General features: G+C 32.0%; 134 protein-coding genes and 1 pseudogene (2 of these 135 running past the window's edge). 111 read left to right on the forward strand and 24 right to left on the reverse strand.

Annotated features, from left to right (window positions below):
- From alaS to EV214_RS03590, 15 genes are all read left to right on the forward strand, one after another.
- Positions 1–1,191: the end of an alanine--tRNA ligase gene (alaS, locus tag EV214_RS03525; protein WP_132242777.1), read on the forward strand. The gene continues 1,449 nt to the left of window position 1, outside the view; only the last 1,191 of its 2,640 coding nucleotides appear in the window; its start codon lies off the left edge, out of view; the stop codon is at positions 1,189–1,191.
- Positions 1,192–1,339: 148 nt separating this feature from the next.
- Positions 1,340–1,600, forward strand: coding sequence for an IreB family regulatory phosphoprotein (locus tag EV214_RS03530; protein WP_132242779.1), 261 nt, complete (start codon positions 1,340–1,342; stop codon positions 1,598–1,600).
- 39 nt (positions 1,601–1,639) lie between these two features.
- Positions 1,640–3,793 carry a hypothetical protein gene (locus EV214_RS03535; protein ID WP_132242781.1) on the forward strand — a complete coding sequence of 718 codons (2,154 nt, stop codon included), beginning with the start codon at positions 1,640–1,642 and terminating at the stop codon, positions 3,791–3,793.
- A 9-nt stretch (positions 3,794–3,802) separates the two neighbouring features.
- Complete coding sequence (locus EV214_RS03540; protein ID WP_132242783.1) at positions 3,803–4,753, forward strand: aldo/keto reductase; 951 nt, start codon at positions 3,803–3,805, stop codon at positions 4,751–4,753.
- A gap of 15 nt (positions 4,754–4,768) precedes the next feature.
- Positions 4,769–5,179 carry a Holliday junction resolvase RuvX gene (gene ruvX / locus EV214_RS03545; RefSeq protein ID WP_132242785.1) on the forward strand — a complete coding sequence of 137 codons (411 nt, stop codon included), beginning with the start codon at positions 4,769–4,771 and terminating at the stop codon, positions 5,177–5,179.
- A gap of 40 nt (positions 5,180–5,219) precedes the next feature.
- Entirely contained in the window at positions 5,220–5,468 is a 249-nt protein-coding gene (locus EV214_RS03550; RefSeq protein ID WP_132242787.1) for a DUF1292 domain-containing protein, read from the forward strand.
- 171 nt (positions 5,469–5,639) lie between these two features.
- Entirely contained in the window at positions 5,640–5,783 is a 144-nt protein-coding gene (locus tag EV214_RS18600) for a hypothetical protein (RefSeq protein WP_165916202.1), read from the forward strand.
- Between the two features lie 135 nt (positions 5,784–5,918).
- Positions 5,919–6,353 carry a Fur family transcriptional regulator gene (locus EV214_RS03555; RefSeq protein ID WP_207669614.1) on the forward strand — a complete coding sequence of 145 codons (435 nt, stop codon included), beginning with the start codon at positions 5,919–5,921 and terminating at the stop codon, positions 6,351–6,353.
- 252 nt (positions 6,354–6,605) lie between these two features.
- The gene (locus EV214_RS03560) at positions 6,606–8,273 is read left to right on the forward strand and encodes a ribonuclease J (RefSeq protein WP_132242791.1); all 1,668 of its coding nucleotides are present in this window, start codon (positions 6,606–6,608) and stop codon (positions 8,271–8,273) included.
- Between the two features lie 128 nt (positions 8,274–8,401).
- Positions 8,402–9,415, forward strand: coding sequence for an endolytic transglycosylase MltG (gene mltG, locus EV214_RS03565; protein ID WP_132242793.1), 1,014 nt, complete (start codon positions 8,402–8,404; stop codon positions 9,413–9,415).
- 75 nt (positions 9,416–9,490) lie between these two features.
- On the forward strand, positions 9,491–10,132 hold the full coding sequence (locus EV214_RS03570) for an O-methyltransferase (RefSeq protein ID WP_132242795.1): 642 nt from the start codon (positions 9,491–9,493) through the stop codon (positions 10,130–10,132).
- Positions 10,133–10,143: 11 nt separating this feature from the next.
- The gene (locus EV214_RS03575) at positions 10,144–11,385 is read left to right on the forward strand and encodes a peptidase U32 family protein (RefSeq protein WP_132242797.1); all 1,242 of its coding nucleotides are present in this window, start codon (positions 10,144–10,146) and stop codon (positions 11,383–11,385) included.
- The gene (gene udk / locus EV214_RS03580; protein ID WP_132242799.1) at positions 11,378–12,028 is read left to right on the forward strand and encodes a uridine kinase; all 651 of its coding nucleotides are present in this window, start codon (positions 11,378–11,380) and stop codon (positions 12,026–12,028) included. The genes EV214_RS03575 and udk overlap by 8 nt, the downstream gene beginning before the upstream one ends.
- A 64-nt stretch (positions 12,029–12,092) precedes the next feature.
- A complete protein-coding gene (locus tag EV214_RS03585; protein ID WP_132242801.1) occupies positions 12,093–13,796 on the forward strand; it encodes a peptidoglycan D,D-transpeptidase FtsI family protein in 1,704 nt (567 codons plus the stop codon).
- 89 nt (positions 13,797–13,885) lie between these two features.
- The gene (locus tag EV214_RS03590; RefSeq protein WP_132242803.1) at positions 13,886–14,368 is read left to right on the forward strand and encodes a sigma-70 family RNA polymerase sigma factor; all 483 of its coding nucleotides are present in this window, start codon (positions 13,886–13,888) and stop codon (positions 14,366–14,368) included.
- On the opposite strand, the gene EV214_RS03595 is transcribed toward EV214_RS03590, so the two are convergent.
- From EV214_RS03595 to EV214_RS03605, 4 genes are all read right to left on the reverse strand, one after another.
- Positions 14,266–15,900 carry a recombinase family protein gene (locus tag EV214_RS03595; RefSeq protein WP_132242805.1) on the reverse strand — a complete coding sequence of 545 codons (1,635 nt, stop codon included), beginning with the start codon at positions 15,898–15,900 and terminating at the stop codon, positions 14,266–14,268. The genes EV214_RS03590 and EV214_RS03595 overlap by 103 nt on opposite strands.
- A gap of 352 nt (positions 15,901–16,252) precedes the next feature.
- Positions 16,253–16,387, reverse strand: coding sequence for a hypothetical protein (locus EV214_RS19295; RefSeq protein WP_279233097.1), 135 nt, complete (start codon positions 16,385–16,387; stop codon positions 16,253–16,255).
- Positions 16,388–16,409: 22 nt separating this feature from the next.
- On the reverse strand, positions 16,410–16,661 hold the full coding sequence (locus tag EV214_RS03600; RefSeq protein ID WP_132242807.1) for a hypothetical protein: 252 nt from the start codon (positions 16,659–16,661) through the stop codon (positions 16,410–16,412).
- A 124-nt stretch (positions 16,662–16,785) separates the two neighbouring features.
- Positions 16,786–17,286: an ImmA/IrrE family metallo-endopeptidase gene (locus EV214_RS03605; RefSeq protein ID WP_132242809.1), complete on the reverse strand. Its 501-nt coding sequence runs from the start codon at positions 17,284–17,286 to the stop codon at positions 16,786–16,788.
- Between the two features lie 380 nt (positions 17,287–17,666).
- Between EV214_RS03605 and EV214_RS03610 the strand changes: the two genes are divergently transcribed.
- The 5 genes from EV214_RS03610 to EV214_RS03630 all read left to right on the forward strand — a co-directional run bounded on the left by EV214_RS03610 (position 17,667) and on the right by EV214_RS03630 (position 22,670).
- Positions 17,667–18,506, forward strand: coding sequence for a toll/interleukin-1 receptor domain-containing protein (locus EV214_RS03610; RefSeq protein ID WP_132242811.1), 840 nt, complete (start codon positions 17,667–17,669; stop codon positions 18,504–18,506).
- Between the two features lie 246 nt (positions 18,507–18,752).
- On the forward strand, positions 18,753–20,009 hold the full coding sequence (locus EV214_RS03615) for a hypothetical protein (protein ID WP_132242813.1): 1,257 nt from the start codon (positions 18,753–18,755) through the stop codon (positions 20,007–20,009).
- Between the two features lie 453 nt (positions 20,010–20,462).
- Positions 20,463–21,332 carry a hypothetical protein gene (locus tag EV214_RS03620; RefSeq protein WP_132242815.1) on the forward strand — a complete coding sequence of 290 codons (870 nt, stop codon included), beginning with the start codon at positions 20,463–20,465 and terminating at the stop codon, positions 21,330–21,332.
- A 255-nt stretch (positions 21,333–21,587) separates the two neighbouring features.
- Positions 21,588–22,097 carry a hypothetical protein gene (locus tag EV214_RS03625; protein WP_132242817.1) on the forward strand — a complete coding sequence of 170 codons (510 nt, stop codon included), beginning with the start codon at positions 21,588–21,590 and terminating at the stop codon, positions 22,095–22,097.
- Positions 22,098–22,235: 138 nt separating this feature from the next.
- The gene (locus tag EV214_RS03630; RefSeq protein WP_132242819.1) at positions 22,236–22,670 is read left to right on the forward strand and encodes a hypothetical protein; all 435 of its coding nucleotides are present in this window, start codon (positions 22,236–22,238) and stop codon (positions 22,668–22,670) included.
- A gap of 1,010 nt (positions 22,671–23,680) precedes the next feature.
- Here the strand turns inward: EV214_RS03630 and EV214_RS03635 are convergent.
- From EV214_RS03635 to EV214_RS03645, 3 genes are all read right to left on the reverse strand, one after another.
- Complete coding sequence (locus EV214_RS03635; protein ID WP_207669615.1) at positions 23,681–23,917, reverse strand: hypothetical protein; 237 nt, start codon at positions 23,915–23,917, stop codon at positions 23,681–23,683.
- Between the two features lie 225 nt (positions 23,918–24,142).
- Positions 24,143–25,705 (reverse strand): HNH endonuclease family protein, encoded by a 1,563-nt coding sequence (locus EV214_RS03640; RefSeq protein ID WP_132242821.1) that lies wholly within the window; start codon positions 25,703–25,705, stop codon positions 24,143–24,145.
- 279 nt (positions 25,706–25,984) lie between these two features.
- On the reverse strand, positions 25,985–26,347 hold the full coding sequence (locus EV214_RS03645) for a helix-turn-helix domain-containing protein (protein WP_132242823.1): 363 nt from the start codon (positions 26,345–26,347) through the stop codon (positions 25,985–25,987).
- 165 nt (positions 26,348–26,512) lie between these two features.
- Between EV214_RS03645 and EV214_RS03650 the strand changes: the two genes are divergently transcribed.
- The 16 genes from EV214_RS03650 (at position 26,513) to EV214_RS18620 (ending at position 34,284) form a co-directional block, all read left to right on the forward strand.
- The gene (locus EV214_RS03650) at positions 26,513–26,740 is read left to right on the forward strand and encodes a helix-turn-helix transcriptional regulator (protein WP_132242825.1); all 228 of its coding nucleotides are present in this window, start codon (positions 26,513–26,515) and stop codon (positions 26,738–26,740) included.
- A 45-nt stretch (positions 26,741–26,785) separates the two neighbouring features.
- Positions 26,786–26,944, forward strand: a complete 159-nt coding sequence (locus EV214_RS18605) for a hypothetical protein (RefSeq protein ID WP_165916203.1) — start codon at positions 26,786–26,788, stop codon at positions 26,942–26,944.
- Positions 26,937–27,704 (forward strand): ORF6N domain-containing protein, encoded by a 768-nt coding sequence (locus EV214_RS03655; RefSeq protein WP_165916204.1) that lies wholly within the window; start codon positions 26,937–26,939, stop codon positions 27,702–27,704. The genes EV214_RS18605 and EV214_RS03655 overlap by 8 nt, the downstream gene beginning before the upstream one ends.
- Before the next feature lie 40 nt (positions 27,705–27,744).
- Complete coding sequence (locus EV214_RS03660) at positions 27,745–27,939, forward strand: hypothetical protein (RefSeq protein WP_132242829.1); 195 nt, start codon at positions 27,745–27,747, stop codon at positions 27,937–27,939.
- 210 nt (positions 27,940–28,149) lie between these two features.
- On the forward strand, positions 28,150–28,305 hold the full coding sequence (locus tag EV214_RS18610) for a hypothetical protein (RefSeq protein ID WP_165916205.1): 156 nt from the start codon (positions 28,150–28,152) through the stop codon (positions 28,303–28,305).
- Between the two features lies 1 nt (position 28,306).
- A complete protein-coding gene (locus EV214_RS18615; protein WP_165916206.1) occupies positions 28,307–28,447 on the forward strand; it encodes a hypothetical protein in 141 nt (46 codons plus the stop codon).
- 11 nt (positions 28,448–28,458) lie between these two features.
- Positions 28,459–29,391 carry a YqaJ viral recombinase family nuclease gene (locus tag EV214_RS03665; protein WP_132242831.1) on the forward strand — a complete coding sequence of 311 codons (933 nt, stop codon included), beginning with the start codon at positions 28,459–28,461 and terminating at the stop codon, positions 29,389–29,391.
- 12 nt (positions 29,392–29,403) lie between these two features.
- On the forward strand, positions 29,404–30,291 hold the full coding sequence (recT, locus tag EV214_RS03670) for a recombination protein RecT (RefSeq protein ID WP_132242833.1): 888 nt from the start codon (positions 29,404–29,406) through the stop codon (positions 30,289–30,291).
- 166 nt (positions 30,292–30,457) lie between these two features.
- On the forward strand, positions 30,458–31,558 hold the full coding sequence (locus EV214_RS03675) for a replication protein (protein ID WP_132242835.1): 1,101 nt from the start codon (positions 30,458–30,460) through the stop codon (positions 31,556–31,558).
- A 12-nt stretch (positions 31,559–31,570) separates the two neighbouring features.
- Entirely contained in the window at positions 31,571–31,750 is a 180-nt protein-coding gene (locus EV214_RS03680; protein ID WP_132242837.1) for a hypothetical protein, read from the forward strand.
- Entirely contained in the window at positions 31,747–32,067 is a 321-nt protein-coding gene (locus EV214_RS03685) for a nucleoside triphosphate pyrophosphohydrolase family protein (protein ID WP_132242839.1), read from the forward strand. The genes EV214_RS03680 and EV214_RS03685 overlap by 4 nt, the downstream gene beginning before the upstream one ends.
- Positions 32,068–32,165: 98 nt before the next feature.
- Positions 32,166–32,705: a Holliday junction resolvase RecU gene (locus EV214_RS03690; RefSeq protein WP_243116539.1), complete on the forward strand. Its 540-nt coding sequence runs from the start codon at positions 32,166–32,168 to the stop codon at positions 32,703–32,705.
- The gene (locus EV214_RS03695) at positions 32,702–33,331 is read left to right on the forward strand and encodes a putative metallopeptidase (protein ID WP_132242843.1); all 630 of its coding nucleotides are present in this window, start codon (positions 32,702–32,704) and stop codon (positions 33,329–33,331) included. Before EV214_RS03690 ends, EV214_RS03695 begins: the two co-directional genes overlap by 4 nt.
- The gene (locus EV214_RS03700) at positions 33,331–33,651 is read left to right on the forward strand and encodes a hypothetical protein (RefSeq protein ID WP_243116540.1); all 321 of its coding nucleotides are present in this window, start codon (positions 33,331–33,333) and stop codon (positions 33,649–33,651) included. The genes EV214_RS03695 and EV214_RS03700 overlap by 1 nt, the downstream gene beginning before the upstream one ends.
- Positions 33,652–33,664: 13 nt before the next feature.
- Entirely contained in the window at positions 33,665–33,910 is a 246-nt protein-coding gene (locus EV214_RS03705) for a hypothetical protein (protein ID WP_132242845.1), read from the forward strand.
- 215 nt (positions 33,911–34,125) lie between these two features.
- Complete coding sequence (locus EV214_RS18620) at positions 34,126–34,284, forward strand: hypothetical protein (RefSeq protein ID WP_165916207.1); 159 nt, start codon at positions 34,126–34,128, stop codon at positions 34,282–34,284.
- An 838-nt stretch (positions 34,285–35,122) separates the two neighbouring features.
- Here the strand turns inward: EV214_RS18620 and EV214_RS19300 are convergent.
- The gene (locus EV214_RS19300; protein ID WP_279233098.1) at positions 35,123–35,251 is read right to left on the reverse strand and encodes a hypothetical protein; all 129 of its coding nucleotides are present in this window, start codon (positions 35,249–35,251) and stop codon (positions 35,123–35,125) included.
- Between the two features lie 156 nt (positions 35,252–35,407).
- On the reverse strand, positions 35,408–35,614 hold the full coding sequence (locus tag EV214_RS03710; protein WP_132242847.1) for a hypothetical protein: 207 nt from the start codon (positions 35,612–35,614) through the stop codon (positions 35,408–35,410).
- Between the two features lie 569 nt (positions 35,615–36,183).
- Between EV214_RS03710 and EV214_RS03715 the strand changes: the two genes are divergently transcribed.
- The 29 genes from EV214_RS03715 to EV214_RS03840 all read left to right on the forward strand — a co-directional run bounded on the left by EV214_RS03715 (position 36,184) and on the right by EV214_RS03840 (position 71,338).
- Positions 36,184–36,624 (forward strand): RNA polymerase sigma factor sigma-70 region 4 domain-containing protein, encoded by a 441-nt coding sequence (locus EV214_RS03715; RefSeq protein WP_132242849.1) that lies wholly within the window; start codon positions 36,184–36,186, stop codon positions 36,622–36,624.
- A gap of 244 nt (positions 36,625–36,868) precedes the next feature.
- Complete coding sequence (locus EV214_RS03720) at positions 36,869–37,738, forward strand: copper amine oxidase N-terminal domain-containing protein (RefSeq protein ID WP_132242851.1); 870 nt, start codon at positions 36,869–36,871, stop codon at positions 37,736–37,738.
- 89 nt (positions 37,739–37,827) lie between these two features.
- Complete coding sequence (locus EV214_RS03725; RefSeq protein ID WP_132242853.1) at positions 37,828–38,043, forward strand: hypothetical protein; 216 nt, start codon at positions 37,828–37,830, stop codon at positions 38,041–38,043.
- Positions 38,044–38,285: 242 nt separating this feature from the next.
- Positions 38,286–38,423, forward strand: coding sequence for a hypothetical protein (locus EV214_RS18625; RefSeq protein ID WP_165916208.1), 138 nt, complete (start codon positions 38,286–38,288; stop codon positions 38,421–38,423).
- Positions 38,424–38,508: 85 nt separating this feature from the next.
- Positions 38,509–38,634, forward strand: coding sequence for a hypothetical protein (locus EV214_RS19305; protein ID WP_279233099.1), 126 nt, complete (start codon positions 38,509–38,511; stop codon positions 38,632–38,634).
- Between the two features lie 54 nt (positions 38,635–38,688).
- Positions 38,689–39,150, forward strand: coding sequence for a helix-turn-helix domain-containing protein (locus EV214_RS03730; protein ID WP_132242855.1), 462 nt, complete (start codon positions 38,689–38,691; stop codon positions 39,148–39,150).
- Positions 39,150–41,003 (forward strand): hypothetical protein, encoded by a 1,854-nt coding sequence (locus EV214_RS03735; RefSeq protein WP_132242857.1) that lies wholly within the window; start codon positions 39,150–39,152, stop codon positions 41,001–41,003. Before EV214_RS03730 ends, EV214_RS03735 begins: the two co-directional genes overlap by 1 nt.
- A gap of 12 nt (positions 41,004–41,015) precedes the next feature.
- On the forward strand, positions 41,016–41,429 hold the full coding sequence (locus EV214_RS03740) for a hypothetical protein (protein ID WP_132242859.1): 414 nt from the start codon (positions 41,016–41,018) through the stop codon (positions 41,427–41,429).
- Entirely contained in the window at positions 41,426–41,677 is a 252-nt protein-coding gene (locus tag EV214_RS03745) for a hypothetical protein (protein ID WP_132242861.1), read from the forward strand. Before EV214_RS03740 ends, EV214_RS03745 begins: the two co-directional genes overlap by 4 nt.
- Positions 41,678–41,705: 28 nt before the next feature.
- Positions 41,706–43,664: a portal protein gene (locus tag EV214_RS03750; protein WP_132242863.1), complete on the forward strand. Its 1,959-nt coding sequence runs from the start codon at positions 41,706–41,708 to the stop codon at positions 43,662–43,664.
- Positions 43,645–44,601 (forward strand): hypothetical protein, encoded by a 957-nt coding sequence (locus tag EV214_RS03755; RefSeq protein WP_132242865.1) that lies wholly within the window; start codon positions 43,645–43,647, stop codon positions 44,599–44,601. Before EV214_RS03750 ends, EV214_RS03755 begins: the two co-directional genes overlap by 20 nt.
- 46 nt (positions 44,602–44,647) lie before the next feature.
- Positions 44,648–45,841: a phage major capsid protein gene (locus tag EV214_RS03760; RefSeq protein ID WP_132242867.1), complete on the forward strand. Its 1,194-nt coding sequence runs from the start codon at positions 44,648–44,650 to the stop codon at positions 45,839–45,841.
- 55 nt (positions 45,842–45,896) lie between these two features.
- Positions 45,897–46,286 (forward strand): hypothetical protein, encoded by a 390-nt coding sequence (locus EV214_RS03765; RefSeq protein WP_132242869.1) that lies wholly within the window; start codon positions 45,897–45,899, stop codon positions 46,284–46,286.
- A 2-nt stretch (positions 46,287–46,288) separates the two neighbouring features.
- A complete protein-coding gene (locus EV214_RS03770; protein ID WP_132242871.1) occupies positions 46,289–46,825 on the forward strand; it encodes a hypothetical protein in 537 nt (178 codons plus the stop codon).
- 2 nt (positions 46,826–46,827) lie between these two features.
- Positions 46,828–48,909, forward strand: coding sequence for a hypothetical protein (locus EV214_RS03775; protein WP_132242873.1), 2,082 nt, complete (start codon positions 46,828–46,830; stop codon positions 48,907–48,909).
- A gap of 13 nt (positions 48,910–48,922) precedes the next feature.
- Entirely contained in the window at positions 48,923–50,188 is a 1,266-nt protein-coding gene (locus tag EV214_RS03780; protein WP_132242875.1) for a hypothetical protein, read from the forward strand.
- A 147-nt stretch (positions 50,189–50,335) separates the two neighbouring features.
- The gene (locus EV214_RS03785) at positions 50,336–52,735 is read left to right on the forward strand and encodes a peptidase G2 autoproteolytic cleavage domain-containing protein (protein WP_132242877.1); all 2,400 of its coding nucleotides are present in this window, start codon (positions 50,336–50,338) and stop codon (positions 52,733–52,735) included.
- A 77-nt stretch (positions 52,736–52,812) separates the two neighbouring features.
- A complete protein-coding gene (locus tag EV214_RS03790; RefSeq protein ID WP_132242879.1) occupies positions 52,813–54,510 on the forward strand; it encodes a hypothetical protein in 1,698 nt (565 codons plus the stop codon).
- Between the two features lie 16 nt (positions 54,511–54,526).
- Positions 54,527–57,382, forward strand: coding sequence for a hypothetical protein (locus tag EV214_RS03795; RefSeq protein ID WP_132242881.1), 2,856 nt, complete (start codon positions 54,527–54,529; stop codon positions 57,380–57,382).
- Positions 57,363–61,838 carry an Eco57I restriction-modification methylase domain-containing protein gene (locus tag EV214_RS03800; protein WP_132242883.1) on the forward strand — a complete coding sequence of 1,492 codons (4,476 nt, stop codon included), beginning with the start codon at positions 57,363–57,365 and terminating at the stop codon, positions 61,836–61,838. Before EV214_RS03795 ends, EV214_RS03800 begins: the two co-directional genes overlap by 20 nt.
- Positions 61,839–61,931: 93 nt before the next feature.
- Positions 61,932–63,260 (forward strand): IS701 family transposase, encoded by a 1,329-nt coding sequence (locus EV214_RS03805; protein WP_132242885.1) that lies wholly within the window; start codon positions 61,932–61,934, stop codon positions 63,258–63,260.
- A gap of 127 nt (positions 63,261–63,387) precedes the next feature.
- Entirely contained in the window at positions 63,388–68,610 is a 5,223-nt protein-coding gene (locus EV214_RS03810; protein ID WP_132242887.1) for an LPD38 domain-containing protein, read from the forward strand.
- 54 nt (positions 68,611–68,664) lie between these two features.
- On the forward strand, positions 68,665–69,324 hold the full coding sequence (locus tag EV214_RS03815; protein WP_132242889.1) for a peptidoglycan recognition protein family protein: 660 nt from the start codon (positions 68,665–68,667) through the stop codon (positions 69,322–69,324).
- Between the two features lie 16 nt (positions 69,325–69,340).
- Positions 69,341–69,553: a hemolysin XhlA family protein gene (locus tag EV214_RS03820; RefSeq protein WP_132242891.1), complete on the forward strand. Its 213-nt coding sequence runs from the start codon at positions 69,341–69,343 to the stop codon at positions 69,551–69,553.
- 12 nt (positions 69,554–69,565) lie between these two features.
- The gene (locus EV214_RS03825) at positions 69,566–69,772 is read left to right on the forward strand and encodes a hypothetical protein (RefSeq protein WP_132242893.1); all 207 of its coding nucleotides are present in this window, start codon (positions 69,566–69,568) and stop codon (positions 69,770–69,772) included.
- Between the two features lie 30 nt (positions 69,773–69,802).
- The gene (locus tag EV214_RS19475) at positions 69,803–69,946 is read left to right on the forward strand and encodes a hypothetical protein (RefSeq protein WP_330571246.1); all 144 of its coding nucleotides are present in this window, start codon (positions 69,803–69,805) and stop codon (positions 69,944–69,946) included.
- Between the two features lie 5 nt (positions 69,947–69,951).
- Positions 69,952–70,470, forward strand: a complete 519-nt coding sequence (locus EV214_RS03830; RefSeq protein ID WP_330571251.1) for a DNA adenine methylase — start codon at positions 69,952–69,954, stop codon at positions 70,468–70,470.
- Between the two features lie 212 nt (positions 70,471–70,682).
- The gene (locus EV214_RS03835) at positions 70,683–71,021 is read left to right on the forward strand and encodes a YmaF family protein (RefSeq protein ID WP_207669616.1); all 339 of its coding nucleotides are present in this window, start codon (positions 70,683–70,685) and stop codon (positions 71,019–71,021) included.
- Between the two features lie 119 nt (positions 71,022–71,140).
- On the forward strand, positions 71,141–71,338 hold the full coding sequence (locus EV214_RS03840) for a 4Fe-4S binding protein (RefSeq protein ID WP_132242895.1): 198 nt from the start codon (positions 71,141–71,143) through the stop codon (positions 71,336–71,338).
- Positions 71,339–71,506: 168 nt separating this feature from the next.
- Here the strand turns inward: EV214_RS03840 and EV214_RS03845 are convergent, their stop codons facing one another.
- Positions 71,507–71,908, reverse strand: a complete 402-nt coding sequence (locus EV214_RS03845) for a four-helix bundle copper-binding protein (protein WP_207669617.1) — start codon at positions 71,906–71,908, stop codon at positions 71,507–71,509.
- Positions 71,909–72,073: 165 nt separating this feature from the next.
- Positions 72,074–72,220 (reverse strand): YgaP family membrane protein, encoded by a 147-nt coding sequence (locus EV214_RS03850; RefSeq protein ID WP_132242897.1) that lies wholly within the window; start codon positions 72,218–72,220, stop codon positions 72,074–72,076.
- A 387-nt stretch (positions 72,221–72,607) separates the two neighbouring features.
- Between EV214_RS03850 and EV214_RS03855 the strand changes: the two genes are divergently transcribed.
- Positions 72,608–73,051 carry a rhodanese-like domain-containing protein gene (locus EV214_RS03855; protein ID WP_243116542.1) on the forward strand — a complete coding sequence of 148 codons (444 nt, stop codon included), beginning with the start codon at positions 72,608–72,610 and terminating at the stop codon, positions 73,049–73,051.
- A 145-nt stretch (positions 73,052–73,196) separates the two neighbouring features.
- Here the strand turns inward: EV214_RS03855 and EV214_RS19310 are convergent, their stop codons facing one another.
- Complete coding sequence (locus EV214_RS19310; protein WP_279233100.1) at positions 73,197–73,322, reverse strand: hypothetical protein; 126 nt, start codon at positions 73,320–73,322, stop codon at positions 73,197–73,199.
- A gap of 259 nt (positions 73,323–73,581) precedes the next feature.
- Positions 73,582–73,968 (reverse strand): helix-turn-helix transcriptional regulator, encoded by a 387-nt coding sequence (locus EV214_RS03860; protein WP_132242899.1) that lies wholly within the window; start codon positions 73,966–73,968, stop codon positions 73,582–73,584.
- Between the two features lie 21 nt (positions 73,969–73,989).
- On the opposite strand from EV214_RS03860, the gene EV214_RS19480 reads away from it, so the two are divergent.
- Positions 73,990–74,181, forward strand: a complete 192-nt coding sequence (locus EV214_RS19480) for a hypothetical protein (protein ID WP_330571247.1) — start codon at positions 73,990–73,992, stop codon at positions 74,179–74,181.
- Here EV214_RS19480 and EV214_RS03870 read toward each other — a convergent pair.
- Both EV214_RS03870 and EV214_RS03875 read right to left on the reverse strand, forming a co-directional pair.
- Positions 74,165–75,700, reverse strand: coding sequence for a recombinase family protein (locus EV214_RS03870; protein ID WP_132242901.1), 1,536 nt, complete (start codon positions 75,698–75,700; stop codon positions 74,165–74,167). The two genes, EV214_RS19480 and EV214_RS03870, sit on opposite strands and share 17 nt — an antisense overlap.
- 228 nt (positions 75,701–75,928) lie before the next feature.
- On the reverse strand, positions 75,929–76,192 hold the full coding sequence (locus EV214_RS03875) for a hypothetical protein (protein ID WP_132242903.1): 264 nt from the start codon (positions 76,190–76,192) through the stop codon (positions 75,929–75,931).
- A 355-nt stretch (positions 76,193–76,547) separates the two neighbouring features.
- Here EV214_RS03875 and EV214_RS03880 point away from each other — a divergent pair, with 355 nt between their 5' ends.
- From EV214_RS03880 to EV214_RS03885, 3 genes are all read left to right on the forward strand, one after another.
- The gene (locus tag EV214_RS03880) at positions 76,548–76,715 is read left to right on the forward strand and encodes a cell division protein FtsZ (RefSeq protein ID WP_132242905.1); all 168 of its coding nucleotides are present in this window, start codon (positions 76,548–76,550) and stop codon (positions 76,713–76,715) included.
- A 112-nt stretch (positions 76,716–76,827) separates the two neighbouring features.
- Positions 76,828–76,983 carry a hypothetical protein gene (locus EV214_RS18630; RefSeq protein WP_165916209.1) on the forward strand — a complete coding sequence of 52 codons (156 nt, stop codon included), beginning with the start codon at positions 76,828–76,830 and terminating at the stop codon, positions 76,981–76,983.
- The gene (locus tag EV214_RS03885; RefSeq protein WP_243116543.1) at positions 76,977–77,264 is read left to right on the forward strand and encodes an ATP-binding protein; all 288 of its coding nucleotides are present in this window, start codon (positions 76,977–76,979) and stop codon (positions 77,262–77,264) included. The genes EV214_RS18630 and EV214_RS03885 overlap by 7 nt, the downstream gene beginning before the upstream one ends.
- A gap of 190 nt (positions 77,265–77,454) precedes the next feature.
- Here EV214_RS03885 and EV214_RS19600 read toward each other — a convergent pair whose 3' ends face one another.
- On the reverse strand, positions 77,455–77,691 hold the full coding sequence (locus EV214_RS19600; RefSeq protein ID WP_132242907.1) for an integrase core domain-containing protein: 237 nt from the start codon (positions 77,689–77,691) through the stop codon (positions 77,455–77,457).
- A gap of 655 nt (positions 77,692–78,346) precedes the next feature.
- Between EV214_RS19600 and EV214_RS03900 the strand changes: the two genes are divergently transcribed.
- Positions 78,347–78,580, forward strand: coding sequence for a hypothetical protein (locus tag EV214_RS03900; RefSeq protein ID WP_165916211.1), 234 nt, complete (start codon positions 78,347–78,349; stop codon positions 78,578–78,580).
- Positions 78,581–79,151: 571 nt separating this feature from the next.
- Here the strand turns inward: EV214_RS03900 and EV214_RS03905 are convergent.
- Entirely contained in the window at positions 79,152–79,652 is a 501-nt protein-coding gene (locus EV214_RS03905) for a DUF2569 family protein (RefSeq protein ID WP_132242911.1), read from the reverse strand.
- Positions 79,653–79,990: 338 nt separating this feature from the next.
- Between EV214_RS03905 and EV214_RS03910 the strand changes: the two genes are divergently transcribed.
- Entirely contained in the window at positions 79,991–80,197 is a 207-nt protein-coding gene (locus EV214_RS03910) for a hypothetical protein (protein WP_132242913.1), read from the forward strand.
- 558 nt (positions 80,198–80,755) lie between these two features.
- Here the strand turns inward: EV214_RS03910 and EV214_RS03915 are convergent.
- The 5 genes and pseudogenes from EV214_RS03915 to EV214_RS19320 all read right to left on the reverse strand — a co-directional run bounded on the left by EV214_RS03915 (position 80,756) and on the right by EV214_RS19320 (position 83,924).
- Positions 80,756–80,950 (reverse strand): hypothetical protein, encoded by a 195-nt coding sequence (locus tag EV214_RS03915; protein WP_132242915.1) that lies wholly within the window; start codon positions 80,948–80,950, stop codon positions 80,756–80,758.
- A gap of 1,009 nt (positions 80,951–81,959) precedes the next feature.
- Positions 81,960–82,244: pseudogene (locus EV214_RS03920) on the reverse strand (integrase core domain-containing protein); the annotation flags it as partial.
- 94 nt (positions 82,245–82,338) lie between these two features.
- On the reverse strand, positions 82,339–82,632 hold the full coding sequence (locus EV214_RS19605) for a group II intron maturase-specific domain-containing protein (RefSeq protein ID WP_132242917.1): 294 nt from the start codon (positions 82,630–82,632) through the stop codon (positions 82,339–82,341).
- Positions 82,633–83,355: 723 nt separating this feature from the next.
- Positions 83,356–83,490, reverse strand: a complete 135-nt coding sequence (locus EV214_RS19315; RefSeq protein ID WP_279233101.1) for a hypothetical protein — start codon at positions 83,488–83,490, stop codon at positions 83,356–83,358.
- A 311-nt stretch (positions 83,491–83,801) separates the two neighbouring features.
- Positions 83,802–83,924: a hypothetical protein gene (locus EV214_RS19320; RefSeq protein ID WP_279233102.1), complete on the reverse strand. Its 123-nt coding sequence runs from the start codon at positions 83,922–83,924 to the stop codon at positions 83,802–83,804.
- Positions 83,925–84,203: 279 nt separating this feature from the next.
- On the opposite strand from EV214_RS19320, the gene EV214_RS03940 reads away from it, so the two are divergent.
- Positions 84,204–84,497 (forward strand): sigma-70 family RNA polymerase sigma factor, encoded by a 294-nt coding sequence (locus tag EV214_RS03940; protein ID WP_132242919.1) that lies wholly within the window; start codon positions 84,204–84,206, stop codon positions 84,495–84,497.
- A gap of 214 nt (positions 84,498–84,711) precedes the next feature.
- On the opposite strand, the gene EV214_RS19610 is transcribed toward EV214_RS03940, so the two are convergent.
- Positions 84,712–85,122: a reverse transcriptase domain-containing protein gene (locus EV214_RS19610; RefSeq protein ID WP_207669619.1), complete on the reverse strand. Its 411-nt coding sequence runs from the start codon at positions 85,120–85,122 to the stop codon at positions 84,712–84,714.
- 223 nt (positions 85,123–85,345) lie between these two features.
- Between EV214_RS19610 and EV214_RS03960 the strand changes: the two genes are divergently transcribed.
- Positions 85,346–85,546, forward strand: coding sequence for a hypothetical protein (locus tag EV214_RS03960; RefSeq protein ID WP_132242921.1), 201 nt, complete (start codon positions 85,346–85,348; stop codon positions 85,544–85,546).
- A 129-nt stretch (positions 85,547–85,675) separates the two neighbouring features.
- Here the strand turns inward: EV214_RS03960 and EV214_RS03965 are convergent, their stop codons facing one another.
- Positions 85,676–86,050 carry a transposase gene (locus EV214_RS03965; protein ID WP_165916212.1) on the reverse strand — a complete coding sequence of 125 codons (375 nt, stop codon included), beginning with the start codon at positions 86,048–86,050 and terminating at the stop codon, positions 85,676–85,678.
- Between the two features lie 449 nt (positions 86,051–86,499).
- Here EV214_RS03965 and EV214_RS03970 point away from each other — a divergent pair, with 449 nt between their 5' ends.
- From EV214_RS03970 to EV214_RS04150, 37 genes are all read left to right on the forward strand, one after another.
- Entirely contained in the window at positions 86,500–87,771 is a 1,272-nt protein-coding gene (locus EV214_RS03970; RefSeq protein WP_132242925.1) for a CapA family protein, read from the forward strand.
- A gap of 253 nt (positions 87,772–88,024) precedes the next feature.
- Positions 88,025–89,701 carry a GspE/PulE family protein gene (locus tag EV214_RS03975; protein ID WP_132242927.1) on the forward strand — a complete coding sequence of 559 codons (1,677 nt, stop codon included), beginning with the start codon at positions 88,025–88,027 and terminating at the stop codon, positions 89,699–89,701.
- 9 nt (positions 89,702–89,710) lie between these two features.
- Positions 89,711–90,769 carry a type IV pilus twitching motility protein PilT gene (locus EV214_RS03980; RefSeq protein WP_132242929.1) on the forward strand — a complete coding sequence of 353 codons (1,059 nt, stop codon included), beginning with the start codon at positions 89,711–89,713 and terminating at the stop codon, positions 90,767–90,769.
- 236 nt (positions 90,770–91,005) lie between these two features.
- The gene (locus tag EV214_RS03985; RefSeq protein WP_243116544.1) at positions 91,006–91,446 is read left to right on the forward strand and encodes a prepilin-type N-terminal cleavage/methylation domain-containing protein; all 441 of its coding nucleotides are present in this window, start codon (positions 91,006–91,008) and stop codon (positions 91,444–91,446) included.
- An 86-nt stretch (positions 91,447–91,532) separates the two neighbouring features.
- Complete coding sequence (locus EV214_RS03990; RefSeq protein WP_132242931.1) at positions 91,533–92,282, forward strand: prepilin peptidase; 750 nt, start codon at positions 91,533–91,535, stop codon at positions 92,280–92,282.
- Between the two features lie 309 nt (positions 92,283–92,591).
- Positions 92,592–93,782 (forward strand): type II secretion system F family protein, encoded by a 1,191-nt coding sequence (locus EV214_RS03995; RefSeq protein WP_165916213.1) that lies wholly within the window; start codon positions 92,592–92,594, stop codon positions 93,780–93,782.
- Positions 93,783–93,807: 25 nt separating this feature from the next.
- The gene (gene pilM / locus EV214_RS04000; RefSeq protein WP_165916214.1) at positions 93,808–94,728 is read left to right on the forward strand and encodes a type IV pilus biogenesis protein PilM; all 921 of its coding nucleotides are present in this window, start codon (positions 93,808–93,810) and stop codon (positions 94,726–94,728) included.
- A 17-nt stretch (positions 94,729–94,745) separates the two neighbouring features.
- Positions 94,746–95,285 (forward strand): PilN domain-containing protein, encoded by a 540-nt coding sequence (locus tag EV214_RS04005; protein WP_132242937.1) that lies wholly within the window; start codon positions 94,746–94,748, stop codon positions 95,283–95,285.
- On the forward strand, positions 95,272–95,877 hold the full coding sequence (locus EV214_RS04010; protein ID WP_132242939.1) for a hypothetical protein: 606 nt from the start codon (positions 95,272–95,274) through the stop codon (positions 95,875–95,877). Before EV214_RS04005 ends, EV214_RS04010 begins: the two co-directional genes overlap by 14 nt.
- A 25-nt stretch (positions 95,878–95,902) precedes the next feature.
- On the forward strand, positions 95,903–96,346 hold the full coding sequence (locus EV214_RS04015) for a type II secretion system protein (RefSeq protein WP_165916215.1): 444 nt from the start codon (positions 95,903–95,905) through the stop codon (positions 96,344–96,346).
- Positions 96,347–96,363: 17 nt separating this feature from the next.
- The gene (locus EV214_RS04020; RefSeq protein WP_165916216.1) at positions 96,364–96,807 is read left to right on the forward strand and encodes a type II secretion system protein; all 444 of its coding nucleotides are present in this window, start codon (positions 96,364–96,366) and stop codon (positions 96,805–96,807) included.
- On the forward strand, positions 96,804–97,298 hold the full coding sequence (locus EV214_RS04025; RefSeq protein ID WP_132242945.1) for a prepilin-type N-terminal cleavage/methylation domain-containing protein: 495 nt from the start codon (positions 96,804–96,806) through the stop codon (positions 97,296–97,298). The genes EV214_RS04020 and EV214_RS04025 overlap by 4 nt, the downstream gene beginning before the upstream one ends.
- A gap of 42 nt (positions 97,299–97,340) precedes the next feature.
- On the forward strand, positions 97,341–97,946 hold the full coding sequence (locus EV214_RS04030) for a hypothetical protein (protein ID WP_132242947.1): 606 nt from the start codon (positions 97,341–97,343) through the stop codon (positions 97,944–97,946).
- 97 nt (positions 97,947–98,043) lie between these two features.
- The gene (gene efp / locus EV214_RS04035) at positions 98,044–98,601 is read left to right on the forward strand and encodes an elongation factor P (protein ID WP_132242949.1); all 558 of its coding nucleotides are present in this window, start codon (positions 98,044–98,046) and stop codon (positions 98,599–98,601) included.
- Between the two features lie 42 nt (positions 98,602–98,643).
- A complete protein-coding gene (locus EV214_RS04040; RefSeq protein ID WP_132242951.1) occupies positions 98,644–99,084 on the forward strand; it encodes a CD1247 N-terminal domain-containing protein in 441 nt (146 codons plus the stop codon).
- A 113-nt stretch (positions 99,085–99,197) separates the two neighbouring features.
- A complete protein-coding gene (gene spoIIIAA / locus EV214_RS04045) occupies positions 99,198–100,241 on the forward strand; it encodes a stage III sporulation protein AA (RefSeq protein WP_132242953.1) in 1,044 nt (347 codons plus the stop codon).
- A complete protein-coding gene (gene spoIIIAB / locus EV214_RS04050) occupies positions 100,231–100,752 on the forward strand; it encodes a stage III sporulation protein SpoIIIAB (RefSeq protein WP_165916217.1) in 522 nt (173 codons plus the stop codon). The genes spoIIIAA and spoIIIAB overlap by 11 nt, the downstream gene beginning before the upstream one ends.
- A 31-nt stretch (positions 100,753–100,783) precedes the next feature.
- A complete protein-coding gene (gene spoIIIAC, locus EV214_RS04055) occupies positions 100,784–100,987 on the forward strand; it encodes a stage III sporulation protein AC (protein WP_330571248.1) in 204 nt (67 codons plus the stop codon).
- A gap of 17 nt (positions 100,988–101,004) precedes the next feature.
- Positions 101,005–101,391, forward strand: coding sequence for a stage III sporulation protein AD (gene spoIIIAD / locus EV214_RS04060; RefSeq protein ID WP_132242957.1), 387 nt, complete (start codon positions 101,005–101,007; stop codon positions 101,389–101,391).
- A 12-nt stretch (positions 101,392–101,403) separates the two neighbouring features.
- Entirely contained in the window at positions 101,404–102,588 is a 1,185-nt protein-coding gene (gene spoIIIAE / locus EV214_RS04065) for a stage III sporulation protein AE (protein ID WP_243116545.1), read from the forward strand.
- 3 nt (positions 102,589–102,591) lie between these two features.
- Positions 102,592–103,227, forward strand: a complete 636-nt coding sequence (spoIIIAF, locus tag EV214_RS04070; RefSeq protein WP_132242959.1) for a stage III sporulation protein AF — start codon at positions 102,592–102,594, stop codon at positions 103,225–103,227.
- Positions 103,228–103,239: 12 nt separating this feature from the next.
- The gene (locus EV214_RS04075; protein WP_132242961.1) at positions 103,240–103,821 is read left to right on the forward strand and encodes a sporulation stage III protein AG; all 582 of its coding nucleotides are present in this window, start codon (positions 103,240–103,242) and stop codon (positions 103,819–103,821) included.
- Between the two features lie 17 nt (positions 103,822–103,838).
- Positions 103,839–104,534, forward strand: a complete 696-nt coding sequence (locus EV214_RS04080; RefSeq protein ID WP_132242963.1) for a SpoIIIAH-like family protein — start codon at positions 103,839–103,841, stop codon at positions 104,532–104,534.
- Between the two features lie 83 nt (positions 104,535–104,617).
- Positions 104,618–105,007 carry an Asp23/Gls24 family envelope stress response protein gene (locus tag EV214_RS04085; protein WP_330571249.1) on the forward strand — a complete coding sequence of 130 codons (390 nt, stop codon included), beginning with the start codon at positions 104,618–104,620 and terminating at the stop codon, positions 105,005–105,007.
- Positions 105,008–105,078: 71 nt separating this feature from the next.
- Positions 105,079–105,615, forward strand: coding sequence for an alkaline shock response membrane anchor protein AmaP (gene amaP, locus EV214_RS04090; RefSeq protein WP_132242967.1), 537 nt, complete (start codon positions 105,079–105,081; stop codon positions 105,613–105,615).
- Between the two features lie 18 nt (positions 105,616–105,633).
- Entirely contained in the window at positions 105,634–105,861 is a 228-nt protein-coding gene (locus tag EV214_RS04095; RefSeq protein WP_132242969.1) for a DUF2273 domain-containing protein, read from the forward strand.
- Positions 105,862–105,928: 67 nt separating this feature from the next.
- Complete coding sequence (gene nusB / locus EV214_RS04100) at positions 105,929–106,324, forward strand: transcription antitermination factor NusB (protein WP_132242971.1); 396 nt, start codon at positions 105,929–105,931, stop codon at positions 106,322–106,324.
- Between the two features lie 5 nt (positions 106,325–106,329).
- Positions 106,330–107,280, forward strand: a complete 951-nt coding sequence (locus tag EV214_RS04105) for a Kae1-like domain-containing protein (RefSeq protein WP_132242973.1) — start codon at positions 106,330–106,332, stop codon at positions 107,278–107,280.
- Between the two features lie 20 nt (positions 107,281–107,300).
- Positions 107,301–108,152 (forward strand): bifunctional methylenetetrahydrofolate dehydrogenase/methenyltetrahydrofolate cyclohydrolase FolD, encoded by an 852-nt coding sequence (folD, locus tag EV214_RS04110; RefSeq protein WP_132242975.1) that lies wholly within the window; start codon positions 107,301–107,303, stop codon positions 108,150–108,152.
- Positions 108,143–109,399 (forward strand): exodeoxyribonuclease VII large subunit, encoded by a 1,257-nt coding sequence (xseA, locus tag EV214_RS04115; protein WP_132242976.1) that lies wholly within the window; start codon positions 108,143–108,145, stop codon positions 109,397–109,399. Before folD ends, xseA begins: the two co-directional genes overlap by 10 nt.
- Complete coding sequence (locus tag EV214_RS04120; RefSeq protein WP_243116546.1) at positions 109,362–109,610, forward strand: exodeoxyribonuclease VII small subunit; 249 nt, start codon at positions 109,362–109,364, stop codon at positions 109,608–109,610. The genes xseA and EV214_RS04120 overlap by 38 nt, the downstream gene beginning before the upstream one ends.
- 11 nt (positions 109,611–109,621) lie before the next feature.
- Positions 109,622–110,512 carry a polyprenyl synthetase family protein gene (locus EV214_RS04125; protein ID WP_132242978.1) on the forward strand — a complete coding sequence of 297 codons (891 nt, stop codon included), beginning with the start codon at positions 109,622–109,624 and terminating at the stop codon, positions 110,510–110,512.
- A 17-nt stretch (positions 110,513–110,529) separates the two neighbouring features.
- Positions 110,530–110,973, forward strand: a complete 444-nt coding sequence (locus EV214_RS04130) for a divergent PAP2 family protein (protein ID WP_132242980.1) — start codon at positions 110,530–110,532, stop codon at positions 110,971–110,973.
- A gap of 680 nt (positions 110,974–111,653) precedes the next feature.
- Positions 111,654–112,283: a hypothetical protein gene (locus tag EV214_RS04135; RefSeq protein ID WP_243116547.1), complete on the forward strand. Its 630-nt coding sequence runs from the start codon at positions 111,654–111,656 to the stop codon at positions 112,281–112,283.
- Positions 112,284–112,288: 5 nt separating this feature from the next.
- A complete protein-coding gene (gene dxs, locus EV214_RS04140) occupies positions 112,289–114,166 on the forward strand; it encodes a 1-deoxy-D-xylulose-5-phosphate synthase (protein ID WP_132242982.1) in 1,878 nt (625 codons plus the stop codon).
- An 11-nt stretch (positions 114,167–114,177) separates the two neighbouring features.
- Entirely contained in the window at positions 114,178–114,993 is an 816-nt protein-coding gene (locus EV214_RS04145) for a TlyA family RNA methyltransferase (RefSeq protein ID WP_132242984.1), read from the forward strand.
- Between the two features lie 158 nt (positions 114,994–115,151).
- A protein-coding gene (locus tag EV214_RS04150; RefSeq protein ID WP_132242986.1) for an arginine repressor crosses the window boundary here: on the forward strand, positions 115,152–115,343 show its start. Its footprint extends 258 nt past the window's final position; the window shows 192 of its 450 coding nt (coding positions 1–192); the start codon lies at positions 115,152–115,154; its stop codon lies off the right edge, out of view.

The following is a 115,343-nucleotide window of genomic DNA, read 5'->3' on the forward strand; positions in this document are numbered from 1 at the left end:
GCACAACAGGGAGATCAGATTACAGTTATATTAGATAGGACACCGTTTTACCCAGAAGGCGGTGGGCAGGTAGGCGACATCGGACTTTTTACCAATGAAGCATGTAAGATCAAGATCACAAACTGTAAGAAAAGCAATAATAATAGGATACTACATATAGGTGAGGTAGTAGAGGGGGCTGTTTCTGTAGATACTACTATTAAGGCTTCTATTGATGTTCAAAATAGAATGAGCATTGCAAGAAATCATACAGCTACCCATCTTCTACAGGCAGCATTGCGAAAGGTAGTAGGAAAACATGTTGAACAATCAGGTTCATCCGTTACACCAGATCGATTAAGATTTGACTTTTCTCATTTTGAACCGCTAACGAAAGTAGAATTAGAGAAAGTTGAAGCATTGGTAAATCAAAAGGTATTAGAAAGTTTATGTGTTAGCGCAGAACAAATGGGTATAAGTAAAGCAAAAGAGAAAGGTGCTACTGCACTTTTCGGTGAAAAATATGGAAGTACCGTTCGAGTTGTTTCTATGGGGGACTATAGTATTGAATTATGTGGTGGAACCCACTTGAATAATACAAGTCAAATAGGATTGTTTAAAATTGTAAGTGAAGGTGGGGTAGCTGCTGGAATAAGAAGGATTGAAGCTATTACAGGTTATCAAGCATATAATTATATGAGAGAACAAGAATTGAAAATCAATGAAATTGCGAAAATTCTTAAAAGCAATTCAAAAGAAGTTGTAACAAAGGTAGAAAATTTGGTAAATGAATTAAAAGCTGCACATCAAGAAGTAGAAAAACTTAAAAATAAAATAGCAAGTGGTAACATAGATGAAATATTACAAAATGCGGTTGAAATTGAGAATATCAAAGTGATAAAATATAAATTAACAGGGTTAGATATGGATAGCTTGCGAAATTTAGGAGATCAGTTAAAAAATAAATTAGGTTCAGGATTAGTTGTGTTAGGGGCAGAAAATGACAACAAGGTAAACTTTATCGCTATGGCAACAGAAGATATGGTGCGCAAAGGGATACATGCTGGAAACATTATTAAGCAAATCGCTAAAATAGCAGGTGGTGGTGGTGGTGGAAAACCAACCATGGCACAAGCGGGAGCAAAAGATGTGTCTAAAATTGATGAAGCATTAAATCATGTGATACAAGTAGTAAAAGAACAGATAAAATAATCTAAGTGGACGGAGGTTTTTGTGTGTAAACTTTCGTCTACTGCATTCTTAGCATATATAGAAATGGTCTTTAAAAAGGATTCTATAAGGTTATATAGAATATATACATGATCAATCCTATATTATAAAAGAAAGGAGTGTATAAAATATGTATGACAAATCTAATTTTACAATGAAATTCAATGTGGATAAAGAAAAAATTAATGAAGCGGAAGAAATTTTGCGAAATGTTTACAAATCTTTAAAAGAAAAAGGCTATAATCCCATTAATCAATTGGTGGGGTACATTCTTTCTGGAGATCCTACCTATATTACGAGCTATAATAATGCAAGAAGTTTAATAAGACAACTAGAGAGAGATGAACTATTAGAAGAGTTACTGAAATCATATTTAGAAAACAAGGAATAAAAAATGTTTTTTATTATTCCTAAGTAGGAGAGAGATAAGTTGAAAAAAAAATACATAAAAATATATATGGTGATTGTCTTATTATTTATTACACTGACTACCGTTGCATATGCTGGTGAGGATAAAAAAGTAGTTTTAGTTGTAATAAATGAAACGAATTATGAAGATTTATACAGTATGCATACAATTCAAGAATTTATTGATATGGGTGCTATTGCACTCATGAATAATAGAACTTCGACAAAAGAAAATACGTATAAGGCTTATGCAACAATTGGTGCAGGCGTTAGAGCAGAAGCTGCTTCTAATGCAACAGGGAGTTTTAATATTAACAATGAAATTAAGTCCATGTATTTCAGAAGAACAGGAATAGATATTCCAAAAGAAGGAATTATTAATGTAGATATGCCAAGACTAATTCGATTAAATGAAAGTGGTCAATATGGAGCAATTCCAGGAGCACTAGGGGAGTCTCTCCATGAACAGGGCATGAAAACGGCAGTAATAGGAAATAGCGATACGTTAGATGATTTTACTAGACTTGGAACGATGATTGCAATGGATTATAAGGGATATGTAGATTATGGAAATATTGAAAAAAGTACATTGACAAAAGATGAAAGCTATCCGTTTGGATTTAAAAATAACTATGATAAATTGATAGATGTATTTAAAGATACATATAATGAAGCACAATTGATTGTAGTAGATATTGGAGATATTGGAAGACTTGAAAGATATAAACCAAATCTATCAGATGAAATGTATTTGGAACAAAAATCAAAAATATTAAAAGATATGGATAATTATATTAAAAACATAAGAAACAATATTGATTTTAAAAATACAAGAATGATTATTGCAACACCTTATCCATCATCGGAGGATATAAAAAATGGGAATAATCTAACACCGGTCGTGTTTTATGGAGATAGGATTAGCCAAGGCGTGTTAACTTCTAATACTACTAGAAGAGGAGGCATTATTGGTAATGTCGACATTGCTCCTTCTATTGCAGATTATCTTAAAACAAGTGCAATAAATATGAGTGGTAGACCTGTTCAATTTATTGAAAAAGAGCATAATATGGATTTTTTAATGGGGTTAAATGATCAAGTTATAAGCACATCAAAAAACAGATATCCTGTATTATCTACCTTTGCAATATTTGAAATATTGGTTTCTATTTTGGCGTTGGTTATCATTTTGATTGAAAACAAATTAAATAAAAAGATTATTTTGTATTATAAAAATATTTTATTGAGTACAATGGCAGTTCCTTTTGGATTATTAATATTACCGTTGTTTCATGTACAAAACCTTTTTATAACTTATGCTTTATTAATTGGTTTAACTCTTTTGATTACATATATCACAAAGAAGATCAGTAAGAATACACTAGATAGCTTATTAATACTATCGTTTATTACTATGTTCGCGTTACTCTTAGATATATGCACCAATGCAAATTTAATGAAGACTTCACTTTTAGGATATGATCCCATTATTGGTGCAAGGTATTATGGCATAGGCAATGAATATATGGGTGTGTTAATTGGTTCAACCCTTGTGTTTGCAACGGCTATTATTGATAGATTTAAACTAAATAAAAGGTGGACAATCTTAATTTTTGCCATTACAATATTAATCATCGGGTTTCCAAAGTTGGGTGCAAATGTAGGTGGAACAATGACAGCAGTTGGTGCTTTTTCTTTTGCAATTTTAAGACTTTTTAACGTTAAAATAAAGCTAAAACAACTAATACTAATTGGTGCAGCTATTATAGCGGTTGTTGCATTTATGGCTTTTATTGATATAAAAGTGATTAAAAGCCAATCGCATTTAGCAGGTGCAATCAATCAAATTATACAAGGTGGGCCCACGATGATTTTTTTAATCATAAAGAGAAAGCTTGAAATGAATATGAGATTGATCGGTATTACCATATGGAGTAAAGTGCTTATGTCAGCAATCCTTATATTAGCAACACTATTTTACAGACCTGTTGGAACGATTCGTAAACTAATTCATGTATATCCTAATTTATATATTGGCTGGGCAGGAATCGTTATGGCTTGTGTAGTGGCACTTTTTGTGAATGATTCAGGGGTTGTAGCTGCTGCAACAGGGATTATATTTTTAGCAATGAGTATGTTATATCTTATATTTTCTAGTGTTAAAGAGAATTATTAGGAGAAAAAAATGGAATACAGAATGTTAGGGAATACGGGAATAAAAGTATCGAGATTATGTTTTGGAGGACTCACAGTAGGACCTCTTCAAGCAAATTTACCAGTTGAAATAGGTGCACAAGTGATCTTAGAAGCTTTTCGCAGAGGGGTAAATTTTATCGATACTGCGCAGTTGTATGAAACATATCCATATATAAAAAGAGCATTAGAACTTTATGGAAAAGATGATATTGTTATTGCTACAAAGTCATATGCTTATGATAAAAAAACTGCTGAAGCTAGTTTATCTAAGGCATTAAATGAGTTAAAGGTTGATAAAAATGATATTTTTTTACTACATGAGCAAGAAAGTGAGCATACATTAAGAGGACATTATGAAGCTTTGCGTTATTATTTAAAAATGAAAAAAGAGGGTATAATAAATGCTGTAGGGATATCTACGCATACTGTTCGCGCAGTAGAAGTAGCAGGAAAAATGGAAGAAATTGATGTAATTCATCCAATCATTAATAAAAAGGGAATAGGCATACAAGATGGTAGTAGAGATGAAATGTTAAAAGCGATTCATAAAGCTTATAAAAATGGAAAAGGCATCTATGGGATGAAGCCCATTGGGGGAGGAAATTTAATTCATTCAGTAGATGAATGTCTAGAATATGCATTAGATATAAAAGCGTTACATTCAATTGCTGTTGGCATGCAGACAAAAGAAGAAGTGATAGCCAATGTATTAAAATTTAATGGAGAGATGATTCCAGAGAATATAACAAATAAAATTTCTAAAAAAACAAGGAAACTGCACATAGACTCTTGGTGTGAACGGTGCGGGACTTGTGTTGAACACTGTAAGCATCATGCGCTAAGCATAGTGGATGATCAATTAGTTGTAGATCGAAACAAGTGCGTTCTTTGTGGGTATTGTAGTAGATATTGTCCACAATTTTGTATAAAAATTGTATAGAGATGAGGGCTAGGCATGAGAACAATGGGATTAGATGTAGGCGATAGAACTATAGGGGTTGCAGTAAGCGATGCAATGGGATTAACAGCACAAGGAATTGAAACCATTCGAAGAACAAATAAAAAAGAAGACTATAAAAGATTAGAAGAAATTATTAAGGAAAAAGTAGTTACAAAAATTATCGTAGGATTGCCGAAAAATATGGATGGGACAATTGGTTCGCAAGGAAAAAAAGTTTTGCAATTTGTAGAGGATTTAAAGAAACGTTTTACTATAGAGATGATTCTATGGGACGAAAGATTAACAAGTGTAGCAGCAGAGAAAACTTTAATAAGTGCAGATGTGAGTAGAAAAAAGAGGAAAAAAGTGATAGATATGCTCGCTGCAACATACATTCTACAAGGATATTTAGATGTTAAGAAATAATTATTTTTTTATCTACAAAATTAATGAAGAGGTGATTTGAATGAACGATGAAAATAGAATAACGTTATTAGATGAAAATGAAAAGGAAATTGATTTTGAAATAATAGCAACCCTTAATGTAGAAAAGTCGGAATATGCAATATTACAACCATTAGGAGAAGATGAAGGAGTAGTGATTTTTAAGATCATGGAAGTCGCTGGAGAAGAAGTACTTGAAAGCATTCAAGAGGAAGAAGAATTAAATTTAGTTGTAGCTGCCTATGAAGAATTGTTACTAGAAGAAGAATAAAAGAATGATTTCATAAAGGGGTATCTATGTGAATAGTTACCCTACTTTATTAGAAACTTATATATTTAGATAAATTGACAAATAAAAATAGATATAGTAAAATATTAATTGAAAACAAATATCAGTTAATATGGAGAATTCATTATAAATAATCTTTAAGGGGTTGATGCTATGTCGTTTATCTGTAAAACATGTGGAAATATTATTAAAGATCCAAATTGTTTAAGATGTCCAAGATGTCATACAATCATAAAAAAATCACCTAAATGTGAAGATTGTAAAGGATGTAGCTTGAAATTTAAAGATTGCAAATAATAATATTTTACATTGCATACTTATTAAAACGAGCATTATCAACCAGAATATACAATTAATCCTTGACTTTTATAAGGTTAGCAATTAAACTATTGCATATAAGATATATTATTAATTGAAAAAGAAGGTGCTAAAGTGAAGGACTTTATGGAAAGTTTAAAGGATAAATTAAAAGAAAAAGGGTATAAACTTACGCCTCAAAGAAGAGCTACTTTGGATACCATTATTGAAAATCAAGGGAAGCATTTAAGCACTGAAGAAATCTATGATATGGTTAAAAGCAAATGTCCCGAAATTGGATTAGCTACTGTTTATAGAACTTTACAACTTCTTGATGAACTCGAGATAATATCAAAAATTAATTTTGACGATGGATGTAGCAGATATGAATTGAATACCCACGAAGATGATCATCAGCATCATCATTTAATATGTTTAAACTGTGGATTGGTCATTGAAGTTGAAGTGGATTTAATGGAAGCATTAGAAGAAGAAATTGAAAAAAATTGTGATTTTAAAATTAGCGATCATAAAGTCAAATTCTTTGGATATTGTTCTAAGTGTAAGTAAATCCTGTATCTAAAAAAGTTACAGGATTTTTTTATCTATTAAAAAGGTTAAAATTTTCATTTTATCTGTTTACTTATACAAGAAAATAGCAATAATAATAGAAAGAGTGGTGTAGTTCCAGAGAAAATGATTTGTATTGATAAGGTATATTAAATAAAGTATAATAAGTTAGGTGTGATTGTCCGGATTTGTTTAGAGTAATGGAGATATGAGCGCGGATATAAACATAGTAGAGAAAAGGAGTGTGATATTATGGTGAGAAAACCAGAAAAAATTAAAGTGATTCCTCTTGGGGGATTAAACGAAATTGGGAAAAATATGATGGCATTTGAATATATGGATGATATCATTGTTGTGGACTGTGGAATGAGTTTTCCAGAAGATGAGATGTTAGGAATTGATATAGTTATTCCGGACATTACATACTTAATAAAAAATAAAGATAAAGTAAGAGGGATTGTACTTACACATGGACATGAAGACCACATAGGGGCATTACCTTATGTATTAAAAAAGATCGATGTGCCTATATATGGAACCAAATTGACATTAGGATTGGTAGAAAATAAACTTAAGGAGCATAAATTATCATCAAGTGTGCATAAGGAAGTTGTAAAGCCTGGCAATGTTATCAAACTAGGAGAATTTGAAGTTGAGTTTATTAAAACAAGTCATTCTATTGCAGATGCGGTATGCTTTGCGATCAATACACCTTTAGGAACCATTGTGCATACAGGAGATTTCAAAATAGATTATACACCGATTGATGGAGAGCCTATTGATTTACATAGACTAGCTGAACTCGGTAAAAAGGGTGTTTTATTATTACTTGCAGATAGTACAAATGTTGAAAGACAAGGCTACACGATGTCTGAAAAAACAGTAGGTGTAACTTTTGAAAATATATTTAGAAATGCAACCCAAAGAATTATTGTGGCTACTTTTGCATCCAATGTACATAGAGTTCAGCAGATTGTTGATGCAGCCTATAAATTTAATCGGAAGATTTCTGTTTCTGGAAGAAGTATGGTAAATGTTGTGAATGTCGCTATGGAACTAGGTTATTTAAATGTTCCAGAAGATATATTAATCGATATTAATGATATCAAAAAATATCCTGACAATGAAGTGGTTGTAATTACTACTGGAAGTCAGGGAGAACCTATGTCAGCATTATCAAGAATGGCTTCGGGAGAACATAGAAAACTAGAAATACAGCAAGGCGATATGGTCATTATTTCTGCAACACCTATACCAGGGAATGAAAAAACAGTATCAAGAGTGATTAATCAATTGTTTGAGAAAGGTGCAAATGTTATTTATGAAGCCTTAGCGGATGTACATGTATCTGGACATGCTTGTCAAGAGGAACTTAAATTAATGCATTCTTTGATTAAACCAAAGTATTTTATTCCAGTACATGGTGAGTATAGACATCTAAAACAACATGCAAAACTTGCGGAAAACTTAGGGATGCCAAGTGATCATATATTTACAATTGAGAATGGACAGTGCGTAGAAATAGCTAAAGAAAGTGCGAAAATTTGTGGCAATGTACAATCAGGTAAGATTTTAGTAGATGGATTAGGTGTAGGGGATGTAGGAAATATTGTACTAAGAGATAGGAAACATTTATCAGAAGATGGTTTGATGGTTGTTGTTGTAACAATCACAAAAGAAAATGGACAGGTAGCTTCAGGACCAGATATTATCTCTAGAGGGTTTGTTTATGTAAGAGAATCTGAAGTGTTGATGGATGAAGCGAGAACAGTAGTTAGAAATGCACTACAAGTTTGTCAAACCAACGGAGTAAGAGAATGGGCTACATTAAAATCTGCTATTAGAGATAGTCTAAAAGGTTTCTTGTATGAAAAAACAAAGAGAAGTCCGATGATTTTACCGATTATTATGGAAGTTTAAAGATAAAAATATGCTGCAAATGTAGCATATTTTTTTATTTATACACGGAATTTTTAGGAAGCGGTTGTAAATAATTGTAGAGAATTGTATAATTAGATAATGAAAAATTATTATTTGGAGGTAGATGGATGAAATTATCTAAATCAAAAGCAATGAAGATATTTTTACTTGCTACAATTATTTTATGTGTAGGAAGCAAAATTTATTTTGATAAACAAGTGGGACCTGTAAACAGCAGTAATGATCAGGGGATTATGGTAAAAATTCCTAAGAGTGCTTCTACGACTAAAATCGCAAAGATCTTAAAAGAAAATAATGTGATTAATAGTGATATTACTTTTCGTATTTTAAGCAAAATGGCTAAAACAGATGGGAAAATGCAAGCAGGGGAATATTTATTAAAGGAGAATATGGATGCGCGTGAAATTATAGATATTTTAGTAAATGGAGACACTGTGAAAGATATGATTAAATTTACTATTCCGGAAGGGTTCGAATTGAAACAAATCATAGAACGATTAGAAGGAAAAGGACTTATTAATAAAGATCAGTTTATAGAAGTAGCAAACTATGGGGATTTTGATTATAAATTTCTAAAAGATATTCCTAAAGGAGAAAATAGACTTGAAGGATTTTTATTTCCGGATACTTATGAAATAGCTAACAATGCTACAGAAAAAGAGATTATTGTAAAGATGCTAAATCGTTTTGATGATATTTTTATTGATGATTATTATAAAAGAGTAAAGGAATTAAATATGCGGATAAATGAAATCATTACGCTTGCATCTATTATAGAAAGAGAAGCAAAACTAGATAAAGAAAGACCACTCGTATCAGGTGTTTTTTATAATAGAATAAAAAAAGATATGAAGTTTCAATCCTGTGCTACGGTACAATATGTTTTAGGAGAAAGAAAACCTAAATTAAGTAATAAGGATATCGCAATTGATTCACCTTATAATACTTATAAATATTATGGTTTGCCACCAAAGCCAATTGCATCCCCTGGGAAGCCATCTATTGAGGCAGCATTATACCCAAAAGAATCAGAATATCTATATTTTGTTGTAAGCAAAAATGGGGAGCACCATTTTAGTAAAACTTACAAAGAACATCTGAGAGCTAAGAATGAGAATTAGCTGATAGGGAAAACTAATACGTGAATAACTTCACGTATTCCTTTTTGTTAATATGAATTAAAGGAGTTGTGTATATTGAGCAATATAGTTAATGAATTAGTAGAAGCATATATAAGAGATACATTACCCCAAAATGAGGGACACCTAAAAGAAATGGAAGATTATGCACGTATGAATCATGTGCCAATTGTTCAACCAGAAGTGGCAAAATTATTAGAAGTGATTACGAAAATAAACCAAACAAAATCTATTTTAGAAGTGGGAACGGCCATAGGCTACTCAGCAATTGTTTTTACGCGTGCGATGGAAGATGGCAAATTGATTAGCATAGAGAGACGCGCAGATATGGTTGAAATAGCAAGAGAAAATATTAAAATGGCAGAGTTAGATGGTCAAATAAAAATTTTAGAAGGAAATGCAGAAGAGGTCATACCAACTTTAGAAGGACAATTTGATTTGATTTTTCTTGATGCCGCAAAGGGGCAATATATGAACTTTCTTTCAGAGAGCATAGATCTTCTAAAAGTGGGCGGGGTACTTATCTCAGATAATGTATTGTATAAAGGGATGATTGCTTCTAATGAATATGTAATACGCAGAAAAATAACCATTGTAAAAAGAATGAGAAACTATTTAGAGTACATTACGAAGCATCCACAGCTTACAACATCCCTTTTATCCATAGGAGATGGGGTAGCTATCAGCTATAAAAAATAGGAGGAAATTAAATGAAAAAGATAGAACTATTAGCACCCGCAGGAGATTTAGAAAGGTTGAAAATGGCCATTGTATATGGTGCAGATGCGGTATATATAGGGGGGCAGATTTTTGGATTAAGAGCAAGTGCAAAAAACTTTTCTTTTGAAGATATGGAAAAAGGTGTTGAATTTGCACATCAAAGAGGTAAAAAAGTATATGTTACACTCAATATCATTCCTCATAATGAAGAGTTAAAAGAACTGCCTGGTTACTTAGAAAAATTATCCCAAATGGATGTAGATGCAATTATTTTATCAGATCCTGGGACACTTATGATTGTACAAGAACTTGCACCAAATATGGAAATTCATTTAAGCACACAAGCAAATAACACAAATTATATGAGTGCGAAATTTTGGTATAAACAAGGCATAAAAAGAATTGTTATGGCGAGGGAATTATCTTTTGAAGAGATGAAAGAAATAAGAGAAAATATTCCCAAAGACCTTGAACTAGAAGCATTTGTGCATGGGGCAATGTGTATCTCTTATTCAGGGAGATGTTTACTTAGCAATTATATGGCCGATAGGGATGCAAATAGAGGAGCATGCGCACATCCGTGTAGATGGGAATATTATTTAATGGAAGAAAAAAGACCAGGAGAATATATGCCTGTTTTTGAAGATGAGAAAGGCACATACTTTTTTAATTCCAAGGATTTGTGTATGATTGAATATATTCCAGAACTTATTGAATCAGGACTATCTAGCTTGAAAATTGAAGGCAGAATGAAAAGTGCATACTATGTTGCAAATATAATAAATATCTATCGAAAAGCTATAGATACTTATTATGAGAAGGGAAAAAATTATCAGTATGATCCACAGTGGATGATTGAAATACAAAAGGCTAGTCATAGAAAATTTACAACGGGCTTCTATATAGATAAGCCGAAGAATAAAGAACAATTGTATGCAAATAGTTCTTATATTAGAGAGTATGATTTTTTAGGGATTATATTAGATTATGACGCATGTACAGGTATCGCTACCCTTGAACAAAGGAATAGAATATTGAAGGGAGAGTTGGTTGAAGTGATGGCGCCAGGGATGAAAAACTTTACGCAAAGCATTGAATATATGTGGAGTGATCAGGGGGAAATCATTGATGTTGCACCACACCCCCAACAAATAATAAAAATCAAAATGGATAAGCCCGTTGAAAAATACGATATTTTAAGAAGTCGTAGAAAGGAGGATATAGTTGAGTAAGCCAATTCTAATTGGAATTACTGGGGGGACGGGATCAGGAAAAAGCACAATTGCGAAAGCAATCTTTGAAAGTTTACCTCAAAAAAACATTGCAATTATCGAACAAGATTCTTATTATAAAGATCAAAGTTATTTACCGATGGAAAAGAGGATCCATACGAATTATGATCATCCATTAGCTTTTGATACAGAATTATTACTTAAGCATCTGGAAGATCTTCTAAATCACAAAGTGATCGAAAAACCTATTTACAATTTTTCAAAACATACAAGGGAAAAAGAAACTGTCTCTGTTGATCCAAAAGATATTATTATTCTTGAAGGCATTATGATCCTTGAAGATAAAAAACTTAGAGAACTAATGGATATAAAAATCTTTGTAGATACAGATGCAGATGTTAGAATTATTAGAAGAATTACGCGTGATATTAATGAACGGGGAAGAACATTAGAATCTGTGATTGAACAATATTTAAATACTGTGAGACCTGCCCATCTTCAATTTATTGAACCTAGCAAACGATATGCAGACATTATTATCCCTGAAGGTGGCTATAATAAAGTGGCAATAGATATAATGGTTTCAAAAGTGAGATCCATTATATATGAAAAACAAAATGGAAGCCAGTTAAAAATAATATAAGGTATACACCTTCCTAGAATTGGAAAATACTATAGTATCCAATTTATCTAAGGAAGGTGTTTTTTTGGGCTATAGAATAGATAGAAAAAAAAGTGAGCAAGAATTGAGTATTTCAAAGAAAAATCAAAATAGAATTTTTGTGATGGCAAGTATTTTTACATTTTTTCTTTTTATGCTTATTGGGAGGCTTGCGTATATTCAATTTGTAAAAGGTAATGATTATGCTATTCGTGCAAAAAGTCAATGGTATAAAGAGATACCGGTGGGTATTGAAAGAGGAAAAATATATGATAAAAATATGATTTTGTTGACTAATAAGAAAGAGACAAGATGTTTGATTATTTTTCCAGAGACTTTTATTGCATCAGAAGATAATATTCAGATAATAAAAGATATTACAGGTATTAAAACAATTCAGTTAAAAGATAATAAATTGTTAAGTAATAGACCTGTTAAGCTTAATATTACAAATAATAATGAAGAATTAATCAAGAAAGTCACATCTATAAAAGGCGTATTTCCTATTGATTATAGTGATAGATATGATCAAAACCCACTAGCCTCTCATGTAATAGGATATATTAACAAAATAGATAATATAGGTGAAAAAGGGATAGAAAAAATGCAAGATCCTATTTTAAAAGAAAACCAACTATACAAAGTAGGTGCTATAGTAGATGCCCAAAAAAGAATGATCCCAGGCTTAGGATATAAAATAATTGAAAATGCATCACCACGCAATAAAAAAAATGTTGTAACGACATTAGATTATCGGATACAAAAAATTGCTGAAGAAGAATTTGAAAAACTCCATAAAAATGGAAGTGTGGTAATACTAGATGTAAAAAATGGAGAAGTAGTAGCAATGGTTAGTAGACCAGATTTTGAACCGAATAATGTAGCAGCATACTTAAAGAGCAATAAAAAAGAATTGTATAACAGAGCTGTTCAAATTGGATATCCACCTGGATCGATCTTTAAGATCGTTGTTGCAGCAGCAGCGCTAGAAAATCAAATGATAGATATGGAAGATCACTTTTTTTGCAAAGGCTATGAAGAAATAGAAGATATTCAAATTAAATGTAGTAGTTTTGAGCGAGGAGGACATGGTAAACTCAATTTAGAAGAAGCTTTTGCATTATCTTGTAATGCCGCATTTATTCAATTAGGCGAAAAAATTGGTGGAGAAAAAATTATATCTATGGCAAAAAGATTTGGATTAGGTACGTTTACAAATATAGGGTTGGTGGAAGAAATATCTGGAAAGCTTCCTTCAAAAGATTATATGAAAGGAGCAGGGATTGGGAATATTTCTATTGGACAAGGAACCTTAGAGGTGACACCTTTACAAATTGCAAAAATGACTGCAATTATTGCTAATGATGGTATGGACAAAGGAATTTATCTTATAAAAAAAATAGTTGATGATCAAGGGCAGCTTGTTGAAAAAATCAAGAGAAATAATGCTAAAAAAGTAATAAGCTATGCGAATGCAAAAAAAATTCAATTAATGATGGAAAAAGTAGTAAGTATTGGAACGGGCAAAAATGCCAAATTAGATGCAATTGAAGGCGTGGCTGGAAAAACAGGATCATCCCAAGCAATTGAAGAGGGGGAGCAAGTGGTTCATGCGTGGTTTACAGGGTATTTTCCTATCAAAGAACCTAAATACGTTATAGCCGTTATTGTTGAAGATGGAGGGTCAGGGGGAGGTGTGGCTGCACCTCTATTTAAAAAAATAGCACAACGAATAAATATTTTAGAGTAGAGAAAAATTTTTTCTTCAAAGACATGCACACATCTATTTTTCGGCACATATAATTTAAAGTGACGTATAATTAGGGGGTGTGCATCTAAATGTGGACGACTGTATTAACATTATCTGTTGTTTTAGTAAAACCTATTTTTACACTGGTATCCTATATTTCTAGCAATACTTCTTTTCCAAAACCATTAACACCAGAGGAGGAAAATAACTATCTAGCATTGTATGAACAAGGGGATGAAGATGCAAAAAATATTCTTGTAGAAAGAAACTTAAGATTAGTTGCACATATAATAAAGAAATATCATAATACGGGAAGAGAAGTAGATGATTTGATTTCTATTGGAACAATTGGATTAATAAAGGCCATAACATCATTTGACAGAAAAAAGGGAACAAGATTAGCTACTTATGCAGCACGATGTATAGAAAATGCTATTCACTCGGCACGGAAACATTTCTACATGTTCCGTTACTTTTTTCCAGTATTCACCCCAAACATTACCAAGTCTATATTCTCTCCATCCCAAATAATTTTTTCAACTAAGGTCCTAAGTAAATTACGCTTACCATAAACATCTAAAGAATCTATCATATTAGAAAATGTTGTAAGCATATCATTCATAATATCTAAGCTGTTAGATTTTAATTGATTACATTCTGTACGCTCACGAAGTTCAAAAAGCTGATCTTTTAGTGTGGCTGTTTTTTGATCCAGGGCTTCAATTTGACTTATGATGTATTTTGTTGCAGTAGAATTTTGAGCTTGCGATAAAGTATCAACTAAATTGGCAATAGAACGCTCATTATTCTTTATATGATTTTCAAGCATAGTAATTTGAGATTTAATATTATTATCAGCTGTTTCTATATTAATTTTATCTGTTGAGATTTTAGTATCTAATGTGGAGTTGTTTTCAGATAGTTTTTTAATTTCTTCGATTACAAGCTTATCTAATTTATTTCCATTTATATTTTTCATATCACATTTCATTTTTTTACTTTTCTCTTTCATTTCACACATATAATAAAAAATTTGTATTCCATCTTTGTCGATTCTTCCTGTTTTAGGACGCATAAAGCTATTACAATTTTCACAACGCAAAAGACCAGACAAAAGTGATTGTGTATTTTTTACTTTCCTAAATGTTTTAGATTTATTTTTAGATATCATTTTTTGTGCATTAATCCATTTTTCACTAGAGATAATTCCTTCATGAGCACCAATAGATATTACCCATTCAGAGTAGTCTCTAACCTTATTTGCAGTATTTTTTTTCTGTATAGTCTTATTATATGCCATAATACCATTTTGCCCGTTAAAATCATTCTCGTCTGCATATAGTTCAAATCCATTTGTAGAAAGATAATTGTATAGAGTTTTGTCGGCAGTTGCATACACAGGATTAGATAATATACCACGCAAAGCAAAACGAGTAAAATCGATATTGTTTCTAGTTTTAATATTGTTTTGAATGCAATATGTTTCAACCTTAGTTAAAGATTTAAGCTCTAAAAATTTATCGTATATGATTTTTACGGTTTCTAACTCGCTTGGAATAGGAGAGAGCCTATATAGTTTTCGTTGTTTCCCAATCTGATCTGTAGTTTCAACTGATTCAGATTCAAAACCTATTGGAGTCATGCCACCAAGCCATCTCCCTGTCTTTGCAAGCTGCATCATATTATCACGAATACGTTCAGCGATAGTCTCTCTTTCAAGTTGAGCAAATACTGATGCTATATACATCATTGCACGTCCCATAGGAGTAGAGGTATCAAATTGTTCTCTTAGTGATATGAAAGCTATATCTTTGCTCTGTAACGTTTCTATTGTGTCTGAGAAGTTAGAAATATTCCTAGATATCCTATCTAGTCTATAGCACATTAAAACTTCAAATTTACCTTGTCCAGCGTGTTTAATCATATTTTGATACTCAGGTCTATCTACATTACCACCTGAAAAACCTTCGTCTTCGTAGACAATAAATTCTTCTATATTATCGAAATGTTTTTGAGCATACTCCTTGCAAAGCTCTATTTGGTTTTGCATGGATTCGCCTTTACCTGTAAATTTTGATTTTCTAGAGTATATTGCTATTTTCATATAATCACCTTTTGTATTAGTATTTACTACTATTATATTATTTTTGCCTATAAATAAAAAGTAGGGGAATATTACCCATTATAGAATAGATAGCTTAGAATATTTCCGAGGTAATAGTGAGAATACGATGGATAGTAGCAATAATCAGCAGCATGAATCAAATTGTACAATGTTTTTTAGGGAAATATAAAGAATTGTAAAAAAAAATAAACCGAACAAGGGTTTAGTTTATTTGATAGATTTCAAATGTGCAATGTCATTCCAATTCTTTGAAGTGACAATCTCAACTGTAGATATATCTTTTGATAAGCTATCAATCTTATCATTAATTTCTAGATGTCTATCGGCATTTTTAGTATCCAGCTGAGTAAAGGTGATCCTTGATTTCTTGTTGCCCTAGTTTAAGTTCTACTACATTACTTTTGATGTCTGTGATATCTAGTTGCATTCGTTGCAGTAGATTTAATATTTTTTCTTCATTTGACATATGAATCATCCTTTCTTGATGGTTACTTAATACGTTTTAAAGCAGCAATATCCGTAATGTTTTTACCAGTAGCAGCTTCAACAAAATTTAAATCATTGTTGATGTTTTGTAGATCATTTTTAATTATTTCAATACCTTCGGTGTTTCTGAATACTTGTGTATGTGTAGCATCAAGTTTTTCTTCAATTCGTGACTGACCTTCTTTAAGATCGTTGATATCAGTTTTAATTGTTTTAAGTTCATTTAATATTTGTTGTAGTAATTCATTTTCCATAATAATCATCCTTTCAAATTCAATACAGAAATCTATACTTATATTCTATCATCATATGAGCCTTTAGTCACTTGGAAATTAATCAAAAAAAAGCTACCGAAAAGTAGCTTACCACATCAAACCCTCATTCATAAATGAAAACAGAAGGCAATTTATAAAGATACAAACATCTTTTTCCATCAATCTTCCAAATAGGTTTTTCCTTAGCCATAAATTCAAACTTCTTCATCAAAAAATCCTTAGTAACATAAAAATAGTCTACTAATTCATCTACAGTACAGGCTTTCCTATCTCTTAATACTTCCAATACCATTTGAGTAGGAAGTAAAAAGTCAACAGCCCATCTAAGAGCCACTAATTCCTTTTTATCAATTTCAATTTGTTCACTATAGCGCAGATATCTTCTAGGGGTAATATCTCCCACAGTAGTCATAAAATGCCCTATCTCTTCAGCAAGAATAGTTCTATATAATCTTTCGTTATTTTTTAAAGATTCACTAATTAATATCATAGAGTAATCACCATCGTAAAAATAAAATCCTAGAGCAGATTCAGGAAGAGAAGTGAATTCTTTTATAATATGGTATTTGTGTATAATATTTTCTAACTCAGATGTCTCTATCATGATATAAGCCTCCAATCTAAGAACTCATGTTCGGTATATTGTAGCATATATTACCATGTTTGGGGAAGAGGTGGATTGTTAACGAGGGGAAAAAGGAATAAATTTTAGTGTAGTTACAGTGAGTTATAAATTATTTTTTGCTTAGACATAATATGACAAAATTTACGAGAAAATGGGTATAAAATGTATAGAGATATATTTGGAGGTATGCAAGTTACATAATAACATTTAGTAACATATATTTTGAATTGTAAAATATTTTGTATTTCTATACTATAAAATCATCTTATATAAGTAAATATTATCGAACTTTTAGGGTGGGTGAGCAATCGTTATATACCATTGACTTTTGTTGCATATATAGATAGGAGGAATGATTGATGGAAAAAACATTAGATCGTGATTATGTTTGGGAGTGTGATTATGGTGTAAGAAAGCCGCTTATTCCGGTTCTTGAAATACTTTTAGAGGAGCAAGATGCTACTTCACTTCAAATGATAAATCTGATGGTCAATCAAAACATTTATAATTTAGAGTTCTTTATAGTACTAAGCTATGACCAGCCAGAAGAGGGCCACATTAACAGAATGAAAGAACTTTTTCTAAATGTTGGTGTAAAATATCGACCCGACATAAATTATGATGAGTTATTTAGTGAAATGGCTTACAAAAGGTTTAACACTGCTACACTCGGAACTCCACATATGCTGGAGATGCAATTCAATGCACTGTTTGATTATAAAGAAAGGGATGAAGTTGCAAAAATAATTTCAATGAGACCACTTGGGAAAAAAGTTCCTGTATTTCTGAGCCATACATCAAGAAATAAACCAGAGATAGAAGATTTGATTCCGTATCTTAATGCTGCTAATCTACCAATTTGGTATGATGATATTAACATTGATTATGGTGAATCAATAGTTACAAAAGTACAAGAGGGTATAAAAGAATCTGGCGCTGTAATATTTTGGATTACGAAAGAGTTCATAAAATCCAATTGGTGTCAAATTGAAATGGATGGTTTTTTAACGAGACTTGCCGGAAGAAATGACATTTTAGTATTAGCGGTGGTACATGAAGATGTAGATAAGAATGATTTGCCAGTTTTCTTATCAACTAGAAAATATTTAGCGGTATCTAAACCAGATTCGTTAGAGGCTGCTGCAAAAAAACTTATTCCAACATTGAAAAAGTATTTTAAATCAAAAGGGCTTCTTTAGAGAATACATATATGATTTTCTAGCAAAATTAGTTAGTATAATAGTACATAATAAAAAATAACTTTTGATATAAGTAGTGAAAAAAGAGGAAAACAGTTTTTGAATCTTGGAGAGAGGGTAACGTTATTAATTTTTACAATCGGTGGTTGGATTTGAGAATTTGTCAAATTTTTAAGCAGTATTTAGAGATATGCAATAAATTGATATAATATACAATAGGATGAGTTTTCATAAGGGGTGAGGAGCTTGAAGAAGATTGAAAATGAAATGCCTAGTATTCAGAAATTTAAAAATGAAATAAAGGGAATGAAAATAGTATCTTTTTTAGGAGGAAGAGAAGTTAGAAAACAATTCCAAGATGTTCAAAAGCAATTCAATAATTTACTCATGCAAATAGAACTGTTTAATGAACGATTTTCTGACAAAGGATGGATAGTTTATGATTCAATTAGTTTAACGTTGATTGAGAAAGCTAATCAAGTGTATGATGAGAAAGGAATAGAAGAAGCAGAAAAAGTATTGACTACATATTATTCTACTGAAATAGAAAAAAATTTATTTATGTTAAAGAATTGTGAGGAATTGGCATTACGTTATAATTTAATATTAAGAGCATTCGAAGATCATAAAGAAGGTCGATATCATGCAAGTATCCCTGTGTTTTTGATGATTATAGATGGAGCAGTAAATGATTATACTAAGAGAAAAGGATTTTTTGCAGAGGATACAGATGTCAGTGCATGGGATTGCCTTGTAGGATGTAGTGATGGATTGGCAAAACTAAAAAATATATATTGTCAAAGACGGAAAAAAACGAACATAGAGATGATTGATGTTCCATATAGAAATGGGATATTACATGGAAGAGATTTAAATTATGATAATATACTTGTTTCTAGTAAATGTTTGGTATTGATTTTTGCAATTCACGATTGGATGATGAATAAGAAAAATGAAGAAATTAGAAAAGATAATTTTCAAAAAGATCAAGAGGTACCAACGTGGAATGAACTTGCTAAAAAATTACAGAAAAATAATGAAGATAAAATTACGATAAAAGAGTGGAAACCAAGAAAAGTTATTATTGGAAAGGATATTCCTGAGAGTGGAGAATATGAAGAATATGATAGTTATGATTATGTTAAGAAAGTAATAAAAGTGTTTGAATGCTGGTCTAAGCAAAACTATGGAAGGCTCTCAATTTTACTTAAAGACTTATTTAGATATGAACAGTCTGAAAAAGTAAGACCTAAACTATGTAGAGAACTTTTTCAAAACAAAGCTCTTATCTCGTATAAATTGCTTGAAGTGGAAGAAAGAGCAATATCTTTAAGAAGAGTGCTAATCGAGGTAGAATGGGAGACTAATGGAAAATCGAAAGTTGGAGAATTAGAGTTTGGGTTAGTATACCAAAGAGGTGATGGGCAAGGGCTTATTCCAGATGATGAAAATGGAGATTGGATTATTAAACCATGGAAAGTACAAGCGCTATATCAAATATAATATAAATTTAAATCAAACTAACGAAACAAGTCAAGGGCGTGGTGAAAAACTCAACATTTTAAGCTACAATAAGAATTAGACTTTATCTAGTTCTTATTTTTTATACAAAATATCCTAGGAAATCGACCATAAGTGACAAATTTTACGACAAAATAGGTGTAAAATGTATAAAGATATATTTCGAGGTATGCAAGTTTATAATTATGGATTGTGAAGTATGGATAAAAGTATTATGAAAAAAGTAGAGTAGGGGGAATATTCTTTAAATTAATCTTTAAAAACCTGTTTTAAATTGTAAAATAATCCATATTGTTGTAATATAAAATCATCTTGTATAAGTAAAAATTACCTAACCTTGTTTCGCAAATATTACGATAAAAGGTATAAAAAACGAACTTTCAATGTCGGTAATCAATAGTTAGCTGACATTCAAACTGTGTATTGGAGGTTTTTATGAAGTTTAAAGAAATTTTTCCTAAATATGAAAGTTATAATACTAATGATATGAATATGAATAATTTAGATATGAATTTAGTTAAAGATATCTGTAGTATATTACCAGATGGTATTAAAGAAAGATCAAGAAATTATACAGGACGAGGAAGATTAGCGGTAGATAGTTTGATGGTTGAATTGTGTAATCTTGTATCTAAATATGCATCATCAGAGCGAACTGCTAATTGGGGATGGGATTTTATTCTTAATGACTATTATGAGTATATATATGGATTTAAGAATAAAAAATTTCATAGATTTATGGATTTTGTATCAGAAGCAATTTTCACTATAACTGATAATAGTTCAATTTATGATGTTAATGATATTTTAGAGGAACATAATATTGGATATAGGTTAGTTGATAATAGAGAAAAACCATGGGTATTAGCTGATAGTATTGATATGGCTAATATAGAAGATACAATAGAGTGTTTAGAAGAAATTAGTTCGCAGGCAGTTGAGCATATAAAACAAGCAAAGTCTCAATTAAAGGATATTGATAATATACGAGCAAGAAAAGATGCTATAAGAGATTGCTTATCTGCAACTGAAACAGTAATTAAAAAAATTACTGGAGAAAAATCATATGAGAAAGCAGCTGAATATTTTAGAATTAATGAAAAAGATTGGGGACCTAAATTTATAGTTGGTGATTGTATTAATATTTGGAAGAGATTTCACAATGAATACAAAGACATTAGACATGGGGATGCTTATATATCTGCTTTAACATTTGAAGAAACTATTTATTATATAGATAGAATTTTAGCTTTTGTAAACTATATTGTAAAAAAAGCTGAGATTAATGGACAAGTTAACGCTTGAACATAAGCTAACATGCTATTTGTATACATTCCACTAAAAATATGTGGAACGTCGCAATATAGCAAGCCCGTTAGGTGACATAGTCGCTAGTCGTATACTTATCAGGATTTCCTATGGATATAAAATGGTTAGTAATTATAGCAGAGCATATAAAGAGAGTGTTCAGAATCAAAATGTAATTATTTTGAGTTTTATAATACTGTTGTATATCAAATACCATACATAAGGAAAATAAATTAATGGAGGTGCTGTAAAATGGGATTAATACAATTTATTAGAAATTTCATGATTCTTATTATTTCTTTATTGATATTAATAAATATTTTGGCAATATCTTGTAGCTTTCTAGTAGCTAATGAACTAGTTAAATTGATGCCAGTAAATGTTAATTCGCTAATGGGAATTGCATTAATAACTGTTTTTACATCAATATTTATTTTTGTAATCACAAGCATAGCTTACTTGTTGTGCAAAAATAAAAAGAAGCTTAAAGTGATACTTGATATAAATTATCTTTTTAATTTATATATTTGGGGACTGCTAAGCTTATTTGAAGTTTTTAAACCAGAGATGATAAAAGATAGTATATTGAGTTTAAATGAAATCAAATTTATATCGAAATTTACTTCAGCTGGAGCGGCATGGCTCTTTTTTGTAAATCTAACTAATTATTATTTTTGTTCAATTGTTATTTTCGAACATAAAGTGATAGATAAACTAAAAAAATGTTGGGCTTTCTCTGAGGAAAGCGACAGCATCACCTAACAAAACATTAGCAGACATCTCTTCACTGGGTGTAAGCACCGCCATAGGGTAAAGCTCTAAGGAACCAGTTCAGAGACGTCGCTAATCCGAAATGTTATCAGATAGAATCGTGGGCTTATGTTAATATGGAGGGGTTTAATGGAAAGAAAAGTTGTAATAAAATTTATTATAATATCAGTAACAATAGCTATTATTCTTACTATTGGATATCAAATTTGTAAGCATTTACATGCAAAAAAAATTATCAATGAAATTGATAGTTTAACTGTCTATGACACAGAAACATATAATTCAGAAGAGATAGATGGAAAAATTATTAGCTCTATTGTGGATTTAGAAGACTTAAAGGATAAGATCAATTATTTTGAGGTAAATAATGATATTGCTAAAACCTTATTTCCTAAAGCAAAATACAAACCAAATTTTGTTTTGTGGAAAGGTGAGAAATTAGGGGTTGATAAGTTGAAAAATGGTGATGAAATTAAAATAAGAATCAGCTGTTACGATGGTTTTTTTGCTATTGTGGGAATTGAAGGCTACTATGTATTTGAGGGTGATATAAAAAAAGAGTAGGAAGAAGCTATAAATTTTAGTAAATTTCACGAAGTGATAAGCAAATAGTTTTGCAGTTGCCATATATGTATAATTATTTTATTAATTTTATGGATAGATTGTTAATCCATCTGATAACATAGACTTTTCATTATCGTACTAAAAAGATGTAGGCCGACGTAAAGCCTAAGCACGTTATGGGAAATTAGTTGCTTATGATATGGGGGAAAAATAAAAAATGTTTATCACAAGTTGAAAATAAAAATGATAACAAGAATTATAATGTACTAATGTCATTTCATTTATTCCTTATGCTATTCTTAAATAAGTATGGTTTGGAGTATCATGTAACTTCTAAAAGTAAATTTAAAGATTTAGTAAATAAGACATATTCTAAGATAAAAATAAGAAAGGGTTTATCCGTTTTCTTGACTAGAAATAAAGTGACTAAGGAAGCGAAGTGGATAATAACCAATTTGAAATTATAAAATGCGCTATTAACTTCCCATAACACGCCAGTTAGCGACATGCCTAATTGTTAATAAGCATTGCGCGAGATTTGGATGTGAGTGATTAAGTTATTAAGAGTAGAAGATGAACAAGGCACGATCACGAACTGCGGGAACATTAATATAGATTCCAAACAATTCGAGTGCAACACAATAGTAGGGCGTGGTGAAAAACTAAAATTTCATATAAGATGCAAGTGTTTTAAGCTCTTTAAACAGAATTTTTTTGAGATTAAATAGTAAATTACCATCAATATGATCTGGTTTTAGAGTTTTTCACCAGGCCCAGTAATTGTGTTGCATTGGGTGAAACTCATCAAATAATTGAAAATACAAGGATAGAAGGTGATTTTTATAATCACCTTTTCCTTTTTTACATTTTGAATGCAACATATTATAAAATAGAAGTGTGTTGTGTTTACTATATTTTTATATAGACTCTTAAAACAAGCAGGGCAGGGCAAAAATAAAATAAACACCTAAGAGCAGACATAATCAACATACATCCAATCTCAGGTATTTTTATCTACTCACCCAAAACCTTCCTAGCAACCCCCATACATTTATCAATTTAAAATATTTCAAAAATACTCCCCGTATTATCAACACCAATTCTTCTACATTTGTACTATCATCAACCAAATCATAAATCGTATTTATTTCAATAATATATTCATCATCAGGAGCACCTGGAAATAATTGAATTGGGTCCCATTCATCAATTATGCTTTTTAATTTTTGATAATTTATTTTTGGCATGAAATCACCTCAAAATAGCAAGAAAAATAGTTTTGTTCACAAAATATGGATAATAGGAAGCGGAATTACATTAGTTTAAGGACATAGTTCAATAAATTTAGGTTACAGTTTAAAAAAATGATAGATTATGTTTTTTTATGGTGGATATCCGTTTTCTATTAGAATGTCCACCATGATTTTTTTGTATGGAAATATTTACTCGGGCACCTCAGTTTTGACCATTTCTTAATTCTTATATGTTGAATTGCAGTATGGATGGGCTAATTGTGCATTTTCTACAGTGCCTAATCCACCTTCACTTTTTCGTGTCTTATGATCTATAGTAATTGAATTTTTATGTAGTAAACTGTTGCATATAGCACATCTATTAGCTGTCTTTACACTTTCTACTATGAAAGCTAAAGACTTTCTTTCTTTAGAGAATTTCTTAGCCTTTATTTCTTCCTCGTCTTTTACAGCCTTCTTTAAATAAGCAAATTCCTTACTTTGTATAATTTTATCAATTGTTTGTTCTACATCGTTTTTATTAAGTAAATTTTCCATAATTGCGATATAATAATCTCTAATATGAAGGTATCCATTCTTAGATTGTCTATATTTTCTTACTATCTGTTGCACTAAAAATTCATAATTTAAGAGTATCTCTTCAAAATCTTTTCTTATTTTTATAAAGTTATTAAATTTTTTATTTTCTTCTAAATATATTACGAAGCTCAATACAGCATAATATGATGCAATTTTATGACGACCTCTTAATGAATAAAAATAAACTATCGGATGTAGCCCTAAAGAACTAGGATGTACACTGTTTATTCTAGAAAGTATTTTTTTAGTCCTTTTTAAGCATTTAATAGTTTCATTCCCATTTACATCATCATTAATACTATCTAAATTTTTATCGGATATTTCATTTACTATATTTATCGTTTCATAAACCAATGTCAACCCATCATTAGAAAATATTTTTCCACCTATAGGTAAATCAAGTGTTTTTATTGGTGTTTCATAAATAGGTCTAAATAATAATGTATGTATCTCTGTAGCCAATTTTTGAATTTCATATTGCTTTTCTGTTCCAAATATAGACCAATACTTATGCCCCTTACCACTTCTTATAACTGCTCTAGCTGCTACTCCATTAGCTTTTTTCCTAGATTTTATTAACATTAACTCTGTTGGGTGGATAGGTGCAGCTTGTTGATTTATTTTAAAAAATGATTCTTCAGCTTTTTTAGAATTACCTTCTACCCACTGAACTTGAAGAGCTAAGGCGCCTAAGCCCTTTGCTCTTTCTGCAACATATTTCGATACTTTTTCTGGATACCTATTAGCTATTTTATAATCCTTAAAAGGACCTATTTCTGAGTTTATTATTTCTCTAGTCTTTTCAGCTATTTCCTTTTGCTCTTCTGGTATCTCTCCGCCATAGTATTCCAAAGATATGCTTCCATCCCCATAATCGTTGTTTATCCAACTCGATAAAGCACTTAGTCTATGAGAACCATCTATTACAAAAATATAATTCCCTGAACTTCTCCATAAAATTACTGCTGGAACCAATTCTCCTTCTATAAAACTTTTGATAAGCTCTGCAATTTTATTACCATCCCACTCATTTGTTTCTCGTTGAAAATCGGGTTTTCTTATAGTAGAAAAGAAAAATGACTCATATTCCAAATCTGGTATAGATAATGTTGTTTTATTTCTACCTAAAGCCACTTGAGTTTGGTCTTGAACATCAAAATCCTCTCTTGGAATAAGTGCATCTAAAACTACCTTATTAGCCATACGCCTACCTCCTTATGATTTTATTCATAATCCTATTATGAGATACTAAATATTAAAAAAATTAGTTATTTATGATATGTGTTCACCATATCACATACAAAATTAATAATATGAAGTTTGTATTATAAACATTAAGAACTTGTATAAAATATGGACTAGGTGTATATCAATCACTAATATGCAATGTTGCATGATGAATATAATAACAACTAAAGAAAAATATTCCATAAACATCCCTAAAAAATACTCAAACCTACAGATTTGAGTATCAATAACGATTTATTTCTTCTTCAAAGTCCCATCAGGATTATACTTTTGCTTCAACAACTCAATATACTCTTCAACTTTTGAAATATCTTCCTCAGCTAGTCCACCAATATTTAGATTATGATAAGCTTTGGTTTCTATTTTGATTTCATCATTAGAAGGACTCTTAATATCTGTTCTTCCAAGAAGATAGTCAGTTGATACACTAAAAAACTCTGCAAATTTTTCAATAGAATGTGCATCTGGCATACGTCGATTACTTTCATAATGAGAAATCGAAGCTTTTCCTGTATTAAAGATCTTAGCAAGTTCTTCTTGAGTAAGATTTTTTTCGACTCTTAGTTCTTTTAACCTATCTCCAAAATATTTTCTCATAATGTTCATCACCCATCTTTATTATATAGGAAAAATACGCAAGAGAAACGAAAGTTTCTAAAATGTATATTTTTTTTATCTTTTTGGTAAAATACATATTGACAGTATACAAAAAAGAAACTATAATTTAAGTATACAAAAAAGAAACAAAAGAGGAGGAGTATAATGAGAAATTTAAAGTCACTTAGAGTGAAGCATGATTTAAACCAAAATAAAATCGCACAAAAACTTGGAATATCAGTAGTTTCATACAGAAACAAAGAAAATGAACATACTCAATTTACTTTGAAAGAAGCAAAGAAAATTTCAGAAATATTTAATACTTCTATTGAAGAAATTTTTTTTAAAAATGAAGTATACAAAAAAGAAACAAATGATCAACATTCAGCTTAATTATAGTTTTCCCACTTCAAATAAAACCATTAGGAGGTGAAGTTATTGGCAAGATTACCAGCACTGAAGTTAGCTCAAGTAAAGGGTGAGATCGTTGAAGATGGTGAAGATAGATGGGATTTTGCGACAGCCTCTGTTCGAAAAGCGATTGATAGAAGACATATTGCAGAAAAAAAAGAAAGGAGGGATACAAAGGATGAATAACCTAGTACCAATCGAAATGGAGGGGCAGAGAGTTCTAAGTACAAAACAATTAGCAGATCGCTTTGAAACAGATTCAAAGCAAATAACAAGGAATTTTGAAAGAAACAAAGACAGATACCAAGAAGGGAAACATTATTTTGCATTAACTGGACAAGCTTTAGTAGATTTTAAAGGCTCACGTCAAAATGACGACACCCTTAAATTTGTTTCAGTATTGTACTTATGGACAGAAAGAGGTTGTTTCTATCATGCAAAATCGTTAGGAACAGATAGAGCGTGGGAAGTGTATGACCAATTAGTAGAAACGTATTTCAAAGTAAGAGAGCTTGTGAAACCACAAAGTATAGAAGATTTAATAATTTTACAAGCAGAAAGTATGAAAGAAGTAAAAAGGCAATTAGCTTTAACGAGAGAGGAAGTAGCTACAACAAGAGAAACAATAAAAAACGTAAAAGATACTTTGCTTATGAAGGATGATAATTGGCGAAGGGATATACAAACCATGGTCAATAAGGTTTCTAAAAATTCTATGATGAACTTTCAAGAGACAAAGTCTGAAAGTTACAGATTATTAGAAATGAGAGCACATTGCAATTTAAATGTACGAGTAAAAAATATGAAACAAAGATTGGAAGAGACAGGATCAACAAAGACACAAATCAATAAGGTATGCAAGTTAGATGCAATAGAGAGTGATCCGCGTCTTAAAGAAATCTACTCAAGCATAGTTAAAGAAATGGTTATCAAGTTCGTAGCATAGTACAAACTGGGATTTTCATAAAGTGTAATGAGGTGGTGGTATGAATATTAGAGTTCATTTTCCAAAAACACAAGAGGGGCAAGAATTGTTAAGAGAAAGAATAGCTGAGGTTCATGTGAATATGATAAAAGAGCATATCGAGAAGCAACAAATAGATCAAGAAGAAAAAATTAAAATTTGGGAGGGGGTTAAATCTGAAATCAAAAGACGAGCCAAAGAAGGAGGTGAAAAATAAATGATTAGCGTGGAAACTTTAGAAAGATTGTATGGTGAAGCTGGACTAGTAGCAGTTTGTAGAGATGGTAAGTTTGTAAGATTTGAAAAAAAGTTGGACAAGTAGAAAAAAAGACCTTATCAGATGGCAGTCTGAAAAAGGTCACTAGAAAAATTATAGTTATTAGTATTATAGCAGATTTGCCCAAACGTATTCAAGGGAGGAATGAGCATGGGAAAAACATACAGAATAATCGGAACTAATATGGAAGGTCGTATCGTACAGCATGGAGCGAAAGGTCTTGTAAGGTTAAAGGTTACAAAGAATTACAATCCATTCATGAGAGAAGTATTTGGAATGGAAGAACTAGAAGAAGTGAGTTGTTAATATGGCTGATCTTACAAGTATGTACGAAAGATATGTGGATAGGTTCTTAGATGAAGCAGATAGAAACTGTGAGGAAGTTCTTGAATTGCAAAGTTTCGAAGAGTTTTGTGACGAATATGCAGACTGTCATAGAGAGTATTAGGAGGGGAACATATGCAAGCTAAAGTTTTAGTAAATACATTAAATATGAATCACGACGAGTGGCTTGGTTCAAGAACTAAAGGTATTGGCGGAAGTGATGCAGCGGCAATAGCGGGATTAAATCCTTGGAAATCTCCAATATCGGTTTTCTTGGATAAAACAGGAAAGGCAGATCCAGTAGAAGATAACGAGCGAATGAGAATAGGAAGAGATTTAGAGGATTATGTAGCAAAGAGATTTGAAGAAGCAACAGAAATGAAAGTTAGACGTAGAAATGCGATTTTACAACATCCTAAATATGATTTTATGTTTGCGAATGTTGATAGATTGATTGTAGGGAAAAATGAAGGGTTAGAATGTAAGACTACAAATTCATATGCAAAGAGCGAATGGGAAGAAGGAATACCGCTACATTATGAAATACAGTGTTTGCATTATATGGCAGTAACAGGAGCAGATGCATGGTGGATAGCATGCTTAATCGGAAATGAGAAGTTTGTTTATAAGAGAATCGAGAGAGATGAAAGCGCAATCAATCATCTTATCAATATTGAAAAAGAGTTTTGGGAAGATCATGTTCTTGCCAATGAAATGCCGGCTCCCGATGGATCTAAAGATGCAGATGGTATTTTAAGAGAAATGTATTCAAGTTCTGATCCTGGAACAGTAATAAATCTAGAAGGTTATGAATTTGAACTTAAGATTCAAAGGTTAGATGAAATAAAAGGAATGATCAATAAACTAGAGACTGAGAAAAAACAGATGGAACAAGATATACAACTGCAAATGGGAGAAAATGAAACAGCTTTAATTGGAGATAGAAAGATAACTTGGAAAACTTCAAAGAGTAACAGGTTTGATAGCAAAAGATTTAAGATGGATCATCCTGAGATGTATAAAGACTATATTAACGAAAGCGTAAGTAGAAGATTCTTAATTAAATAGGAGGAGTTAAAAATGGCAAGCGACAGAGCGAAAAATGCTTTAGCAAGTAAAACAAATAGTAACGAGATAAGCGAAAAAAAAGAGCCTAAGACTATGAAAGATTGGATTAAGGTCATGGAGCCTGAGATAAAAAAAGCTCTTCCAAAAGTAATAACACCTGAAAGATTTACGAGAATGGCTTTAACTTCAATAAGTGTAAATCCAAAACTAGCAGAGTGTACACCAAAAAGCTTTATGGGAGCGTTAATGAATGCAGCACAGCTAGGATTAGAGCCAAACACACCACTTGGACAAGCATATTTAATTCCATTTAAAAACAAAGGAATTTTAGAAGTGCAGTTCCAAGTTGGATATAAAGGATTGATAGATTTAGCACACAGAAGTGGAGAATTCGCTTCAATACAGGCACATGCAGTATATAAGAATGATGATTTTGATTATGAATATGGATTAGATCCTAAATTACACCATAAACCAGTCTTAAAAGATAGGGGTAATGTTATAGCATACTATTCGTTTTACAAGCTTAAAAATGGAGGATATGGCTTTGAGGTAGTAAGTAAAGAGGATGTACAAGAACATGCTAAAAAATATTCTCAGAGTTACAACAGCAAATATTCACCATGGACAAATAACTTTGATGAAATGGCAAAGAAAACAATACTAAAAAAGGTATTAAAATATGCACCAATTAAAGTTGAATTCCACAGAGAACTAGCTCAGGATACAACTATCAAAACAGAAATATCAGATGATATGACGGAAGTTGAACCGGAAAATGTATTTATAGAAGCAGATTATGAAGTTGAAGAAGAACATGAACTTCAACATGAAGAAAAGGTTGAAGGCAGGGACAATGAACAAGCAGACCTAACTGGTACACCATTCGAAACCAAATAGGAGGACAAGCTATGAAATATATATCTAGATCAATTAAGCGGGGATATATTCCCCGCAGGTTAAAAAAAGAGCGCAGAATCCGAATCTGCATAGTTATTCTATCATTAGTCTTGACAGTAATTTGTAAATTTATACATGTAAATGTGTTTTATAAGTAGGTGGTGAGATGGCAAATCCACAAACTAAAAATGGTTATACGAAAATTGCACATGAAATATTAGAACAGATTGCACAAGTAAAATTAAACGGTACGCAATTTAGGATTATCATGGTGGTTTGGAGATATACTTACGGATTTAATAGAAAGGATCATGGGTTATCAGAAACATTTATTTCTAAGGCTACAGAAATTCATAAAAAGCAAGTACAACGAGAATTGAAATCTCTTATTGAAATGAATCTAATTCATGTAGTTGAAGAAGCAACTTTTTCATCACCAAGAACGATTGAGTTTAATAAAGACTATGAAAGTTGGGGGGGAACTAAAACGCTACCTCCCAACGAAAAAGATACCCATACAGGTAGCGAATTAGTTACCTCCCCAGGTAGCGAATTAGCTCCCCAAGAAAGATATATTAAATATAATATTAAAGATAATAATGATGATGATATAAGCGCGCAAGGGAAAGAAAAATATGCTGAGGTAAATGCCGACTTTATCCAGCAACAAAATATTGATCAGCTAGATGCCGACTCTAGCGATCAAAAAATCGATTCGAATAATTCTGTCGCCGATATGGATGCCGACTCCATACAACAGAAAACTCCTGTCGCCGATGTAGGTGCCGATCTTACACAACAGGATAAAGAAAATCCAGATGCCGACTCTGGAGAAGAATCGAATCTTAGAAAGCTTGAACAATATTATGCGAAAAAGCTTAGTAGATTTCCTGGAAGTAAGGATCTACAGATCATGCTAGAAGTCTATGAAAAAGGCTATCCAGTTGACTTTGTTATTAAGTGTATAGACTTAGGGTGTAAGCGATATAAAAAAGCAAATAATGGACGGATAGACATAAACAGTTTTAATTACTTCACTTCGCTCATTAAAGACGAGTGGGAAAAAGAAAAAGCTAGAGAAGCAGCAGAGAAAGCAAATCCAAGTGAGCCAGCGGTGGATATTACAAAGCATACGCAAAAGAAGAGCGATTATCCAAAACGCAATTATAGTCAGAAGCAAAATAGGTTCAACAACTTTGAGCAGCGGACATCTAAGTACACCAAGGAAGAGCTAGAAGTTTTGTTTAGGAAAAACAAATCGAATTAAGGGGGAGTAACCATGAAAGATCGTTATGCTATGGAAGTATCGAGCGGAGTAGTAGAACTTGCACAAAAGGGTATGGACTGGAAGAAGTTATTTGCAGAAGCACAAGAGATCTGCGAATTAAATAGACAAGCGATTAAGAAAGAAATTGCAATTCAGCGGTTTGTGGAGAATGTGAAGGGGGATCAAAATTGAATATTTTAATACCGATTTTGAAGAAAGACGAAACTTGGAAGCAACACAAGAAAAAGCTAGTTGAGGAGTATGCAGAACTTCACAATGAGTTGACTAGAACACAGTTTTTAGAAAAAGATGGTGCAGTTGTTGATGAAGAACAAATAGGTAAAGTAGTGGAAGAAGCAATGGATGTTATCCAGGTAGCAGTTGGAATTATATATAAGGCATTAGAAACGCATAGAGAAATAGCAATAAAGAAAATACAAGGACATTTTGTAAAGCTGTTTGATCGAGGCTGGAAATTCATAAAAATTTTAAGGATGGAGGAAGATTGATATAGGAGAATATGACCTAAAAATAGATACCTATAAAATCAATAGTTCTGAGTAGTAATAAATAATATGAATTAATTTAAATAAAAGGGGAAAATTCTATGCGAGACATGAACTATACAAAAAACTACAAGATGGCCAATAAAGGCATGGTATTTGAGCAAGAAGTTAAAATGGCCAATACAGGATATAAAAACCGAGGCATAGCACTCATACAAAAGATCAGTACACCGTGGAAAGTTGTAAGACGAGGAAAACAAATAGTATCAGCCTTTCCAGAAGAAAAAAGTACCTTGGATTTTAGGGGAACGGTAAAAGGTGGAACATCCATATCCTTTGATTGCAAAGAAGTTGAGAAAGAAGATAGAGGCCTTCCACTGAAATATATAGAGCCACATCAAATAGATTACATGAAAGCTGCAGTAACAATGAATGAAGTTACTTTCATTCTCTGCTTTATGAAAACACACAACAAAAGATACTTGATACGAGGAGAGAAAGTTTTACAGTATTGGGATCGATGGCAACAGAACAAAGGGAAAAGAGGTTTTAACTACATACCTGTAGAGACAATGGTTGAGGTGGAACCTAGAAACGGAATTGTTTTGGATTATTTAAGTGGATTGGGGGACGTGAAATGAAGAAAGTATTGAAAGTAATTAATAAAGAAAATGGTGAGTTATTAGAAGATCTGACTTTTGATGGAGGATACAACATTATCTTCACAAATCTATCAGATGGTGGAAATCTTAGACGGATCAGAAAGCTGGATAATGGAAAATTTGGGGACAAGCATTGGATCAAAAATTATCAGTATAGACCAACAGCATTAAGGCTAGTTGATAAATTTAAGGAGCTAAATCACATAGATCCATACAAAATACTTTTCATTGAAGATATGGAATGGGAACCAGGAACAGCTAAGAATCCATGGATTGCAAAAACGAAATTAGCCAATAAAGAAATGCGAGAAATGTTAGGTTATGAATATATATTAGAAATACGAAATTATTACATTGAACGGATGCAAAGAGAGCAGATTGTAGCATTACTTTATCATGAATTACTTCACATAGATAAAGACGGTTCCTTAAAAAATCATGATATTGAAGATTGGGGAAATCTTGTTGCAACCTTAGGAAAGGATTGGGCAACTACCAAAGCAAGAATCAAAGACATTTTGGATGAAGAATTTGAAGTGTGGAATCAATTAGAGCCAGTGGCAAAACAACTAAATATGTTTACAGGCATTAGAATGGTGAGATAATGGCCAGAAAGAAAATTGACTTAGATGATTTGTTTCCTGAGGATATAGAAAAGTATTGTGAAATTGCTAGAAGCTACATGGAACTTACTACGGAAAATTTTCCAGGCGCATTTGAAATAGCGCAACAAGCTTGGGCATTAGCTGATAGATGGAATGATCTCCAAGCTAGTGCATCAAAACTAGCAGCAATGAAAGATGTAACTAAGACGGAGCTTCAAAAGTATTGTTACGGAAAGTATCGACAAATGCAATTAATACATGAACACTGTAGATCTCTTTGGAGAGTTGGAGAAGAGGCAAATAAGTATAACAAGAAATAAAGGGGGAGGCATGATGGGATATAGATCGATAAGGTGTAAAACTTGCGGTAAATCGCCTATAAGCACAGCTTTGATTGTAATAGGAAATATGATTTATTGTCAGCAGTGCTTGAAGAATATAAGCGTGAAGAGTACCGGAGAGCATGGAAGGTATTATACACATTCAGGAGATAGATGTTTTGTGAACTTTGGGAGTGATAGCAGGATTGACATACAAGAATTTGGGGTTGATGAATTAAAAATTGGAAACACAAGATAAGGGGGCGTAAGTAAAACTATGAGAATTATCAGATGTGACAATCTAAAGTGCAAACATTGTAAGAATGGATTTTGCAAATTGAATATATTGTATCTCAATGAGCAAGGCAAGTGCAATGAGAAAAGCAATAGCTAACTTTCAAAAGAGTAGGGAAAGTTGGACATGCAGTAGTGGCATAATAATAAAAACTACTATGAAGGGGTGCAAAATGCACTATGGTAATAAATTTGGAAGAGCTAATGAAAAGACAAGAGAAACAATTTTATGCATTGTGTGATTTTAGTTATCCTGAAGCCACGAAAGTGGCTTTTAGGATAGCCGATAGATGGAATAGGGTAAGAAAAGCTGTTGAGTATCAGAAACAGTGTATTTAGCGTGAACTACTTATCAAAAAAGTTAAAAAGCCAATACTAATTGCTTGAAAGATCTCCTTATCAATATTAAAAGATCTTGAGGCAAAAGTAATTATGATAGTTGAGCATAAAATCCATAACACGAAAAATAATGCCTTAGATTTTATTTTAATAAAGATTTTTTCTCTAAATCTATATTTCTTATTTAACAGAGATAAAGATAAGTTACCTACCATAAAGAAAATCATATATTTTATAAATAAATTTAAGTAACTCAAAAATACCACTCCCTATAAATAATATTCAATAGTTAATATTATATCAAGGGTAGGGATAAATAACAATAACAAACTAAAATGGGAATTAAAGGTCAAATTAGTTCAGGTCTTTGGATTATTTAACGTAAATAGTTATAAATCACAAAGGACTCCTGCTAGAAAGCAAAAGTCCAATATATAGGAGGAGGATATTAAAAGGCGCATATTTTATAGCAATACTTAAAATACAATGAATAATCTGATAATACAATAATAACATGCACTAAGATTGAAATAAATAGGCTTAAAGTATTAAATAGAATTTTAGTATAGGTGCTGGGGATGATATTTTTGCTTCAACACTAAAATAAGACTTAGCAACTATTCGGAAATACAGAATAGTTGCTCTAGGAGGGGTAAGGATGATGGAAGAAAATAAAAAAACTCAAAGATAATACACATGTATTTTCGGATGGTGGTAGGAATGAAGATGTATATGCCGTTCAATGTAGAGCTCAAGTTTGAAGAGTTTTGTAAAAAATATGCTTTAGTAGCAGAAAAAGCAGAGAACGTGATTGAGTGATGAAAGATTTATGTATTTTCTATGCTACTAATATATCTAGTAATTTATCAATCTCTAATAAATCTTGGGGTGTTATATTTTCTGGTTTTTTATTTACGATTGCTTCAAGCCTACTATTAATTTCAGTCAATGGTTTTATATTCTCCATTTGAATACACGCTCCTTATCATTAAGTAAAGTGAAACTTGTATATTCAAATATTAACAAAGATAGATTAAATTATCGTTAAGATAAAAATAAAACTTTGTTAAATTGAGGGGTAGTCTGAAAATGAAAAAAATACTGAAAAGATCTTTTCAGTATTTTAGATAGTTATTATTCCTAATAAATTAAATATGCTTATACCTACTAAAATAATGCCCATACCCATATAGAAGAAAGTCGCTGCAGTATCACCTATAAATCTTCTTAATCTTCTAGCTTTGCGACTTTCCCAATAAAAGGCAGGCTTTTTCAAAGTACAGATGATTGCAAATAGACCTGCTAATAATAATAATATAGAAGTTCCCATTAGTTTTGCTCCTTTCAAATTATAGAATTACCTACAAATTATAGCATGAAATGACAAAAAAAACAATAATAACTAATACTGTGCTGAAAATCCAGATGTAAATATAGAATATTCTGAAACTTGTGATTTTGTAGAATCGATTAAGAAACAAGTTCAATAACACTAACTATAAGGTTTGTATAAATAAAAACGAGAATATGATGAAAACGTTCGGTATTAAAGGGGGACTAAAGATACCGAATCATCATATTCTCGACATAAAGATTGTTACCAAATAATAACGGATTAATACTTCAAAATTCAAAATTACTCTCTACGCTTTTATCATTAGTTAATTAGGGATTTATCTGTGGTATCTAGAAAAAAATTTCTTCAGAAGTAAAGGTATCGTTATCGTACACATCGCAGCAGTAAAAGTAATTGGAAATAAATTTACAGTGATATGTATTGTCATAATATCTACCTCCCCTAATTAACATATGTGAAATCTTTTGTATTTCGAGGTAGAGAGTAACTTTATAGAGATTATTACCAAAAGACTAGAAGCGCATACATAAAGGGGGCAAAATATGAACTGCATAGATAACTATAAGGATTTATGTGCGGATATAGACGTGCATAAATGTATCATAGAGGATATAGAGAATGAATTGATCCAGTTGCAAAAGCTATTATTAAGAGGACCAAAAGAGATCACAGGAATAGATTACTCAAGGGAACCAGGAAGTGGACAGGTTATACATATATCTATGGATAGGATTTTAGATAGAATGAATAGAATAGGAGTAAGGCTGGAAGTGGAAAAGAAAATTTTAGAAAGCAAGTTTGAAACTAGAAAAAAGATAGACGAAGTACTTAAGGGTTTGACTGGATTAGATGCAAAAGTAGCGTATATGAGAGATATACAAGAAAGGTCACTACAGGAAATATCAGATGAATTAGGATATAGTTATAATTGGATAAGTAAGATAAGCAGTAGAATAGGCAAAAACAAGGCAAAACACATTTGACCAATCATGATATGATTATATAAAGAGTAAATCTCACAATTTACTGCTATATCAAAGGAAAAATGGTTGTCCCCCTGATAACCTCAAAAGATCTCTATTCCAAATAAAAACAGTCGAGAAATTGGCTGTTTTTTACGTTGGTATGATTTTCTAATGATAAATAAGAAAATTATACTATTTAAACCATGGAAAAACTATTGTAAAGTAGAATAAAGTCGAATTTTGAAAAAAAGGAGGACTCGAAATGAAAAAAATGAAAAGTTTGGTATCTATTTTACTAGTATTAATGTTAGTTTTGGCAAGCCCTATAAATTCATTAGCAGGATCTAAAAAAGGTGGTTCTAAAAGTAGTAGTTCTAGTAATTCTAAAAGTAAAAGCGTAAGTGTAAAAGGTGAAAGTACAAAATCAGAAAAAAATAATAAGGCAGAAGAAAAACAAGTTAAAACTACTACACAACTAACAACTGAATCTATTGAAGAAGATGAAATAACTGAAAAAGATGAAACAAATGATGGAAAAATCAAACCTCTAAAAGTTGATAAAAACTTAAAAAAAGAATTGAAAAGGTCTATCAAGCAATTAAAAGAAGTAGCTAAAAAATCTTATTCACAAGAAGAACTTGCAAAGTTACAGGAATCAGTAAATGAAATTAAAGCGAATTATCCAGGAATAAAAACAATACCTGTTGAGAATATAATTTCAAAACGTATGAATATGAAATTTGATACACCACCTGTTATCAAAGAAGGAAGAACTTTAATTCCAGTTAGAGCTTTAACTCAAGCTTTTGGTGCACAAGTAAATTGGAATCCAGAAGACAAGATAGTTACCGTTGTTAAAGATGGCGTTGAAATGAGCCTTCAAATAGATAGTAAAGTAGCTTACGTAAATGGTGAAGAAGTACAGTTAGACGTACCTGCAGAAATAATGAATAGTAGAACTGTAGTGCCATTAAGATTCATTGTAGAAAAAATGGGGTTAAAAGTAAAATGGGATGAAGAAAGTGAAACGATAGAAATCACTGATGAAGAAGAAACTATTGATGAAGATAATTTAACAAATCAAGATGATGAGCAAACAGTTGAAGAGTCAGTTTATTCAACAACAAACTAAAAAGTGAAGAAACTAATAGTAATATAAACAAAGATGAAAGGCATCCAAATGGGTGCCTTTTTACTGTGAAAAAGGAGGTGCAATCGATCATGGAAAAACACAGGTGTAAAGTCAAATTCCATAATGGGAAGATTGTATGTGCTAGTGAGATTCTATGTTTAGATTGCCCTGAAAAAGATAAATGTGAGGATATTGATGTTTATATAGATGATAAGTATTGGGGTTCTAAAGACTGCATGAGCCATGATTCATACGAGAGAAGGAATAAGAGGATCAGGCAGAAACGGTGGGGCAAGGATGGATAAAAAGCTTTGTTTTGTCGAACGATTTAAGTAGGAATATAATCATTTTTATCGAATTGAGTAGATAAAGGGGGTTATAGAGATGGATGAAAAGACGGTTATGATAATAAAGAAAATTCTTATGAAACTTGAAAATAGGGAAAGAGAAAGTGAAGACACTATTACAAATAAAAAATGTGGTTAATATATAGAAATAATTTATTGTCGAAACTTGCGAACGATTGATGTAGGAATGGGGTGGAATTATGAATGATGAACAAATAAAAGAAATTACAATTGCAATGATTAATGGCAAGCAACTGTATAGTGGTAATAGCAATGAAGAAACAGCAGAAAAAATTGCTGAATTTATTAATACCTTAAGAGAAAAAACGAACGAGTAAAGAGCCAACCGGCTCTTTTTTCATTCCCAAAACAATACTGCATAGCATCATTTCCTATATCAAATAATAATGTCGAGGTGATGATATGAAACAAATAAAAAATGCAAAAGAACTTTTAGACCCTGAAAAAGGGGCTGTAAAAAAGGCAATTGAACAAGGTAGAGTCAAAGAGATTACAGATTTAAGAGAAAAGAATGATAAGAGAAGATAAGAGAGTGAAAGCTCTCTTTTTTTCATGGGGAAATTATAAGGTAGGTGAGGTGATGTGACAAAGAAGAAAACAGGAAGAAAGCCATTGTGGGAAAAATTAGACATACCTAGTAAATTAGAAGCAGTACAAGGATGGGCTAAACAAGGATCTACAGATGAAGAAATTTGTAAGATGATTGGTATTAGTCATGATACATTTTACAAATGGAAAAGAGAGAAAGCTGAGTTTGCTGAGGCAATAAAAAAGGGGAAGGAGATCTCTAATGGTGAACTTATTAATAGTGCTTTTAAACAAGCTACTGGATATTATTATGTAGAACAGCAACCCATAAAAATAAAGATTGGAAAAGATAAAGAAGAGGTCAAAGTAGTTGAAATTACAAAATATGCAACACCAAATCCAACAATGAATATTTTTATGTTAAAAAATAGATTGCCAGATCAATACAAAGAGAAACAGCATGTTGATGTGAACATTAATAAAAAATTAGAAGATTTTTTCGGAAGTGAATCATAATGATCTTTACAGCACGACAGATTATAGAAAAAAGAAAGCAGTTGTGGGAACAGAACAAAGAAATAGAACTAGATAGAGACTATAGAGAATCTATCGCACAGTATTTGTTGCAAAAAGAAGCAGCGGAACTAAGAAGGGAGATACAAGCACAACCAGAATTATTAATAGAAATGTTCTTCATTGTAGTAGATAAGGAGCAGCGTACAGTTCCATTTTTTCTTAATGAGTTACAATGGAATCTACTAGAGCATATAAAAAAAGCCATAGAGGATTATGCGGCAAGGAAAAGAAACCACCTTAAATTTCTCCTTTTAAAAGGTAGGCAGGGTGGTTTTACTACAGTGATCACAGCCTTACAGTTATCATATGCTATTGTACGAAAGAACTTTGCCGGATATACACTAGCAGATATAGCAGACAATACAGAAGCTATCTTTACAGATAAAGCAAAATTTGTATTAGATAATCTACCAGAAGCAATCAAACCAACTGAGAAGTACAACAATAGAAGAGAACTTCACTTCCTAAAAGAGAATGGGAAAGGACTTAATTCACGTTGGAGGATAGCAACAGCAGGGAATAAAGACGTTGGTCGTTCTAAGACACTTAATTTTTTCCATGGAAGTGAATCAGCATTCTGGGATAATCTTAAATCTATACTTACAGGGCTAGGAGAAGCACTTACAAAGGACAGCATACAGATATTAGAAACTACAGCGAATGGGTATAACGAGTACAAAGAAATGTGGGATGATACAGAAAACACATGGGAAAAGCTGTTTTATGAATGGTGGAGGACACAGGAGTATGAATTAACATTCGAGGATACACAAAAGGAAAAAGACTTCAAGAGACATGTAGAAAATGCAGTAGGAAGTGATAATGTTGAAAATCCAGAATGGTGCTATCAAAGATGCAAATGGTTATTAGAAGTCAAGAATCTCTCATGGGGGCAACTCTATTGGTACTACAATAAATGGAAGGATAAGAAAGAAGACATCAAGCAGGAATACCCATGTACACCAGAAGAAGCTTTCCTTGCAAGTGGAAGTAACTACTTTGATATAGAAGCTGTATCACTTAGAATGTCAGAAGTGAAAGACTATTTCAAAGAGAATGAGCCAAAGACAGGATACTTCGAATTTAATTATGTTCATGAAAAGATAGTAGACAGCAGCATTAAGTGGATAGACGATCCAACAGGATATGTCAAGATATATCAAGGCCCCGAATGGGGTCATTTTTATGTAGGTGGTGGAGACACAGCTGGGGAAGGTAGCGACTGGAATACAGCAGTATTCACAGATAATTATACAAAAGAAGAAGTTGCATCAATAAGGATTCAAACAGACGAGGATCTTTACGCAAGGCAAGCGTATTGTCTTGGAAGGTATTATAACAATGCACTTTTAGGAATAGAAACAAATTTTAGTACCCATCCAGTTAAAGAACTTACAAGGCTAGGATATAAAAACCAATACGTGCGAGAGGAAAGTCCAGATAAATTCTCAGGGCAACTTACAAAGAAATTTGGATTTAATACAAATAAGCAGACAAGACCATTAGCATTATCTATGCTTCGTCAAGAATTTAGAGAGCATCCAGAAAGATTCAGAGACTTAGATTTGCTCGTAGAAATGACAACATTTGTGAAGAATGAGCAGGGAAAAGCTGAAGCTATGATAGGAAAGCATGACGATATGATAATGGCAAGAGCGATCAACTGTTATATTGCTGCACAGCAAAAGGAAGTGCCTAAATTCAAAGCAAAAGAGGAAAGTGAAGTCGAGAAGATCAAGAACGACCTTGTTCGCAAGATCAACAAAGCCAAAAGAAATTCAAAATGGAGATAGGAGGAATGAAAAATGATAGGGATAGAAAAAACAGGCTTCAGAGTAGCATGTGATACGCAGAATTGTCGTAAACCTACAAAGTGGATTGTAGGGAATCTAGCGTTCAAGCATACTTGTATCAATCTTTGTGATGATTGCAAGGCGGAATTAACAAAGCAATTAGCAGGGGATATAACAGCAGCAGAAGAGGAATTAAAAGAAAAGTTGCACGTAGCCGAAGTTAATGAATTAGAAAGACAAAGAGATGAAGCGTTGGCAGCTAACAAGATCACACCGATAGAAAAGAAAATTTTCGATTGCGTGAAGGTAGATGGTAGAATCTCAAAAGCTGATCTTGTTAAATTAGGAGAAGAGCATGGCGTAAAGATAGACGAGAGCATGAAGGTTTCTGAGATTTTCAAGGCATTGGAAGGTGAAACAGAATGAAGGTAGACGCACAATTGATTTTATCATTTGCATTGTTATCAATGGTTATATGGCAACAGCTATATATCTTTTTAAGTGAGAATAGGCACAACCAAGAGAGAAAAGACCTACTCAACCGTCTTATGGCAAAGGATACAAGGGAATATGTAAATATTAGTGGTGGAAGTACAGATAAAAAAGTTATAAATCCAGTTGCAAGGAATATCAAAGAGGATTTGAGAAAACAAGGAATATTAAGACAGGAATAAGACAATGTAGTTGGGAGGGGGTGAAAAAATGTTTGCTAAGTTAAAAGGCATGGCAGAGGGCGTGATTAATGCCTTTACTACTCAAAATGATAGTCCAATTTATAAGGAGGACCTAATTTCTTTTGTTAATGAGCAATTCAAAGAGCGACAAAACGATAAACTGCCGCTAGAGCTGCAATGGCGACTTAACATGGACTTCAATAATGGTAATCAGCACCGCATTATCAACGTGCATAGCAATACGATAGAGGAACGTGCTTTTATGTTCGATCACGAAGTCAGAAAAACATATAACCAAATGTCTCCTATTATAGAAACACGGCTGTCCAAACTAGCAAGAGTACCCCATGCGCTAAAGGTACGCCCTGCTACATCAGATCAAGACGATATTTCTTCTGCGAAGGTATCTACAAAGATACTAGAATCTACTACAAAAGATCAAAAATTCGAAAAACTTCATTTGAAAGCTAATCTTTGGGCAGAGGTTGCCGGTACAGCAGTTTGGAAAATATCGTGGGATAAGAACGCAGGACAAGAATTAGGGCAAATGGAAGGGCAAAATTATTGCGAAGGGGATATTCAAACTGATGTATGTTCGCCATTTGAGATATTTCCAGATTCTGTATTCAACGAACCAGATGAAGTACGGTCATTAATACACGCTAAAGCCTACCACAAGAACGAGATCATGGAACGGTGGAATGTTGAGGTACAGGGGGAAAAAGTTAATGTGTTTACCTTAAAAAAATCGGCAGGAGGTTTAACACAGGGTAGAAATAATGGAATGAGCATAGAAGCAAGTACGAAAAAAGAGAGTGCCTTAGTGCTAGAGTATTGGGAATTACCAACAAAGCAATATCCAAAAGGTAGACTTGTTATTTGTACAGAAAGCGTATTGCTTTACACAGGAGATCTTCCTTATACGAATGATGAAGGAAAGCCGTATCTACCGTTCTTCCCTCAAAAATGTATATTGATTAATAACTGCTACTTCGGAAAAGCCATTGTTGAAAGACTTATTCCAATACAAGAGGAATATAACGCACTTAAAAATAGAAAAGGTGAGTATTTAAGGCGATGTGCTATAGGAATTGTGGTTTACGAAGAAGGAAGCCTTGATGAAGATTTAGTCATGACAGAAGGATTCGCACCAGGAGCCATGATTCCATATGGTAGAGGACACCAACCACCGCAATTCATGAATAACCTACAATTACCTTCGACTTTTGAAACAGAAGAACAGAAGCTATTGAACGATTTTAATAGAATATCGGGGGTTAGTGAAGTTAGTAGGGATTCAAGTACCCCAACAGGAGTATCATCTGGTACAGCACTTTCTCTTTTACAAGAGCAAGACGACACACGTTTGTCGCTTACTGCAAAGCATGTGCAAAATGCAGTAACGGAGATAGGACAAACAATTCTTTATCTTTACAAACAGTTTGTAGAGTTCCCACGAACACTAAGAAATGTAGGTAAAAATAATCTAGTAGAGGTAATGGATTGGGAAGCAAACGATCTAACTTCCTTTGATGTTTACATAGAGGGTGCAAGTCAATTATCAGATACACCTGCGCAAAGGCGGCAAATGGTGTTTGATCTATTGGGTACAGGATTATTTAACGACCCAGAGACAGGACAAATATCAAAAGAGGGCAAGTTAAAAATCTTTGAAATGCTACAAATGGGTAATTGGGAGGACTTTGACGAGGGCAATAATCTTCATAATGAAAAGGCACAGCGAGAAAATCGCTTGATGATACAAGGACAAATGCCACAGGTGAGAGAGTTTGACGATCACATGATTCATATTAGCAAACATAATCAATATCGACTTACAAACGATTATGAAGAAAAACTTGCAGAAAACCCACAGATTGACCAAATATTTGAAGCACATCTTCAGCAGCACTTTATGATGCTTCAACAAAGTTTACCAACGCCACCAATGGAGGGAGAGGAACAAATTGAAAAACCTATGCAGTAAGAAAGAACCTTTATTCCGAATGAACCTACAGTTATTCGCAGAAGGGGAAGCAGGAGAAACAGGTGGGGGAGAATCTTCGGTAGCACCTTCATTTTCAGAAGCTACCAATAACTTTATGGCTTCATTAGAAGCAGGAGAAAGCACAGGAGACACGCAGACAGGAGAAAATGAAAATGTATCACCACAGGACAACGAACCTCCTATAGACCAACAAACGAACAAAAAAGGGCAACAAAACGAACAACAAGAAGATGAATTTGACATATTAGGATTTTTGAATAACATGCACCAAGAGCAACAACAAATTAATCAAAGATTAGAAAATATTCAGAATCCACCGCAACAAGAACCACAGAAAACACCAGAGGAATTAGAAGCCGAAAGAACAGCTTATGCAGAACAACTTGCAGACCTTCAATATACCGACCCTATTGCTTATAGAGAAGCTATTATGCAAGAAGCGAAAGAACAGGCATTAGCAGAGTTCCAAGCGATTAGGCAACAGGAGATTATACAGCAGCAACAACAATATCAAGAACAACAAAAATGGAACAACACTTTTGAGACTTTCAAAAAAGATCATGCAGATGTAGACAAGTATTTGCCTAAAATGATTGAGTTGTTACAGCAAAATCCCCATTATCAACAGGACAAAGACCCCTACAGTTTAGCTTATACTATTGCAAAAACACAGGACACACAAGCAAATACACCGCCTACAACATTAGAGGGCATTATGCAAAGTGACCAGTTTAAACAACAGTTAGCACAAAATCCAGAAGCAAGAAAGTTGATTTTAGAGAGCATGAAGAACAATCAAGCACCGCCAGTAATCGGTGGAGGAACCGGAACGACTTCTGTTACTCCACAAAACAAACCAAAGAGTTTCAAAGAAGCGACAAAAGGTTTCCTAGAATGGGCAAATGCCCAAGAATAGGGAATTTTTTTATATTCAAAACCAAATTTAAAAGGAGGAATCAATTATGGCATTAAGTACAGTAGCAATGATGGATAAGGCATTAAAAGAACATTATTTACCAGTTGTGCAAGATCAAATGGATAACCACTCTGGCCCTATGATCTCTATGATCGAGAAAAATACAGAGGAAGTTGAAGGAAAGAATATTAAAATGGTATTAAAGTATGGTAGAAGTGGTGGTGTTGGTGCTAGTGGAGAAACAGGACCTTTACCTACTGCAAGTCCAAGAAGCTATGAACATGCAGAATGGGGAACAAAGAATATCTTTGGTACAATCGCTATTTCTCAAAAGTTAATTTTAGCTTCAAAAAGCAATAAAGGTTCTTGGGCGAGACAATTATCTACACAGCTAGAGGATACTACAAACGATTGCAAAGACGATTTTTATCGTCAAATTTTTGGTGATGGTACTGGAATCATTACAACAGTTGCGAGTGCTACAAGTGCAAAGACTACAATTCCTGTAACAAACAATATTAAGTTTTTAAGAGAAGGCATGAGAATTGATGTATTAGCATCAGATGGAACACCTAAAGAAGCAGGAAGAAGTATTATCATGAGAGATAAAGCGAACATGTTAATTGGTGTTGCAGGTTCAGCTATGACCCTCGCACAAGGGGATATTATCACAGTAGCAGGGGCATACATGAACGAACTCACAGGAATGAAAGCTATCTTTGATAATGACAAAGACTTATATAAGATTCCACGGTCTGGTGATGCAAAATGGTTCTGTACAAATATTATTGATCTTGCAGTAGAGAATAGTGGAACAATGCAAGAACTAGACGAAATTCGTATGCAAGAAGCAATTGACGAAGCAGATGAAGAAGCGAACAGCAAGATCGACTATATTCAATGTGGTGCAGGAGTGGCGAGAGCGTACCAATATTTGCAACAATCTTTCAAAAGAAATGTTGAGTATATGAACCTCAAAGGCGGCTTCAAAGCTATGTCTTACAATGGTATGCCTCTTAGAAAGGAAACTTATGAAGATGCAAATGTGATGCGTTTCTTAAATCAAAAAGACTTTGGTCTATTCCGTATGAGCGATTGGGATTGGATGTCAGAAGATGGAGCAACCCTTCACAGAGTAGCAGGAACAGCAGGATATGAAGCGACATTGTACTTCTTTGGTGATCTAGGTTGCAGAAAACCAAAAGGACAAACATTAATGAAAGGGATTATAGAACACTAAGAAGCAGGGCAGATTATTCTGCCTTGTTTTTTTATTAAATTTAGGAGTTGAGCAGATGGATAAAATAACAGTATGCAATAAAAGTCCTTATTTTTGTTTGGTTGAAAATCATGTTTTAGGTATACCAGAGAGATTAAAACAAATTGATAAGAGTTATTTTGTAGTTTGGAATAGTAAAAAAGAAAAATTTGAAGTCCATTCAGAAGACAATGTAGGGAGTACCTATTGCTTTACAGTACCTTACAGAGAATTAGATTGTAGAACATTGGAGTATGCAAGAGAAACAAGAATAGAAAGAAGCGATATTGTATTTGTAGAAATTGAGAAACAAGACGAAATTATTGAAAAAGCAGTAAAGAGAGAAAGAGAAAAATTGTTTGATGATATAGGTAGAGAGGTATTTGATAGAGCAATGTTTGAGGAACGATCTACTAAGGAGGTGTAGCCTTGAATGTAGAACAAATCAAAATCCAAGCCGAACGGAATAATGAGGGCATGGCTATAAAAAATCAGTATGTGATAGGTTCGATTAACGAGTGCATCCAAAGTGTTTTACCTAATCAATATGAATCTGCATGTAAGAGGGCAAAGATCACTATTGCAGCTAAGAAAGATACGATCATAGATTTACCAATAGATTTAGTCAAAGTTAAAAAAATGAAACGCGCAAACAGCAAATACGGAAATTTTGAAGTGTTTGATAATCAAATAGAGTTTGAAAATGATGGGATTTTTGATATTAATTACCTTAGAAAGCCAAAAGAGATTACTACCATGACAGAAACACCAGAGATCAATAGTGCGTTTCATTATGCTATCGCTTTATTTGTTGCAGCTAGAGAAAAAAATAGATTATTTGGTTCAGAAGATGTAGAATCACAAAGGCTTATGAGCGAATTTTTGAATGAAGCACAAAATGCGAATGTATCTGTATTAAGTCAAAATGGTACTAGGCGAATAGTAGCAATGCCTTATTGGGGGTAGACATGGGGAAATTACAATCGTATATGGACTTTAAAGGTGGACTAAATGATACATCTTCACCAGAATCGCTACAAGACAATGAATTAATCCAAGCGGATAATATAGACCTTTCAGAGCGTGGTGGTTTTGCCACTAGAAAAGGAACAGCAAAATTGAATCCTGTATCGTTTGGGGCAGATGTTACACAGGCATTTGAGTGGCTTGTTAAAGGAAATTCAAAGATTATAGCTGTAATAAATAAAAGGGTATGTGAAATCCTTTCAGATGGCAAAAAAGTAGAAAAACAATCGGTACAAAGTGACAGAATCGGATATATAGCTATAAAAGAATGGCTTTACTTTTGTGACGGAAACAAATTATACCAATGGGAAGGAAACACTATTACCCCAATAGCACCCTACGATAGTTCAGCGAAAGAAAAAATATCTCTTACAATTTTAGAAAAAGCAAAGAAAAATGGGAACTTTGTCATAAATGTTGGAGGAATTAGAAAGGAAATACCAACAGGAGGGCAAAAGGAAATTATAAAACTTACTATTACAGCAAAGCCAACTGCTACGGATATGGTAACAGTGGTATTAAATAGTAAGGTAGTATTTGTTAATGCTTATGCAAATGAAGAAATTAACACATTAGCCGAAAAGATAAGGGCATTTCCATTTGAGGGATATACCACGAGTGGTACAGGGGCAGAGATCATATTTATTGCTAGAGAAATAGGCGCAAAAGAAAAACATTACTTCAATGGTGGAGATACAAAGGCCACAGGAACTATGGCAGTTACCGCAACAGGAAGCGGAGGAACACCAGAAGATATTGCAGGGATTATAAGAGGTACTGCATTTACAGGGTGGACCGTTACAGGAGAAGGAAAAGGAATTATATTTGAAGCAAATGAAACAGGCACAAAAGAGGATTTTGTATTTGATAGCTTAGATACTGCAATAGTGGTTGAATATACAACTTTACAGCAGGGCAAACCCAATGATTGTGATTTAGACCCAATTAAAAAATGCACTATGTTTGTTCAGCACCCTAAGTCTTTAAGAGTATTCGCATCTGGAAATCCAGACGACCCAACAGCACTTTATTTTTCGGAATATAATGATATGACTTATTTCCAATTTCAAAATAAACTTCATCCTAAGACACCAGAGGGAGCAGTTACAGGACTTACAGTTTTATATAATCACATACTTGTATCATACAATAACTCATGGTGTCATTTAAGCGGTACTGACCCAGACGATATGGTTTGGGAACAGCTACCTATTCCTTATGGGTGCGTATCCAACGATTCTATAGCACTAACACCATTCTCTATTACTTTCTTAGGAAGAGAAGGAATATACCGTATTAGTGCAAGTGTCATCAATCAAGATATTGTTATGATGCAAGGCAAAGAAATGATTAGAAACATTTCAGAGAGTAAGGTTGAAAATACTATAAAGTCTATAAAGGCATTGGAGAAGGCACAGGCGATCTTTTATGATGATAAGTATATACTAGCCTATTGTGATAATGAAACAGGGGTGAACAATAAGGTATTAGTGTACGATTGGAATGTAAAGGCGTTTGTTAAATATACAGGGTGGCAAGTAAATAGCTGGATTAAAAAAGCAGATGGAGAACTTCATTTTGCTTCTAAAAATTATCTTATGAAAACCAATGAAGGATATAGCGATATAGATACAGCTACAGGAGAAAAAAAAGCAATACATGTACTTGTTAAAACTAAAAACTATAGTTTAGGACTTCCATTAAACAAAAAGTTTTTACAGTTCTTGTACCTTGTTTTTAAGCAAGATAATGAATCAAAGATAATCTCTAAAATCAAAGCCATATCAGATTATAAAACGAAAGATATTTACGATACTACAACTTCTGAATTTCTTATATGGGGAAACAGTAAGTGGGGTAGTATATGGGGATATACTGATATTTCAGAAGTTCAAGCAGAAATGAAGCGTATTGCTTCACGATTTCAGATTGTATTCGAAGATCAGACAATAGATAACAAAATTGTTTTATATGGGATAGGTTTTGAATTTAGACCGTTAAAACCTAGAGGGAAGATGATATAAGGAGGTGGGCGATATGAAACCTACAAGAAAATTTACAGCAGATGATGGGGATTTTTCAACAGGACTTAGTGGTCCAGATACGATTGAGATAGACATCGATACAACAAATAAGATGTTTGACTCATTAGCAGTACATGCGAATGGAGAAAAAGGTGGTATCAAAAGAGAAAATCTGAATGAGGATTTAGAAGCCGATATAAAAGCATTAGAGGATAGATCAGATACTAAGGATAAAGAGATTCAAGCATTACAAGAAAAAGACACAGTTCTTCAATTGCAGATTACTTCTAATGATGATGATATAACCACATTACAAGAAAAGGACATAAACCTTCAACGACAAATCGAAAATAATGATATAGACATATCAAATCTTCAAAACAGTAAAGCTGATAAATTAGATACTTATACTAAAACAGAAATTGATGAAAAAGAAACAGGTATTCAAAATCAAATTATATCAAATGATAATGACATAACCACATTACAAGCAAAAGACATTAATCTTCAAAACCAAATAAGAAATAGTAATACTGATATTAGTAATCTCCAAACAGGTAAGAGTGATAAAGCTAACACTTATACACAAGCTAATGTAGATGATTTATTAAGCGCTATCGAAGGTGTGGGGTACACAACAGAAACATTAATGAGTTTGAAAGCGCTTATTAATAATACACAAAATCAATTAAACACACTTAATGACACATTTTCAACAGATGCAGAACGTATTAAAGCTATTAATGATGTGATTAATCAATTTGAAATTGCTGATACAAATATTAATGCCATGCTTAAAAACAAGGCAAATAAAACCGATGTGTATACAAAAAGTGAAACAAACTCAAAAGTATGGGGGGCTGGAAACCTTGCTGACAGGTGTATTACAGGTATTAAGATTGGTTTATTACAAGTAAAGAACGAGAATATTCAAAATGGAGTTATTACTGCTGAAAAACTTGCTGCTACACTATTAGCGAGTATAGAAGATATTGCTATTAACGTAAGATTTGAAAAACTTGAAGATGCTAAATATGAAACTGTTACAAATGATAGTAGTATCTTTAGCTTGAATGGCGAAAAAGGGCAACTTAGCGAATGTAAGATACTAGCGAGGACATATACAAATTTATTTAGGATACAAAACTTACAAGATAGTATGTTAGCTACGTCTGTCGGCACTAATATATCTTTTAAAGAGAATGGTGGAATAAAAAATGGAGAATTTAAAAAAGTAGACGTATTTTCTAATCATGTATATTTTATTGCCGTAGATTGATTAATTGGTACAAACAATAATATAAATAGACTTAGAGCATACTATGGAAGTACTATTCAAGATGATACAACACTAGGTACGATCACTAATATAGGATTATCAACGTATGCTTTATTTACAGCACCAGATACGGATAGAATAAGCGTAATGCTTAGAAATAACGTTGCTGATTCTAATTATTATCATGATAAAAGTATTATTGTAGATTTAACTGAGATAGGAGAAATAGAAACAGATGTAAATATACTTGCAAAAAAATATACGTACATCAACGGCACTAAATCTACAGTTAGTACGAGAATTAAGAGTACAAATAAGAATTTGTTTGATGAGCAAATAGAATTAGGAACTATATCTACAAGCACAGGAGAAAATGCAGAAAGTGAAACTAATATTAGAGGCAAAAATTTTGTAAAAGTTAAAGCAGTTCAATCTTATACTATATCTACGAATACAACTGCAAATATAGATGTCTATTACTACGATTTAAATAGAAATTACATTATAAATAAAGGTGCTTTTTGGGGTACTGAAGCTACCTTTATTCCGAGTGCAAATGGGTATATTCGTATTCGCGTTAGCACATCAGACTTAGAAACAAAAATTCAGATTGAAGAAGGTAGCAAAACAGATTATGTTCAACACGAAGAGACAAAAACATATATAACCCTACCACAACCCCTACAAAGTGTACCGAATGGCACTAAAGATGAAGTTTGTCTTGATACTAAGACTTATACAAAGAAAATTAGTGATGAAAAAATTATAAACTGTAGTTTGAATTTTGAAGGGTTCGTTAATGGTATAGGTACAAATTCAGATTTAGCATATGCTTTCATTCGTGATTGGGGTATTACAAACAATGCAAAACAAGAAACAACTGGTAGTGCAAGAGGTTTTGATGGTACAAATATTTATTCGCATATAAGTGGTAATTTTAATGTGACAACAGGATATTACACAAGACTAGCATCAAATCATTTGTATGTTGTAGTGCCAAAAAACAAATTATCAACAGTAGACTTAGCAGGATTCAATGCATACCTTACAGCAAATCCAATCACGTATACTTATCAGTTAGCAATACCTAGAGTAATAGAAAATGGAGAAGAAGGATTTAGTGTAGATGGAAAACTTTACTCATATGGTGAAGGTACTACAGTAGAAATATCACCTATTGACGATGATTGGGGAAATTTCGTATCTCCTACTATTACTCTTGATATGCCAATTACTAAAGGTGCAACAATACATAGCAACTTCGAAAATATAGTTGACCATGATAAACGTATAACTATTATAGAAAATGTAAAAACAGTAAATGGTCATACCGTAGATAGCGATGTTCCATCCGATGCAAAGTTTACTGATACTATTTATATTCTTCCTAGTTCATTACCTGCAAGTATGATTACAGGACTTCCTACAACTCTTCCTGCAAATGGTGGAAATTCTGCTACAGTAAATGGTCATACAGTATTAACAAATGTTCCAAGTGAAGCTTTATTTACAGATACACAACGATTGATTAGTGATAGTGTTTCATCTACAAGCACAACCACAAGTGCATCATCAAAAGCTGTGAAAACTGCTTATGATAAAGCAAATGATGTTAGAATTAATGTTCATAATAACATAGGGACAGGTACTAACTCACATAGTGAAGGGAATGGTGTTGCTAGTGGAGATTATTCCCATGCGGAAGGAGTAAATACAATAGCATATGGAGGTAGATCCCACGCAGAAGGTCAAGGTACAAAAGCTTTTTCTGATGTTTCTCATGCAGAAGGAATAAACACTATAGCAGGTAATGATTTAATAATGGGTATTGCTTCTCATGCAGAAGGAATGCACACACAAACAAAAGGTTCTTGTAGTCATATAATGGGCCAATATGGATATATAAATGAAATTGGGGCTTGGGGTTTAGCGAATGGTACTAGCAATACAAATCTTGGTTTAGGCGCTAAAATACTTTCAAATGGTAATTTCTATGCAGATGGGACATTTAATTCCACAGGTGCTGATTATGCTGAAATGTTTGAATGGGAAGATGGTAATTTAAATGCTGAAGATAGAGTTGGATATTTTGTAGCATTAGATGGAGAAAAAATAAAAATTGCTAATGAAAGTGACGATTATATTTTAGGTATTGTATCTTGTAATCCTGCTATTTTAGGTGATAATATGTCATTAACATGGAAAAACAAATATATTGCAGATGAATGGGGAAGGATTCAATATCAGGATGTGATTATTCCTGCTATGAAAGATGAAGAAGAAAATATAATATTTCCAGAACATGTAGAAACACAACCCATGGTAAATTCAGAATGGGATAATACTGAGGATTATGAAGAAAGACTTAAACGTAAAGAATGGGATGCCATAGGTATGATGGGTAAATTATTGGTTCGTGATGATGGTACTTGTGTGATAAATGGTTATTGCAAACCTACAGATGGGGGAATCGCAACACCAAGTGAAACAGGGTATAGGGTAATGAAAAGAATAAATGAAAATATTATTTTAGTTTTATTAAGATAAGAAACACCTAGAAGGTGTTATTTTTATGGGAAGAATTAATTTTCTTCTCTTTTAATTTTGGAAGGAGGTAAGTGTAGATGGGATGGTTTTCAAATATTAGTAAGTCGATTAGCAAGGCTGTTTCTAGTAATAGTGGTAGTTCAAACAGGAGTAATTCTTCAAGTAGCAAAAAAAAGAAAAATAATAGTAGCAGTAGTAGTAATGGTAGTTTTAGTGGTGGTCTTGATAAGATAGCTAGTGGATTAAGCAAACTATATGGCGGAGGTAGTAGCAGTAGCGGAAGAAGTTCAAGTAAAAATGTAGGAATTGGTACAGCAGTAGGTACAGCAGTTGGTAATCCCGCGCTAGGTACAGCATTAGGCGGTTTATATGATGCAGCTACTAAAACGCATGATTCATACAATAAAATTAAAAAAAATACATCAGTAGCACCTGTACCACCACCGATAGATTATGAAGCGTTAATGGCTAAAAAACTTGCAGAACAACAAGCGCAGTATCGACAACAATTAAAACAACAAAAAAAAGCGGCACAACAAGCATCGGCATCACAACAAGGACAATTTGATGATTATAAAAGGCAACAAGAAGCCGCAGCTTCAAAACAAAACGAACTCATGAGAACATTAGAAAATCAGCTAAAACAAAGAAATTCTCAAGAAGTATATGACCAAATAATGAAAATGATGCCTAAACGACCAGATACACCTACTATGGCTTATGAAGAAGCTGTGTCAAGATCAAGAAATCAATTAGGCGGACAAATAGATCAAGGAAATAAAAGAGTATTAAGTGCTATGGATAAAGATGCAATCGCCAGAGGGTTCTATGGACAATTACCACAGGATATGGAAAAAAGATATAAGGCCCAAGAATTAGAGGTATCTAAAAATGCAGCTATCAATAACCTTGCTAATAATATGGTGGGTCAATCAAAAGAAGATGCCTTGAACGAGCAGAAAATGTCAATGAGTGAACAATCAGCACAGCTTAACACCCTTTTATCAGCACTTCAACAAAGTGGTGCAATAGATCAAAACAATATAAATAGCCTTATGTCTATGATGAATTACTACGGTGCGAAAGAGGATTCGGCATATAACAAAGGGAGAAACGACAGAAATGATATGGCGAATTACACAGGGTATTACAAGGGTGCGCCTACAATGCAAATGCGAAGTTTTCAGCATGGACTAGACAGAGAAAAGATTGCCGATCAACGTTATTCAGATGAATTAGCATATAACAGGAATTGGAATGAGGACAACAGAGATTATTCCAGAGAACAGGATACATGGAAGCAAGGGGTAACAGAAGCAGGACTTACAGGGCAATACAACGGTCAAAATACAATGGCTAAAGATAGCCTATTATTTAATCAGAACATGGCCAATAAAAATTTTGCTTCCCAAGAAACAGCTAGAAAAGATGCTTCGGCTAGAGGTTGGGCAAATCACAGTTTAAGTCAACAAAGACTTGCTTTATCACAGGCAAAAGAAGCAGCTTCACAAAGAGCAGCCAAAGAATTAGGGGTAGACCCTAAACTTTACAATACTGCATATGACAACGTTGTGAGTTATTTGAAGTCAAGTAATATGACAGGATTAGTGGAAGCTGAACCAGAGGACATTGATAGAATGGCCAGAGAAATGATAAGTAGGATGAAAACGAGCGATGAAGAAAAGCTTTTGCAAGAAAGAGCAATAGCTGAAAAAAATATGCAAGATGGATTAAATAGTATTGGTACTATTCCTATGCTTAATGCCATGAGATAGAAGGGAGTTGATTTGAATGCCACCGTATAGAAACTTAGGACCTACGTTATGGGAAGGATATAAGAATGGTGCTATTAGTCTTGGCGATTTGAATGAACAGCAGAAGAAAGATTTATTTCAATATACCGTATCAGAAGGAAAAATTGATGTAAAAGACTTTACTCTAAAAGCTAGAAGGGATTTTGATTTAGATAATGCTAAAAAACCATTGGAACAACAAAGTTTTATTGATACAAGTTTAATAAATTATAGTGAAGGGGATAGTCAAATGACTTCCCCTTCTTTTAATGAACCTGTCATACAAGAACCGATACAAGTACCTTCATATAGACCAAGCGCTCAACCAATGAATATAGAAATGCCACAAACTACACCTACGATAACTAATATAAATTATGGAAGAACTCCAACAGAAAGAAGTCCTATATTATCAGCTATCAATAATTTCTTTGCAGGGTCACAAAATCCCAATGTACCTAGGGTTGATTCATTCGCAACAGCACCTACAAGTACACCAACATTTAAAAATACACAGCCTGTTATGCAGCCGATAACTACGCCAAGATATGATGTAAAAGGAAATGTTGATTTACAAGCACTATCACAGCAAAACCAATTTAATAAGGTTGCTATGGCAAATTTCAATAATGGTACGCAAAAATTAAATACAATAAATGATAATCCAATCGTAGACTATGTAGATCGTGCAAATGAAGAAGCACAGCAAAATAAGCAAAATTATATTGATAAGCAGTTAGTGGAGTTCGACAATATGGTTAGCACAGGTGATGCTAAAGGAATCGAAGACTGTTTCGGAGTTGATGGTGAATTAATCTTAAATGATAAAAAGGCACATGATCAAGCAAGGAAAGATGCAAGCCAACACGAAGACTATATCCTTAATAGATGGAATATAAATAAAAGAAATAGTGAACAAAGCGGAAAAGTCGGAAAGTTCATGTCAAGATTGCAGCAGACAGGAGCAAGTACGGTCATGGGTGAAGAAGTACCAGAGCATTTACGACCAAGTACAGGGAATAATGTTGCCGATACAGTAGCAAGTGGTGTTGGTGGACTAGGTGGATTATTTACACCAGCAGCAGGGATAGGAACAGCTTCCGATAATATGTATAGCGCAGTAGGAAAAACAGTAAGACCGATAAGTCAAAAAGCAGAAATGGCAATAGGCAATAAAATTTTTCCTAAAGTAGTTGGAGAGTTTGGAGAAAAAGCCATAGAAAAGTTATCTTTAGAAAAATTGATTGATATGTCTAGTATGCATGGTGTAAAAAAAGCAGCATACAAAGCACTATATAAAGGTGTGCCATCTTCAATACATGGTGCTTCTACTCTAGCAACAATTGAAGCATTTGAACAAATGAAAGATGATGTACACATTACACCAGAGAAGGTAAAAGAAATTGGTAAAGCAGGACTTACAGGGGCAATTATGGATACTGCTTTTACATTTGCAGGAGCAGGAATAAAGAGTATATCCAACAAATTTAAAATGGATAAGATCAACAACTTATCAATCAATAGATTTGATAAGCAGGAAATGTTAGATCAAGGTTATGACAAAATAGGTAGCGGAGTATGGGGAAAACGTAGCGTAATAGATGGTAAAATTGTTTTAGATGATATTATTTATGAGGGTGTTTTATACAAAGGTGAGATTATTCCAGTACATAGCCTATCCAATAAACAATTAAAAGAAATTAAATCTACACGACAGAATACGGTTACTAGCTTTAAAGTCGGCACATCAAATATTCCAGATATTGAAATGAATTTAGAAAAGTTAGGATATAAACCTACTGAAAATCCTAATGTATTTGTGCATCCAGAAACAAAGGATATAAAGATTCTAGCAGTAAAAGAGGGTAATAAGTATGTTCCTTATTCACAAGCTAAAAATCAAATGGATATAGAAATAGCTTCTATAGAAGCGAGTGAAGGGGTAAAAATAAACCGTAAAGCACCACATGTTGAGATTACAAGTCCTGCAACGGAAGGCTATAAATTAGCAAGAGAGAAAGACCAATATTTAAAAATGTTCTCTAAAAAGTTTACCGAAAAAGGATATAAAGAAGTGAATAACGGTGTATGGGTAAAAGAAACAAATGGTACTATTGCAGATGTGGTATTTGAATATGCATCAGACAGAAAAGGAGATATACTCCCTATCTTTAAATTAGAAGGAAATCTGTTAAAATATAATCAATCCAAAGGCATGAGAAAAGTTGTAGGGTTTTTAGAAAGTACAAAACAGAAACTTCTAAAAAATATGGGTATAGAAGGTAAAGTGAAAGGTGTTTTAGGTGATGAAATGTATGATATTACAGGGTATTCTCCTAAATACAAAACTGAATTAAGGGTAAATACCATAGAAAAAGCATACAAAGAAAATCCTAAGATCGTCAACAATTTTTATGAGAATGTTTTAAAATTAGAAGCATTGCCGAATGCGGTTACTGAAAAAATATTTGCAGATCAAAAGGTTTTATCTGCATTAGAATCTATAGGTAGCCAATATTCTGGAACGATCATAAAAGGCATGAACCAATTAGCAACATCAATCCACGAATTAGTGCCAGAGATCAAAGAAGTAACACAAAATGATTTGCAAAGATTACAAGAATGGAATAAATCATTAACATTAGGAGAAATATCTCAAATAGATATTGAAAATGCACCAACTATCGCACTTGAAAACTTTATGCAAGATGCAAGTCATGTAGAAATGGAGGAAAAACAAGCACTTTACACAGCAGTAGAAGATGAACTTTACACTAGGACAGGACACAGAATAGATTATGAAAAAGATTATGCGCCATATGAACAGGCTATAAATGATACTATTGCAATATGAAGCAGAAGTAAAATCCAATGCAGAGCAGGAAGCAAGACAGCAGGAAGAAGAATATTACAACCAGTTAGACGAACAATTAGCACAAGAAGAACAGAAAAAGCAAGAAGAAGCATTAAAAGTAAAACAACATGAACAATTTGAAAAAGATCATGCAGAGGTTGAAGGGCATATCCAAGAAGCTATAGGAGATATTGAAAATCAACAAGTTGAGGAATATTATAGATCATTAGAAGAAGCCGAAGGGATTAAGCCACAAGAAAGCGCACAGATACCACAGAGCGGAGAAATTGAATCTAGTAATACAAATGTACCTATTGAAGATAACAAACCACTAGAAACGTCTATAAAAAACGATAGCACAATGACAACAGATGGAAACCAAAATCCAATTAATGAATTTATAGAAGAAATTAATCCAAGTATAGAAGAATCTGCCCCTACAAGCGCACCACAAACCGATACGGAGGTTGAAAGTGGTAAAGAGGTATTAGAGGATACACCAAGCAAAGAACTCACAGACCAAGAAAATAAATTATCAGAATACATTAAAAAGAATAAAATATCTGCTAATCCAGTTACACAAAAGATAGAATTATTGAGAATGGAAATGATAGAAGAACAAGCAGAATATTTAAAAGCTACAGGTAATCAAGGTATAGATCAAGGTTATTTAACAATAGATGAACAAGGTAATGTAATTGATAGAGTAGGTAGAATGTCAAAGAATCCTCCGTGGTATCGTGAATGGTATGGAGAAAAAGGGGTAGCACCAACACCTAACCAATATCTACAACTTGCAGAGAAACATTTAAAAGAAGGTTTTGATGATCATGATGGTTTTGTACCATCAAATGATGAATTTTTAGAATTGGAGGGATTACTCAATGGCTTACGAAGAACACAAGAAAGTGAAAGCGCCTCACCAAAAGAAGGGATTAAGAATGTCAAAGTTGACACCGCAGGAAAGGGAAATGTTGAGGATAATGAAGGAAAAGAAAATCAAGTAGAAAAAACAAAAACACCCTTAAATGAAGAAGAACAAATAAGATCTGAAATAGTAGCTACTTTAAAAGAAAATACAGCGTTTATAAATTTTTTAAAAGCTAATAAACGAGAAGATTTAGAACATAGCTTTGTTAAAAAGGCAATCAAAGATGCTATATTAGATCATCATACAAAACTAATGCGATTGAAAGTATTAGGGAAGATGTTGACTTCTGATTATATTAAAGGTATTAAAGAGACAATATATAATGATATTATAAGTAATATAGAAGGTGGAAAGGAGGTAAGCGAGAATGTATCTAATAACGACATTCCCAAAAAAGGACATGGAGGAACTGCTGTTTCACAAGGACATAGAGGAGATAAAAGAAATGGAGGACACAATAATTCAAAATCTAATGGAAAAGTGTCCAGAACAGATGAAGAAGAACTTCAAGACGCAGATGTTCCGAATGTGGATATACAATCAGATAAGGACAGCAATAAACGTGGAGACACAGATGCTATTCCATCTAATGAAAACGATGAAAGCGGAAACATTCGAGCAGAACATGATGAAACAAAAGATCATTCAGAACGAGACACCAAAGGAAGCGGAAAAGATTCTGAAAGAGATTCCACCAGAGTGGAAGATAGAGAACTAGAAAAAAAGACACCAAAGTATAAAAATTATCAAATTAAAGATAATGATTCAGTATTTACAAGCGGTGGAAAGAAAACAAGATTTAAAGCTAATGCAAAAGCTATTAAAACACTGATTAAAGTTTTAAAAGAGGAAAGAACAGCAACACCAGAAGAACAAAATGTTTTAGCACAATTTAGTGGATGGGGAGCATTACCAGAAGCTTTTGACTATACAGGGTGGGGTTCAAATTTAAAACCAAAACACGCAAATTGGGAAAAAGAATTTTATGAGATTAAAGAGTTATTTGAGCAACTACAAGAATATATCCCTACTAAAGACTATAAAACTCTTTATGACCAGGCAAAAGAAAGTACCATGAACGCACATTTTACTTCACCTACTGTCATTTCAAATATGTATTCTATTTTAGGAAAGTTAGGGTTTAAAAAAGGTAGCATATTAGAACCTTCTATGGGTATTGGTAATTTTTTTGGATTGCTGCCTAAAAATCTTTCTAATAAAACCAGACTTTACGGTGTGGAAATGGAAAGTGTCACAGGCAATATTGCAAAACTTCTTTATCCAAATGCAGATATAAGAATACAAGGATACCAAAAATCAATATTCCCTAATGATTGTTTTGATGTAGCAATAGGAAATGTGCCCTTTGGAGATATACGTGTTCATGACGACAATTATAAGCACCATTATTTAAAAGATAAGATACACAATTATTTCTTTGCAAAGTCTATTGATAAAGTAAAACCTAAAGGCATTATGATGTTTATTACATCAACAGGTACTATGGATTCGCAAGGACAACATTTTAGAGGGTATATGTCAACTAAAGCAAAATTGATTGCAGCCATAAGACTTCCTAATAATGCTTTTAAAAATAATGCAGGAACAGAAGTTACAAGTGACGTTTTAATTTTTCAAAAGTTAGAAGATGGAGAAATACCTAAAAATAAGGATTGGGTAACAACTGATAAAGTAAATGTTAATGGAAAAGAAATAAAGATTAATAAGTATTTCAAAGATAATCCTCACATGGTATTAGGAGAACTCACAGAAGATACATTGTATGGTGGAGATAGAATTGCAGTAGTAGATAAAGAAGGAAACTTTGAAGAAAAATTTAAGGAACTCATTGAAAAACATATTCCAGAAAGTATTATTGATACAAAACAAAGTACACCAAAACCGATTATACTTCCTTTTGAAGAAACAAAAGAAATTAAAGAAGGAGCATACACAAAGAAAGGCAATAGTGTATTCAAAAAAGAGAAAGGAAAGGTTGTTCCTGTAACTACAGACAAAGCACAAATCGCAGCAGTTATTGATATAAAAGAATTAGCTAAAAAAGTTATCAATATGCAGACATTAACAGATGTTACAGAAAAAGACCTAGAATCCAAAAGAAAAGAACTAAAAAAAGTATATGAATCATATGTAAAAAAACATGGACACTTACTAAAACGTGATAGAAAAGTCACGAATGGTAGTGTTTCTTTTAGTGCAAAAACAAGTGTAGAGAAGCTTTTAAAAGGCGATCCCGAACTTTATATCTTTAAAGGCTTAGAATTAGAAAAAATAAAGGATGGGGAGCAGATAGTAACACCTTCTCAAATATTTGATAAAAGAACCTATACACCATACAAAGCTATTGGAAAAGTTGGTAATGCAGCAGATGGATTAGTTGCAAGTCTTAACGATTTAGGTTATGCGGATATTCCTCACATTTCTAAAATTTATGGAAAATCTGAAAAAGAAGTTATAAAAGAATTAGGAAACAAAATTTATAAAAATCCTATTACTGATGAATGGGAAACAGAAGATGAATACCTAAGTGGAAATGTAAAAACAAAGTTAAAAGCAGCAAAAGAAAGGGCAGGACTTGACGAAGAATATGAAAGGAATGTTAAAGCACTTGAAAAAGTACAACCAGAAGATTTACCTATTTCTAAAATTGAAATGAGAATGGGCGAAAGTTGGATTCCTGCTAAGTATCAAAAAGAAGCTATATGCAGCTTATTAGATGTTACTGGATATAACAAAAACAACATAAAACTAGAATACGGTGCTACAGATGCAAAGTGGTCATTAAACCAGAAAGCAGGATTAGACCAAACAGTTGCAATGCAAAAGCTAATAGTGGATGGTAGAGTTAGTGCATTAGAAGTTGTTAGAAAAGCATTAAATAATGGTGATGTAAAAATATATGACAAAATTCACAATGGAGATACCGAAGTAAAAGTATTTAACAAAGCAAAGACAACAGAATTAAGACAAAAAGTAGAAAAAGTATCAGCTTATTTTAAAGAATGGGTAATGAAGAATCCAGAAGCAGCAGCAGAAGTCGCTAAGATTTACAATGAAAAATTTAGAAACTTAGTGCCTAGACAATATGATGGTAGCTTTTTAAAATTTCCAAATATGAATCCTATCTTCCAAAAAGGATTTTATGAACATCAAAGAAATGGTGTGGCGAGAGCAATATTTAATGGCAATACGTTATTTGCACATGCAGTAGGAAGTGGTAAAACATACGAAGAAATTGCAGCAGTTATGGAATATAAAAGATTAGGACTTGCTAGTAAACCTGTAATGGTAGTGCCTAATAATAAATTGGGAGACTACGAGAAAGATTTTAGAGAACTTTACCCAAGTGCTAAAATATTAGCTTTAAGTGAAGATGATTTTAATACACAAAACATCAAGCAAACATTAATACAATCAGCTACGAATGATTGGGATTGTATAATTATTCGTCATTCTAGTTTTACAAAAATTCCAGTAGGTTCAGATACACCACTTTACAAGTAATAGATTATTAATTTCCATAAAATAGAGAAATCAGATACCTTAATCCTAGGAATACTAATTTTGAAAGAACCAAACCCCTAGGAGGCATCTGATATGATTAGTATTTCCAATAATTCAATAAAGCAAACCATACACACATACTTTTTTCAATATCGAACTGTATTTCACAAAAGAAGTTTCGAAATTTTCATTTGGTTAATATCAGGTATTCTTTGTCTTGAAGAAATTCGTTCCATTAAGTTTGTATATGATTATTTTATTTGCAAGTATTCTTGTTGTTCTTTGAACTCTTTCTATTACTTTTTATCATATTTAGATTTTTCACTGAACGACATAATGAATATCACTGTACGCATTTTACTTAATCTTGTACCGGAAAGCTTAAAACAAGATACGATTTTCTTAGCTATTGATGACACTTTGCAACCAAAGTTTGGTCATAAATTTGATTGCTGTGCCAAGCTGTTTGATCACGCTGCAAAAGATAAGAAAAATCGTTATATTCACGGACATTGCTTTGTTTCTTTGGTACTGAATATTCCATTGAAATACAATGATACGATCAAGTATTTGAGTCTTCCAATTGGATACAGACTTTATGATAAAGAAGCAAATAAGCTACATATGGCATCCGATTTAATAAAAACTGTTATGCCTCTCCTAACCAATTATCAAGTAATTCTTTTATGCGATAGCTGGTATACAAAAGGTGTTGTTTTAGAAACGATAAAACAATATGACAATTTGGATCTTATTGGGGCAATACGCTGTGACACAGCCATATACGACTTACCACCTGAGCCTACTGGAAAAAGAGGTAGACCAAAAGAAAAGGGTGATAAACTAAATATTAAAAAATTCACATTTTCAGATGCTGGTGAATATCGTATTGCTACAAAACAGGTAATGACTAATCTCTTCAAAAAACCAATTTATATGACCGCTACAACAAAAGATAAAGAATCCGTTTCAAAAGTAAGAGCATTTATCTGTACAATTAATCCAAAGGATCTACAAATATTTAAGCATAATACTGTACAAAATGTGAAATTTGATCAAACTCAAGATGATCATCTACCACTATGTGCATACAGTTTGCGTTGGAATATAGAAGTGATTTTTTATCAACACAAATTTTTCTGGTCGTTTGGTAATTATATGGTACGTAACAAAGCTGCTATAGAACGGTATGTAAATTTATTAGCAATTACATTCACATTTGTTTCTGTATTGCCGTTTATTAATGAAAGTTTTTCGAAATATCAATTTGAAAGTCCTCAAAAAATAAAACGTACTATTTCCAATGTTTTGACACAGGAATTAATTTTCGAGGGTTTCGCAAATTCACTCAAAAGCACTAAAATTTATTCTGGTGTTGCTAAAGCTATTGCATCTTTTCTTTATGGTAAAGATGTAGCTTAATTTACTTGTAAACTAGTGTTCAGATATACAAAGCACTTTTATTAAGAAACAAATCCATGAACTAGAACAAGCACTTGCAAGTGATGATGATAGTGATTTTAATACAAAACGTCTTGCTAAAAAAGTTGTGGAATTAAGAGACGATTTAGAAGCATTGATGGAAGATAAAAAGTCTTATGACATGCTTACTTTTGAAGAAATAGGATTCGATATGGTGGTAGTTGATGAAGCACACGAATATAAAAACCTTAGTGTAGCGGGTAAATTAGGAAATATAAAAGGTATGCAAGTTTCAGATGCGGCAAAAACTTCTGATATGCTTATGAAGCTTGAATATGTGAAAAACCTTCACAACAATAAACGTGGTGTAATATTCGGTACTGGAACACCTATTTCAAACTCTATGGCAGAACTTTTCATTATGACAAAATATCTAAGACCAGATTTACTAGAAGAAAGAGAAATCGGTCACTTTGATGCATGGGCCAGAACGTTTGCAGATATAGGTGTAAGTATAGAAGTTGCACCAAAAGGCGGCTTTAAAGTAACAGAGCGATTTAAACAATTTAAAAACATTCCAGAATTAATACAGATATTTAGAGAATATGCAGACATTAAATTATCGGATGATTTGGAACTTCCTGTTCCAGAATTAGAGGGTGGAAAACCTATCATCGTCAAATGCAAACCTCACAAAGCACTAGGTAAAATTATGGATGATGTTGACGATGGCTGGGAACAGGCAATAAGAGATAAAACAGTATTGACACTTTTTAATATCGTAAGAGTAGCGCCTATAGATGTACGACTTGTTGATGGTTCATTAAAAGAACATAAGGAATCAAAGGTAAATCAAACAGTTAAAAATGTAAAAAAAGATTATGACGAAACAAAAAAACAAAAAGGTACGCAGATTATATTTTTAAACCGAGGTCGATCTAACATTACAGGATTTGATTTGTATAAAGACTTAATTAACAAATTAGTTAGATCTGGAATACCTAAAGATGAAATAGCCTTAGTACAAGGTGGAATAAGTCCAAATAAATTAAATGATATATATGCAAAAACCAATAAGGGGGAAATTAGAATACTGATTGGTTCTCAAAGCAAATTAGGTACAGGGGTAAATGTGCAAGAGAGATTGTTTGCAACACATGAAATAGATGTACCTTATAGACCTTCTGATATTGAGCAGGGCGAAGGTAGAATGTTAAGACAGGGCAATAAATACTACGATGAATTTAAAAAGCCAGTTAAGATTTATCGTTATGTTACACAAGGCGACGACGAAGCATTTAGTGGTGATGCTTATAGTTGGCAAATTATTGAGCAAAAAAGAAGAAATATTAATAAGATTATGAAGGGCGACCCAAACCTAAGAATATTAGAATCAGATGATGAAGATACAACAGATGCTTCTCTTATGAAAGCTATTGCAACAGGAAATCCCCTATTCCTCGAAAAAATAAAAGTAGAAAAAAATGTAGAAGATATACAGATAGAAAAAAACAGTTTCTTAGAAGACCAATTAACTGCAAAGTATAATATTAAAAATGCAGATGAAAAGATTCATATCTTCAATGAAAAAATTAGAAGTTATGAACAATATGCAAAACCTGTACTTGAAATGTTAGAAAATAAAACTTCCGATGATTTTAACATTGATATTTCTGGAAAATTTTATACAGATAAAAAAGCCGCCCTAAAGGCAATTAAAAAAGCTATTGAAATGCAACGTAAATTACAAAGTGGAGAAGATGTTGTTATAGGAACATATAAAAACTTTAATATCATAGCAAGGATGGATGAAACAGTTTTTGAAAGATATAGAGAAGAAAGCTATTACATTAAAGTTAAAAAATCAAGATTTTCTTCGGAAGCTAAATATTCTCTAAGTGATAAATTCGCAGAATTAGACGATCAAATTGCTTCCATAGATAATACAATCAGAAAATTACCTAAAGAATTTGAAAGTTATAAAGAAAATTTAGAGTTTTATCAAAAGAAAAAATTCGATTCAGAAAAATTATTAGAAGAAGAATTTGAAAAAGAAGATCAGTTCCAAGAAGCAAAAGAAAGACTAGAGGAAATCGACAAGGAGTTAGGCATTGGCGAATTAGATATGGAAGAAGATGCAGCTAAAGAAGAAATTGAAACTAAATCTACAAATAGAAAGAGAGCATTTGCAGAATCTACCGCCGAAAACATAAGACCAAACAATACAAGAACAGAAAAAGCCAAACCTATTAAAGAAACATTAAAAAGTTTATCCAAACACTTTAATATTCCAATGACTACAAAACGATTCGCTATGAATAAAAATAAGGTATCCGCATACTACACAGAGCATAGTGAGAACATTGTGAGTAGACACCGCAATGACGTGAATCCCATAAGCCATGAGTTAGGCCATCATCTTGATAAACAATATGGATTAGCTTCATCAAACAAAGCATTGGTAAAACAAATGATTGAAAACCTTCCAGATGCTTTTAAAGAACAGTATAAAAAACATGAATTACCTGGAGAAGCTATTGCCGAATTTGTTAGAAGATACTTAATTAATCCAGGAGTGGCCAAAGAGTTTGGTGGAGCATTTTTCAATCTATTTGAAACTGCTATAAATCAAAAGGATTTAAAAGCATTAAAACAAGCGCAGAAAGATTTAAAAGAATGGTACAATCAAGACCCTGCAAGTAAAATTGAGTCCACAATGGTAGGACACCATGAAAAGGTGATGCCTACTAAAGAAACATTTAAAAGAGTACTTGAAATGAAGCTATTTGACAATGTAGCACCTTTAAAACATTTTATGGAACAAGCTGAAAAGATAAGTGGTAAAAAAGCTATAGGAAGTAAAAACGCTTATAAATTAGCTTTAAATGCTAAAGGTAGCGATATGATGGCAGCCTTTACCACAACTGAAAAAATGGTTGACCCAAAAGGTAATATTGTTGGAGAATCCTTTGCAAATGTATTAAAGGACATTGATAGGAAGAAAGAGTTTTTACCTTTCAACGGATATATTAAAGCAGTACATTCACTTGATTATATGGCACAAGGTAAAAGAGTTTATACGGATGATATTACAGAGAGCGATATTACGGCAGCTATCGAACATTATGAAAGAGAATACCCACATTTTAAAGCTACAGCCGAAAACCTTTATACATGGTGGGATAAATTCATTGATACATGGTTAGTAGATACTGGCTTACTCGATCAAGGAGCAAGAGAAGTAATGAAAGAAATGTATCCGCACTATGTACCAAACTTTAGGGCATCTTCTTTAAATGAAGCAGAAATGCCTATTTTTTTTGGATACAAAGGTGGATACGCTAATCAGAAAACACCTATCAAGAGAAGCAGTAAAGAAGGTGGTACAGAATACACCTACTACCCAATCGAATCCTTTGTCACTCAAATAGATAAGGTTATAAATACCGTAAAGCGTAGAGAGGTATTGTTGGCCATTACAGACATAGTTAAAAATGTAGAAGGTATGGGGAATTTTCTTCATGAAGTACCTATGAAATATCAAGCTACAAATATGTATATGATCCCCACTAAATACAAAGTTTTTATTAAATTGTTAGATGAAAGAGTAAAATTGCTTTCTAAAACAGAACAACTTCACTACAGTAGATTGTCTTATAAAGATAAGATTGATTTTGCAAAACAGCAAGGTTGGGATGATATTCCAGAGATCATAGATAGTATTATTGATGATTTCATGGTTCAGTTTAGTCCTCAAAAGATCAACTTTGATAAAGAAATGGTAACTGTTATGAACAGAGCAGGGGAGACAGAACACTATGAGGTAACAGACCCGTTATTTTTACGAGCATTACTGAATTTATCACCTAAAGAATTAGGCCCTTGGATGAGCGCCTTTGCACAATTCACAAGACTAAATAAAACCCTCATTACTTCAATGAATCCATTCTTTACATTCGTATCCAATGCCCCTAGAGACTTTTTCCAAGCAGGGGTAATGAGTGATAAAAGAGTTGATAAGTACATTACAGGGTACGCAAAATCCGTAGTTAATATCTTAAAGAAAAGTGCAGAATGGCAACAGTATAAAGCTATGGGTGGCGGTCATTCAAGCAGAATATCAGCAGATAGAAATATGCTTAATGAAACATTAGAAAAGATCATGCCGACTAAATTCAAGGATAAAAAAATGTATCAAAAGTTATTCCATGCTATTAATAAAGCAATAGAAAAAATAGAGTGGGCAAGTGATGCAGTTGAATCAGCACCAAGACTTGCAGAATTTTTAAATAGTGATATTTCCACTTATGATGGCAGGGTAGAAGGATTATACAATGCTAATGATATTACCCTTAACTTTAAGAAAAGAGGAGAGTGGAGTTATCACATAGACCCTGTAATCATGTTCTTTAATGCAGGAATGCAGGAACTTGAAAAAATGTATCGTACAACATTTAAAGAAAAAGATAAAAGGAAAGGTAGATTATTAAAGGCTTTAATGCTTTTAACTTTACCTACAATGATACTTTATTTCTTTAATAAAGATGATGAAGATTATAAGCAGCTATCTCCATACAATAAATACAACTATTGGTGTATCCCCACGGATGGTAGTGAGTTTTTTAAAGTACCAAAACCTAGAGGATTAGGAGATTTATTCAGCAGTTTAGAAGAAGAATTAGCAAAATCTTTTGAGGGTGATGAAAAAGCATTTAAAGATTTTTCAGGTCAGATTGTAAGAAACTGGCTTCCACCACACAGACCAATATTTGCGCCAGAATGGGATGTTGCCACAAATCGTCATTGGGTAGGTGGAGGAAGAAGAATTGTATCACAATCTATGGAGAATAGACCAGACTATTTAGAATATGACAAGGGTACAAGTAGTATTTCAAAAGCCATAGGGAAAGCCACGAATATATCACCTAAAAAAATAAACTATCTCCTAGATCAGCATACAGGGATTATTGGCGATATTGCTCTTCCTGCTACAGCAGAGGGGGAATCTGTAAAAGAAGTATTTAAAAGAAAACTCTTTACAGACAGCTTATATTCTAATGACATTTTAAATGAATTTTACGACAACAAAGGATTGCTTGATGATGCAAATAACGGTTATAAATTTGATGGTGTAAAGAATGAGCATTATGACGAATATTTTAGAAAATATTACAGCAGAACAGCTACAGTACTTTCTAAGTATCGAAAACAGATCAAGAGAATGGAAGATTCAAAAGCAAGTGAAAAAATAAAAGAAAAACAAACAAGAGAAATACAACAAAAGATATTAGACGAAGCAAAAGAGCTTAATGAGAAATATAAAAACTTTAAAAAGAAAAATCAAAGTTAAGGGATCTCTAATGGTCTTTTTTTTATTTGATAAAAACACGAAGGGAGAAATAAAATGAGAAGATTTAAACAGTATACAGTACAAGAATACTTAAAATATTTAAGATCTTTGAAGTTGTCAAGAAAAATTACAGAGGTACATCTTCACCATACATGGAAGCCTACTAAGAAAGGGTACATATCTGCTAAGAATAAGGAGAAGGTAATATGGGGAATGTGGCAGTATCACACGAAGACTTTAAAATGGAGTGATATAGGGCAACATATATCGCTTGCACCAGATGGAACAGTATGGGATGGCAGACCTGTAAACAACATTCCTGCAAGCATTAAAGATCACAATAGCTATGGTATAGCCATTGAAATGATAGGTGACTTTGATACTGGAAGAGAGAAACTAGAAGGAGTACAGCTGGAAACAGTAGTGAAATTGATTAAGGGACTATTTGATATTTTCAAAACAGAAAGATTAATATTCCATAGAGAATATGCAAATAAAACTTGTCCAGGTACAAGTGTAAAAAAGGAAATGATTGTAGAAATGATCAATAACTCCGAAAAAAAGAAAGATTGGAGAGTTGAATCTGGAGAAAAATCATTAAAGGAGCTTGTTCAAAAAGGGGTTGTTAACAGTCCTAACTACTGGAAGAATAAGCTGACTGAACCTATAGAGGTATGGGCAGTGCTTAACATGATCAATAATATTACGAAATAGAAAGTAGGTGCTACTTATGGTATGTGAAAGACACGAAGAAATAGTTCATCGACTAGATAATCATGCAAACAGGATCCGCCAGTTAGAGATTCATGAGGCACAAACAGGTGAGAAAATTACAAGTTTGATAGAAAAATTAGATAATCTAACAAGCTGGATCAAGGCTCTAGTAATGTTGAGTGGTACTACATTGCTAGGTTTTTTTATTTGGTATATACAAAATTTATAGGAGGGAAATGGCATGAAAGAATTTTTAACAAAGCTTAAGTTTGAGTATGTATTTGCATTTGCAGTGCTAATTATTTTAGCAGCTGCATTATTTATTTTCAAAGATAATAATGATGTAGTAAATACGATTATCACCGTATTTGTAAGCAGCATTTCGGCTATTACAGCTTTTTTCTTTACGAAAACACAGATTGAAAATAAGAAAGAAGAAAAACAGTAATTTTGATTAAACATCGAAGGAGTGATAGATATGTTAAAACCAACTATTTCACGCATGGGAGGGAAATCAAGATTAAGAAAACAGATGATAGAATTAATTCCAGAGCACACATGTTACTGTGAAGCGTTTTTGGTGCTGGATGGGTTTTCTTTGGAAAGGAAAAATCAAATGTAGAAGTTATTAATGATGTAGATAAAGAGATAGTTAATCTCTTTAAAATGATAAAATACCATAAAGCTGAAATAGCAAGATTGCTTCAATATGAAGTATGTTCAAGGGATCTTTTTAATGAATATATGAATTTACTTCCTGAAGCCTTAACAGATATCCAAAAGGCAACTAGATTTATATATATATTGTCACAAAGTTTTGCAAGCAAAGGTAATCACTTTGGCTACGGAACGACAAGTAGACCAAATCTACAAATATTTGCTACAGGACATCTAAAAGATGTTAAGGAAAGATTGAGAAATACATATATCGAGAACCTTTCTTTTGAAGAAATCTTTAAGAGGTATGAGAGAGAGCGTACATTCTTTTTCTGTGATCCACCATATTTTGAGACTTGCGGATACAAAAATCCATTTACAGAAGAAGATCACACAAGGTTATGTGAAATACTACAAAATATAAAAGGAAAGTTTCTATTAACTATCAATGGCCATACAAAAGTAAGAGAATGGTATAAAGATTTTTAAATTATAGAAACACAGGTAGGGTATTCAGTTAGCAAAGAGAGTACAGCAAGAAAAAAATATAATGAATTAATTATAATGAATTATTAGATACAGGGGCTTAGGCCCCTGCTTTTTTATGCACAAATTAATCCTCTTTTTGTAACAAGCGTTCTTGTCATGAATATATTGAAATAGGTAATAGGAATATATGCTATGTTCGAAAGGAGAAAGAAATGTATAACTATTATGGATATAACGATTATCATAACTGGTGCGAGTATCAGCAAATGAGTCATTTTCATAGATATCAAGGGGTTACAACATTAGACGATAGACATACTCATAAGTATAGTGGGGATACAAGCAAAAGTATACCTGCCTATGGGAGCCATATCCACTATTATCAAGGATATACAACAGTAAATGACCAGCATAGACATGAATATAGTGGATATACAGGACCTGCAATACATGTACATGGAGGACACGTACACTTGATGAGAGGTAGAACAGGCTTTGTAGATGAACATGATCATGGATATGAAAATAGGACATCAGAGCAGATGAGATAGGGAAGCAGGGGCTTAGACTCCTGCTCTTTTTATTTGACAATTTGAATATATTCTTTTATAATATATCTAACCCCTTGTATGGGGGGCGTAAAATATGAGATGAATTTGGAGGGATTAAATTGAAAATCATTGTAAATGAAGCTAAATGTCCTCAAAACCATCGTTGTCCTTCTATTAAGGTATGTCCTGTAGGTGCAATTATTCAAGAAGGATATAAAGCTCCGACTATAGATTATAGTAAATGCATAAATTGTAAAAAGTGTGTTAAATTTTGTCCTATGGGCGCAATACAAGCGATAGGTATTGAAAAAGATTAACTAGTAAAATAAAGATGTAGGAGCTTCTGTTTTTTATTTTTGAATAAAGACTGTTTGATAAACTTTATGGTTAATGCATGATTATATGAATTACAAATAGAAAACCTTGGGAGTGAATCCCAAGGTTTATTTTGATTTTTGGAGGATACTAAAGTAAGATTTAAAATCCTATGGGATCATTGCAAAAGCTCGGCACTCTCTTGCACAATGTAAACAAACTTGAGCACAATTTTGTGATTCTGGGTCAGGAAATTTTGAACATTCTGTTCCGCAAATTTCACAAATATATGCACATAAATTAGCAATACATTTTGAAAATCCACTATTACGTGCAATATATTTTGCAGTTAAAGTACAAATATCTGCACAATCACGTAATAATTGAAGTTGTATTACTCTTGATTGAATATCCTTTCTACATTTTAAGAAGGTAGTCATATGTTCACAAGTAGCTTCACAATTTTGAACCGTCATTAATAAATTAGAGGGGTGGGAAGAGTGAGCGTAAGGGTTGTTATATTCAAAATCCTCAGAATAATTGGAATAACCTTGGGATAAATTTTCAGACATTGTTAGTCTCCTTTCAATACAAAATTAGCTTACAAATTAAGTATATTCATTAAAGTATGTAAGTGTACTTTGTACAGATAGAAGAATTCAAAAAAGATGCAAGATGAAGTAGAGATGATTGATGGATATGTATAGAAATTGTTAATAGGGTAGGTACATCCCACCCTATTTTTTACACCTAGAGGTTGACAAATCAAACAAATCATAGCCAATACAATATCCAAATATCCCTTCAGCAATTAATAATGAGCCTAAAACAATTCTAACTGCTCTATCAATATTACCTACATTTCTTCTGCATGATTTTTTCATTAATAGTCACCTCATAAATAGTTTTTGTAGAAATGCTGTATTTATTCAGGAGATATATGAGATAGATACTAAATAATTTTCAATCCAAATCCCATGATCCATACCATAAGATAGTTTGCTTCTTCAACCACACCAAAAGTATGCATTCCTAAATAAGTAAGGATATAATCTCCCATCATCAATATAAAAAGAATCCCTAGTAAAGCATTCGTAGAAACGTTTCTTTTATATGTTTATTTAGTAAGCACCATAACATTCTCCTTAGTATCATAATTATTATGAAGTATTTCCAACAAAAGTGAACATATGCATTATTTGAATAAAACAAAATATTATAAATGGGAATAATAATGATAAAATAGAAGAAACAATATTAGGAGGGATTAAATGATATCTAGAAATAAATGTATTATGACTTTGCTTATAATAGTATTTCTGACTTTTGGTTTAACAGCATGTCAAAATGTTAATGATGCAAAAATTGAACATGAAGAAAGTGTATCGCAGGATGTAGAATATAAAATAATAAAACCTTCTGATGCTAAAGAAAGGCTTGATAAAGAAGAAGGAATTATATTATTAGATGTAAGGACAAAGGAGGAATATGCAGAAAAGCATATACCTAATAGTTTATTGATACCTGTGGATGAGATAGAGGAACAGATTGAAGAAAAAATATCAGATAAAAATACTATCATATTTGTTTATTGCAGAAGCGGAAGAAGAAGTCGTATTGCATCAGAAAAGTTAATAGAGATGGGCTATACAGATGTATTTGATCTAGGTGGTATTATAGATTGGCCATATGAAACAGAAATAGGGCAGAAATGATTTTCTGTTGTTTATAATTTTCTACAAATATATAGACCAGGATTGCTCCTGGTCATCAAAGAAGGCACTACAATAAATGGCTAATTTATGAAATTGTGGTATGTATTAAGAATTGGGAGTTCCATTCCCAATTCTTTTTTTTTGATCAGCAGCCATATCCACCATAGAAAGGCATACAGAACAATACTACTAATAGTAAGAAGAAGAAAAGTAAACTACTATCACAGCCACCAAAGATACCACCAATTCCACCACATTGTTTATCAGCCATAAGGGTAAGCCTCCTTTATAATTTAATTATTATTTTCTTTTGTTCTAATACAAGGTATGTAGGTTGTAGGATAAGTGTTACATAATCGTATGTATTTTTTAGATGGAAGGGGTGATTATTTATATGATAGACCATGTTTTAAAATACTTTAACTATGACAACTGATATACCAGATTCATAAGCTCATTTCCAAAACTAATATAGCATAATGTATAAAAAGTTCATGTGCTACCCAAAATATCACATGAACTTATACGTATTACAAATACTTTTTAAACTTTTTAAAGTGTTCTCTAAGAGGGAATGTTATTTCTTTTTCCCAGCGAGTAACAGTCTTTCTATGAACACTTAGGAGATCACCCAAATCTTTCTGAGTAAGTTTCATTTTATTACGAGCAATTTTTATTTTATTACCATAGTCGCAAGCAATGAAGGACAAATAATCATCATAGATTAGAAAAGGATCAATATTTAATACAGTGGCGATCTTATTACATATATCCAGGGAATGAATAACTTGATTATTTTCATATCTTTTAAGAGTACATACGTCTATAGTAGCTTTGGTAGAAATTTTTTCCTGTGAAAAACCATGTACCAATCTATAGTATTTAATTCTACCGCCAATAGAATTTAAATCGGACATCGCCTTTAAAGTGGCTATACTATGCCGATGATAAAATGTTTCCGTAATGTTACTATAGCAAATGAAATACTTATGACAATTCGTTCAAGTAAAAAAATTAAAAATGAAGTTTCATTACAAGATCCTATTGGTATTGACAAAGAGGGTAATGAATTACCTCTGATGGGTTATCGACAAAAAGAGATATACATTGCTATCATTGAGGTAGTTTAGGATATAAAATTAATGTAAATTGATCATTTCTTTGATCTTTTTCTTTACGATAAACTGCATAAGCAAGTACACTTTTAAGAAGAGTATTTTTCTTTGCTGGATCATCTGTACGAGAATATGTATCCAGCACTTTTTCTATTTTTGGAATAATATCATGTTGCACTTTTTCTCTTTTTATTTCTTGCACTAGATCTACTTTTGCTTTTTTTATTGTAAGCTTTGTACTTTCTATTCTATCGGCTAAATTTTGAGATCTTTCTAAATATGTATCTATATCATAGATGCCACGCTCCAATAGATCATGAAGGTTCCCATTTTGTTTTTCTAATTCCACGATTTCTTTTTCTAAATGTTCAAGCACTTTTTTGTGAATAGATGAAGAAGTGTCTACATTCTTTTTGCTTTGTTTTTCGCTATTCCATTGAGCCTTATATTGTTCTAACCATTGGCTTAATCCATCAATTAAACGTGCTTCAATGTATTTTAATTTGCTACTTTTATTTCCACAATTCGAATAACACATAATTTGAGAATCTTTTGTTTTATAAGGTCGGAGTATCATAGAAGCATTACAATTATTGCAGCGTATTAATCCTGCTAATGGATTTGTAATCCTCTTTTCTAATTGGTAGGGTACGTGGTACTTATTTTGTAATATTTCTTGTGCTCTTTGAAATATTTCCATAGATATTAAAGCTTCATGTTTTCCATTTGCAATGATCCAATCATCTTTTGATCGTGTTCTAGTATCTTTTACTTTATTGGGATCAGATGATTTCTTAATCTCTTTTTTCTTCCAAGTAATTTTACCTGCATACACTGGATTTTTAATTATAGTTAGTGTAGAAGAGCCAGACCAATCTTTCCCTGCATATGTTTTATGACCAAGTTCATTCAATTTATTTGCTATTTTATTACAACCCAATCCATGCTCTGTATATAAATCAAATATCATTTTTACAATGTCAGCTTGTTCAGGATGTGGTGTAAGGGTCCGATGTTTATCAGTATAATGTATCTCATATCCATACGGAGGAAGGGGCGAGATGTAGTTTCCTTCTTCGATAGAACGAATACGGCCAGATTGTAATCTACGATTTATAATCTTCAATTCTTTTCTAGCCATAAAGGCTTCAAATTCGCTGTATTCTTCGTCAAATTCATCATCTAGATCATAAATCTTGCGCGATGTAATAATCTTCGTATTTGCCTTCTTAAACGTTTCTAAGATCAATCCTTGCTCTTGCATATTACCACGACCTAAACGGTCTATATCCATGCAGAGAACCGCATCATATTTTTTTGCTTCTACTTCTTTAAGAAGCTCTAGCATTTCTGGCCTGTGCATCAAACTTTCGCCAGAGACGATTTCCTCACGTATTTTTACAATGTTCAAACCAGTATGCGTAGCTAATTTAAGAAGTGCTTTTCTGTGCTTAGATAGCGTTTCACCTTCACCACGTTTTTCGGCATCTTCATCTGCTCGAGATTTTCTTAGATACATACAAACTCTTTCCATATAATCACCTTTTCTAATTGTATTAATTCTATTATATAATTTTTAACCATAAATAAAAAGTAGGGGAATATTGCTCATCATAGAATTGATATCTTAGAGTATTTCCGAGGTAATAGTGAAAATACGATGGATAGTAGCAATAATCAGCAGCATGAATGAAATTATACAATATTTTTTATGATAATATGGAGAATTGTAGAAAAAAAATAAACCAAACAAATATTTAGCTTATTTGATGGCTTTTAAATGATCTTTTATATCAAATACATCTTCTTCTGTTTGATGAAGTTTATGTTTTATAAACTTTACATCTTTGTCAATGGTTTTGATTTTAGAGAAAGTATCCATATGTCTGTCGGCATCTTGCGAATCAAGTTGAATAAGATGGTCTTTGATTTCTTGCTGACCTTGGTCTAGTTTAGAAAGACGTTCATTGGTTTGATTTTTAAACTCTTTTAGTTCTTTGAGTATTTCTTTTAGTAAATTTTCCATAATAACCATCCTTTCAAAATACAATAAACAATATTTGTACTTATATTCTATCATTATATGGGCTATTAGTCACTTGTAAATTAATAAAATGAAAGTTACTAGAAAGTAGTTTTTCATTAAAGCCCATCCTCCCTATTCATAAATAAAAACCGAAGGCAATTTATAAAGATACAAACATCTTTTCCCCTCAATCTTCCAAATACCTTTTTCCTTAGCCATAAATTCAATCATGATGTAAGTCTTCAATACAAGAACGTATATTCGAAATTTACTCAGCAATAGTTAAAGAAATGGTTATCAAATTTGTAGCATAGTACAACCCATTATTTTAATAGTCTTTAGTGGAGGTGGTGATATGGAAGAAGAAAAATATGCAGCAACATATAAATTTGGCAATACCACAGTCCATGTAGTAGCACCAAAACCTAAAAGTAAAGAGGAAATAGATAGAATTTTAGAAGAGTATCACAAAGCAGGATGGGCTATTATCCATGAGTTGATTGAAAAGGGAGAAGATGTTTAATAAAAAATTCCCTTTTGAATAAAGAGTGTACAAGCCATGAGAAGGGAGATGCTCAAGAGGTAGACAAGTTAATTGTTTTAAATATGAGAAGATGCATGGGGAAGGTGACAGTATGAAAAAAAGATACAAAATCAAAGGAACTAACATGAAAGGTCATATTGTACAACATGGTGCAAACGGTCTTGTGATATTAAAGATTACAAAAAATTATAATCCGTTTATGCGCCAAGTGTTCGGAATGGAAGAATTGGAGGAGATTAAATGTTAATTCAATTAAAAAGCTTAAAGCTGAGGAATTTCAAAGGGTTAAAGAATGTAACTATAAATTTTGGAAAAGAAACAAATGTTATAGGTGAAAATGCAACTGGAAAAACAACAATAGCTGATGCTTTTACATGGTTGCTATTTGATAAGGATAGTAAGGACAGAACAACTTTTGATATCAACGGAAACGCGATTCATGGTCTAGAGCATGAGGTTACAGGGGTATTGAACGTAGATGGTATAGAAATAAATCTAAGTAAAATCTATAAAGAGAAATGGGCCTAAAAGCGTGGACAAGCAGAGCGGGATTTAACAGGACATGAAACATTATATTGCATTGATGAAGTGGTACTATGTCAAGAAAGTGCAAGTTAAATTAGGAATTTTTACAAGTATGACTCTTCGTATTATGTTAACTAACTTTTAAATATAGCTTTCCTAGCTTTTTCTCATATGTAGCTTCATATTGATTTGGTTATAAATATCCACAATGACTATGTATTCTTACAGTATTATAAAATGCTTCTATGTACTCAAAGGCTAATCTATAAGCATGATAATAGTCTGTAATTTTAAATCTATTTAGCCATTCTCTTTTAATCAATGCATGAAATGACTCTATACAAGCGTTATTCCATAGATATGCTTTTTTTGAATAACTATTTATGAATGTTTTGGTAGCCTTTTGATAGGAATTATAAGTATACTTCACCCCCTATCGCTGTGCATAACTAATGGCTTAGTTATGTTTCGTTCCTTTTTCGCCTTTTCTATGGCTTCCACCACCCATTTTGCTGCTAAGCACCCAAGATATTATTTTTCTTGAATATAAGTCCATGATACTTGTTAAACAAACCCTTCATAAGTCCAAAGATAAGTAATATCTGAACACCATACAGCATTAGGTTCAGCTGGGTTAAATTCTTCACTTACTACATCTTCCATGATGGATGTTTCGATGAAGAGAGCTTCTGTTAGTTTCCCAGAATGCTGATTGCTTTTTTAAATATTTCTAATGCATCTTGAGCGTCCCTTAATTCTTTACGTAGCTTTGCATTTTCTTTTGCTTCATCAGTTTTGTAATTACCATATCCTCTTGTACTATTTATACTCTACCATCATTGCACAAAAGGGTATGGATTGGAAGAAGTTATTTACAGAAGCACAAGAGATCTGTGAATTAAATAGACAAGCGATTAATAAAGAGATTACAATACAGAAGTTACTTTCGTTCTCTGCTTCATGAAAATGTACAATAAAAGATACTTGATACCAGGAGAAAAAGCCTTACAATATTGGGATCGATGGCAAGAGAACAAAGGTAAAAGAGGTTTTTTAACTACATACCTGTAGAGGAAATGGTTGAGGTGAAGGCTAGAAACGGAATTATTTTGGATTATTTAAGTGGATTGGGGGATAAGCATTGGATTAAGAATTATCAGTATAGACCTACTGTTTTAAGATTAGTAGAGAAGTTTGATGAACTAAATCACATAGATCCATACAAAATACTTTTTATTGAAGATATGGAATGGGAACCAGGAACAGCTAAAAATCCATGGATTGCAAAAACGAAACAAGAAATAAAAGCACCACTTTGATTGTAATAAGAAATATGATTTATTGTCAACAGTGCTTGAAAAATATAAGAGTGAAAAGTACCGGAGAGTATGGAAGATATACAATATGTTTTAAGATTTTTTTCGGATTAAAAAGCATTTCAAAATATAAGCAAAAATATAAAGCGTTATAGGTATTTGTAAATACATCCAAAGAAAACATTGGTTTGTATCTCGTGGAAAGCTAGTACCTTGTTCAACTAGAATTCTATATTGTTCAACACTTGGATTGATAACTGGTAGCACAATGCTTGAGTAAAATGCTAGCCAATATAAAAAAAGATCAACAAATAGAGCTATAATAATAACTTTGTGGTTTTTTAGTATATTAAGCATATGATACTCCTTATATATGGAATTTGAACCAATTAATATAAATTATATTATAGTATCAAAGAAAAATCAAGAATCAACTTAGGTATAAATTTTAATATTAATTAAGAGTTTTGGAGATGGTGGGATATGAATATTATGAAGAATAGCCGTTAAAATAAGATTTTGTGAGAGACATAAAGAGACTACCAATTAATGTAGTCTCTTAAATGCAACTCAATTATTTTATAAATGTATTTTTTGCTCGACTAGATTTCTTTAAATAAAGTCCCCATATTGTTAAGTAACCTATACTTTGGAGCAAACTATGAAATAATACTTCAAAAGATTCTCTACCTAATGCTGGAATTTGCGAGCATAAAATAATATCAATTCCAATGAAAAGTATACTGATGATAGCACAAAATAACCACATTTTAATAAAAAATCTAGATTTTTTAAAAAGTAAAAACAAAGCTACAAGTGCTAGAAGGATAGAAATTATGTTTGCAGCAAGTTCAAAAATTATGATTGGTTTCCATAACCTATGGTAAAAGAGACTACTAGGAGACGTTAGAGAATACCATGTTTCCCCAGTGAGAACAGGGAGGAACGTAGAAAAGGTATCATATGCTATATACAATGGTCTAATTATTGCAGTAATTGTAAAAAATAATAGCCATCCGCCTATTCCTTGTATTCCAGTATATCCTATTTCATCAGTATTTCCATGAATAGACATTAAAATCACCTCCTTTTAGGAATATGTACAATATTATACCATTAATTATAAATTTTACATTAGTGAATGTGACCTATATTAACGTGAATGATATTAACATAGCACCATAGAATTATTATTAGATAGTTATGTACGAAGAAAATAGTCATTAAATTGAGGGTTAGTGCATGACTAGAGATTAATAAAACGTTGAAATTTGAACCTTGAAAACTGAATAATACGGTATTGAAAAAGTAAAATTTACTATATTGTGATCTACTCTAACAAATGGTATAATGTAGCAGGTCATAATTTCCTTTAGTTTTAGGAAAATATGTGACAAATGGAGGACAGCATAAATGAAAAAAATATTATTTGGAAGAGTTTTGGGAACTTACTTTATTGTGAAAGTAATTAATTTAATTTCAGGTTTTTCTTATAATATTTTTAGCGACAAACTAAATCTACCTAATCTTTTTATTGATTTAGGAATATTTCTACTTGTGTATAGTGTAGTAAGTTTAGTTTCGCATAAATTTGAAAATATACAGAAAGATGTGAGATAAGATTACTTCATAATTTTGTTGATAACACGTCACAATTAAAAAAGCAATAATTTATTCAAAATACCATATTATTCAGAAATGAATTTTACGGTATTTTTGCGTTAAAGAATAAGAATAATACGTTAAATTTACAGTTTAGTAGATTATTACGCAGGGAAAATATATGTAGTGCAAGGCAAACATTACCCTTGGATAGCTTTGAAAAGGAATAATATTAAAAAATATTCTTCTAAAGCAAGGGCAGAAATCTTTTGTGAAAAATTGAATTATAAAACAGGCAGAAATTTTGAAGTAATGGACTTAGACTAAATATAAGGTTTGTATAAATAAAACGAGAATATGATGAAATTGCTCGCTATTAAAGGGGGACTAAAGATACCGAACCATCATATTCTCGACATAGAGATTGTTACCAAATAACAATTTTTAATACATGGGAATAAAAAATTAAACAAACTGAACTGAAGTTTTTTTAAAAAGTGTATCTTTTATGAAGTATGGGGATGATGACTAAAGAATCTATAGTGAGTGGGGCTTAGAGATTATATATCTTTGTGTTTAATAGATATTTGTGTTAGCAATAAGTAGAATTGCAGCAATTAGCGTTAGCACGTTTATTGTTATTAATATTTGGTTAAGTATTTTGTTTTCAAGTATTCTTTGTATAATGGAATCAATATATTTTACCATATATATTGCAATACAATTAAGAAAAACACCGACAATAAATTGTTGAGAAAAGATAGGCAACATATGAATTAACCTCCTTTCAAAAATGGATTTTTTACAATTGCTTCATAGACCATGTTATCACCTCCCTTAGATTTAGTAATAGATAGATTTCATCGATATTGCAACAATAGTAAAAATCATCCCCATAAAATCAGCAAAGAATTGTTATACGTAAACTTGATTAGGATTATATTATTAATTTAACCATTTTTATCAAATTTATAACACGGATGCTACAGGAGCTAAAAGGGGAATGACATTTGGATTGTATAGACAGCTATAAGAATTTATGCGCAGATATAGACGTGCAGCAATACATAATTGAAGGTGCAATCGATTATGGAAAAGCATAGATGCAAAGTTAAATTTCATAATGAAAACATTATATGTGTATCTGAAATTCTATGTTTAGATTGCCGTCAGAAGGATAGATGTGAAAATATAGATATAAAAGAGAGAAAGGAATAATTAAGAAGAAGAAGACGTGGGGTAAATAATTTGCTATCTAAGAGAGGGAATATATAACGAACAGCACAAATATATATTCCCTACTAGAACTTTTCATATTGAATTATGTTCCAATATTTTATATAACAAAATAATCATAATTTCTGCCGGTGCATAGTACAAAGTTAATAATATATTCTCAAGTTTGAAAATAGATAACATGGCCATCATATCCTTTATCATTATTTTATATTTTAATATATACTATGAACTATGACCTTGTATTGGAATAAACGGAAGTTGTCGAAACTTGTGAATAATGACCTTTTCTCGATAAATTGGACACTCTAGAGTTAGAGTTTCTTTGTTTTTCGCAGGATCTCTCATGATTTTGATTTTCTACCCATTTATTCCACCGTTCTCTTGACAATGAGCCTCTCATGGCATATATTTATGCATCAAGGCATCACCCATTCTGAACAGGTAGCATAGCTTCGGAGCATGGTTGATGCTTGGCATAAAAGCCTATCATGCCATGTACTCATTATCAAGAGACTTTCGCGGCATAAAGGTATTCACTCTCTTATGCTACTCTTTTTTCCTCATAATAATTTTGTAAAAATGCTACTGGTGTAATATTTCCTAGAGCTTGATGCCTTCTATTTCTATTGTAAAAACTCTCGATATACCAGAATATATCCATTCTTGCTTCTTTGATATCTTTGTAAGTTCTGTGATGTAATCTTTCAGATTTGATTGTATTAAAGAATGTCTCTGCACAGGCATTGTTCTAACAATTGCCCTTTCTACTTATACTACGTATCAATCCATGCTTTTTAAGTTCTTTTGTATAATTTTCGCTGCAATAATCGATTAAGAAAAAGGGATTACTCCCTCTCCCTCATCTAAGAACCGTACGTGAGAGTTTCCAACTCATACGGCTCAAGCATTCCTTCACCTTTTCAGGAGGCAACGGTCGTGTGAAGTTTTATCTTTCTTAGATAAAAGTATTTTTTATCTAAGAAAGGATTTTTTGAAATCTTTAACTTCGGATGTCTAACAATTTTTATTCTCCTGAGGTTTATGAGAGCATAGTCATTTGTCGTGAATACCCATGGTTTGCAATCTTTTTCATGCCAGTATTTGTTCAATCTCCACCATTTATTCTTGTTTGGGTGGCGATGCTTAGCCCATTGATGTAGTAAGTGATAGAGTGTGTTGTTGACGTATGAAAATACTTGACTTGCTAACATCATTTTTAATTTTGTCCCAATTAATAGATTCCCATTGATTGGCAAGTGATCCAGTGTCTTTTAGACTCTCGGTTTTGTCCGTCGTTGAGTTACTAAAATTCATAAGTTTACAATCCTTTCCCACCAAGAAATACTATAGGATAAGTCTGCACCCTTTCGGGTTAGGGAAAATTTTGAACCTCTATCTGATTACATTACATAATCTGCATTCGCTTTTTATCCTTTTCTTCTGCCCTCTATGTCTTTTCATCACTTTACAGTTAGATACCTCTTTCATGAGGAACATACCATCTACGCTAGTCACGATAGAGTTACCCCGAATGGATAGGGTAGTCTTTCGACAATATATTACGCGACTTCTTGTCGCACTTGACTTCCTTGGTCTGAATGGTGTATTAGACCGTTGGGAGGTCGGTGGCGCGTTAATTCATTTTTTAATGCTTCTAGGCATAGCTCTGTTCTCATGTGCTCTGCTAAAATATGCTAATAGTAGTTGGCTTCAAGCACAAGATTATCACGGGGACCCCTTGGACATCAGAACTTAGTTTTAAAAAGCTTCGTATTTGATTGAGAAGATTTTCCTTGGGAAAACTTGTTTTCTCCAAAACCGCATTAGATCAAGAAGTAGAGAAAAATACATCAGTAAAAGATGCTATATTTACTATTGCTTCATAACAGCGATAAGGATAATTTTATAAAGGCTTTATTTGTGCAAAACTAAAGATATTAATACTCATAAGTATAAACAAAGTCATGATCGTCACTCGCAAGATTATCATACATAAGGATAATCATATCTTCAAGCATTTCTTCAGATGAACAAAATAATTTTCTAACTGGTTTTTGATAAAAATTGTACATTTTAAAACCCCCTCTAATAATTTTAAACGCATATTCTTCATTATCGAAAAAAGCGTACTATGAATGATATGTAAATTTAGGAGGGGTTATTACAAAAATTATTTAAAATAAAAAAGTACTTTCGGTTATAACGTTCTAAATATACCCTTAATCAAGCCTATGTTTCAAGGAGTATTTAAGAAGAAATAAAAGAAAATATATAGACCAGCATTGCTCCTGGTCATCAAAGAATGCACTACAATAAATGGCTAATTTATGAAATGGCAGTATGTATTAAGAATTGGGAACGCCCCCCAATTCTTTCTAATAATTTAGTAACGACCATAGCCACCGCAGCCACAGAACAATATTACTAATAACAAGAAGAAGAAAAGTAAACTGCTATCGCAACCACCAAAGATACCACCAATTCCGCCACATTGAGCATCAGCCATAAGGGTAAGCCTCCTTTATAATTTGATTATTATTTTCCTTTGTCCTAATACAAGGTATGTAGGTTGTGGGATAAGCGTTACAAATTTATTTGTCTATTAACGTTATTGGTTTGTCAAAAACTGATTTTAAAGTTATAGCAGACTGCCAAAACTTTTATAATATATAAATTATAAAAGAACCCATTCAGCAGAATGAAAAAACTGGAGATTGTGTAGAATACTAACAAAATGGCTATACTAATAAGTTGATAAACTATTTATGGCAATGAAATATCACTAATGGATATTTTAGGAACGGAAACAGATGAAGTGCTCGATGAAGTAGAACTAAAAATTCAAGTGAAAATGCTATATCATAAAATGGCAAAAATTTTAAAAAACAGAGAGTGCACTGTTTTACAATTAAGATATGGTTTAGTGAATGGTGGATGTAAAACACAAAGAGAAATTGCAAAGTTATTAGGAATTTCGCGTTCATATGTATCTAGAATAGAAAAAAGAGCTATTAAAAAACTTAGTAAAGCATTTCACTGTAACACACCAATAAATATAGAAAATGAGGAGGATGAATAGATGAATGGAATCGAGGAGGAAGAAAATAATTATTTTATTTACCGACCGTTCGGGACTTGGCGGTTCATTAGGACAATATGATTTTCTTATACTGTGAGGATAAACTTTTAAAACCATGATTAATCAACTTTTGATTAGTTATGGTTTTATTTAATATGGGACTATTAGATATTCTTCAATAGTCTTTTCGTGTATTTACATATTGCCATGATTTCTATTTTGGTATCCCTAATCCTGCTAGTTTGTAACAGTTTACCCAACCTGTATTTCTATTTATAATCTGCTCTTTAAGATGTTCATAACTTTTATTATCAACTCTAAATCTAATGCTACCTTTTGCATAGTAAAAGCCATATCCTAGGAATTTTCTTTTAATAGGAGATGGCACTGCACTTTTTTCAGTATTTACTTTTAATCTTAACTTTTTCTTTAGAAATCTTGTAATACTTGTAAAAACTTGTATTCCACTTCTTTTACTTTTGACGTAAATATTAGTACCATGTACATAGCAGCAGAGTTTATGCCCTAGCTTTTCTAGTTCTTTGCCAAGTTCATCAAGTACAATATTACTTGATAATGGGGCAGATGGACCACCTTGAGGTGTGCCACCATGCTTTTTTTGAATCGATGGGAAGTAGTTCGTCTACAATACTTATGGTAATTATTTCACTATCCGTAAGAATAGCATCATTGATATTAACATCTAAAGTTTTTTTATTCTTGTGCTTTTATCTTGTGTGAATATATTGTCATACTACAAATGAAAATAAAGTAACAATAATTTCTCATAAGCATATCTTAATAGTAGATTTAAAAATAAACTTAAAAATAGTAGGAGGTAATGATTTATGGATAATAATGTATATGATTATTCAATAGATGTTGAAGATGCTCAGAATCCTAAACGGAGACCAAAACATGGACCTGGATACGGACCTGGATACGGACCTGGATATGGACCTGGATACGGACCTGGATATGGACCTGGATACGGATTTTTACCATGGTTATGGCTGTTTACACCATTCTTTGGAGGCCGTAGATATTAGTAATATTAAGGATATCTGAGGTAGTCTAAATTAATATAAGAAAGCAAATCAAATAAACACTCCTTAACTATACGTGCGGAGTGTTTATTTTCTGAAAAAAGTTTGGACAGAGGTTTGCAGAAAAGAGGTTCAACAATAAATATTGTGATAAATCGTACACATACTCTGTAAAGATATACAATCCAGAAACGCTGCAGCATTTTCCTTTGTTGCAAGGTCAAAGAATATCCTAAATTCTTCTTTGAGATAATGAAGCTGTAATACTTTATCTTTTTTACCATACTTGCGAATATAGTTTTGAATGTGCTTTCTTGCATCGTCTACACAATTATGAAGATGCTGCGATATATGAAATCTATCTATTACAGGCTTTGCATTAGGCAGACATTCTAGTACATAAAAGCAATAACTCCTGCTCATATCCAAAGAAACTGCTTCAATACCTTGCATTGTATTTTCAGGTAAGATATATTTTATATCCATCTGCTTTAATAGTACTAGCACCAGATTGACAACAGATAGTTTTAAAATTGAATTTTTTCATTATATCGCATATAATATTATCTATAGTATATTCATGTTTATCTATTACATTTTTAATTTCGTTTAAACTTTGTCGCATGATAACACTTCCTTTTGGTTGATTTGGCTCTCACCTAATTATACCAATAAACCTAGTGTTCATGCGACTTTATTACGTTTTTTATAAGCTTTTTTCTTATTTTATAGGGTTTTTCATACCCTTTTTACCAGTAAATTGGTAATGTGATTTATGGCAATTTTATTCAATCACAAAACTTGTTGTTGAACCTTTAAAAATATTCATTGAAAATTGATTTTTTTATCCTAGAAAGAAAAAAAGTATAACAAACTTTCAATACAACTTTAGGCAATAGATGATATACTGGTTATAGTAAATATTACTAATAATAATAAAAAATGGGTGGGGTAATATGAAAAGGAAAATAGTATTATTAATATTCGTAAGCATATTATCACTAGTAGCTTGTTCGATTGGAAAAAATATTCAGCAAGTACTGGCAGATAATACATGTGAAGCTATAGGGAAAAAAGAACAACAGCGTCCTGAGCGAATCGAAATAAACATTTCAGCAGTGGGAGATATTATGGTGCATGGCCCTCAATTAAGAGCACAGTATGATAAAAAAAGCAATGCATATAATTTCAAGAATAATTTTGAATTTATCAAGCCATATATTTCACAATCTGATATTGCCCTTTGCAATTTAGAAACTACGTTTGCTGGAGAAAATAAAGGTTATTCAAGTTTTCCTAAGTTTAATTCTCCAGATGCATTAGGAGAAGCTATAAAAGATGCAGGATTTGATATAATTGCTACCGCTAATAATCATACGATCGATAAAAATGCGCAGGGTGTATATAGGACAATAGATGTATTAAAAAAATTAAGCTTAGATGTAGTAGGAACAAAAGAAAATGAAATAATCCCTTCTTATATAATAAAGGAAATAAAAGGAGTAAAAGTTGGTATTACAGCTTATACTTATGAAACACCTAAATTTGGAAAACATAAAACATTAAATTCACTAATTATCCCTAAGGAAGTAGAAAACTGTATTAATACCTTTAATTATAATGAAATAGACCAAGAACTAAAAAAAATAGAAGAAATTACTCAAAATATGAAAAAAGATGGTGTAGAAATCATCATTTTTTATTTACACTGGGGAAATGAGTACCAGAGAGAGCCGAATGATTACCAGAAAAAAATGGCGCAAGCTTTGACTGATTTTGGAGTAGACATTATATTTGGAAGTCATCCCCATGTAATACAACCCATTGCATTTATGGAATCTAGAGAACATCAAAAGAAAAGTATCGTTGTATATTCTATGGGAAATTTTTTATCGAATCAAAGATATGAAATTTTGAAAAATAGATATACAGAAGATGGGATGATTGTAAATGTAACCATGGAGAAGAACTTGAAAGATGACAAAATTACCATGAAGGGTGTTTCATATTTACCAACTTGGATAAATAAATATTATAAAAATAACAAAAAAATCTATGAGATAGTACCTCTTGCAGAAGGGTTAGCGTTTCCTGAGAAATACCATTTAGATAAAAACAGTTTATGGAGAGCACAAAATTCAAAAGAGAATACATGTAATTTAATAGAATTAGGTACAGCTGAGATTAAAAGGATCCCTATCTTAAAGAATGATGCGATGGTAAAATAATATATTTTTTGATAAATATATAAGGAATAAATAGGTATACTAATGATATATGTAAAAAGAATTAATTGTATTCAAGCGTTAAAATATAACAATATTTTATGAACAGATGAAGCATGAATAGACTTAGATGCTTAAGTTATGCGGATGCAGTGGTGTAGCCGGCTAGCTATTTGAAATAGTTAGCTTTTGTTATATTCAATAATAATTAGTAACATCTAGTAAAAAATAACGCATTTTGCATAGGTGGAATAAAATGAAAAAGAGAAAAAGATTAGAGGCTTTATTAGTAGAGGCAAGGCTAATTACACAAGAACAGCTAAAAGATGTTTTGAAATTACAAAAAACTACAGGCAAAAGATTAGGAGAATTATTGATCGATGAAAATATTATTGAGGAAAAACAACTCGCTGAGGTGCTTAAATTCCAATTAGGAATTCGTCACATGGATTTAGAAAAATATTTTATAGATCCAGAGGTTCCAAAATTGATTAATGAAAATTTAGCCAGGAGATATCAACTTATTCCAGTAAAAAAAGAAAGAAACCATTTAGTTGTAGCAATGATTGATCCTCTGAATATTTTTGCCATAGATGATGTTGAAATTGCAACAGGCTTAGAAGTAGAGCCTGTTATTGCTACAAGACAAAATATACTAAATGCAATTGGGCAGTATTATGGAAAGCAAAGTGCAGAAAAAGCCATTGAGGATTTTAAAAAGCAATATCATATGGAAAGTCTGTCTAATATCGATGAAGAAACATTAAATGAAATTAACAATGCGCCTGTTGTTAGGCTGGTAGACTCTATTATCAAGCAGGCAGTAATTGCAAAAGCAAGTGACATTCATATAGAACCTTTTGAGAGCAGTTTACGTGTGAGATTTAGAATAGATGGAGAACTACAAGAAATTATGACACCTGTAAAAGCGACCCACTCAGCTATTATAACGAGAATTAAGATTATCTCAAAAATGAATATAGCAGAAAAAAGAGTTCCACAGGATGGTCGGGTAGAACAAAGGATAGCTGACCGAGAAATCGATTTAAGGGTTGCTACATTACCTACTGTGTATGGAGAAAAAATTGTAATAAGGCTACTTGATAGAAGTAGCTTCCTATTATCAAAAGTCCAATTAGGATTTTCAGAGCATAATGTGAAAAGTGTAGACAACATATTGAAAAATCCAAATGGTGTCATTTTGGTTACAGGACCAACAGGAAGTGGAAAGACAACAACCTTATACACTATTTTAAGAGAGTTAAATAGTATACAGAAGAATATTATTACAATAGAAGACCCTGTAGAATATCGACTCAACGGTATTAACCAAGTACAAGTTAATACAAAAGCAGGATTAACCTTTGCAAATACATTAAGATCTATTTTAAGACAAGATCCAGATATGATTATGATAGGAGAAATACGGGATGATGAAACAGCACAAATAGCAGTAAGAGCTGCTATTACTGGACATCTTGTTTTAACTACCATGCATACAAATGATTCTCCGTCCACGGTAACAAGGTTAATAGACATGGGCGTTGAACCGTATTTAGTTTCTTCTTCTATCGTTGGTGTTATTGCACAACGTTTGGTGCGAAGAATCTGTGAAACTTGTAAAAAATCCTATATGGCAAGTGACGTAGAAAAAAAACTGTTGAATCTATATGAAGATACCCTTATATATAAAGGAAGTGGATGTACCTACTGCAACAATACAGGTTACAAAGGAAGAGTTGCCGTTCATGAGGTTATGCCTGTTGGAAAAGAACTAAGAATTCAGATAGGTAATAATGAAAGCATTGATACACTAAGAGAAACAGCTATGAAAAATGGTATGATCAGTTTGAGAAAGAACTGTATAGAGAGTGTCCTAAATGGGACAACTACCATTGAAGAATTAATAAAAGCTACATATAGCTTGGAGTAGGTGGGAAAAATGAAAATATTACCTTTGTTAGAAACAACTATAAAGGCAAGAGCTTCTGATTTACATTTATCTGTAGCAATACCGCCTGTCATGCGTGTAAATGGAAAGCTAGAACGCATGAGAGAAAAACCATTAAGTTCATCGGACATACTTCTTTTGGTAGAAGAAATATTAAATGAACACCAAATGGATATTTTAAAGGAAAAAGGAGAACTTGATTTATCTTTTTTATTTGCAGGATATGGACGATTTCGTATAAATATCTACAAGCAAAGAGGAAGCTATAGCTTGGCAATAAGAGTGGTATCACTAAAAATTCCATCTATGGAGGAACTTGGACTACCCGCTATAATAAAAGAATTTTCAAGAAAAAAGAGAGGCCTTGTATTGGTTACAGGGGCAACAGGAAGTGGAAAGTCAACGACCCTAGCCGCTATGATTGATTTGATCAATAAAGAAAGAAGCTGTCATATATTAACCTTAGAAGATCCAATAGAATATGTTCATAAACACAATAAAAGTATCGTAAACCAAAGAGAAATTGGCCATGATTCCCACAGTTTTTCTAATGCTTTAAGAGCTTGTTTAAGACAGGACCCAGACGTTATATTAGTAGGAGAGATGAGAGATTTAGAAACCATTGGAATTGCTGTCACAGCAGCCGAAACTGGACATTTGGTTTTATCGACCCTTCATACAATAGGGGCAGCAAAAACCATAGACCGAATCATAGATGTATTTCCACCACATCAGCAGCAGCAAATAAAGGTACAATTATCATCCGTACTAGAAGGAATTGTATCTCAACAGCTTTTTGAAACATTAGATGGAAGAGGACGTGTTGTTGCAATAGAGACAATGACAGTAACAGCAGCTATAAGAAATCTCATTCGTGAAGGAAAAACACATCAAATTCAAACGTCCATTCAAACAGGTGGACAGTATGGGATGAAAACCATGGATGCTACTATTATAGAACTTTACACCCAAGGAATTATCACAAGAGAAACAGCCTTAACGCATATGCTTGATCGAGATATGGTAGAAAGGCAGCTTGGAATAAAATAAATAAAGGGGTGATGATGTCCGAGCAGACGCATGTATAATCATTAGCGCAACAGAAGAAAAATTAAATGAAACTTATAGCGTTAATCACAAAAAATACCTTCTAGCATTTTTTATAGAAATGGTATAATGTGGATAAACTAGTAGTAACTTATATACCATCATGGAAAGAATACCATGTTTTAGAAATAGAAGAGAAAAGATAATTTTTTAAAAATAATATTTAAGGAGAAGAAAAAGTGATACAAAAAAATAATAAAAGATTAAAAAATAGGAAAGGTTTTACATTGGTAGAGTTGATTGTTGTTATTGCTATATTAGGAATTTTAGCAGCAATGGTTGCACCGAAATTTGGTGGAATTACAGATAATGCCAAAACAGCAGCTGATGATCAGCTGGGTGCTATTATTAGAAATGCTGCAGCTATTGACATTGCATCTGGAAATATTGTAGTTAAAAAAGCAACTCATGTAAATGTAACGTATAATAGTACTACTAGTAAACTAATATATGCAATTGTGACCGGGGAATCCTTATATGGAAAAGACGGTGCAACTGCATTAACTGAGGATAGCTTTAAAACATTAATAGATAAAATGGTTACGGATACTCCTTTACAAAAGAAACAAATATTAGAGATTATAATTGATGCGAGTGGTAATGTTTCATATACAAAATAGCTATATTAATTAGTGCCAAAATTACTGCTTAATAAACTTATTAATGAGTTTATTAAAAAATGAATTAACAAGGGAGGTAGATATAAATGACATATTTCATAATTATTATAGGCTTATTAATAGGTTCTTTCTTAAATGTATGCATCTACCGCATATCAAAAGAAGAATCTATTGTCTATCCTTTATCCTACTGTCCAAAGTGCAATACAACGCTTAAGTCATGGAGCTTGGTTCCTATATTTAGTTTTTTATTGAGTAAAAGAAAATGTAGATATTGTAGAGAATTAATACCCATGCAGTATCCTTTTATTGAATTTTTAAATGGAATCATTTATTTATTATTATACCTAAAATATGGTCTATCTATTCTCTTTGTGAAATATGCAATAATTACTAGTTTGTTAATTATGATCTCTTGGATAGACTATAAGCTACAAATCATACCTGATGGATGCAACCTCTTTGGGCTTGTCATATCAGGTGTTTTTATTATTATTAATGATTTTTCTACTGGATCATTTTTAAATTCAGTAATAGGATTTTGTCTTGGAGGAGGAATATTTCTTCTCATAGCCATCGTAACTAATGAAATGGGAGGAGGAGATATTAAACTCATGGGAATATTGGGATTTGCTTTTGGATGGGAAAATATACTTTTAATAACACTACTATCCTTTGGCATAGGTGCTATCATATCTGTAGGACTTCTGAGGCTAAAAATTAAAAATAGAAAAGACCCAATTGCATTTGGACCATTTATTGCAGTTGCTACAGGAATAACCATCCTCTATGGAAGAGAAATATTTCAGTGGTATATTTTATATACATTTAGATAAAAAGGATGGGGTGAAGTACTTGTTAAAAAAAGAATAATTCTTCCTTATATCAAAATAGCTGAATTAGAATCAATGGTTCAAAGTTAAGTATATTGCATTAGATATCCATGCCAATATGGTGGCTAAGACATTTGAAAAAGAAATAATCGATTGACCTACCAAAGGGGAAAAATATCGGATATTATCCGCTATTCTGTTATTAAAGGAAAGCGGTGCTAGAAAATTTTAGTTATATAAGTTTATTATGTATAATTTAATAATATATTGCAAAATATAATTTTAATTTAAAATATGAAAAGAGGAATAGATATGCCTGTTTATAAATATAAAGCTTTAACCAAAAAAGGAGAATATATTGGAAATACATACAATGCAGGCAGTAAGGATGAAGTAATTGAAATGCTTAGGAATAGAAATTATTATCCTATTTTAATAAAAAAATCGAATACCTGGAAGTTCTTTTGTAGAAGTATTCCTACAAAAGATCTGGAAATATTTTGTCGACAGTTCTATACCATGTTCCATGCTGGTGTAAACATTGTAAAGTGTTTAACTGCTATTCAGATGTATACAACAAATAAAAAAATGGGTATGATTTTAAAAAATGTTCAGGAAGGCATTGAAAAAGGTAGAACTTTTTCAAAGTCATTAGCGGACGAAAAAATTTTCCCACAATTTTTTATAAATATGGTAGAAGCAGGAGAAATGAGCGGAAAACTTGATATGATTATGAAAAGGATGGCAATTCATTATGAAAAAGAAAATAAGCTGAGAAGGAAGATTGAAAGTGCAATGGTATATCCACTTATTTTATGTGTGACTTCAATACTTGTGGTGATATTTTTATTGACATATGTTTTGCCAACTTTTATAATTCTATTTCAAGATGCCCATGTCCAGCTACCGCTATCTACTAGAATACTATTGAAAATTAGTACGCTATGCACGCGCTATGGATATGAGTTTTTTTTAGCTTTCTTATTTCTATTGTGTGGAATCTATTATATTGGTAAAGATGATAGGATAAAGCAGTTTTTAGATCAATTAAAGTTTGAAATTCCAGCAGTAAAAGATATGGTAAAAAAGATTGTAAGTATACGGTTTTCGAGGACTTTTTCAATATTACTAGCAAGTGGCGCGCCTTTGATTACCTCTTTAGAAAGCACTAAAAAAGTTATTGGAAATAGATTTGTAGAGAATAGAATGAACATAGTGGTACAAAGGGTAACTAAAGGAGAAAACTTAACAAATTCGGTAAATAAAATGGGCGTGTTTCTTCCAATTGTGATCTCAATGATTGAAATAGGAGAAGAATCTGGTACATTAGATAATATGTTAGATCAAACAGCAGATTTTCTTGATGAAGAAATGGATAAGACAATACAAAAGATGCTTCCAATGATAGAACCGCTATTCATTTTATTTATGGCAGGGATTGTTGGATTTATAGTATTAGCTATGATGATGCCAGTATTTAATATGATGGATACTATTTCGTAAGTATATTTTGAGGAGGTAGTAGATAGTGTTTCCTAAAAATACTTTATCTATAGATATAGATACACATTGCATTAAAATTATCGTTGGTAAATGCAAAAACAATTTAGTTTTTATTGAGGATGCTGTTATATTATCTACGCCAGAAGGTTCTTTTGCTAATGGGCAAATAGCAGATATTGAAAAAATAATAAATAGAATTAAACCTTTTTTAAGGAATAGAAATTTTTGGGGGAAGGGTGTTGTTTTTTCGTTTGAAAGTAGATCAATAATAGAACGTGAAGTATTTTTACCGTATGTGAAAGGAAAAAAAATTGATAAAATGATTTTCTATGAAATCAAAGAGTATTTTCCAATGAGCTTAGAAAAATATATTATTCAATATAAGAGAATAGAAGATATCTATAAAGGCGATGAAAAGGTATCTAGATTTTTAGTATCCGTATTACCTAAAAAGATTGTAGAAAATTATTTACTACTATCAAAACAATTAAATTTAAGACCCAGATGTTTGGATAGCCACACAGGATCAATTGGGAATATTTTTAGTAAAAATATAGAAATTAATGATAAGTGCATTAAAAACGAAACTATAGCAATTATAGATTTAGGGGATGAAAATATCTATATAAATATTTGGGAGCATGGCGTATATCAATTCAGTAAGCTGATAGAAATCCTAGGCAAAGATATAGAAAAACATGATGAATGGATAGATGAACTTATGCGTGTTTTAGATTATTACAGTAGTAAAAAAGTAGTTGGTGAGATTGATAAAATCTATCTTATAGGTAAATATGCGCATGCTGACAAAATGAAGCAATACCTCAAGACTACTTTTCATATACCTGTTTGCTCAATTGAAAAAGTGAGCAACGTAAAAATAAATGTGAAAGATCATTTTGACTTGAGCTTGTATTTTAGTGCAATTGGAGCAATTATTAAGTAATAAGCAGGTGCATAACAATGAATAAAGTCAACTTTTTTGAACCGTATTTAAAAAGAAAATATAACAAACTTATGCTATACGTAATAGAATCTATAGTTGCTATTCTTTTGATTATTTCATTAGTGAATGCATGGTGTATAAGTACAATGGAGAAAGAAGTGGTTTCTGTAAGTCATAGAATGAGTAGTCTTCAAAAAAATATGAATGTGCAAGAGAACCATCGAAAGTTGAAACAAGTGAATGGAATATTGAGAAATTTGAAAAACACAGAAGCGCTGATAAGAGAAAAAGATATTATAAATGATTGTTTAATTTATGCAATTTGTAATTGCGTTCCGAAAAATTTATGCTTCCAATCTATAAATATTGTACCTGGAAAAGTAAAAATACAGGGTATAGCAAAAGATACATTGTCAATTGCTCAGTTTAAATACACTTTAGAAGAGAATGTGTATTTTCAAGATATATTTATTCCTTACATTTGTGAAAGTCAAGAAGGATATACCTTTACTGTAATGTTTGACATTAAGGATGTGCAAAAGGATGCAACGAAATAAAAAAATAATTATTTTTGTTTTTATGATTATAATGCTTGGGTTTGGTTATGTAGATTTAATCATCAAGCCACAAGTATGTAGAAAAGAGGCACTAAAAGAAAATATAAAAGCATGTCAAATAAATGTAGCTCAAAGCGAAGAACTCTCATTCTATGAAAATAGAATCAATGAGGAAAATAAGAAGGTAAGTGCTGAAGTAGCATATATAAAAAATAAATTTTTCAAATCCATAAAACAGGAGGATATTATTATATTATTAACGGAAATGCTAAAGGACTCAGATTTCAAAGTACCATCCATCAGTTTTTCTAAAGTGAGAAGGGAAGGGAGCCTAAATATAATAAATGTTACACTACCTTTTGAAGGAAGCTATAAGGGCGTGATAACATTTTTAAAGAAAATTAGAGAATATAAAAGAAAAATCATTATAAGTAGTCTACATATCGAAATCATAGAAAATAAAAATTTGCATGGAAATATTATGTTAGATTTTTATGGTTTGTTAGAGAAGGATGAGAATAATGAATTTATAAAAAAATCGAATAGGGATGCAGCGTCTAAAGCAAATCCGTTTGAGTGTTTTGATGAATGATATTGATATATTAGGAGGAGCTTTGTTGATTAAAAATAAGAAAGGATTTACTTTAATAGAAATACTATTGGTTATATCTCTTTTTAGTATATTTTCATTAATATCTGTATCTATAAATAAAAAAATTTATGATGAAGTATTGTTGGAAACAACTGCTAATGAAGTGAAAAGTGGCATATTGTTAGCACAACAATTAAGTAGGGACCAGGGTTGTTATTATGATTTTGATATAATAAATCATAACTGTGTTATGCAGGTAAGGGAAGCAAAAAATGGAGGGAAAGTAATATTCGAAAATAAATTAAAACCACAAATTAAAGTCATACCTTCTGATTTTCGAAAAATTGTATATGATATGAATGGAATAACCGTATACCATGAATTTTATCTAACCAATCAAAGCAATAAAAAAATTAAAATTCAAACAATGATAGGTACAGGAAGCGTTAAAGTTTCAAAAATGTATTAGTTAGGATGAAACATACTATGAAAAGGAGTAGAAATGAAAATGGATTTACTTTGGTAGAAATACTCATAGCAGTTGCAATATTACAACTTATGGTTATGAGTACTTCAACAGCTTTATTGCAACTAAACAAAATCCATAAAAAAACTACAAAGATATATGAGATGAACAAAATAGCCCAAAGCTATATGGAAGAGATTAAATGCTTGAATGTAACAATTGATAATAAAATATATGGGATCGAAGAACTTTTGGATAAAGAAATAAAATGTTTGAAGAGCAATTATGAAATTAATATAAAGGTTCATAAGGAAATAAATCAAGAAATTTATAGCGCTGTTTTAGAAATACGAGATGAGTATGATGAAACGTGCATATTGACTAGTTACATCAATGGCGGCAAAGCGCCCTATTATGATGCTTATAATGAACTGACCATCGAAGATGAGGAGCTTATACATTGAAAAAATGGAATAATAAAAGAGGATTTACTTTTATTGAAGTTTTTCTATCCATTACATTATTTTCAATTATTATGGGTGCTTTTCTTACTCACTTTTTATTTTTTGTGAAAACATGCAGTAAGGACACGAAGATATTAGGGATAACACAAGAACTTCGTTGTGCTTCAAATTATATAGAAAATACGATTAGAATGTGTAATTATAAAAAAATCATTTACAATGATAAGCAAAAAAGATTTACAGGAGAAGATCGCAACGCAAATAAGGTCTATATTGATTTGAGTGGAAAAATACAATATGAACAAAATACGCTGATCTATTTTTATGAAGATAAAAGAGAATTAAGAATCAATAAAAGAGGAGAGCATAATATTTTAGTTGAGCATATAAAAGAAATAACTGTAAGCGAAATAATTGAAAACAAACTAATAGAGATAGAAGTATTTGGGGATCAGGAGAAGTCTGTAAAAACAACGATAAAAATAAATTAAGTGTAAGGGAAAGTAAAATATCTGTATACTAGGATGAAAAAGATGAGAAAATATTTAAAAGACGAAGGGTCTATTGTAATCAGCAGTTTTATCATAAGTAGTGTGTTGATTGTTCTTATTCTTTCAACGGTTACATTATTTATCAATGATTTTTATATAGTAAAATCAAATGAAAACAGTATAAAAGCATATTATTTAGCAGAATCTGGAGCAAATAAAGCATTATCAGAAATTTATAAAGAAATGAATCAAGTGATTTTTAAGTATTTAAAGGAATTAAAAGAATATAAAATAGCGTATGTTCAAAATATCAATAAAGAGGAGGCTATGAAAAAATATATGCCTCCAACATTAGAAATGTACCTTCAAAGAGAGTTTTTATTAAAAGTGGATACTTTTGATGAAGTTGTCAATCAACCGTTTATGAATTATTCGTATAAACATTCCTACAATATAAAAGTAAACTATGACGCTTTATATGAAAGTATTGATATTTTAAGTATAGGTATATATAATGATGCTAAAAAATCTATATATGCGAAAGTGAACCTTCCTGTTATGTATCAAGAGGGTGTAGATGGATATAATCTTCCTAAAATAAAGGTTATTTTACCGAATTTTGAAATTCGTCCTCAAACATTCAGATAAAATTTCTACTCAAAAGGAAAAAAATATGTTATTATAGGACTATGCCTAGAGTTGTTCATATAAAAAAGTATTATAAATTACATATGGAGGGATATAAATGATTTCTGCAAGTGATTTTAGAAAAGGTATGACGTTTGAAATAAATGGAGAACCTTTTGTTATTATTGATTTTCAACATGTTAAACCGGGTAAAGGCGCTGCTTTTGTAAGAACAAAATATAAAAGCATATTAACAGGCTCTACACGTGAAGAAGCGTTTAACCCAAATGATAAATTTCCAAAAGCACATATTGAAACAAAACAAATGCAATATTTATACATTGATGGAGATTTATATTATTTTATGGACAACGAGACATATGATCAAATCCCATTGACAAAAGATCAAATTGAAGAAGCAATAAAATATTTAAAAGAGAATGATACGGCAACTGTAAAATTTTTCAAAGGAAAAGCCTTCCAAGTTGATCCGCCAAACTTTGTTGAATTACAGATTTCTTACACAGAACCAGGTGTAAAGGGTGCTACTGCTACAAATGTAACAAAACCCGCTACATTAGAAACTGGCGCAATAGTAAATGTTCCTATTTTTATTAATGAAGGGGATAAAATAAAAATTGATACAAGAACAGGTGAGTATTTGTCTAGAGCTTAGGCAATAATATTAAGGTAAATATAAAAAAGGAGGCGTTATATTTTGAATTATCTTTACGAAAGAGTTGCCTATTTAAGAGGATTAGCAGAAGGAATGGAAATAGGAGAAGAATCAAAAGAAGGAAAACTTCTACTAAACATGCTTGATGTATTAGAAGATTTTGCGGATTCTATGAGTGAATTACATGAAGACGTTGAAGATTTAGATGAGTATGTAGAGACAATAGACGAAGATTTGGCAGTTGTAGAAGATGAAGTGTTCGAAGAAATGGAAGATGAAGATTTTGATGAAGAGGATATAGACTTTGCAGAAGTAGAATGTCCTAACTGTGGTGAAATTATATATCTTGATGAAGAATTAATGAATGGAAAAAATGACGAAACAGAGTTAATCTGTCCTAGTTGTCATGAAACAATATATGTGGAAGAAGATACTTGTGACAACGAAAATGGTTGTTGTTGCGGGGAGCATCATCACGAATAAAAAAAGAACTTGATACGAAAATGTATCAAGTTCTTTTTTTATTTGGTTAAAATCAAAAATTAAGCATAATATTTGTTGTTTAGAAATATTAATGATATAAAGGGGGACATGTTATGGAGGGATTAAAAGATAAAAACTTTAAAAATAAAGATTGCTATCAAAATTGTTTGAAAAAGGACATACTCGAAGCGCTTCCTTTAAATCTTAGAGAACTATTTATTCATCTACCGTCAGAACAAACAAAAGATATGGAAGAAATACGACTAAGGGTAAATAAACCGCTCATGATTAGTTGTAGGAATAGGGAATATTTTATAAGTAACAAAGGTAAAATTGTAACCAATTTATCAGAAAGCTATATGATTACAAAACTTGATATAGAAAAAGCCTATCAATTAATTACAGATTATTCAATTTATGCTTTAGAAGAAGAAATTCGTAGTGGATTTATTACCTTAAAAGGGGGTCATAGAGTTGGTATATGCGGAACAACCGTATTAGAGAGACATGAAATAAAAACCATTAAAAATATATCAGGATTAAATATTAGAATTTCAAAAGAAAAATTAGGTGTTTCAAATAAGGTTATGCAATATTTAGTGGAAGAGGGTACGTTTCAAAATACGTTAATTGTATCTCCACCACAATGTGGAAAGACTACTTTATTACGAGATATTATAAGAAATTTAAGCAATGGTATGAAAAAACCAAATTTTTTAGGATTTAAAGTTGGGGTAGTAGATGAAAGATCAGAAATTTGTGGCATGTATCAAGGAATTCCTCAAAATGATGTGGGAATAAAAACAGATATATTAAATGCTTGTCCGAAAGCAGAAGGAATGATGATGCTTATTCGTTCTATGTCTCCACAAATTATTGCAACGGATGAAATCGGTAAAGCAGAAGATGTTTATGCAATGGAAGAAGCTTTAAATGCTGGTATTAAGTTGATTACAACAGTACATGGGAGAAACTTAGAAGAAATAAAGAGAAGAAAGAATTTGAATGATTTGTTAAAACAAGGGGTGTTTGATAGAATTATCATTTTATCGAATGATCCGAAGGTAGGTACCATTAAGCAGATTTTCCATGGAAAAACAAACAAAATAATAACAGCGGATCCTCTACAAGATAGGAGGAATGAAATTGTTTGCTAAGACAATATTTTCTATAATCATTATTTTATCAACAGCTACCATCGGTTATGTTTTTGCATATGGATATGTACAGCGATTGCATCAATTAAAAAATCTATATCTTTCGTTTCAATTATTAGAAACAGAGATTATTTATGCATCTAATCCACTGCCAATTGCTATGAAAAAAGTAGGGGAAAGGAGTCATAAAACAATCAGAAAAATATTTACGGATGTATATGATATCCTTCATAGCAAAATGGGATACAGCATTGAGGAAGTATGGAATACAGCAATTAATAATCATTTTAAACAGACCTCTTTAAATATGGAAGACAAAGAAATATTATTAGATTTTGGAAAAAGTTTAGGATTTGCGGATAAAGAAAATCAAATAAAGAATTTTAAACTCATCTATTTACAATTAGAAAAGCAACAACAAATAGCAGAAGGGCTAAGAATGAAAAATGAAAAGATGTGTAAAAGCTTAGGGATTTTAGTAGGTATCGGGATTGTTATTGTATTTATATAAAAAATTTATTTTAGGACAAGGAGGAAGGCATATGCATATCAGCGTAGATATAATTTTTAAAATTGCAGCCATAGGGATATTGGTATCTGTACTAAATCTCGTTTTAAAACATTCAGGAAGAGAAGAACAAGCTATGATGACAACGCTTGTGGGCATCGTTGTTGTGCTATTTATGGTGATTCAAATGATTAGTGAGTTATTTGCAACTGTAAAAACAATGTTCCAATTATATTAGATAAAGGTGTGATAAAGATGGAAATATTTAAGATTGTTGGACTAGGTATTATCGCAACGATTTTAACAGTCGTCCTTAAAAATCATAGACCTGAAATATCTATACAAATTAGTGTTGTAACAGGGATTATTATATTTATCTTGATTGTGAGTAAATTAACTTCAGTTTTAGAAGTACTAAACTTATTTTCAAAAAAAATAAATGTTGATTTGGTATATATATCGACTATTTTTAAAATAGTGGGTATTGCATATGTGTCAGAATTTGGGGCACAGATATGTCGTGATGCAGGAGAAGGTGCAATTGCTTCAAAAATTGAATTTGCAGGAAAGATACTTATTATGGTACTTGCAATACCTATTTTACTTGCATTATTTAACTTAATTGTACAATTAATGCCATAGGATGTGAATAAAATGAGGCGATTATTAATGGTCATGATGCTATTATTTTTTATAAGTACGAATAGTATATATGCACTAGACCAAGAGCGGGAAGTTACGAATATAAGTGATGAATTGATTATCAAGCAGTTAGACAATATTGACATGAATGCATTAGAAAAAACGATTAAAGCGATTAATGAAGATACAAGGGGGTATTTTCCTAAAATTAATATAAAGAATATGATTTTTTCTTTATTAAAAGGAGAAGAAACTTTTACACTAAAAGATACATTAAATGGGATATTTAAATATATCTTTAAAGAAACTGTAGCAAACACAGGTTTATTAGCAAAATTAATTGTTTTATCAATACTATGTGCGTTTTTAACAAATTTATCAGGTGCTTTTGAAAGTGATTCAGTTGGAAAATTAGCCTATACGGCATGCTATCTAGTAGTAATTGCTATTGCTATTAAGAGTTTTTCTATTGCTACTAAAATTGGCATAGATGCAATCAATGACATGGTGTCATTTATGCAAGCATTATTGCCATTATTATTAACATTTTTAATGTCTATGGGCGCAGTAACCACAACAGCAATGTTTCAGCCCGTGATTATTGCATCTGTAAGTGTTATTAGCGCATTGATGAAAGATATGATTATGCCAATTATATTTTTTTCGGCTATTCTATCGATTGTAAACCATCTATCTTCAAAAGTACAGGTTTCAAGGCTCGCATCTTTACTCAAACAAGTATGTATTGTACTTATAGGATTTACTTTAACCATCTTTACAGGGATTATTACTATTCAAGGCGTTGCCACATCTACAAGTGATGGTGTTGCCATTAGAACTGCTAGATTTGCCGTGGACCGATTTATTCCTGTTATAGGAGGATTTGTATCAGAAGCATTCGATACGATTATGGGTTGTTCATTACTTTTGAAAAATGCTACTGGAGCCATTGGATTAATTGTTATTACTATTATTGTACTCCTACCTCTCTTGAAAATATTATCATTAATATTCATTTACAAAATTACTTCCGTATTAATAGAACCTATTGCAGAGAGTCCATTAACAAGTTGTTTGAATGATATGAGCAATGCTATGGTCTTAATATTTGGAACGGTGTTGTCAGTAGCAATTATGTTTTTTCTGGCTGTAACGATGATTGTAGGCGCGGGAAACATAACACTTATGATGAGGTAGGTGATGGGTATGATTGCTTTTATGAGAAGTTGGATACTAAATATTGTAACAGTGATCATTTTTATTCAGTTTTTAGAGTTGTTATTACCAAATAGTCATATGAAAAAATACATAAATATGGTCATAGGTCTTTTGGTTATGTTAGTCATTATCAACCCTATGTTAGCGCTTGTAAAAGGAGATGTGTGCATTGAAGAAGAAATATTTAAAACTTCTTCAGCTATTGATAAAAAAACTTTATCATTTGATATAGATCAATTTGAAGGAATACAAGAAAAACAAATGATTGCCCTGTACAAAGAAAAAATTAAAAAACATGTGAAGCAACAAATAGAATATAACAATAAAGTAGATGTTTTAAGTGTCCAATGTGAAATTGAAGAAAGCAAAGATAGCAAAACTTTTGGCAATATAAAATATTTAGATATAAAATTGTCAGGCTTTGTAAATGATCAGACAGCGGACAAGGATATTGAACCTGTTTCAAATATTGTGATTCAAATTAATAAAGGGCAAAAACAAGAAAATACAAATAAAAAAAATGATGAAAATAAACCAATGATAAAACAAATTAAAGAAAATTTATCAAGTTTTTATGAACTCGATATAGAAAATATTTGTGTAAATATGCATAAATAAAGGAGGTAAAAAATGAAAGTTTTTGATAAGTTTAAGGAATATATACATAACAGTGGTTATAAAAAAATAGCATACAATCTTTTAGCTATTGTTATTATATGTACAATTGCTTTAATTGGATGGGATACTTTTTCGCTGACCCTATTAGAAGAAAGTACAACGAGTAAAGAAACGAGTGATTCTACCCAAGAGGATGCTTGGAAAGGTAATTATCAAGACAGTGCAGAAGTCCAGTTAGAAAAAATACTTGGGGAAATAAAAGGGGTTGGGGAAGTAGATGTAATGATCACTTATGAATCAAGTACAGAAGTAGTACCGGCTTTAAATGTAACAAAATCAAGCCAATTGACAGAAGAAAAGGATGCGCAGGGAGGTTCTAGATCAACGACACAGGATGATTCAAGTCAAAATGTGGTTATGACAAATCAAAATGATCAATTAATCATTATCAAAGAAATAAAACCACAAATAAGAGGTGTAGTCGTTGTAGCACAAGGAGCTTGGGACATAAAAGTGAAAACAGAACTGATAGAAGCTGTACGAACAATTTTTCAAATACCGACAATAAAAATAATGGTATATGAAAAAAAATAATTAGGGAGGAATAACCTATGTTTAAAGTAAAAAGAAGAAATATTCTTGTGATCTCTTTAGTATGTGTACTTTGTTCTATTGGCTATTTGAATTATGCTATGAATAAGTATGTTTCCTTAGAAACATCCAATGAATTTGAAAAGTATGAAGAAAATAAACTTTCAGAGCTCACTTCAAAAAATGAAAATAGAGAAGTAGATGAAATAGTAAGTGGCGAAATAGACCAATCTGCATATGTAGAATATAGTGATGATACACAAGTGGTGGAAGTTATAGATAGTAGTGATAGTCAGATAGAAGATATTATTACTGAAACAAGCAAAACGATAAATCAAAGCATAACGAATAATCAAAGCATAAAAAGAACAAATTATTTTATAGAATCAAGAATGAACATGAATGCAGAAAGAGAGAAAATGATTGTATTACTAAATGAAATTATTAATAATGATCGAACGGATGAAAGCAATCGAAAAGCTGCAAATGATGAAAAAATGGAATTAATAGATATCATGAATAAAGAAAAAATAATAGAAAATCTGATAAAAGCCAAGGGATTTGAAGAAACTATTGTTTTTATTACGGATCATTCTGTGAATGTAATATTAGAAATTGAAAAACTAACAGATGCAGATGTGGCGAAAGTACTAGATATCGTTATGAGAGAGACGAAATTTTCAACGGATAATATAAAAATATTAAATAAATTTTAGATAGAATTGTAAATTGTCAAGGGTTTTGATATAATGTTCTTTAGATAAAAGCTATTTTTACATAAGAGCAGGAGGTATATTTGGTGAATAATAATGTAGATGTTGTTGAGCATGGGCAAATAAAAATTGCTGATGAAGTTGTGGGTGTTATTGCGGGTCTAGCAGCTACTGAAGTTTCAGGTGTAGCAGGTATGAGTGGTGGTATTGCTGGCGGCATAGCAGAAATGTTGGGGAGAAAGAATCTATCAAAAGGTGTCAAAGTAGAAGTTGGAGAAAAAGAAGCGGCTGTAGATCTTTATGTTATTGTAGAATATGGTGCAAAAATACCTGATGTAGCATGGAAAATTCAAGAAAGTGTGAAAAAAGCAATTGAGACCATGACAGGACTTAATGTAGTGGAAGTAAATATACATGTCCAAGGTGTAAATATGGAAAAAGAAGAAAAAGATGAAAATCCTTTAAGAGTAAAATAATCATTTATTTAAACTAACCCTCTGAATTTTCAGAGGGTTAGTTTAAATATTTTTGAGAAAGGAGTTTTTTTATGAAATTAGTTGATAGAATTTTCCTTTGGATGTACAGTTTTTTTATTGGAATAATATCTTTTCTATTTATACTTGTACCCATAAATGGCAAAGTATATGCGTGGACAAGCTTCTATTTTGAAAAATATAGGATGAATGCACAAAATATTGTTATTCCTGTGTTATTTTTTATTGTGAGCATGCGATTTATTTTTTCTGGAATAAAGAAGCAGCCTGTTAAATCTAATTCCGTCATAAAGCATACTGAATATGGGGAAGTAAAAATTTCTATGGAAGCTATTGAAGGGATGGCGCATAAATCAGCAAAAGTCGTACATGGACTAAAAGATATTAAAGCTATTGCGCATCAAGAAAATGATGGGGTCGTTATTCATATAAAATCATTTGCATTTAGTGATATAAATATTCCTGAAATAGCTACAATCATTCAGAAAAAAGTAAAAGAACATATTGAACAATCTACAGGCGTTTTTGTGAAAGAAGTGAAAGTAACGATTGATAATATTGTATTAGCAAGCAAAAAAAGAGTAGAATAAATGTAGAGGAGTATCATTATGAATAGAGAGAAGATATTTGATATTGTTTTAAACAATTATGGGAAAATTACAGGTGTTCTTTTAGGTTTAATTTTTAGCGTGTTGATGATCGAGATTGGCATTATAAAAACAATATTCATATCTTTATGTATTTACATAGGATACTTTTTTGGTAGTAAGATTGATAAAAAAGAAAACATACAAGAATTCTTAGATAGAATGCTGCCACTAGGGAAATATAAGTAAATTTTACATAATTGTATGCAGATGAAGCAGAATATAAGAAAAAGCATATATAATTAGGAGGCACTTTATGAATAGAAAATTAGCACGTGAAATGGGAATGAAATTAATTTTTCAAATGGATATTCAAAACGATTTTTCGGATGCAATGATAGAGCGATTTTTAGGAGAATTACCTGAAGATGACCAAGCTTTTTATATTAAAAAGTTAACAGAAAATTTTATTGAAAATATGGAGCAAGTAGATAAACTAATTGAAGAACATTCAAAGGGCTGGAAATTAAACAGGATTGGAAAGGTAGACCTGACGATCTTAAGGGTGGCAATTACTGAAATCTATTATATAGAGGATATTCCTGAAATTGTTTCAATTAATGAAGCAGTTGAAATGACGAAAACATTTAGCACTGAGGAATCAAGTAAGTTTATCAATGGCGTTTTAGGAAGTATCCTAGAAAAGAAGTGAGTAAAATGAAAAATTTAGTTTTAGGAATAGATACAAGTAATTATACCACTTCTATAGCAGTGGTAGATGATCAAGGGAATTTAATATTTGAGTGTAGAAAAATACTTGATGTGAAAGAGGGAGCGAGGGGATTAAGACAATCAGATGCCCTCTTTCAGCATGTTATAAACATGCCAGCTTTATTTGAAGAATTATCTAAAAGAGGTATAGGGCATAGAATAAAAACTGTTTCAGTTAGCAATAGACCCAGGGCAGTAGAAAATTCATACATGCCTGTTTTTAGGGCTGGTCAATCCTTTGGGCAAACCATAGCTAAGGCATTAAACTGTGAATATAAAGAATTTAGTCATCAAGAGGGACATATTGAAGCAGCTAAGGGCTCTATCAATCAAAGTTTTGATAATCCGTTTATTGCTGTACAAATATCAGGAGGCACAACTGAAATACTTTATGTTAAAAATAATCATAAAGTTGGCTATACTATAGATATTTTAGGAGGAACTTCAGATATCAGTGCAGGGCAGTTTATAGATAGAATTGGCGTAAAATTAGGTTTAGGCTTTCCTGCTGGCAAACAGATGGATTCCTATGCTATGCAAGCTGAATGTATGGGGAAGGAAATGACTTTGCCTGTATCTGTAAAGGATACGTATGTGAGTTTTTCAGGTCCAGAAACTTCTGTACATAGACAAATAGAGGAAATTTTTGATAAAAATATCATAGCAAAAGCTGTACTTAAGTGTGTTGCAAAGTCACTAGAAAAAATTATTATAAATGCTTCGAAGCGTACAGGATTAAGTCAAATATTACTTATTGGTGGTGTGGCGTCAAGTGAATATATTAAAAATTATTTACTTGAAAATCTAAAAGAAGAAAAATATAAAATTTATTTTGGAGACAAATTGTACTGTACGGATAATGCGGTAGGAACAGCCTTGTTAGGAATAAAAAAATAAATGTTTAGAGGGGATTATGAATGAGTGCTAAAATTTTAGATGGAAAAAAAATTTCACAAGAAATTGTTGAAAATATTATGAATGAAGTAACACGATTAGAAAAAAATCATAAAATTATACCAGGACTTGCTGTTGTGATTGTAGGAGATGATGAAGCTTCTCATGTTTATGTTTCTATGAAAGAGAAAGCTTGTAAAAAAGTTGGTTTTTATTCGGAAGCACATAGGTTGACAAAGGAAACTACACAAGATGAACTGCTTGATCTTATTAATCAATTAAATCATAATGATAAAATTCATGGCATTTTGGTGCAATTACCTTTACCAGAAGGATTCGATGAAAATCTGATTAATTCTCATATTCTACCAAGTAAAGATATTGATGGTTTTCATGCAATCAACACAGGGAAAATGCTTCTAGGGGAAGATTCTTTTGTTCCTTGTACCCCAAAAGGAATTGTTGAATTAGTGAAAAGAACTGGAGAAGATATTACAGGAAAGCATGCGGTTATTGTGGGGAGAAGTAATATTGTTGGCAAGCCTGCAGCTATATTATTGTTAAAAGAAAATGCGACGGTTACAGTTTGTCATTCTAAAACGAAGGACCTTCAAAACCATATTAAGATGGCGGATATTTTGGTTGCTGCTGTAGGTGTGCCAGAATTTATTAAAGGAGAAATGATTAAAGAAGGTGCAATTGTAATTGATGCAGGTACTAGAAAAGTTGAAGGAAAATTAGTGGGAGATGTAAATTACGAAGAAGCAGAAAGGGTCGCATCGTGGATTACACCTGTTCCAGGTGGTGTTGGCCCAATGACCATCACTATGCTACTAGAAAATACGTTAAAGGCAGCTAAGATGCAATGCGAATAAGAGCTTTAAGTGTTTCTGAATTAAATAAATATATAAAAAAGATATTAAGTAGTGATCCAATTCTTAATAATATTACCTTGAAAGGTGAAATTTCAAATTTAAAAGTACATAGTAGTGGACATCTCTATTTTTCTTTAAAGGATGATCAGAGTAAAATAAATTGTGTCATGTTTAAAGAAAGTAGTCAAAGTATTAAATTTGATCTTACAAATGGCATGAAAGTCATTACGAAAGGATATGTATCTATATTTGAAAGAAATGGACAATATCAAATGTATATCATGGAAATGGAACCAGATGGCATTGGTGCGCTATATTTAGCTTTTGAACAATTAAAAGCTAAGCTTGAAAAGGAAGGATTATTTGATCTTGTACGTAAGAAGAAAATACCTGCTTTTCCAAAAAAAATTGCTGTGATTACATCTCCTACAGGAGCTGCAATTCGAGATATTATTTCTGTTTTAAAAAGAAGAAATGATGCTGTAGATATTTTGATTTATCCTGTTTTAGTACAAGGAGAAAATGCAAGCTTTCAAATAGCTCAAGGAATTGAAAAGGTGAATAGTGATTTTAAAAATGTGAACTTAATTATTATCGGAAGAGGTGGAGGTTCTATTGAAGAGCTTTGGCCGTTTAATGAAGAAGTGGTTGCGAGAAGCATTGCACATTCCAAAATTCCTATTATATCTGCTGTTGGACACGAAACAGATTATACAATATCAGATTTTGTAGCAGATTTAAGGGCACCAACACCTTCAGCAGGGGCTGAGCTAGCCGTCCCACGTACACTCGATATTAGAAATTCATTAGGTTTATTTTATAATAAAATGAACACATCTCTTACTTACTATATAAAAGAAAAAAGAAATGAAGTTGAACGTGTGAATGAGATAAAACTCTTATCTTTCGTACAGGATAAAATAAATAGAGAATCTCAAACACTTGATCTATTACAAAAAGACTTATCTCATCATACCCGTGTAAAGGTGGAAGCATATAAAACAAGATTAATAGGGAGTATGGCAAAGCTAGAGGGGATAAATCCCCTTGCTACTATATTAAGAGGATATGCCATCGTATTTGATACGGATAGAAAAAAAACAATAGATTCAATTCAACAGGCAAGTGAAGGTGACCATATAAATATTATGTTGACGGACGGTGTGCTTTCTTGTAAGGTAACAGAAAAAGAAAAGGAGGATCCTTTATTTGAATACTTCCAAAAATATAACGCAAAAATCAAATGATTCCTTTGAAGAAGCAATAAAAAAACTTGAAGAAATTGTAATACTTCTAGATGAAGGTAAACTTACCCTTGATGCAACATTATCTCTTTATGAAGAAGGCATTCGATTATATCGAGCTTGTAATAATAAGTTAGATCAAACAGAGCAGAAAATAAATATTCTCATCAATAATGAAGAAGTTACATTTCATTCGGGCGATTTAGACAATTAGGGGGAAAAAGTATGGATTTAAGAGTAGCATTACAAAATAAAGTCAATCTAATAGATGCAGCACTAGACAAATATTTACCAAGTGAAAAAAGCGCGCAGAATATTATTTTTGATGCGATGCGTTACAGTGTTTTTGCTGGGGGAAAAAGGTTAAGACCTATCCTTATGCTTGCTGCTTCAGAATTTATAGGTGGTAATGCTAAGGATGTATTACCCTTTGCATGTGCAGTAGAGATGATCCATACCTATTCATTAATACATGATGATCTACCTGCTATGGACAATGATGATTACAGGAGAGGGAAATTAACAAACCATAAAATCTATGGGGAAGGCATGGGAATTCTCGCAGGAGACGGTTTACTAAATTATGCCTTTGAATTAATGCTTAAAGCGACACTTGAAAAAAATGAAAATTTACAAAAGAAAGTTTTAGCTATGCATGAGATTGCTAAAGCTTCAGGTGTACGTGGTATGATAGGCGGTCAAGTTGTTGATTTAATGAGTGAAAATAAACAAATAGATGAAGAAACACTTGACTTTATTCATAATAATAAAACAGCAGCCTTAATCATTGCGCCTATTCGAGTAGGTGCAATACTTGCAGAAGCAAATGAAGAAGAATTAATAGCGCTTACCGAATTTGCAAAAAATATTGGACTGAGTTTTCAAATTATGGATGACATTTTAGACATTATTGGAGATGAAAAAAAACTCGGAAAAAAAGTTGGCAGTGACATTGAAAATCAAAAATCAACTTATCCATCGATTCATGGATTAGATGCATCCATAAAAAAGGTAAATGAACTGTTTGATAAAAGTGTTCAAGCACTAGCGCCTTTTGGAGAAAAATCAACGTTCTTTATTCAGTTGTCTGATTATCTTGTAAAAAGGGAATATTAAATTGAGGAGGAAATAAGTTGCTCTTTTTTCAAAGAATTGTTGAAAATGAAGTGTTGTATGTTACTTTATTGTGTTGGTTTATAGCACAAGTATTGAAAGTAATTATTACGCTTATAACAGAAAAGAGAATCAATATCTATAGATTTGTTGGATCTGGAGGAATGCCTAGTTCTCACTCTGCTTTGGTTATGGGTTTATCAACTGCTATTGGATTAAAAGAGGGTTGGGAGTCTCCTCAGTATGCGATTGCTCTTTCCTTTGCACTTATTATTATGTATGATGCTTCAGGGGTTAGAAGAGCTGTTGGAAAACAAGCGATGATACTGAATCAAATGATTGCTGATAGACAAAAACACAAACCTATCGGTGAAAAAAGATTAAAAGAACTCATTGGGCATACACCTGTAGAGGTGATTGCAGGTGCAATTTTAGGTATTTTTATAGCAAACATGGTTATTTGATATTTGATTTCTTTTATGATATAATACAGTTTACTTTACTTTGAGGGTGGCACAGTATTCTAGTCAGATCTACCATTTCTGAAGGCGGGGCTAAAAATCCGTTAAAGGGCACATCGATGAAGTTCCTGGCACTGGCTGCTGACGCCCAGTTGGGGGTCTATGCTGGGAGTAAGAAGAAGGGGGCGATCCACAATGGCATGTGGGCGATGACCCTCTCTTCGTGGAGACCTAAAGGAAGATTAATTTTCTATCTTTTAGGATAAACCTGTAATGTGATATGTCTATTTTGTGTTACGTACAGCGTAGCCTGCCTTGAGTGGGATAAGGTGGATAATAGATACAGACTTTATTGCTATAGGCCTATAGCAATAAAGTCATTGCTATTCGAAACCTATTCTGCAAAAGAGGCTAAGAAAGGGTGTGACTGTCGAGGAAAACTCCTAGACTGTTCGTACGAAGTATATTTAGGATTGCAGTGCGGACTAAGTGGTAATCTAGTTATACCTTTGGCGACAAGGTAAAGAGAGATTTAAATGGAAACGGCTGATTTGGTGACAAACCAGTATCTCTTTGGGAAATCCAACTAGACCTAAGCCGTAAAATTTACTCTATATGCTGCCACCCCAATTTTAAAAATAATTCTTAAAAAGTAAATTATTGAATATTTTGTAGGTGAAAATATGGAAACAAAAGCAAATGAAATAAGTTTTGCAAAAAAGAAAAAAGTGAAAAAAACTTCTAAAAACTATAATGTTAAATGGGTAGTGCTCATAACCATATGGACATTTTTTTTAGCCATTGGCATGAGTTTTATTTCAGAAACAGTCCTTAGAAATGTGCATATATTGATTGCTTTTTTTATTCTTATTCTAATTATATTTGTAGGCATCTTATCGGATTTAATAGGCATTGCTGTAGCATCTGCAAGAGAAAAACCATTTCATGCTATGGCAGCAAATAAAATTAAAGGCGCACGATTTGCTGTAAAACTTGTACGTAATGCAAGTCCTGTTTCAAATTTTTGTAATGATGTGATTGGAGATATTTGTGGAATCGTTAGTGGTGCAGCAGCAGCAATTATTATTTTACAACTTAGCAAATTAAGCAATATCCACCATCCTTTTTTAAGTATATCTTTAAGTGGTTTTGTAGCTTCTATAACCGTAGGCGGAAAAGCTTTTGGAAAAGAAATTGCCCTAACAAAATCAAAAGAGATCGTTTTTTTTGTTGGTAGAATGCTATATTATATACATGAGAAAACAGGCATAGACTTTTTGCCTTTTAAAAAGAAAAATCAGAAAGAGAGATGAATTAGGTGAGAGATTTATTAGCGAATATAAAATCTCCTGAAGATTTAAAGGGTATATCTGAAGAAGAAGTGGCATATTTAGCAGCGGATATAAGAGAATTTTTAATAAATAATGTTTCGAAAACAGGAGGGCATTTAGCTTCAAATCTAGGAGTAGTAGAACTGACCTTGGCTATGCACAGTGTTTTTAATACGCCGAAAGACCGAATTGTATGGGATGTAGGGCATCAAGCTTATGTACATAAAATACTGACAGGAAGAAAAAATCTTTTTTATACATTAAGGAAACACAAAGGATTAAGTGGTTTTCCTAAAAGATCAGAAAGCGAACATGATTGTTTTGAAACAGGTCATAGTAGTACTTCTATTTCTGCAGGACTTGGTATTGCTAAAGCAAGAGATATAAAAGGTGAAAATTATTCAGTTATATCCGTAATTGGTGATGGAGCTCTTACTGGTGGAATGGCTTTTGAGGCACTTGATCATGCAGGGCATACAAATACAGATTTTATTGTTATATTAAATGATAATGAGATGTCTATATCTCAAAATGTTGGTGGACTTTCTAAATATTTGAATCGCATGAGAACAGCACCTAAGTATTTTAAGGTAAAAGACGATGTTGAATATATTCTTAATAAAATTCCTGCAGTTGGAAAAGCTATGTATAAAACAGCTGGAAAAGCAAAAGATAGCATAAAATATTTTTTAGTGCAAGGGGTTATTTTTGAAGAACTTGGATTTACCTATCTAGGACCTGTTAATGGGCATGACATAAAAGAATTAAAAATCGTTTTAGAGAGAGCAAAAAATATTAGGGGTCCCGTATTGATCCATGCCAAAACAAAAAAAGGTAAGGGATATAAATATGCTGAAAAAAATCCAGATAAATTTCATGGGATAGGCCCTTTTAATATTGAAAATGGAAAATTAATTAAAAAAGAAAGTAAAAATCCTAGCTATTCATCTATATTTGGGAATACCTTAGTAGGGTTAGCAGCGGAAGATCCAAATATTGTAGGCATTACTGCAGCAATGCCATCAGGAACAGGATTCAATGAATTTGCAGCTACCTATCCTAAGCGATTCTTTGATGTGGGTATTGCAGAACAACATGCTGTAACATTTGCAGCTGGACTTGCTTCTAATGGATTAAAGCCAGTATTTGCTGTATATTCTACATTCCTGCAAAGAGGATATGATCAAGTTCTTCACGATGTATGCCTTCAAAATTTACCAGTAATATTTGCTATTGATCGAAGTGGATTAGTTGGAAATGATGGTGAAACCCATCATGGAGTATTCGATCTTTCCTTTTTAATGCACATCCCTAATATAAGGGTAATGGCGCCAAAAGATGGCTATGAATTAAGCCAAATGTTAAAATATGCAGTAAATGTACAAGGTCCTGTTGCTATTCGGTATCCTAGAGGCGCAAGTGAGGATTTTACTACCATCAGTAATAATTATAATATTAAGGGTGAAAAAGCAGAAGTTCTTTTAAAAGGAAAGGATCTATGCCTTATTGCCTTAGGAAAAATGGTAAAAACAGCATATGTCGTTGCTAAAAAGTTAAGTGAAAAAAATATTCATTGTACAGTGATTAACGCAAGATTTGCAAAACCTTTAGACGAAAATACGATTATTACTGAATGTAGAGATATAAAAAATATTATAACACTAGAAGATAATATCATAAATGGTGGATTTGGAAATCAAATTTTAGCATTATTGAATGAAAGGGGTCTAGGACATAAAAACATAAAAATATTAGGACTACCTGATCGGTTTATCGAGCATGGGGATACAGAAGAGCTTATGAAATGTTACGATCTTGATGTTGATGGTGTAATTGAACATGTAAATGAAATGATTTTTAAATAGGGGAGATAAATATGGGAGAAACAAACAGATTAGATATACTTTTAGTAGAACGAGGATTTTTTGACTCCCGTGAAAAAGCGAAAAGATCTATTATGGCAGGTATTATTTTTGTAGAGAATCAAAGAGTTGATAAAGTAGGTACGAAAGTGCATAAAGATGCTAATATTGAAATCAAAGGAAAAACGCTGCCTTATGTAAGTAGAGGCGGCTTAAAATTAGAAAAAGCTATGAAAGATTTTCATATCAATTTATTAAATAAGAAAGCATTAGATATTGGTGCATCTACAGGTGGGTTTACAGATTGCATGCTAATAAATGGTGCCGAGAAAGTTTTTGCGATTGATGTGGGATATGGGCAACTTGCGTGGAAACTGAGACAAGATGAAAGAGTAGTCACAATGGAAAGAACAAATATTAGATATGTGACACCAGAAGATATAAATGAAGAAATAGATTTTGCATCTATAGATGTGTCCTTTATATCTTTAAAACTTGTTTTACCTGTTGTAAAAAAATTAATCAAAAACGACGGAGAGGTCGTTTGTTTAATAAAGCCACAATTTGAAGCCGGTAGAGAAAAAGTGGGTAAAAAAGGTGTTGTAAGGGATATTAAAGTACATAAAGAAGTCCTTAGAACGATATTATCTTTTGCTTTAGATATAGGTTTTACTGTTAAAGGAGTATCTTTTTCACCTATAAAGGGCCCTGAAGGCAATATTGAGTATTTAGCTCATTTGATTAATCGAGAAAAGAAGGATGAAATAGATGTAGAAGATCTTATCCATGATATTGTTTCTAATTCTCATGATGCATTAAATAAAATATAGCTAAAAAGGCTATATCATTCTTTTTTATTGTTAAATATTTAAAAATATTAAAGGATAAAGTTTAATTGTGTAGAATATTGAATATGTTACTATGAATTATTTGGATGAAATTCATACATATTTCATATGATAAATTTGAAAATGATAGGAGGCTAAATATGAAATATGCAAGGCATGCAAAAATATTAGAAATCATTGAGCAGTATGAAATTGAAACACAAGAGGATTTAGCAGAAGCTCTTAAAAAAAATAGTATAAATGTTACACAAGCTACGGTTTCAAGAGATATCAAAGAATTAAGACTCATTAAAGTTCTAGGGAAGAACGGTAAATATAAGTATGCGTCTATG

The organism is Marinisporobacter balticus (assembly GCF_004345705.1).
In the GTDB taxonomy this organism is placed as follows: Bacteria; Bacillota; Clostridia; order Peptostreptococcales; family Thermotaleaceae; genus Marinisporobacter; species Marinisporobacter balticus.

What these genes read in the sequence shown, in the direction of transcription:
- EV214_RS03530 (WP_132242779.1), top strand. Translation starts at nt 1,340, where the DNA reads ATGTATGACAAATCTAATTTTACAATGAAATTCAATGTGGATAAAGAA.
- EV214_RS03540 (WP_132242783.1), top strand. Translation starts at nt 3,803, where the DNA reads ATGGAATACAGAATGTTAGGGAATACGGGAATAAAAGTATCGAGATTA.
- ruvX (WP_132242785.1), top strand. Translation starts at nt 4,769, where the DNA reads ATGAGAACAATGGGATTAGATGTAGGCGATAGAACTATAGGGGTTGCA.
- EV214_RS03550 (WP_132242787.1), top strand. Translation starts at nt 5,220, where the DNA reads ATGAACGATGAAAATAGAATAACGTTATTAGATGAAAATGAAAAGGAA.
- EV214_RS18600 (WP_165916202.1), top strand. Translation starts at nt 5,640, where the DNA reads ATGTCGTTTATCTGTAAAACATGTGGAAATATTATTAAAGATCCAAAT.
- EV214_RS03560 (WP_132242791.1), top strand. Translation starts at nt 6,606, where the DNA reads ATGGTGAGAAAACCAGAAAAAATTAAAGTGATTCCTCTTGGGGGATTA.
- mltG (WP_132242793.1), top strand. Translation starts at nt 8,402, where the DNA reads ATGAAATTATCTAAATCAAAAGCAATGAAGATATTTTTACTTGCTACA.
- EV214_RS03575 (WP_132242797.1), top strand. Translation starts at nt 10,144, where the DNA reads ATGAAAAAGATAGAACTATTAGCACCCGCAGGAGATTTAGAAAGGTTG.
- EV214_RS03590 (WP_132242803.1), top strand. Translation starts at nt 13,886, where the DNA reads ATGTGGACGACTGTATTAACATTATCTGTTGTTTTAGTAAAACCTATT.
- EV214_RS03595 (WP_132242805.1), bottom strand. Translation starts at nt 15,900, where the DNA reads ATGAAAATAGCAATATACTCTAGAAAATCAAAATTTACAGGTAAAGGC.
- EV214_RS19295 (WP_279233097.1), bottom strand. Translation starts at nt 16,387, where the DNA reads ATGTCAAATGAAGAAAAAATATTAAATCTACTGCAACGAATGCAACTA.
- EV214_RS03600 (WP_132242807.1), bottom strand. Translation starts at nt 16,661, where the DNA reads ATGGAAAATGAATTACTACAACAAATATTAAATGAACTTAAAACAATT.
- EV214_RS03605 (WP_132242809.1), bottom strand. Translation starts at nt 17,286, where the DNA reads ATGATAGAGACATCTGAGTTAGAAAATATTATACACAAATACCATATT.
- EV214_RS03610 (WP_132242811.1), top strand. Translation starts at nt 17,667, where the DNA reads ATGGAAAAAACATTAGATCGTGATTATGTTTGGGAGTGTGATTATGGT.
- EV214_RS03620 (WP_132242815.1), top strand. Translation starts at nt 20,463, where the DNA reads ATGAAGTTTAAAGAAATTTTTCCTAAATATGAAAGTTATAATACTAAT.
- EV214_RS03625 (WP_132242817.1), top strand. Translation starts at nt 21,588, where the DNA reads ATGGGATTAATACAATTTATTAGAAATTTCATGATTCTTATTATTTCT.
- EV214_RS03630 (WP_132242819.1), top strand. Translation starts at nt 22,236, where the DNA reads ATGGAAAGAAAAGTTGTAATAAAATTTATTATAATATCAGTAACAATA.
- EV214_RS03635 (WP_207669615.1), bottom strand. Translation starts at nt 23,917, where the DNA reads ATGCCAAAAATAAATTATCAAAAATTAAAAAGCATAATTGATGAATGG.
- EV214_RS03640 (WP_132242821.1), bottom strand. Translation starts at nt 25,705, where the DNA reads ATGGCTAATAAGGTAGTTTTAGATGCACTTATTCCAAGAGAGGATTTT.
- EV214_RS03645 (WP_132242823.1), bottom strand. Translation starts at nt 26,347, where the DNA reads ATGAGAAAATATTTTGGAGATAGGTTAAAAGAACTAAGAGTCGAAAAA.
- EV214_RS03650 (WP_132242825.1), top strand. Translation starts at nt 26,513, where the DNA reads ATGAGAAATTTAAAGTCACTTAGAGTGAAGCATGATTTAAACCAAAAT.
- EV214_RS03655 (WP_165916204.1), top strand. Translation starts at nt 26,937, where the DNA reads ATGAATAACCTAGTACCAATCGAAATGGAGGGGCAGAGAGTTCTAAGT.
- EV214_RS03660 (WP_132242829.1), top strand. Translation starts at nt 27,745, where the DNA reads ATGAATATTAGAGTTCATTTTCCAAAAACACAAGAGGGGCAAGAATTG.
- EV214_RS18610 (WP_165916205.1), top strand. Translation starts at nt 28,150, where the DNA reads ATGGGAAAAACATACAGAATAATCGGAACTAATATGGAAGGTCGTATC.
- EV214_RS18615 (WP_165916206.1), top strand. Translation starts at nt 28,307, where the DNA reads ATGGCTGATCTTACAAGTATGTACGAAAGATATGTGGATAGGTTCTTA.
- EV214_RS03665 (WP_132242831.1), top strand. Translation starts at nt 28,459, where the DNA reads ATGCAAGCTAAAGTTTTAGTAAATACATTAAATATGAATCACGACGAG.
- recT (WP_132242833.1), top strand. Translation starts at nt 29,404, where the DNA reads ATGGCAAGCGACAGAGCGAAAAATGCTTTAGCAAGTAAAACAAATAGT.
- EV214_RS03675 (WP_132242835.1), top strand. Translation starts at nt 30,458, where the DNA reads ATGGCAAATCCACAAACTAAAAATGGTTATACGAAAATTGCACATGAA.
- EV214_RS03680 (WP_132242837.1), top strand. Translation starts at nt 31,571, where the DNA reads ATGAAAGATCGTTATGCTATGGAAGTATCGAGCGGAGTAGTAGAACTT.
- EV214_RS03690 (WP_243116539.1), top strand. Translation starts at nt 32,166, where the DNA reads ATGCGAGACATGAACTATACAAAAAACTACAAGATGGCCAATAAAGGC.
- EV214_RS03695 (WP_132242843.1), top strand. Translation starts at nt 32,702, where the DNA reads ATGAAGAAAGTATTGAAAGTAATTAATAAAGAAAATGGTGAGTTATTA.
- EV214_RS03700 (WP_243116540.1), top strand. Translation starts at nt 33,331, where the DNA reads ATGGCCAGAAAGAAAATTGACTTAGATGATTTGTTTCCTGAGGATATA.
- EV214_RS03705 (WP_132242845.1), top strand. Translation starts at nt 33,665, where the DNA reads ATGGGATATAGATCGATAAGGTGTAAAACTTGCGGTAAATCGCCTATA.
- EV214_RS18620 (WP_165916207.1), top strand. Translation starts at nt 34,126, where the DNA reads ATGGTAATAAATTTGGAAGAGCTAATGAAAAGACAAGAGAAACAATTT.
- EV214_RS19300 (WP_279233098.1), bottom strand. Translation starts at nt 35,251, where the DNA reads ATGGAGAATATAAAACCATTGACTGAAATTAATAGTAGGCTTGAAGCA.
- EV214_RS03710 (WP_132242847.1), bottom strand. Translation starts at nt 35,614, where the DNA reads ATGGGAACTTCTATATTATTATTATTAGCAGGTCTATTTGCAATCATC.
- EV214_RS03715 (WP_132242849.1), top strand. Translation starts at nt 36,184, where the DNA reads ATGAACTGCATAGATAACTATAAGGATTTATGTGCGGATATAGACGTG.
- EV214_RS03720 (WP_132242851.1), top strand. Translation starts at nt 36,869, where the DNA reads ATGAAAAAAATGAAAAGTTTGGTATCTATTTTACTAGTATTAATGTTA.
- EV214_RS03725 (WP_132242853.1), top strand. Translation starts at nt 37,828, where the DNA reads ATGGAAAAACACAGGTGTAAAGTCAAATTCCATAATGGGAAGATTGTA.
- EV214_RS18625 (WP_165916208.1), top strand. Translation starts at nt 38,286, where the DNA reads ATGAATGATGAACAAATAAAAGAAATTACAATTGCAATGATTAATGGC.
- EV214_RS19305 (WP_279233099.1), top strand. Translation starts at nt 38,509, where the DNA reads ATGAAACAAATAAAAAATGCAAAAGAACTTTTAGACCCTGAAAAAGGG.
- EV214_RS03735 (WP_132242857.1), top strand. Translation starts at nt 39,150, where the DNA reads ATGATCTTTACAGCACGACAGATTATAGAAAAAAGAAAGCAGTTGTGG.
- EV214_RS03740 (WP_132242859.1), top strand. Translation starts at nt 41,016, where the DNA reads ATGATAGGGATAGAAAAAACAGGCTTCAGAGTAGCATGTGATACGCAG.
- EV214_RS03745 (WP_132242861.1), top strand. Translation starts at nt 41,426, where the DNA reads ATGAAGGTAGACGCACAATTGATTTTATCATTTGCATTGTTATCAATG.
- EV214_RS03750 (WP_132242863.1), top strand. Translation starts at nt 41,706, where the DNA reads ATGTTTGCTAAGTTAAAAGGCATGGCAGAGGGCGTGATTAATGCCTTT.
- EV214_RS03760 (WP_132242867.1), top strand. Translation starts at nt 44,648, where the DNA reads ATGGCATTAAGTACAGTAGCAATGATGGATAAGGCATTAAAAGAACAT.
- EV214_RS03765 (WP_132242869.1), top strand. Translation starts at nt 45,897, where the DNA reads ATGGATAAAATAACAGTATGCAATAAAAGTCCTTATTTTTGTTTGGTT.
- EV214_RS03775 (WP_132242873.1), top strand. Translation starts at nt 46,828, where the DNA reads ATGGGGAAATTACAATCGTATATGGACTTTAAAGGTGGACTAAATGAT.
- EV214_RS03780 (WP_132242875.1), top strand. Translation starts at nt 48,923, where the DNA reads ATGAAACCTACAAGAAAATTTACAGCAGATGATGGGGATTTTTCAACA.
- EV214_RS03785 (WP_132242877.1), top strand. Translation starts at nt 50,336, where the DNA reads ATGCTTAGAAATAACGTTGCTGATTCTAATTATTATCATGATAAAAGT.
- EV214_RS03790 (WP_132242879.1), top strand. Translation starts at nt 52,813, where the DNA reads ATGGGATGGTTTTCAAATATTAGTAAGTCGATTAGCAAGGCTGTTTCT.
- EV214_RS03795 (WP_132242881.1), top strand. Translation starts at nt 54,527, where the DNA reads ATGCCACCGTATAGAAACTTAGGACCTACGTTATGGGAAGGATATAAG.
- EV214_RS03800 (WP_132242883.1), top strand. Translation starts at nt 57,363, where the DNA reads ATGATACTATTGCAATATGAAGCAGAAGTAAAATCCAATGCAGAGCAG.
- EV214_RS03805 (WP_132242885.1), top strand. Translation starts at nt 61,932, where the DNA reads ATGATTAGTATTTCCAATAATTCAATAAAGCAAACCATACACACATAC.
- EV214_RS03815 (WP_132242889.1), top strand. Translation starts at nt 68,665, where the DNA reads ATGAGAAGATTTAAACAGTATACAGTACAAGAATACTTAAAATATTTA.
- EV214_RS03820 (WP_132242891.1), top strand. Translation starts at nt 69,341, where the DNA reads ATGGTATGTGAAAGACACGAAGAAATAGTTCATCGACTAGATAATCAT.
- EV214_RS03825 (WP_132242893.1), top strand. Translation starts at nt 69,566, where the DNA reads ATGAAAGAATTTTTAACAAAGCTTAAGTTTGAGTATGTATTTGCATTT.
- EV214_RS19475 (WP_330571246.1), top strand. Translation starts at nt 69,803, where the DNA reads ATGTTAAAACCAACTATTTCACGCATGGGAGGGAAATCAAGATTAAGA.
- EV214_RS03835 (WP_207669616.1), top strand. Translation starts at nt 70,683, where the DNA reads ATGTATAACTATTATGGATATAACGATTATCATAACTGGTGCGAGTAT.
- EV214_RS03845 (WP_207669617.1), bottom strand. Translation starts at nt 71,908, where the DNA reads ATGTCTGAAAATTTATCCCAAGGTTATTCCAATTATTCTGAGGATTTT.
- EV214_RS03850 (WP_132242897.1), bottom strand. Translation starts at nt 72,220, where the DNA reads ATGAAAAAATCATGCAGAAGAAATGTAGGTAATATTGATAGAGCAGTT.
- EV214_RS03855 (WP_243116542.1), top strand. Translation starts at nt 72,608, where the DNA reads ATGATATCTAGAAATAAATGTATTATGACTTTGCTTATAATAGTATTT.
- EV214_RS19310 (WP_279233100.1), bottom strand. Translation starts at nt 73,322, where the DNA reads ATGGCTGATAAACAATGTGGTGGAATTGGTGGTATCTTTGGTGGCTGT.
- EV214_RS03860 (WP_132242899.1), bottom strand. Translation starts at nt 73,968, where the DNA reads ATGTCCGATTTAAATTCTATTGGCGGTAGAATTAAATACTATAGATTG.
- EV214_RS19480 (WP_330571247.1), top strand. Translation starts at nt 73,990, where the DNA reads ATGCCGATGATAAAATGTTTCCGTAATGTTACTATAGCAAATGAAATA.
- EV214_RS03870 (WP_132242901.1), bottom strand. Translation starts at nt 75,700, where the DNA reads ATGGAAAGAGTTTGTATGTATCTAAGAAAATCTCGAGCAGATGAAGAT.
- EV214_RS03875 (WP_132242903.1), bottom strand. Translation starts at nt 76,192, where the DNA reads ATGGAAAATTTACTAAAAGAAATACTCAAAGAACTAAAAGAGTTTAAA.
- EV214_RS03880 (WP_132242905.1), top strand. Translation starts at nt 76,548, where the DNA reads ATGGAAGAAGAAAAATATGCAGCAACATATAAATTTGGCAATACCACA.
- EV214_RS18630 (WP_165916209.1), top strand. Translation starts at nt 76,828, where the DNA reads ATGAAAAAAAGATACAAAATCAAAGGAACTAACATGAAAGGTCATATT.
- EV214_RS03885 (WP_243116543.1), top strand. Translation starts at nt 76,977, where the DNA reads ATGTTAATTCAATTAAAAAGCTTAAAGCTGAGGAATTTCAAAGGGTTA.
- EV214_RS03905 (WP_132242911.1), bottom strand. Translation starts at nt 79,652, where the DNA reads ATGTCTATTCATGGAAATACTGATGAAATAGGATATACTGGAATACAA.
- EV214_RS03910 (WP_132242913.1), top strand. Translation starts at nt 79,991, where the DNA reads ATGAAAAAAATATTATTTGGAAGAGTTTTGGGAACTTACTTTATTGTG.
- EV214_RS03915 (WP_132242915.1), bottom strand. Translation starts at nt 80,950, where the DNA reads ATGTTGCCTATCTTTTCTCAACAATTTATTGTCGGTGTTTTTCTTAAT.
- EV214_RS19605 (WP_132242917.1), bottom strand. Translation starts at nt 82,632, where the DNA reads ATGATGTTAGCAAGTCAAGTATTTTCATACGTCAACAACACACTCTAT.
- EV214_RS19315 (WP_279233101.1), bottom strand. Translation starts at nt 83,490, where the DNA reads ATGTACAATTTTTATCAAAAACCAGTTAGAAAATTATTTTGTTCATCT.
- EV214_RS19320 (WP_279233102.1), bottom strand. Translation starts at nt 83,924, where the DNA reads ATGGCTGATGCTCAATGTGGCGGAATTGGTGGTATCTTTGGTGGTTGC.
- EV214_RS03940 (WP_132242919.1), top strand. Translation starts at nt 84,204, where the DNA reads ATGGATATTTTAGGAACGGAAACAGATGAAGTGCTCGATGAAGTAGAA.
- EV214_RS03960 (WP_132242921.1), top strand. Translation starts at nt 85,346, where the DNA reads ATGGATAATAATGTATATGATTATTCAATAGATGTTGAAGATGCTCAG.
- EV214_RS03970 (WP_132242925.1), top strand. Translation starts at nt 86,500, where the DNA reads ATGAAAAGGAAAATAGTATTATTAATATTCGTAAGCATATTATCACTA.
- EV214_RS03975 (WP_132242927.1), top strand. Translation starts at nt 88,025, where the DNA reads ATGAAAAAGAGAAAAAGATTAGAGGCTTTATTAGTAGAGGCAAGGCTA.
- EV214_RS03980 (WP_132242929.1), top strand. Translation starts at nt 89,711, where the DNA reads ATGAAAATATTACCTTTGTTAGAAACAACTATAAAGGCAAGAGCTTCT.
- EV214_RS03990 (WP_132242931.1), top strand. Translation starts at nt 91,533, where the DNA reads ATGACATATTTCATAATTATTATAGGCTTATTAATAGGTTCTTTCTTA.
- EV214_RS03995 (WP_165916213.1), top strand. Translation starts at nt 92,592, where the DNA reads ATGCCTGTTTATAAATATAAAGCTTTAACCAAAAAAGGAGAATATATT.
- EV214_RS04005 (WP_132242937.1), top strand. Translation starts at nt 94,746, where the DNA reads ATGAATAAAGTCAACTTTTTTGAACCGTATTTAAAAAGAAAATATAAC.
- EV214_RS04010 (WP_132242939.1), top strand. Translation starts at nt 95,272, where the DNA reads ATGCAACGAAATAAAAAAATAATTATTTTTGTTTTTATGATTATAATG.
- EV214_RS04020 (WP_165916216.1), top strand. Translation starts at nt 96,364, where the DNA reads ATGAAAAGGAGTAGAAATGAAAATGGATTTACTTTGGTAGAAATACTC.
- EV214_RS04030 (WP_132242947.1), top strand. Translation starts at nt 97,341, where the DNA reads ATGAGAAAATATTTAAAAGACGAAGGGTCTATTGTAATCAGCAGTTTT.
- efp (WP_132242949.1), top strand. Translation starts at nt 98,044, where the DNA reads ATGATTTCTGCAAGTGATTTTAGAAAAGGTATGACGTTTGAAATAAAT.
- spoIIIAA (WP_132242953.1), top strand. Translation starts at nt 99,198, where the DNA reads ATGGAGGGATTAAAAGATAAAAACTTTAAAAATAAAGATTGCTATCAA.
- spoIIIAC (WP_330571248.1), top strand. Translation starts at nt 100,784, where the DNA reads ATGCATATCAGCGTAGATATAATTTTTAAAATTGCAGCCATAGGGATA.
- spoIIIAD (WP_132242957.1), top strand. Translation starts at nt 101,005, where the DNA reads ATGGAAATATTTAAGATTGTTGGACTAGGTATTATCGCAACGATTTTA.
- spoIIIAE (WP_243116545.1), top strand. Translation starts at nt 101,404, where the DNA reads ATGAGGCGATTATTAATGGTCATGATGCTATTATTTTTTATAAGTACG.
- spoIIIAF (WP_132242959.1), top strand. Translation starts at nt 102,592, where the DNA reads ATGGGTATGATTGCTTTTATGAGAAGTTGGATACTAAATATTGTAACA.
- EV214_RS04075 (WP_132242961.1), top strand. Translation starts at nt 103,240, where the DNA reads ATGAAAGTTTTTGATAAGTTTAAGGAATATATACATAACAGTGGTTAT.
- EV214_RS04080 (WP_132242963.1), top strand. Translation starts at nt 103,839, where the DNA reads ATGTTTAAAGTAAAAAGAAGAAATATTCTTGTGATCTCTTTAGTATGT.
- amaP (WP_132242967.1), top strand. Translation starts at nt 105,079, where the DNA reads ATGAAATTAGTTGATAGAATTTTCCTTTGGATGTACAGTTTTTTTATT.
- EV214_RS04095 (WP_132242969.1), top strand. Translation starts at nt 105,634, where the DNA reads ATGAATAGAGAGAAGATATTTGATATTGTTTTAAACAATTATGGGAAA.
- nusB (WP_132242971.1), top strand. Translation starts at nt 105,929, where the DNA reads ATGAATAGAAAATTAGCACGTGAAATGGGAATGAAATTAATTTTTCAA.
- EV214_RS04105 (WP_132242973.1), top strand. Translation starts at nt 106,330, where the DNA reads ATGAAAAATTTAGTTTTAGGAATAGATACAAGTAATTATACCACTTCT.
- folD (WP_132242975.1), top strand. Translation starts at nt 107,301, where the DNA reads ATGAGTGCTAAAATTTTAGATGGAAAAAAAATTTCACAAGAAATTGTT.
- xseA (WP_132242976.1), top strand. Translation starts at nt 108,143, where the DNA reads ATGCGAATAAGAGCTTTAAGTGTTTCTGAATTAAATAAATATATAAAA.
- EV214_RS04125 (WP_132242978.1), top strand. Translation starts at nt 109,622, where the DNA reads ATGGATTTAAGAGTAGCATTACAAAATAAAGTCAATCTAATAGATGCA.
- EV214_RS04135 (WP_243116547.1), top strand. Translation starts at nt 111,654, where the DNA reads ATGGAAACAAAAGCAAATGAAATAAGTTTTGCAAAAAAGAAAAAAGTG.
- EV214_RS04145 (WP_132242984.1), top strand. Translation starts at nt 114,178, where the DNA reads ATGGGAGAAACAAACAGATTAGATATACTTTTAGTAGAACGAGGATTT.